This window comes from Bacillus sp. DB-2, from assembly GCF_003315125.1.
GTDB lineage: Bacteria > Bacillota > Bacilli > Bacillales > Bacillaceae_G > Bacillus_A > Bacillus_A mycoides.
In genome coordinates this window covers 115,343-200,840 of record NZ_QNRN01000013.1, presented here as the reverse complement: position 1 = coordinate 200,840, position 85,498 = coordinate 115,343, and the positions used below count along the sequence as shown (strand labels likewise).

Sequence of the window (85,498 nt, the reverse complement as noted above, 5' to 3'; positions counted from 1 at the left end):
TTTTCAGTTGGAGATTACGTATCATTTTGTTGAAGTACTGGTTAATAGATTTTAGTTTTTTTCCATCAATTAAAAATGTGTCACCTGTATTTGTTACGCAACTTAATAATCTATCTACACCTAAATCGCAACTCAAAGCGTTACTAGTAGTCGTGGATGGTTTCTTCATTTGAGAAACGTGCATTTCATATGTGTAATGCACCTCAAAGAACCGACCTTTTTGTTTCGGTACAATCTCAATGTAGGAGATTTTTTTATTTCTTACATTTTTAGGCATACGTATTTTAATGGAACCGAATTTTTTCCTGAATGCAACATTCATTGGAATCATCCAATACCCGTTATCATCCACTTTTGGAACTTGATAGATTTCAATAATTCGTTTGTCAGTTGAACCAGAATAATTCGGAAACTTAGGACGACCTGCGAAGGTTTCAGGTTTTTTCTTCCACTGTTCCAATCCTTTAAAAAAGCTTTTTACTTCTGTAAATAAGGATCTACGAATCGCTTGAACAGAGTTTGATTGAATGCCCCAGTAATTCATATCGGCTTGCATGGCAGTGTCCACTTCTTTTACAGTAGCCATCTTGTTATTATTCAAGTAACTTTGTTTAATTGTGTATAATCCAACATTTCGCAACGCTTTTGAACTATGTGACATGCTTTGCAGTAAGCGAAATTCTTTCGCAGTAAGGCAAGCTCGTCCGATATTCTGTTTCTGCGTGAATCGTTGTATGTTTTCTCTTTTCTTTTGTTTACGTAATACTTTCACTGCTTTCTTTCTAGCCATTGTTTTCACCACCTTTCTCAGAGGGTTTATTAAAATCATTAGTTACTTTTAACAAATCAATATTTGGAACAAAATGTGAACATGGTCTTCATCGTAATTCCTTTTAGCGCAAGTAACCGAATGATTATTATTATCCAATTTCGTTGTCTTACGATATATTCCCTCCTTATCTAAGGGCAGATTATATCGTAAGACAAAAAGAAACAAATATTCGCCCTCAAAAAATTGTTATGAACGAAACAAAAGAGTTCAGCCTACCTTCTGACGGCAATTCATCTACACCTGAATTGTTGGGTTTCACCCGTAACACAAATCAGATGGAGTCTTCTTGCCAAAAAGGATAAAAGCAGCAACTATACAGTTGCTGCTTCCAACATTTCTTTTTGTATTTCAACACGTTTGATTTGGTGAGGGTCTTTAGAAAGAATTTTAAATGCATATCCTTCGCTATTTACTGTTTGTCCTTCCTGGATATCATAATTCTGCATCAGAATCCAACCACCAATCGTGTCAACATCACTATCATTCATATGTAATCCTAGTAAATCATTTAATTCGCTAATTAATACTTTACCTTCTACGACAACATGACCTTCATTCATTTGCTGGATGGGCGGACGCTCATCTTCATCGTATTCATCACGTATTTCTCCTACAATCTCTTCCAGTATATCCTCAATGGTTACAATACCAGCCGTACCGCCGTATTCATCATATAAGACAGCCAACGGAATACGTTTCTTTTGCATTTGTAGTAAAAGATTATGTATTGGTATGGTCTCAATTACTTCAATTACTGGACGCGTATACGATTGAATAGAACTGAATTCTTTTGTTTCCTTATTCATATAACGGATAAAGAAATCTTTCACATTCACCATACCAATGATTTCATCTTTATCTTCCCCAAATACTGGGTAACGTGTGTACTTTTCATCACGGATTATTTTCATATGGTCTGCTAAAGAATTATCTACATGTAGCCCTATAATTTCTGTACGGGGGACCATGATTTCTTTCGCAATACGATTATCAAATTCAAAAATATTATTTACATATTTGTATTCAGCTTGATTAATTTCTCCACGTTCATAACTTTCAGAAAGAATCAATCGTAATTCTTCTTCTGTATGTGCTACATCATGCTCTGATGCAGGTTTTAAGCCGAACATTCCTGTTATCATCCTTGCAGAGCCATTTAACAAGCGAATAAACGGATACATGATTTTGTAGAACCAGATAAGCGGAGCCGAAAGTAATAAAGTAACCTTCTCAGCCTTTTGAATCGCGAATGTTTTTGGTGCTAATTCACCAACTACAACATGTAAGTACGTCATAATAGTAAAAGCAATTCCTAAAGATAATACACCTGCAATGGAAGGATTGATGTTCCACTTATCAAATAAAGGATGTAAAAGTCTCTCAATCGTTGGTTCACCTAGTGCCCCGAGTCCCATTGCTGTAACTGTAATCCCTAATTGACAAGCTGACAAATACTCATCCAAGTTTGATGTCACTTTCTTCGCTGCCAGCGCACCCTTCTTTCCTTCTAATACAAATTGATCAATCTTTGATCCTCTTACTTTTACAATAGCAAACTCAATTGCTACGAAAAATGCAGTACATGCGATTAAAACCACTACCATGATTAAATTAAATATGTCCAACTAATTCCCTTAGCTTCCTTGAAACTAAAGGATTCACCTCCTGATATATTTTCTCTTTCCAGACCTACTTCATACACATTGACATGAGATTGTATAAAATCTACATTCTCAAAATGATGAGGGGTACTCTGAGAAAATCGAGGTCATTTAGCCACCTATCCGAGTCAACATCTGAGTCCAATACATTTCCACCGCCTTGATTAAATTATCTATATGTTAGCATGAGAAATAAATCCCAGTCAACGTTTACATTTTGTATACCCTGAAATTCAAACAAAAAGCTTCTCTTTCCTGTTACATAAAACCTCTTAATGTGTGCATCAAACACTATAACATTTCCTTCACTTCCACTAACTATATTATTTTTTTGTTCATTATTTACATTCCTTCTCACATTAAAAATAAAGCGAAGAAACATTTATCTATCTTTTTTAAAAATATTTTGACAGACATATTAGTAATAACTAATACAATTGTTCAACTCAAATGATTTAGATGTGAAAGCGAAGTTCATACATGGCTTTGCCGATAAAATCATGTTACAAATGCTTCAATGTATCATAGGTGGGGAAAAACAGTTTCTTATTTAAATGTCATCCTCTTCTTGTTTTTCAAAATCACTCCATGTCCAATTGGTCCAATCATTATTTACTTTCCCTACAGTTATCAAATTCACATTATTTAATTCAATCGCTTTAGCTAAACTTTGAAAGAATATGCTCTCACTCGGTTTTTGATCATCACTTATATCAGGATGTTCCCATTCTTCTGTTTGATAAAATAGATTTGGTTTAAATTCTGCATTGGTTTCATCTAATATGTCCGAGGGATTTACCCAGAATTTCTCCTTATATTTAGAAGTTAAAAAACGAATAAGTTTGGTAGGATGAAATGAATCTGTTTCAATTCCTAAACACTTATACTCTTCTGCAGTTGGTGTTAAAGTGATACGTTCTCCTTTCAAAAGTAACTCCATATGAAAAGGATCTACAAGGAAATGCTCTTCATCATCGTACCAATATTCTTCATTTACAAGCGTTAAGATTTCATCGAAACATGAAAAGAATCCTTGCTGTCTCATGCTATTACTATACACATAGAAGTTATTCGATATCTCAAGGTTTGCATCAACGCCCACAACCTCAAATACAATGAGCCACTTGTCTTCCTCTCGAAAAACAGATATTCTGGATTGTGCTAAGTCAAAATTATAGTTATCAAGTACTGGAAAATCAAAATCTTCCGCGTACCTATCTAGTGTTTCAAGTATTTTTTCTGCTTTCATAACATTACTCTCCATAAAGTTAGTATAGTAAATTTTTATTACATTCGTTTTTCTTTATTTAACTCATAAACATTATCTAAATACCAGGACATTTTTTATGTCTCTCTAAACTGGCAACCATCCAGTTTTGTTTATTTGTATATTATATAAAACTCTAATGGCTCAGTAAACAACATTTGATTATGACCTTATCCTTCATTTTCTTTATAATTGTATTTTCACAGTCCCCACCATAGCACTCCACTGCAGCTCCTCTTATTCTTCCTTACAATTAAAACAAAAACACATAGTCTATTGTTAATATGAAATACAGTTTGATTATTTTTTCTAATAACTTACTATATAAGAAAAGACGCGTTTCTATATAAACGCGCCTGATTGTTATATTCTTAGGAACACTTCTTTATGTCACTTATCAACTAATAATCAGCATCCCTATCTTTTCTTTCGGCAAACTACCACCATAGAATAACAATCCTCCTGCAACTCATTCCCATCCCAATCATTATATATATGTAACAATTCAAACCCATTCGCTACTAGTAATCTTTCTAATTCTTGTGGATACGTATACCGAAGATCTATTGTTGTTTTCAGTTCCTCTACTAGCGCATTATCCTCATAAAACCTTCTTGTTGTTATGTAGTGCTGTATTTGTTGAATTGAATCATAATTCATCTCAGTATATAAATCACATCTTCTTCCCTGTTCATCTGTAATAGTTGTCCAATATTCTTCTGTAGGTGGTTGTATTAATTCTTCCTTTGACGGAAAACGTGTATCAAATATGAATATACCATTATCAGTTATTACATTATGAATCGATGCTAATAATTGATTTTGATGTGTATTAGTAAGAAAATGTTGGAATCCATGTCCTACCATAAATGCTAACGGAATTGTCTCTTCGACGCTCAATTGCAAGCAGTCTTGCTGTAACCACTTTATATTCTTTAAACTCGCAGATTTACTCTTCGCTTCAGCAAGCATTCCTTCATGTATATCTATACCAATCATTTGATACCCTTTTTCGATAAAAGGAATAGTGACTCTCCCTGTTCCACATGCAATATCTAAAATCCATTCATTTTGTATATTTAGTTTTTGCGCCCATGATAGTAAAAACGGAAAATCTGAAAAACTTTTATTTTCTATATCATATCGTTTTGGATTTTCATATTCAGATAAATTCCATTTTGTTTGCACTTACATTCCCCATTTCATTTTAATATGTAAATTATAATGAATTTACAGTTTTTTCTCTATAATTAGTCATAATAATTTGGACTAATCTCCCTCCCCCATTAGTAAGCTGAAAACAAGGGGATAGAATTGGAGTGTGATGATATGGAACGTTTATGGATTCCTATAATCGTTACGTTTTTTTCGTTCGGTGGATTACTATTAGGAGGTGCTGTTGGAGTAGCAACACGCCAACTAATTGAAGAAAAGATGCATCGCTTATACGCATTATGTGGTGGGATTTTGCTTGGGCTTTTATCACTTGAAATTATTCCTGAAACATTTTCAAGCTATGAAATAATTGGGCCTATGCTCGGTATAGCTATCGGTATTTTAGTTATGAGCTTATTAGATAACTATTGTCATCATCCGATTATACATAAGAAAGATCAACAAGCATGGCAAACCTTCCTTTTTCTTTCTTTCGCTATATTCATTCATAATATGCCGAGTGGATTTGCGTTAGGAACAGCGTTTATAAATCATAATGACTCTGCCATTCCTTTCTTACTTGCGATTGTCATTCACCATATTCCAGAAGGGTTAGCTTTAATTATTCCATTTCTTTTTACAAAACATAAATACATTTCATTTTTATTAACAACTTTATTACTTTCTCTTATCCTAGGGACCGGTACTGTTTTTGGCATTATGATGGACGGGAAAGCTCTCCATTTACAAGGACTTATTATGGGAAGCGCAATTGGTTCTCTTGGCTATGTCACAATTCACGAAATGCTTTGGAAAGCAAAAAAACAGCTACCTTTCCTTCCGTTTCTATCGTGGTCTATTAGTGGATTTTTACTAATAACAGTCTTCACTCTTTTCACTGGTCATCATTAAAACAAATAAGTTATATCATTTGTATATTTTTCCTTTTTCTCCAAAACATAATAGTATCTACCTATTATAAGGAGGAACGATTATGTTTGGAAAAACAGCCGGTGAAGCATTAGTGGATCTTTTAATTGACTGGGGTGTAGAACACATATATGGTATGCCTGGAGATTCCATTAATTCTATTATTGAAGCTTTAAGAAAAAAACAAGATAAAATTAAATTTATTCAAGTTCGCCATGAAGAAGCTGGTGCGTTAGCAGCGGCAGCCTATGCGAAATTAACAGGAAAACTTGGTGTTTGTATGGCTATTGCAGGACCTGGAGCTATTCATTTATTAAATGGTTTATATGATGCGAAACTCGATCAAGCTCCCGTATTAGCAATTTCAGGACAAGTCGAAAGTGATTTACTCGGAACGGATTTTTTCCAAGAAGTAAACTTAGAAAGAATGTTTGATGATGTCGCGGTTTATAACCAACGAATAATGTCAGCTGAACAGTTACCTGCTGTAGTTAATCAAGCGATTCGAATGGCATATACAAAAAAAGGTGTCTCTGTTCTTACAATTCCAGATGATGTTCCAAAATTTGAAGTGAAAAATGGTGCACGTATTACAAACTCTTCCTTTACATTACCAGAAATATTTCCGCAAGAAGAAGATTTAGCTGTAGCGAAACTCGCACTTAATGAAGCGAAAAAACCTGTTATTTTAGCCGGAAAAGGAGCTAAACATGCGAGAGATTCTTTACTTGCATTTGCAGAACATATCGGTGCACCAATCGTACTTACATTACCAGCTAAAGGGATTGTTCCTGATGAACACCCTCTTTGTATCGGTGGATTAGGTTTAATCGGGACGAAACCTTCTTATGAAGCAATGAAACATGCTGATACTTTAATTATGGTGGGCACTTCTTATCCGTTCACTGGTTTCTTACCCGAAAAAGCAAAAACACTTCATATTGATACAGACCCCGCACAAATTGGGAAACGTTATACGACAGATATCGGCTTAGCTGGTGACGCTGATAAAACATTAAAATGGTTAATTGAAAATGTAGAAAAACACGAGGATCTTTCCTTCTTAGAGCATCATCAAGAAATGATGAAAAAGTGGGAAGAAAAATTACACACTCAAGAAGAAGATTCTTCTACTCCAATTAAACCACAACGAGTTATGCATGCACTGCAGAAAGTAGCAGAAGATGACGCAATTCTTTCAGTCGATGTCGGAAATGTAACAGTATGGACTGCAAGGCACTTCCGTATGACAAACCAGAAATTTATCATTTCTAGTTGGCTCGCAACACTTGGCTGCGGTTTACCTGGTGCACTTGCTGGACAAATTGCTTTCCCAGATAAACAAGTATTTGCCGTTTGTGGTGACGGCGGTTTCGGAATGACAATGAACGATTTCGTAACAGCTGTTAAATATAAACTACCAATCGTTGTCGTCGTTTTAAATAATAATAAGATCGCCATGATTAAATTCGAACAAGAAGTTATGGGGAATATCGAATTTGGTACAGACTTAACAAACCCTGATTTCGCAAAATATGCCGAGGCTTGCGGTGGTATTGGATACCGTGTAGAACAGTTAGATGATTTACTTCCCGCCTTTGAAAATGCAGTAAAACAAAGTAAACCATGCATTATTGATGTAGTTGTAGATGTAAATGAAGCACCAATGCCAGCAAAAATCACATTTGGTCAAGCAGCTGGTTATACGAAACATATGATAAAAGAATTATTTGAAGAAGGTAAGATTGATTTACCACCACTTTAAACAAAAAAGATAGCTGAAAACAATTTGTCTTCAGCTATCTTTCTTTATTTTTGTACCTCTTTATAGAAAGAAAAATCATTCATAGTAGGTTGTACTTGCTTCTCTACTTTCACTTCTTTATCCTTCCTCTTCGACATTTTTACACTTCCTAGTCTAATTGCATCTTGCATACTATTGCTAATTAGATTCCCTGATAAGATTGTCATACTATAGAAAGCGATTGGTATAAGTACAATCCATGTATGAGTAGTTAAGTGACGGAAGTTTTGACCAATTAGGCCAGTCCATTCCTTTGTTACACTATCTGCATCTATAGCGCCAAAAATTATTGTTCCGCCAAAAAATAATTCCAACAAACCAAGATGCAAGAGGAGTAATAAAGTACTTACAAATTGCTGGGCTACTAATAAAAGAAATGATGGTAACATATGCGGCCATACATGGCGTTTCAACCTCTGCCACTTACTTCCGCCGAGCACAGTGGCCGCCAACATAAATTCTTCTTTCTTAATACGCTTGACTTCTTGCGCTACATACAACATAACTGTCGGTACTGCAAGACATGCAAGAACTATAATTTGAAACGCAACTCGCAAATGAAACGGAGCAGCTGCCTCTCCACTGTCGAACATTAAAACTCCCCTTAATATAAAATAGGAAATCATAACCATTGGTACAATGCTGAATGGGTCAAAAAAGGACGAAATAATTGGAAAAGAACGCCGACTATACATACCGAGAAGTAAGCCTATGCCCCCTCCAATAATTACTCGTAAAATCGCTATAATTAAACTCGCACCAACCGTCCATTTCGCTCCCTCTATTATTAGTTGAAAAAGATCGCGGCCTTTCGCATCACTTCCGAACCAAAATTTACTCGATGGTGAAAACGGAGCAACCTCTAATTCTCCTTTTGCGTTATACATCATCGTTAGTTCACGAATATTCCCATCGAAAAACAACGTATTCCCAATACTAACAATCATAAGGACACTTAAAAAGGTTACACCAAACCAAAACCTTACATCTTTTTTAACAACTTGCCACATATTACGCACGCTCCTTTATAACATTTTGCAAAAGCGTATGTAATAAACGAAACAAGATAAAAATCGGTACATATAATATAATTAAACTTACTGTGAAAATTTCTATGTTCGAATGTTCTTTTACAAATACAAACATTCCATATGTGTTAAAAATCCATTCAATAATATATAAATTGGATAGCATAAATAAAATATTTGTTTTCGCATAATAAACTGTCGTCAATAAAACATTTCTTGAAATATGATGTGTCAAAATATGCCGTAAGCTTAACCCTTTACTCTTGGCAAACATACTATAATCTTTCTCTAATTCTTCTCTGAACCTTAATAACAAAAGTTTAATAAACAATAACGTTGTTGGTATTGTAAGACATATAATCGGTAACAAACGTACTCTTTCTTCCCCTAATCCAGCCAGTTTGATTGGCATAAACCCTGTTTTTTGAAAAATAATTACGACAAGAAGTTGCGATAATAAAATAAGTAAAATATCTGGTATGCTCTCAAGGGTAAGAAAAATCCCATTCCATATTCTTTGTTTCATATGAGTTCGCTGCAGTACAAAAACAACAAGTACATACGCTATACATAAAGAAAGTAAAAATGCTGAAAGAAATACTATCATCGTTTCAATATAATGGATCCAAATTTGCGGAAATAATTTTCTCGGCGCTTGAAAACCATATGTAATTTCAGTTGGGTGAAGTACTTTCTCACCAACATATATAATTGCATTCCAAAAACCGATTAAATCAATTTGTAATCCCTTAAATAACCGAGGGAGCGCACCTAGACAGATTATACATAAGATTGCAGCAAATAATTGTAAACAAGTAACCCCACACCACTTACCAATTCGAATGAACATAACTATTACCCCTTCTATTTAAATGAATATTCAGAAACTAAAACTATGTATAGTACCTATATCTTTTAATAAAATAACTCCTCTCTCGACAAAACATATCGATTCTCGTCATTTCTCTGAAGTTGTATTATATCTTTCGACTATTATCCAACATTTTCCTTCTTGATCGATTATATACTATAAAAAAGCACTTATTTTTAAAATAAGTGCTTTTTTATTTAATTTCATTTTACGAATGTATCACACAACCACTCATAAAACTTTTCCTTCTCTTCAAATTGAGGGTAATGTGCTGAGTTTTCAAAAGCTATAAATTCTTTTTGATTCGCTTCAATCCTATCAAAATACTGTTTAGCTGCATGAAATGAAGTATTATAGTCATATTTACCCATAAGAAAATAAAGCGGTAACTTCAGTTTAGTTACTTTAGTAGGTAATGGATTCTTTAAGTCTTTTTCTAATAAGACAGTTTGAGAGTGTGATAATCCAACGTTATAACGAATTACATCTAACAAGTTATATTCATTACTGAATAACATCCCCATGTTATCACCATCTGGATTTTCAATGAGTCTTGATGTTCCACCATATTTCGCAACATAATTTCGCGGGGTATATGTATCACCATTTTTAATTTTTTCAGTTAACCCTTTTAAATGTGAAACCTCATCCGCATTCCCAGCATTTTGTGCCTGTTCAATAACGTAGTTTAAACTATCCATCTCACTTTCTACTGTATCGCTCATCTGTCCAATGCCAATATATGCTTCATATTTTTCAGGAGCTTTGTTGGCAGCCTGTATTCCAATATATGTACCATAAGAATGGCCTATTAAAATTACTTTTTCTTTGCCTAGACGTTTTGAAACGTAATCCGTCATAGCTAATAAATCCTCCACGAGTAGATCTGATGAAAGGTTAGAATAGTCTTCAAAGAAATGATACGATTTTCCACTTGCTCTTTGATCGTAATTGACAACCGTGAATTTCTCTTCCAATAAGTCTTGGTATTTTTGAGCATATGGTATTTCCGAAGAACCTGGTCCACCATGTACAAAGATAATAACTGGATTACTCTTATCTTTGCCGCGTATCATAATTTCATGACCAGTTCCATTTATCTCTACTTGTTCTAATGTACTTATACTGTTTTTGACCCTTATTTGTGAGGTCCATGTAGGAAATACCAACGCTATGATTAGTAATAGTATAGTAATGACTCCGATAAGTTTTATTAATTTTTTTATCTTCCTCATACAACGTTTCCTTTCCTTTAAATTTATAAAAATATCAATTCCATCTAAATTTGTTTGTACATTATTAGTCTCCCATACACTTCTTAACTTTCCGCTACATAAACCCTTAACATTTCCTTAATTTTCTATATATTCATTACAGAAAGACTTGAAAACATCTCGCATACACGTATTTATGTATCACAAACACAGAAAAAGCCCTTGTTTTCATAACAAGGACTCAATTGTTTTCCTATTTCGCTATCTTTTCTTTCGGCATTACCATACCTTTATAAAGTTGGACAGTAATCCAATAATAAATGAAATAAATTACTATGAAAATCCCTATTGGCACCCACACTTTCACAAACGGGTCAACTAATATAAAGCTGAATAAGTTAAGCCCTACTAACACGTGGGAAATTCCAATAATTGCTGGGAAGATAAATAAATATGAGATTTCTTTATATATACTTTTTGTTAACATACTACGTCTCACACCAATTTTCCGTAACATTTCATAACGGCGTACATCACGAGAAGCTCCTGTTAATATTTTGAACATAAGAGAACTCGCCATCATTGCTAAAAACGCAATTCCAAGGAAAAATCCCATAAACATTGTTCCGCTCATGAAACTGTTCATAAATTGATAAATTGTCATTTTCGTAAATAAGTCTACTTTTGTACCTGTTGTTTTTTCAATTTGTTCTTTTTGCCTATTGTCAATTTCTGTCAATAATAGTTTATATTTTTTCATATCATCTACTTTTGCTAATGTCACAGTGTGTTCTGTTCCTTGAATTCCTTTATAATGCTCTTCATCAGCAATTCTTACAGGTTTTCCGTTAAATTGATTATGTGTAATTTGTATTTCTCTTACAACCGCATCTTCCCAATCTTTTGGCATACGAGGAAGCTTATTCGCTACTTCGGGAGCTTCCAAAGCAGAATATACGGGTTCAGTTAAAGGTTCAGCTACACGTTTACGAGCAGGTTCTTTTAAAGTCTTTGTATCAAAATGATCTGAAATAAGTGGTGGTTTTTCAGTTAAGTCGTTACGTAAATAATAAACCGCTTCTCCATCTACTTTATACTTATACTTGCTTTCTTCAACAATTTCCATTTCTTTTAATGCTGCTTTATCTTGTTCATTTGGATCATGAATTACGACATCATATACACGTGAGAAGTCTGTCATAATGCCTACATTCTTTTGAAACGCCATACCTGCTGTCATCGCACCTGCACCTAATGCAATTAACATCGCTACAGTGCCTAGTACTCTCGATAAACTAGTTACTCGAAAGCGTAACTGTGCATAAGTAAAACTATTTAATCCCGTTTCATTTCGCTTTTTATTCCCCTTAATTTTCATTACAAAAAGTGGCAGTAATGAGTTGAAAATGAAATACGTTCCTAATGTCGTAACGATTGTCGCTATTATAAATCCTAGTTCAGCAAACATTTGTATATTTACCATAAAATAGTATCCTGTACTTACTAGCAATACACCTAGTACTGTCATAATAACAGTGCGAGTCTTACTTTTCTTCACCTCATCTTGCGTTTCATCTTCACGTATTAATTCTAATTCTGTTTTACGTAATAATCGGAAACTATTCATTAAACCAGTAATGAAAAATAATATTAAGAAGAAAATAGATGTAACTAATATAGCTGGTGTGTACACAGATGCGTAATTACCTTTTGCTGAAATTTCCATTCCATTCATTAAAAAATTTCCTGCTACACTAGCAAGTACTATTCCTACTAAAATACCGATAATAATACTGACAATACCCATACCAAAAGTCTCAATAAATAATAATTGCGCTACTTTTTTCTTTTTCGCTCCAAGCATCATGTACATACCGAGTTCTTTTCTTCTTAATGTAAGTAAAAAAGAATTGGCATATATGATGTAAAAAACTGTAATGAAAGAAAGCAATATTGCACCAACCCAGAAGACGAGCCTAATACTACTAATGAGACTATTATCTTTTGTAAATTCACTATTCATCGCCATCGTTTGGAACATGTAAAAAATACTAATACTAATAACGAGACCAATAAGTAACACCATATAATCCTTTAACATTTTTTTCATACTATGACGTGATAATTTGAATAACATAGTCTCGCCTCCTTACTTCGACTCAGTTGCTGAGCCCATTTGGGCAAGCACACCTAAAATATCTTGATAGAAATTTTCTCGTGTTCCTTGACGATTTAACTCTTTATAAAGAAGTCCATCCTGAATAAATAAAATACGTTCACAATAGCTCGCACTAAATGCATCGTGTGTTACCATCAAAATACTTACATTGTGATTTTCATGTAAATCTTGCATCGCTTCTAATAAACTTTTTGCATTTTTACTATCAAGTGCTCCTGTCGGTTCATCTGCTAATACGATGGCCGGATTATGTACTAAAGCTCGTGCTGCTGCTGTTCTTTGCTTTTGTCCACCAGAAACAGCAGTTGGATATTTCGTTAAAATTTCAGTAATCCCTAATTTCTTTGCAACTTCATTTACCTTCCCAGTAATCTCACTTGAAGGTACTCCTTGTAGAGACAGTGGCAAAGCAATATTTTCATAAATTGATAAATTTTCTAGTAAGTTAAAATCTTGAAAAATGAATCCTAATTTTTGAGAGCGAAAATCAGATAGTGCATTTCCCTTCATAGAAGTAATATTTGTGCCAGCTATTGTTACACTACCACCTGTCGCTTGATCAAGTGTACTAATCACATTTAGCAATGTCGTTTTACCAGATCCAGAAGGACCCATAATCCCTACAAATTCTCCTTCTTTAATACTTAATGAAACACCCCTTAATGCTTTTGACTGATTCTCATTTCTTTTCCCATACGTTTTTTCTACACTTTCTACAGTAACTACATTTGTTGACATCTCTTTCACTCCATCCCTTTTGTATAGTATTAATTTCTCACATATTTCTTATCTTTTTGTCATATAAATCCTTAAGAGTTTTTTAACTTTTCAATCTCAAAAGAAATATGAATCATATCACTTCTTAATATTCTCATTTTTCTAAAATCAGTTCATTCGATTTCCCTTACATTTACCTTACAATTTTGTAAGGTAAAAAAGAAAACACACCACTTTCTAATGGTGTGTTTTCTTTACAATCAATATTTTCTATTTTTAATTTCCTCTTCAATATTTGCCACAAATACATCTAGCGCAACAACTTCTGACTTCTCTTCTCCATATTTACGTACATTTATAGATTCGCTTTCCATTTCCTTATCACCAACAACAAGAACATACGGTACTTTTTGCATTTGCGCTTCTCTTATTTTATATCCTAACTTTTCATCTCGCATATCTCGTTCAACCCGAATTCCAGCTTGTGCTAATTTGTCTGCAACCTCATCTGCGTATTGTACATGCACTGCATTTGAAACTGGAATTACTTTCACTTGAACTGGTGCCACCCACGCTGGGAACGCGCCTCCAAAGTGCTCAATTAATATCGCTAAGAATCGGTCTAACGAGCCTAAAACTGCCCTGTGAATGACAACTGGTCTTCTCTTTTCATTCTTCTCATCTATATAATTTAAATCGAATTTCTCTGGCATTTGGAAATCGAGCTGGATTGTTCCGCACTGATGACTTCTATTTAAAGCATCTTTAATATGGAAATCAATTTTCGGTCCATAAAATGCGCCGTCACCTTCATTTAGTCTATATTTATAATTCAATGAATGTAATACATTTTCTAATGCCGCTTCTGCTTGCTCCCACAATTTATCATCACCCATTGAATCTTCTGGACGAGTAGAAAGCTCTACTTCATACTGGAATCCAAAAGTGTTATACACGTAATCAATTTGCGCCATTACTGATTTAATTTCATCTTCAATTTGTTCTGGAGTTACAAATAAATGAGCATCATCTTGGCAGAAAGTACGAACTCTTAATAATCCGTTTAAAGCGCCACTAAATTCATGTCGATGCACTTGACCGAACTCACACATACGAATCGGTAACTCACGATAAGAATGTAATTTATTTTTAAACATAAGCATATGGCCTGGACAATTCATCGGTTTTAACGCAAAACTTTTATGATCTACTTCTGAGAAATACATATTGTCTTTGTAATGTCCCCAGTGTCCTGACTTCTCCCATAATTCTTGATTCATCATAAATGGAGTACGCACTTCTTGATAATTGTACTCATTTTGAATTTCTCTTAAAAATGCTTCTAATTCATTGCGAATAATCTGTCCTTTTGGCAAGTAAAAGGGCATTCCCGGAGCCTCTTCCGAAAACATAAACAATTCAAGTTCACTACCTAATTTCCGATGATTTCTCTTTGCAGCCTCTTCAACAAAATGCAAATAATTTTCTAATTCTTTTTGTGAAGCAAATGCAACACCGTATATACGCTGAAGCACTTGATTGTTACTATCGCCTCGCCAATATGCACCAGAAACATGAGTTAATTGAAATGCTTTCAAATAACCAGTAGATGGCAAATGTGGTCCTCTACATAAATCTACAAATTCACCTTGTTTATAAAGTGTTACACTCTCATCATTAGGAATTGCTTCTAAAAGCTCTAATTTCAAACTATCATTCATTTCTTGAAACAGTTTTTTTGCTTCTTCTCGAGAGATTTCAACTCGTTCTATCTTTACATTTTCATTTATAATATTTTTCATTTCTTTTTCGATTTCCGGTAAATCTTCAACATTTACACTACTTGCAAGATCCATATCATAATAAAATCCATTTTCAATAACTGGCCCTACTCCAAGCTTCACATCACCATAAATTCTTTTCACAGCTTGCGCTAATATATGTGCCGCAGAGTGTCTTGCAATTTTTACCCCTTCATCTGAATCCATAGTAATGATTTCTACTTTCGCACTTTCTTCAATGTTTCGTCGTAAATCAAAAGACTGCTCATTAACTTTTCCTGCGACTGCTTTCTTTTTTAAACTACTGCTAATCGAACCAGCAATTTCTTCCAAAGTAATACCTTTCACAAATTCTTTAACGCTACCATCTGGAAATTTAATTTCAATCATCTGTTCTTTCATTTTTCATCTCTCCATTTCATAATAAAAAGCACACTCATCCCTAAAATAGGGACGAGTGTGCTTTTACCCGTGGTTCCACCCAGATTCCCATCGCAAACATGCAATGGCTTCTTTTACGGTAACGTCGTTTACACGGCACTAGATACTTCATTTCCCCAGTGCAGCTCTAAGGTGGTAAGTTATTTTTCTGCGTTAGGAAGTTCTCAGCTTTCCTTCCTTCTCTGTATAACCGTTTAAAATAACTCGTGTCCTTTTCTTCGCTTATTATGAAATTAAATATAAAAAAGCATATTCATCCCTAGTAAATAGGGACGAATATGCTTATATTCGTGGTTCCACCCAGATTCCCATCACAAAAAACATAATGGCTTCTTTTGCGGGTAACGTCGCTTACACGGCACTAGATACTTGATTTCCCCAGTGCAGCTCTAAGGTGGTAAGTTATTTTTCTGCGTTAGGAAGTTCTCAGCTTTTCTTCCTTCTCTGTATAACCGTTTAAAATAACTCGTGTCCTTTTCTTTGCTTTTGTAAAAAATCCATTTATTGTTATTTAATATATCCTATTCATTTTATTTTTACAAGTGTTAAAAATATATTTTTTATTCAAAAAAAAGAAACCAAAAACATTTTTGGTTTCCCCTTCTCTTTTTTACCAATCTTGTGGTTCGTAATTTAAGTCTGAAAATAGGCGTTTTTTCTCTTTTTTCGATAAATCTCTCCACTGTCCAACCGGTAAATTATTCAATTCAATATTCATAATTCTCGTACGTTTTAACGTATATACTTGATAACCTAGAGCTTCACACATACGACGAATTTGACGATTTAGCCCCTGTGTTAAAATAATTTCAAACTCATATTTTGATAACTGTGTAATCTCACAAGGAAGCGTTTTTGTATCTAAAATTTTAACACCTGCTGCCATTTTCTCTAAAAACTCCGGTGTAATCGGCTTATCTACTGAAACGATATATTCTTTCTCATGTTTGTTTTCAGCACGTAAAATCTCATTAACGATATCGCCATCATTCGTTAACAAAATTAAACCGTCTGAGTCTTTGTCGAGACGTCCGATGTGATTAATTCGTAAAGGATGATTCACTAAATCGATAATGTTACCTTTTACGGCTTTTTCACTTGTACATGTAATACCTACTGGTTTATTTAAAGCGATATACACATGGTCTCGAGCAATACGAAGTTGCTCTCCATTTACTCGTACGTCATCACCTGGATTTACTTGGTCACCAATTTTTGCAACCTTACCGTTAATAATTACTTTTCTCTCGTTAATTAACTTATCTGCTCCACGTCGAGACGCTTTTCCAGCTTCACTAATAAATTTATTGATACGCAAGTTAGGCACATCCTTTTCATAAAAAATTTCAAGCTCACACTGCTTCTACCGTACAATACAAAAGGGTAAGCCTCCTATTATAACTTAAATATATTAACATGAAAGGGTATATGACGTCTTCACTTAATTACATGTTTACAAGAAAATAAGTGGTCCTCTTTTCCTTTTCACCTCAAACTGTTTAGCAGTCAATAGATTAACCCTTGAATATAACATCATTTATTTACTTTTTTCATAGATAATATACCGATATAAGTTTGATTAATAATGCCTAAATAACTCACAATATGTGAAAAGCAAAAAGAATCCTTTTGAAAATATTCAAAATGGATCCTTCTTCAGCTAAAATAATACTAGTTTTTATACAAAAGTGTTCAATAATTATAATCTTTGATAGAAAACATCGTTCAACAAACAAAATAATCTCGAACTCCCTAATTTTTTACGCTTCAATATTTTCTTCACATACTCCAAAAAGAAGCCCTTGATTATCTATACAATAAGCAAAGTAGCCCATATTAGGAATAGCAGTTTTAGGTACAACTACTTGTCCACCATTTTCAATAACTTTATTTATGTACTCATCAACTGAAGATACTTCAATAGAATTAGTCGTCCTAGTAGCACCATCAGGGGATTTCATTAATCCACCATCGATACCGGGTCTATCACTCTCACCTGTAATTATGAACCAATATTCATGTGTCCCAGGCATTTTTTCAAACTTCCATCCAAAACTATTTGTATAAAATTGAATAGCTTCTTCAGGGTTTGGGACTTGCAATTCAAATCTTAAAACTCTACTCATTTAAATATCTCCCCTCTTATTCTTGTACAAAGTAATTATACAAGAACTAATGTTCTGTATCATTTTTTTCGAAACTAGCTACTTTAATAAGTTCTAACTTTATTTAGAAGCGGCAACAGACCATTCTTCCTTCCGAATAACTTTCTTTCCATTTATATTTTCGACATACTCATTTACATTTGCCAACTGATATAACTCTGGGAAAATTTCTTTCATATAACGTCCATGTACTATTTCATCTTGCCAATAAGCTAATACTATGTAACGATTTTCATTCTTTAAAGACTTCCCTACAACTCCACCTAATATCCCTTTTGCATTTTCCATTCCTTTATTCCAAATTGTTTCTTGCGTATGTAAAAAATTCTTTTCTTTTCCTTCTTTCACATCGCAAATTGCAACTCTTACAAATGACCCTTGTGCAATTACGTCTTTCAAAGGAGTTTCTGTTATATCATACAACGTTTGAAACATTTCAATATTACAGGAAATATATGTGCCTTCTTGATTACTATTTAAAAAAATTGTATCATGAGCATCATTCATGAATGATTGATATGCATTTCGATCTTCCCATAAAGTATATACACACGCTTCCCCTTCATTCCACCCACCAAATTGTCCATAGAATCCGTCTAAATACTGTAAATCACGCCATTTTTCTTGCGCATCAGAAAACAATTCCCTTTTCTCTTCTTCCACCTTGCAAAATATTGTTTTTAATAGCATTTCTACTCCCCCTTATGATAAGACCCATTTCCCTCTTGTAATAATTTGTTTACATAATAAAATTATGTAAACAAATTATATCTGCTGTTATACTCCATACACAAATAACCATTTTTAGTCACTCTAAATCTATCAAACCACCAAATTGATTTTATTTCAAATAATTCGGAATTTAAAGGGGGTATAATCCTATACAGATTACATCTCACTCTTAACTCATTTACTATTTCAAAATAAAAAATGATTGCATTTCACTAATTGTATCTCTATAATGTTTTTTATTGATTCTATACACAATCAATGCGTTTAAGTTTTTAATTTTATAATTCGGATGAACCATTCAGGAGAAGGTCTATTGATCTACCGACGGGGCAAAAAGTTGCTGAACCAACTTTGAAACTCTCAGGTCTTGTTTACAAGTAGAACTGCATGGGGACGAATCTCTGGAGAGACTCCCTCTCGCTTAATATAGCGCGGAGGAAAACGAGCACCGAAGGAGCAAATCCGCTAATCTAGCGGATAATCTCTCAGGTAAAAGGACAGAGACAAGCGAAAGAAAATGCCGATTTGTATCGGTTTATTTTTCTATCCCTTGTTTCTCCAGAGACCATTTCATTTCCTTGAAGTGGTTTTTATTTTTTCTAAAAAAGGAGAATACAGATGGAAACAGTAAGTAAAGTATTAGAACAAATTAATCAATATGTGTGGGGGTTACCAACTTTGTTGCTACTTGTTGGAACTGGTATCATTCTCACAGTGCGCTTAAAAGGTTTACAATTTAGTAAACTAATATACGCTCACAAACTAGCTTTTAAAAAATCAGAGGATACATCATCTTCTGGAGATATTAGTCACTTCCAAGCACTGATGACAGCTATGGCTGCAACGATTGGTATGGGAAATATAGCAGGTGTCGCAACTGCTGTGACAATCGGTGGACCCGGCGCAATCTTTTGGATGTGGATTACTGCTTTATTTGGAATGGCAACAAAGTATGCCGAAGCAATCCTTGCGGTGAAATACCGTGTTAGTAATGAAAATGGTGAATACTCCGGTGGACCAATGTATTATTTAGAACGTGGTTTAGGGAAAAAATGGCTGGCTGTTTTATTCGCTATATTCGGCACAGCTGCTTCTTTCGGTATCGGTAATATGGTTCAATCTAATTCAGTTGCAGAGGCAATGCGAATCAATTTTGCTTTCCCTCCCGCATTAACTGGTATACTCATGTCATTCTTAATCGCCATCGTTATTTTGGGCGGTGTAAAAAAGATTGGTAGAGTTACTGGATATATCGTTCCTATTAAAGCATTCTTTTATATAATCGCTGGCCTTATTATTATTTTCTATCACTTTGATCAAATTCCAGAAGCATTTTCACTTATTTTTTCTGGTGCATTTCAAGGTACTGCAGCTGCTGGTGGTTTTATCGGAGCAACAGTTGCATCTGCAATTCAAATCGGAATGGCACGTGGTGTATTTGCTAACGAGGCTGGTTTAGGAAGTGCTCCTATTGCTGCGGCTGCTGCCAAAACAGATTCACCTGCAAAACAAGCTTTAGTTTCTATGACTGGTACTTTTCTAGATACATTTATTGTATGTACAATTACGGGGCTAGTATTAATTACTACAGGCGCATGGAAATCAGGTAAAACTGGTGTTGAAGCTACAACATTAGCATTCCAATCCGTATTCGGTACTGCTGGTAGTATGATTCTCGGTATCGCCATTATATTATTCGCCTACTCTACTATTTTAGGTTGGTCGTATTACGGAGAGAAGTGTGTAGCTTATTTATTCGGACAAGGTGCTGTACGATATTATAAAGCAATCTTTATCGTTATGATTGCTATTGGCGCTAATTTAAAATTAGGTGTTGTATGGACATTTGCCGATATTGCGAATGGACTTATGGCGATTCCAAACTTAATTGGTCTTATTGGGTTAAGTAGTGTAGTTGTCGCTGAAACAAATCGGTTTTTACAAGCAGAGAAATTGAAAGAAAGTCATAAAAAACAGGCAAGTTAATTTGTGTTTACAATAACTTCAGTTTAAATTCCACTATAAATATTGATTTTATATAGAATAAACCCATACATTTAAAAAAAGAAATTGTTCAAAATGTATGGGTTTTAATTTTAGATTTCTTATGTTTGAAAAATTTTCTTTATTGTATGAAACGAATGTTTTGCTTCTTCATTTCCGATTCTCTATCAGCTTTTACAATCCCTTTTTCTTTAACTTCATGTTTATTTATAGTTTTATATTTTACATACGTATGAAATTCCGTTTTAAATGGAAACGATGTTATTTGAATTGTTTCTTCATCCACCCATTCAGCTTGAATAGGCTTCTCCCCCTTACTATTAAACATTTCTGTTCCTTCAAAACCCTCTTTAAATAAATCAATTTCATCTTTCTTTTTTACACCAGGTTTATTCATACATACATATAAAGAAAGTTCATCACAAAACTTTAATAATCTATAATGTTTATCAAACATCGCATATTGTTCTTTTGTTAACGTTTTCAAAATTCTTTTTTGTCGTTCCAATTCATGTTTATAAAAAGACATCATCTCTTCATCTTCCTCATTTAATGGAAATGATAAAAAGTGCTTACTACAAAGTAGCGCCCCGTATGGATTTGACTCTTCAATTGCATTCAAACCAATCGTATAAAAAACAAAGCGTAATGAACTTGGACAATCCATAAATGTATATGGAATATTTTTAGTATCATTCAAAATTGGTACTTTATCAAGCTCTATCCATCCTCTATCATGCTCATATATAGCATCAATTGTCTCTTTTAAGTATATTTTATCTTCAAAAAAATCTTCTATTATATGTCTTGCAATTTCACCAGCTAAAAAACCATGATCATGTTGACGAATTAATATACTTTCTTTCTCATTCTTTTCACGAAAAATCATCCGTATATTCCCCCTCATCCTCATATTACAGCTTGTTGTATGCATCAATTCTTAATTAATCCCTAATTATTAGCAGGGATTCAGTTTCTTTCAACGAAATTAACATAAATATACAGCATTCTTTCTAATCACAAAGTTAGCTTTATCTTTACTAACCATTATACTAAAACATTCATTCTAAAAAAATTTTTTATGAGGTGAAAACATGAACAAAACAGAATTAGTTAAAAATGTAGCACAATCAGCTGATATTTCTCAAAAGGATGCTTCTGCAGCTGTACAATCCGTATTTGACACAATTGCTAATGCATTACAATCTGGCGATAAAGTGCAACTAATCGGCTTTGGAACTTTTGAAGTGCGTGAAAGATCTGCTCGTACAGGGCGTAATCCGCAAACTGGAGAAGAAATTCAGATTGCTGCTGGTAAAGTTCCAGCATTTAAAGCAGGAAAAGAATTAAAAGAAGCTGTTAAATAAACAATAAACCAGCCATTTTATAGGCTGGTTTATTGTTTATTGTTTATTTCTTATTTAAGCAGTTCCTTTATATTCTCTGCATGATACACTTCACAAATATAAAATACACATTTGCAGTTACTTACAATTTGATATTTTCTAGTTGGATAAACATTCGCCGCAACAGAACATCCATCAAACAATTCGATAATATTTCCAGATGGCTGATATCCTTCATATAATACGTTTCTTCTTACTTCCATCTTTTCTATAAGGTTTTCAACAGGAATATTTCCACTCTCTAATTCACTCTTTATTGTATCCGGTAAAAACGAAGTGTCCGCAAAAATTAGATTTTCAGATAACACCTTACCTTTATAACTAACATTAGATACGCGATAAAGAAATGTTCCGTTTTTATCAAAGAAATTCTTTGCTTCTTTCGGAATGTATTGTCTATTAAGCGCTTCCTGTTCAAGTACATCAAACTGAACTGTATCTTTTACAAGTTTTTCTAAAGCTAGAATAGATGACGTATTTCTAGAAAACAACATATCTTTAATTGCCTGTACATTATAAGTTAATTCAGTTTTTCTATTTTCCGCTACTAACATGAGGAACACCTCTTCTATAAGAAATTTTATTAAAAATTAACGATGATTTAATAGCAATCCCGCGTCTAACTGCGTGATTTCAATCACTTCTTTACTGAATATTGCAATGGAAGCCATATAATCTAAACTAGGTCTTACATCTTCCATCATTGTATTTTCTGCTAACTCTTGTCTATCTTTAAAAATCAACAATTTTGGAGGGTCATTTGGAGCTGATACTGTAATTTTTACTGGTGGAATCAATAGTCCTTCACCTGTCGCTTTCAGCACTGCTTCTTTTCGAGTCCAATATGTTAAAAACCCTTCTAGTCGCTGCTCATCAGGTAATTTCATAACTTGTGCTATTTCAATGTCTGTTAATACGCCCTCTGCCATTTTCATAACATCTACATTTGGATTCATTTGCTCAACATCAACACCAACAGGTGCAGATTTAGTAAATGCAACAACAACCCACTCACCCGAATGTGAGACTGATATTTGCGGCATACCTTCTGGTAACTGTGGTCTGCCATGTTGTAATTTACATACTGGGCACATTCGATCAATTGGCACTTGAACTGGCGACATAGAAAGTACCTTTCCAAGTACTAATCTACTAATTACGCAACCTATTATAAAACGCGCACGGTCTGCCGAATGATGATATGAATTTGCTTTCTCTCGCTCTACATCATTTAGTAAATTGTAATGCGATGATTGTAAATCTGAAATTCTTGCCCACCATATTTGACAACTATTCTCATTAAGAGTGGGTACAGAATCTACAACTTTACTCTCTATCATGTAAACTCTCTCCTTTTAAATGCCAATATCACTTTATTTTAAAAGAGTATTAGCATGCTACAACTCATTCATTTACAACTTCTTTCTCTTTTTGTAATACAGATAACGGCTTTTTATTCTTCTTTGACATTACCTCTTTATCGGAAATACGTAAAGAAAATAGTAATGCTATGAGTAAAAATATTGCTGATCCAATTAATGCAGCTTGATATGGTAAGAAATCTGACTGTGCATTATTCTGTACGCTATTACTTCCAAAACCAGATAGTATACTAGCTAAAATAGCAACTCCTATTGCAGATCCTAATCGGTTTTGCACATTGAATATAGTAGTTGCTCTCCCCATAGAAGGTGGTGCAATATTGTTAAAAGCAGAAAATTGAACCGCACCGACAGATTGACCTAAGAAAATACCAATGCCAAACAATAGTGCCCGAATTTGCCATGGATTCGTATCATGATTTACAAAACTTAATAAAATAAAGATAACCGCCGTACTTACTAATCCAATAGAGATTACCTTTCGAGCTCCTAATTTCTTATATGACCATGGCACAATCTGTGAAGAAATCATTAATCCAATCGCCTCTGGGAATGTCGTAAGACCGGATTCCAGCGCGGAAACTCCTATTACATTTTGATACATAAGCGGAAAAATAAATAACATTCCTAGTAAACCAGCTGATGAAAACAACGAAATAAGACTCATTTTTCTAAAGACCGGTTCTTTTAATAAGCGTAAATCTAACATCGGTTGCTTCACTTTCAGTTCTACAATAATAAACAATGTAATGAGCACAATCCCAGCTATCCCAGTACTTATTATTTCTGGAGAAACCCAACCTTTTGACGGGCCTTGACTGAGTGCATAGATGAGCATCGCAAAACCTGGTGCTGAAAGAACAAAACCGAGAGAATCAAAACGACCAGCCGATTTTTCAATATGCTCTGCTAAAAATAGAAGTCCAAAGAGCAACGCAATGATACCAAACGGCAGATTAATATAAAATGCCCAGCGCCAAGACATTTGATCTACAAAGAAACCACCAATAATTGGTCCGATCGCTGGTGCTACAGCAATTGGAAGTACAATAAATCGAGAAATTTTTGGTCTTTCCTCTGGTGAAAATGTTCGGAATAACATCGCCATCCCGACTGGTGTTAAAAGCCCGCCACCAGCACCTTGAATGATACGAAAAATGTTTAATGAAGTAATATCATTCGCAATTCCACATAATGCAGATGCAATTGTAAAAACGAAAAGGGCAGTTAAAAATACTTTTTTCGTACCAAAACGATCGCCTAACCAACCAGAAATCGGAAGAAAAACAGCTAAGCTAACTAAATACCCAACATTTACTGTCCCCATTGCAGATGGGGGTACTTGTAGTTCTTTACTTATCGTTTGCAGTGCTACATTCACAATCGTTGCATCCATCGCAGCCATAAACATCGCTGTTATATAAACGATGCTTACAACTACTTTTGGATTTATTTTTACTTTCATTATTGTTTTCCTACTAATATTTTTTCGCTAATTTGATTTTTTTTTGGCTCTAAATCATTCCAGTTAACTTCAACGTAGTCTAAGCAAACTTGTCTGCTAGCTTCTTCATGTACGACATTCCATCCAATTGGTACATCGAGAAAGGCAGGCCAGAGAGAATACTGGCCCTCCTCATTCATTAATACTTTATATGTGTAATTATCATTTTCAAATGGATTCGTCATACTTTACTTACCCCTTTCTTATTCTGCAAATATTTCGCTAGCACTTGTCCAATTTCTGTAAGTGGACCTGGCTGACATAAATCTTTATGTCTACAATCAATGTCATGCTGCACGATTTCCCCGTCTAAATAATTTAGCCACGTATTTGGAGAAATAGGGTCAAACCAGTCTGGTATAACAGTAGATCTAAAGAATAAAATATCCCCGTTATAAACTTTTGGCACATATTTCCCTAACAACCCTACTGAATTCACATATGTCTCTTTCAAGTTTAAAATAGTCTCTTCCTCAAGACTTGCTAATGCACTTCCATCTTTGCGAAGTATTGCAACCGCACTTTCCATAGTAAGTGGTTTACCATCCATGTTATCTGGATCATATCCACCTAAAGCAAGTAATGCGATTAACGCTTCTTCTTCAGTAGGTGCTTCCGTATTCGGTAAGAAGTGACCAGGATACGAATCCAGCATAACGAGTAATTCTACTTCTTCCCCTTCATTTTGAAGTTGCGCCGCCATAGCATGAACAACATTTCCTCCAAGCGACCATCCGAGTAAACGATATGGTCCGTGAGGCTGTATTTCACGAACGTGTTTTAAATAATCCGCCGCCATCTCCTCTAAGCTTTTTGGAAGTTCTTCATTTTCAGCGATACCACGTGCTTGTACACCATAGATTGGATAATCTGTTCCTAAAGATTTCATAAGTCCTGCATAGCACCAACTTAATCCACCTGCTGGATGTACACAAAATAGTGGTAATTGATCTCCGCTTGCTCGTAATGGAAGCAACACATCAAGTGCACTTTGACCATTCCCCATTTCAAGTCTTTCAGCAAGACCTGCAACAGTAGGTGCTGCAAATAAAGTTCCGATATTCAGTTCAACCCCAAGTGCCTCTTTAATACGGCTCATCAGCTGCACTGCAAGAAGTGAATGACCACCAAGATCAAAGAATCCGTCATCAATTCCAATTTGAGACACACTTAAAACTTCTGTAAACAAGTCGCATAACATTTCTTCTTGCGGTGTTCTCGGTCCGCGGCTAGAAGATGATGCAATAAATTCTGGAGCTGGCAATGCCTTTCTATCTAATTTACCGTTTGGAGTTAAAGGTAACTCATTTACTACTACAAAAGCGTACGGAACCATGTAATCTGGTAAACTACCTCCTGCATGCTGACGCATTTCATTCGTATTAATCGTTTCATTATTTGATGCGACGATATAAGAAACTAATCGTTTATCCCCTGGTTGATCTTCCCGTACAATAACTGCTACTTGTTCAACTTTAGGATGTTTCATTATTACCGCTTCTATTTCCCCTAATTCAATTCGGAATCCACGAATTTTAATTTGATGATCTGCACGTCCTATATAATCTAACGTCCCATCTTGACGCCAGCGCGCTAGGTCCCCTGTACGATACATTCTTGTACCTGGCTTCCCAAATGGATCTGCGATAAAACGTTCAGCAGTTAATCCTGCTCTTCCTAAATATCCACGAGCCAGTCCTGCACCTGCAACATACATTTCTCCAACTACTCCAGGTGGCATCGGTTGTAAATAGTTATCTAGTACGTATACTTTAAGATCCGGTATACTGCACCCGATTAAACTATTTGCTCGTAAAGAGACGATGCTCTCATCTAATTCAATATAACTAACATGTACCGTCGTCTCCGTTATACCGTACATATTAATAAGCTTCGGTGAGTTATGAGGATGACGACTATACCAATCTTCTAATCGACTTAGTTCAAGTGCTTCTCCTCCAAACACAACATATCGTAAAGATAATTTCTGACCAATCTCTTCATTTTCACGATCGGCTTGCATCAATTGATAGAACGCTGATGGAGTTTGGTTTAAAACAGTCACCTTTTCCTTAACAAGCAGTTGTAAAAATTCTTTCGGCGAGCGACTTACAGTATGTGGTACTACGACTAGACGCCCTCCATATAATAAAGGTCCCCAAATTTCCCAAACTGAGAAATCAAAAGCGTATGAATGGAACATCGTCCACACATCGTCTGCGTCAAATTGGAACCAATGATCAGTTGCTCCTAAAAGTCTTACTACATTTTGATGAGGTATCATAACGCCTTTCGGTCTACCTGTTGAGCCTGACGTATAAATAACATAAGCAATATGTGAAGGAGATAACGGCTTAATGCGCTCCATTTCATCAATATTATCTTCACTATATTTCTCAATTTCTTCTATTACTTTCACATCATCAACTAAAATCTGTAGTGCCTCATCACATTCAACTTCCACATCTGAATTTGTTAAAACACATGATGGTTTCGCATCGCGTAGCATAAATGAAATACGATCTGACGGATAATCCGGATCTAACGGAAGGTATCCCGCACCAGCTTTAAGAACAGCTAGTAAGCTTACAACCATGTTTAAAGATCTCGGCATCGCTAAAGCAACGAGTTGATCAGGACCGATTCCTTTCGCTATTAACAAACGAGCTATTTTATTCGCTTTTCTATTTAACTCTTCATAAGTTAGCTTTTCATCTTCAAAGACGACAGCAATAGAATTTTGATTTACATGAGCCTGCTTTTCAAATAATTGTGGCAATGTCATTTCAGGTACAATTTGAAAACCACCATTCCACTTTTCTAAAACTGTATTTCGCTCTGCTAAAGTTAATATTTCTAATCTACCAATTGATTGATCCGGATGTTTCTCTGCATCATCTAATAATAGAATGAATCGTTCTATTAATTTTTGAACCGTTTCACGTTTATATAAATCGGTACTAAACTCTAACAATCCGTGTAAGCCATTTGGCGTACCATCAGCTCCATTACTTTCACTAATCTCAAATGTTAAATCAAATTTTGCAGAACCAACACTTTGAATTTCAAGGCTCGCTTCTAAATCCGGTACATCAAACGTTGCTTCTGGCGTATTTTGGAAAGCTAACATAACTTGAAACAGCGGATGACTATTTCGAGTTCGTACTGGGTTTAACACTTCAACAAGTCGTTCAAATGGAACATCTTGATTTTCATAAGCTGCAAGGTTTACCTGCTTCACTCTATCCAATAATTCTTTAAAGCTTGGATCTCCTGATGTATTTGTACGTAACACTAATGTATTTACAAATAAACCGACTATATCCGAGAGTACATCGTCGTTTCTTCCAGCAATCGGGCTACCTAATGGTATATCAGTTCCAGCACCTAATCTTGTAAATAGTGCACTAAGTCCCGCTTGCAACACCATAAACAAACTAACTCCATTTTTACGACCAAGCTCCACTAACCTACTATGCATACCTTCATCTAAATGAAAATGAATTGTTTCCCCGCGATAACTAGTTTCAATTGGGCGCTGGTAATCTGTAGGTAACTCCATTTGATCTGGTAAACCTTTTAACTCTTCTTTCCAAAAATCTAATTGTGTTGAAATAATACTGTCTGGTTTTGTTTCATCACCTAATAGCTGTTGTTGCCAGAGTGAATAATCTGCGTATTGAACTGGAAGGGTTTCTAGTTGAACACTATCACCTTGACATCGTGCTTTATAAGCCGCTGTAAAGTCTCTCGTTAACGGTTGTAATGACCAGCCATCTCCTACAATATGATGTAAAAGAATTAGTAATACATGCTCATTTTCACTCGCTTTAAAAAGTTGTAAACGAACTGCTGGCTCAACATCAAGGTTAAAGCTATATTTTACCGCCTCTGAAAGTACACTTTCTAATTCATCTTTACATGTATTTGTTATAATCATTTTTAAATTCAATTTATCCATTTCTAGAATTCTTTGATATGAACTGCCAAGTGAATTCGGGAAAATCGTTCTAAGTGTTTCGTGTTTCTCAACTACATCATAAAAGGCACCTTGCAGTGCTTCCTCATTCAATTTTCCAGACATACGAATGACTAACGGAATATTATAAGTAGGACTTGGACCTTCTAAACAATTTAAGAACCATAACCTGCGCTGTGCAAATGAAAGTGGAACTTCATTTGGTCTACTTACTTTCTTAATAGCTGGTCTTGCGCTTTTTGCACGATCTAATTGTTTCGCTAATTCAGCAACAGTTGGTGATTCAAATAGCTTTCCGATCCCTAATTCTACACTTAACGTTTCACGAATTCTTGCCATTAAACGAGATGCAAGAAGCGAATGGCCACCCATTTCAAAGAAATTATCATCTATACTAATTCGCGAAACACCAAGTACTTCTGCAAATAAATCACATAGTATTTCTTCTTTCGGATTTCTAGCAACTCTCTCATTGTTCATTCCATTAAAATCAGGAGCAGGTAATTTCTTTCTATCAACCTTACCATTTGGTGTTAATGGTAATTCTTCTAGCACAACAAATGCTGATGGTACCATATAATTCGCTAAACTTTCTGAAACATAAGAGCGAATTTCTGAAAGATGTATCGTTTCCTTCTCTTCGGCAACGATATACGCAATGATTCGTTTATCATTTGGACGATCTTCTCGTACCATTACTACTGCTTGTTGTATATTTTCATGTTGTTGTAAAACCGTTTCAATTTCAGCTAATTCAATCCGGAAACCACGAATTTTAATTTGATGATCTGCACGACTAATGTACTCTAGCACACCATCGTTACGCCATTTCACAAAATCACCGGTGCGATACATACGTGCTCCTGGTTCTCCATAAGGATTTGCAACAAACCGTTCAGCCGTTAACGCTGGTTTTCCTAAATATCCGTTCGCAAGTCCTTCTCCTGCAATATATAATTCACCGATAACTCCAGGTGGAACAGGCTGTAACCCTGCATCCAAAACGTACACCTCTGTATTCCAAATTGGTCTTCCAATAGGAGGTATACCATTTTCACTGTCATCAATGTTCATGAAAGTAGACCAAATAGTCGTTTCAGTTGGTCCATATAAGTTAGTTATAGAGCAACCTAATTCTTTTAATTTATTTGCTAAATGTGCCGGAAGAGCTTCACCGCCAACGAGTACGTTTAGCCTTTGTAACCTCTCTGGATATTCAGTTATTAACGCCTGCCAGAGCGTCGGTGTAGCTTGCATAATTGTCGCTCTTTCTTCTTGTAACAATGTCGTTAACGCAGAAGGCTCTTGGATTACCTCTTTTTGTGCAATTGTTATACTTGCACCACTAATAAGAGGTAAATAAATTTCTAGAGCAGAAATATCAAACGCAAACGTTGTAACTGCTAATAAATGATCGTTTTCATTTAATGAAAACGTATGTTGCATGGCTAATAAGAAGTTACTTAAACCTTTCATAGGAACAATTACACCTTTTGGATTTCCAGTGGATCCTGAAGTATAAATTGTATACGCTGGGTTTAAAAGTGATTCATCATTTTTAAATGGTATATTCATATGAGAATATGTTTTTAACACTATTTTCGTTTCTTCGCTATCTAATATGATTTTTTTAATATTATTTTCTATAACTAAAGAGGATGAAACAGATGAATGTGTTATGATATACACCGGTTTTGCATCATTTACTATATAACTAATACGTTCAACTGGGTATTCTGGATCTATCGGCAAATACGCTGCACCCGTCTTTAGAACTGCTAACATACTAACTACCATTTCTATTGATCTTGGAAATGCTAAGGCAACAAACTGATTTGGTCGTATTCCTTCTTCTAATAAATAGTGTGCTAGTTCATTCGCTCGTTCATTTAGCTCTTTATACGTAAGTTTTATCCCGTTACAAGTAACTGCTATTTTATTTGGATTTTTTTGTACTTGTTTTTCAAATAATATAGGTAGATTAATTAGCTCTTCAGCTTTCTTCGTTTCATTCCATTCCAATAAAACTTTATGATTTTCTTCGGGAAGAGTAATGTTTATTTTTCCAATCGGCTCGTCTTTGTGATAATTATTTATCACTAATTCTAATAGACTCATAAATCTTTCTTTATGCAATGCTAGTTCCGCGCCGTTATATACTTCCGGATTCGCATCAAAATGAATCATTAACTCATTTTCATCGAAACGTTTATATACATTTATCGATAAATCATCAACAGGTCCTGTTGATAAATTATGTGTAATACCACGATTTCCAGCAAAGTTAAGCCCATAATCAAAAGGCATAACATTCACTAACGGCCCAAACAACCTTTGATTTTCACCTAGTAGCTTTAAGTCTCTTCTTAATTCCTCATGACGGTATTTATGATGACGACGTACGTCTCGAATTTCTTTAGAAACTTGCTGTATTAATTCCGCAAGAGTTATATTTGGAGTTACAGTGAGACGAAGTGGAACTAAATTCATTACCATGCTTGGTGTATGAATAGATACAGAACCAAGACGCCCCATCATCGGTAAACCTAAAACAATATCATTTGCACCTGTTAATTTATGCATGTAAATACTTGTTACGGCTACAACAAATTCAGGCCAACTCGTTAACGAAATATTAATATCTTCTAGTAAAGTTTTCGTACTAGCATTTGATAGATAAGCAGTTTCTCGTAAAAATCCATTTGATGTTCTCGGCGCTCGTTCTGCTAAACTTATAACTTCCGGTTCATCTGCAAACTTTTCTAGCCAAAAAGTACGATCTTCCTGAAATTGTTTAGATTCACGATACTCATTATCTTCTTGTACAATTTTTGCAAGAAAACCAAATGGCTTTTCATTCTTGTTTGTTTCTTCTATAAGTGATGTATACTCATTCGCTACCTTTTGGCTAAGAAGTGAAAATCCATAGCCATCCATCACAATGTGATGGATGCGCTGATACCAAAAGAAACGATTATTTTCAACTTGAATAAGTACTTCAGTAAATAATTTATCCTCTGTTAAATCCACGGGCATAGATAAATCATTTTTCATCCATACTTTAGCAGCTTCTTCAGGATTTTCCTCTTTACGAACGTCAATAAAATGCATATGAAACTTTGACGATTCCTCAATAACTTGCCATGGGCCAATTTCATCCTCTTCGAAACGAACATGAAGTGCTTCTGCTTCTTTTACCACTTTACGTACAGCTAACTCGAAAATTTCTTGATTAATATTTCCGTTTATTTCTATATATTCCCCAGTATTATAAATCGGATTAAGCGGATCTAATTGCTGCGCAAACCACATACCAAACTGCGCAGATGATAACGAATGACGAATCTTTTGACTGTTAGGCATTCTTTACTACCCCTTTATTATGTAGTCTATTTGTTACAGCACTTGTGCTGCTTGTGAAGATAGTAAACGGTACCAATCATCAACAGTTGGACGTTCTGCTAAATCTGCAAAAGTGATTTCTTTCCCTTCGCGACGCCATTTCTCTACTAAACTCATAATTCTGACCGAATCAAGTCCTCTATTTAATAAGTCTTCATCAACTTCAATACTCTCTACTGGCTCACGGAGTAGTTGTGCAACTAGTTCATGTACTTCCTGTAAAGTGATTCCTTCACTGTCATCGCCTTTTACACTTTGTAAATCTTTTAATAGTAAGTTTGTTGATGTCGTTACTGCACATCTATTAGATGCATACTCCAATGCTTGTTTATGATGCTCTAGTGAAAAATCAGCAACTGCATCTGCTACAAAAAATGGCTGGATACCATCCATAAAAGCTTCACAAGCTGTTAAAAGGCAGCCAATATGCGCATAAATACCGCAAATAATAAGTTGATCTCTTCCCTGTGCATTTAAAATTTCTAATAGATTCGTCTTTTTAAATGCACTATATCTCCATTTTGTTAGGAATATATCATCCTCATCTGGAGTAAGTTCATCGACAATTTTCTTTTTATCTGGCCCAGCAGGAATACCGTCACCCCAAAAGTCTTGTAATAACCCTCGTTGTTCCAACGTTTGTCCACCAGGTTGTGCTGTATAAACAACTGGTATACCTAGTTCCTTACATCTTTCTCTTATCACCTTAATATTTGAAATTAGTTCTACTTTTGGCGATTCTGTATCGCTATATGCATCAAGAAAGTATTCTTGCATGTCATGGATTAGAAGAACCGCACGTTTCGGATTTGGCGTCCAATTCACTTTATTTTTTGGTAGTTCTGATTCAATTGGCATTTTATATACTGAAATAGATGGGATAGCCATCTAATCACTTCCTTCCAAATTTTAATAGTTTTTTATCGTTTTACTGTAATAAGTTTTTCAGCAATGGCTTTACGTAATTCTTTTTTGCTTACTTTTCCAACACCTGTTTGCGGGAATGATTCAATAAATTCAATTCGATCTGGAATCTTATAAGCCGCTATACCACGTGCTCTTAAAAACGTTTTTAATTCACTTACAGTTGGAGATTGTCCGCGAGCTATAACAAAAGCGCAAGTACGTTCTCCTAAATAATCGTCAGGCATAGATACAATTGCTACATCATGTACTGCATCATGCGCTAATAGATGATTTTCAACCTCTTCCGCAGCAACCTTCTCACCGCCACGATTAATTTGATCTTTATCTCTGCCTTCTACAATGATGTAACCTTGTTCATTTACTTTCACAAGATCTCCTGTACGATAAAATCCATCCTTTGTAAATGATCTTGCATTATGCTCTTCCGCTTTATAATAGCCACGAATTGTATATGGCCCTCTTGTTAATAAACTTCCTACTTCACCGAGCTTTACATCGTTATCATTTTCATCAACAACCCTTACTTCATCGAATGTAGACATCGGTCTACCTTGTGTATGAATAATGATTTCTTCAGGATCATTTAATCTTGTGTAATTTACTAACCCTTCTGCCATACCGAACACTTGCTGTAACGTACATCCAAATGTAGGGCGTATACGCTTCGCAACTTCGGCACTAAATTTCGCACCGCCTACTTGAATAACTTGCAAGCTCGATAAATCGTCGTTACGAGAAGATACCGCATCAAGCCAAATCATTGCTAATGGTGGAACGAGCGCTGTAATCGTAACTTTTTCTTTTTCTATAAGAGCAAATGACTCATCTGGACTACCTCCAGTTGCCAATACTACTTTTCCAGCCGCATAGAAAGTTCCAAATGTTCCTGGAGAACTCATCGGGTAATTGTGTGCTACTGGAAGAACTGCCATATAGACGCTTTCTGCATTTAAATTACAAATGTCAGCGCTAATACGTAAACTATAAATATAGTCATCATGTGTTCTAGGAATTAATTTAGAAAGTCCTGTCGTCCCTCCTGATAATTGGAGAAACGCAACATCACTTGGCTGAACTTCTGGTAACGGAACGGGATTCATGTAAAGTTCATTTATACTCACAAACTCTTCCTCTTCCCCTACTACGATTACATGTTGTAAAGTAGGCACTTTTTCTTTTACTTCTCTTGCTAGTTTTCGGTAATCAAAGCCGAGAGCCTTGTCTGAAATAACGTAAGCACTCGCCTCACCAAACTCACAAAAATAACTAATTTCACTGCTTCGATGTGAAGGTAGTGCAAAAACAGGAAGCGCTCCAATTCGAAATAGTGCAAAGCATATTTCGAAAAACTCTATAATATTAGGTAACTGGATTACAACTCGATTCTCTTTCTTTATTCCTAAATTCAGTAAACCTGAAGCTAAGCGATCTACCTGTTTATCAAGTTCACTATAGGTTATTTGTGAATTACCACTTACAATCGCAATTTGATCTCCATGTTTTTCAGCGCGTTCTTTTAACATCGAACCAAATGTTTCTCCAAGCCAACACCCTTCTTCTCGATAGCGATTGGCAAATTCTTTTGGCCATTCCGTATAACCTATTAACATTCTTTCTTCCCCCTATTTTTCATTCAGCGAATTATCTCTTAACCCTAAAGCCTTCAACATTGTTTGGAACTTAGCTGATGTTTCTGCTAACTCATCTTCTGGCTTTGATTCAGCAACAACTCCAGCACCTGCATATAAGCGAAGTGTATTCTCTTGCACTTCAGCACAACGAATTGTAACAATCCATTCGCCATCTCCATTTAGATCGCTCCACCCTAACATTCCTGTAAAGAATTCACGGTCAAATGGCTCAATTTTTTGAATAGCCTCTCTTGCTTCTTCCATTGGAGTTCCGCAAACTGCTGGCGTAGGATGAAGAGCAATTGCTAATTGTAAAGAAGAAGTATTTGGATCCTTAAGTTCACCTTTCACTTCTGTAGACAAATGCCACATTGCTTCACTATGAATAACTGATGGTTTTTCTGGCACATACAATGTATGACAGTACGGACGAAGCGCAGCAGCAACCGCTTCAACTACTACCGCATGTTCATGTAAATCTTTTGGAGAAGAAAGTAATTCTTCTGCTCTTCTTTTATCTTCTACTGGATCCTCACTTCGTGGTCTTGAGCCAGCCAACGGATTTGAAATTACTTGCATACCACTACGTGAAACAAGCAATTCAGGGCTTGCTCCAATTAACGTCTTATTGTTCTCGTTTTCATCTTTCGGTAAATTCACAGCAAATGTATAACCGTGCTTATTATGCTCTGCTAATTCGCGAAGTAGTTTTTGTTGATCAATTTTCTCGGAAAACTTAACATCCAACGATCTAGATAGAACGATTTTCCTTAAATCTCCATCCTGAATTTTTGCTATTCCTTGCTTCACACCATCCATATAAACTTCAGGAGCTGGAACCGGTGTCATTTCAAATGTTAGTTTCTCATTTCGTTTTATCTCATTTGTTGTCTCTAACTGTAAACGCTCAGTAATTCTACTATGTTCTGATACGATAAGTTGAACTTCTTTTCTACGATCAAAAGGCAAAGCACCAACAACGATAGGATTCGGATTTCCAGCTTGTTTTGCATTACTTAATACCGCTTGTACAAGTTCTGGAAAGCTTTCAATTTCACGATGTTTTACTGTAGTAAACTCTCCTTCTGCTAATATTGTTCGAGTTGGTGAAGCGAAAAAGAATGAAGATTCTGTCTTATAATCTTCTAAAAGTTCTTCTGACAGTTCCTTTACGGCTGTAAGTTCATTCATAGTATAATAACCTCCTGAATTTTTTATTAAGCTCCTAATGTAGCTCCGCCATCGACACATAAATTGTGCATTGTAATATGACTTGCTTTATCAGAAGCTAAAAACAATACTGCTTCAGCAATTTCTGAAGGTTGTGCAATTTTTTGTAACGGAATACCGAGTCTATATGTATTTTGAGAACCAGCAATTATATTTTCAGCTCCATTCTCATCAGCCCATAGTAATCTTTGCATTTCAGTTTCAGTAGAACCAGGAGAAACTAAGTTGCAGCGAATATTGTATGCTGCAAGCTCTAATCCTAAACACTTCATAAACATTGTCGTTGCGGCTTTTGATGCAGCGTACGCAGCCATTTCCATTCTCGGAGTATTTGCCGCATTTGAACCAACTGTAACAATTGCCCCTGACTTTCTTTGCATCATATGTTTACTTACTGCTCGAGACATATAGAAAACTCCTGTAGAATTTACAGAGAAGGTTTTATTCCAATCTTCATCACTTAAAGAGTGAATTGGTCCCATACGTAATACCCCTGCAACATTTATTAATATATCTATTGGTGCTATATCATTTTCAATACCGTTTACCATATCTTCAACAGCGGTACTATCACTCACATCTAAATGAAATGTTTTCATACGTGTTTCATTAAATTCATTTTCATTTAAGAGTACGTTTAACCCCTCTTCATTTTGATCAACCGCAATAACTGTAGCTCCTCTTTCTAAAAACATTTTGGCAACAACACTGCCTATACCTTGAGCTGCACCTGTTACTAAAACCGTTTTTCCATCAAATTCCCCTAAGTTCATTTCCTCTATCCTTTCATTTGAAAATTAATCTAATTAAACAAATAGCTATATTGATAACGATTATCACTATCAATGTAAAAAATAATACACTTACTAAACTAATTGGTCAAGTGTACTTTTCATCAAAATATTATTCATTGATAATGTTTTTCATTTAATATTCTTACATCGAAATGATAATCTTTCTCAATAAACTTGTCAACCTATTTTTATTTTTCAGATAAATTTTTTTAGTACTTCTCAATACAATTACATCTAAAAGCATTAATAAGTACTTACATTAAAAAATTTAATTCGTACTCCTCTTTTTAAAATTGAAGAAGATAAACTGTAGATACCTTCATTTACAAAGCCTTACCAAAAACTCAAGTATATATTTTCTCAACATTTTTCTGAAAATATCGAGAAAGTATATCTTGCAATTACCGATGCATGTCGTGTTTATAATTTAAGATTTAATAAGTATTTCGAATATAATATATCAATTTATGATATTCCAATATAATCCAAACGGATACTTTACTCATTTTTTTGCCTCTAGAAAATTCCACATGTTGTAATTCATAAAAAAGCACCCTATTAAATAGGGTGCTTTTTAGTAAACATAGTGTTAAAGAAGATTTATATACTTACGCTACACTGCGATACTCTTCTTCTTTTTCTTTTTTCTGCTTAGGCACTTGGATTAAAAGTGCGATAATAAATGATACGACACATAATACGCCGATCACCATAAAAGTTGGTTTGAATCCACCTAGAACTGCACCGATAAAGGAACCAGCGAGCGCTCCAAATCCAAATCCTTGATACACAATTCCGTAGTTTTTACTATGGTTTTTCATACCGTAGAAATCACCAACGATAGCTGGGAAAATAGTGATATTTCCACCAAAGCAAAACGCTACACTTGCTACACATACGAAGTAGATACCATAATTTAAATCTACGAAACTTAAAACCAAGACTGAAGCTGCCATAGCAACAAATGTACCAGTAACGATTTTTAAACGACCGATTTTATCTGATAACGGTCCTAAAATAATACGACCTAATGTATTGAAGATTGCAACCATAGCCACCGCATTAGCTGCTGTCGCTGCGCTAAGCCCTACAAGTTGAACACCAATGTCTTTTACCATACCAATTAAGTATAAGCCACTCATACATGATGTAAATAACATAATAAATAATAAGTATACTTGTTTTGTGCCTAACATTTCTTTCGTTGTATATTCCTGAGTTTTTGTTTCATGAACTGCTCCTTGATCTGCAGCTTGATGGATTAAACAAGCGCCAAGGACAATCATAGCTGTAACAATTAAACCCCAGTATATAAACGCTTGTGATACACCAACTGATTCAATTAACTGTGCGTTAATATATTTAAAAATTAAGCTACCCGAACCATATGCAGAGACAGAAATACCAGCAATTAAACCTTTACGCTTTGGAAACCACTTTATTAAATTGGATAATGAAGTGATATATGCTGTACCATCTGCATAACCTACAACAACTCCTGCTAGTACATAAAGCAATATTAATGAGGAAGCTTGTGAACTAAGTATTAATCCTAGTCCTAATGCTAGTCCAGCTATCATAATAAGTTTTCGAAGTCCCCACTTTTCTTGCAATTTACTCGCAAATAAAGTTGAAAACGCTAAGGAAAGACTAGTAATTGAGAAAGTTATAGCAACAGCGTTTAGACTCCAACCATATTTACTAACTAAAGGCTGATTGAATAAACTCCATGTATATATCGTCCCAAGTCCCATTTGTACTATGACTGTGCCAAGGACAACAAGCCATGGATTAACATTTGATTTTTTCATATCATTCCGCCTCCTCTTTCTATTTCAATGCTATTCGCTAAATATGCTTTTTTTATTTTTATTTTCGCCACCTCATTCGACTTAACAACTTCATTGTATAGGATGTTTTCGCTCATGTAAGCACTTACAAGACGGAGCGTCAAAAATATGGAATCAGTTACAGAAAACGAAGGGTGAAATACAAAAAACTACTTGTTAAATACGTAGTAGTTTTTATAATGTTTTACATCAATACGACTTATGTGTGTTTTCATATCCTCTTTTATACAAAGTTATGCGCCCTGTTACACCATGGCTGGACTTCAAAATTTTGATTATCCTATACAAACAAAAAAACACCATATTCTTTTTAACTCTCCAGCTTTATAACATGTTGCGTCTATATTTCTTAATACAAATCATTTAATAGTCTTGTAATCTGGCTTCTCGTTACAATGCTTGTAATCAAAAATCCCACCACTTCCACTTCCGTATATCTTGTTTTTCTAACGGAACATACAAAATTACAACGTTTTTTTACAATTTTCTACATAAAAACAGAAAATATATAATTCATTTACATAATGTTGCACTTTAATTTTTATTAAACAACAAATATTTTATTGATAAATAAAACTAAACATTCACTAATATATCTATACGTGGTTTAATATATATAATAAACAAACATTTCTGACTTTTATAAGGAGGTACTATGAAAGCAAACGTAGGCGATACTATACTATTTCAACGAAATAACTTAAAGATCACAGCATCTGTACTAAAACTATACACTGAATCGGTCTTAGTTGAAGTTACAGATGTAAGCGGTGGTACTTTTGAATTTGACCGAACAATTGTAAATCATAAAAACTATAAAATTTTAAATGCAAATAAATAAAACAATACAAAATAGCCCCTGCTTAACAGCGGAGGCTATTTTGTATAATAACAATTCATTAATTTATATATCCTAAAACACTAACAATCTTGCTTGCTTTTAAATTATTAATATAATAATAAATTTCTAACCCTCTTCTCTCAGCTCTTAGCACTTTACCTTTCATTTTTGATAAATGCTGCGAAACAGTCGATTGAGGAATATTTAATATTTCTGTTAATTGTGTTACATTACAAGTTTTGCGTGCACTTAATTCATTTACAATTTGTAATCGTATTGGATGTGCCATTATTTTTAAAATATCCACATCTTCTTCAGTTACTAAACTTTTTTTTATCTCGCTCGTATATGTTGTCATAAGACATTCCCCTTTTATTTGAATTCCTTTTTATTAAAATCTGCTTCTAAATAAAATATTATCTCTAATATACAATTAAGACCCTTATATAGAAATAATAGGATTTTGATTATTTAAAAACAGCAATACTATACAATTTCATCTATTTGGTACATATACATAATACAATTTCAATTTGTGCTCTATGTGAAGTTAGCATAAATTTATAATGAAGATTTTTCAAACAATTCACATCTAACTATATACTTCCTCATAATACTATCCAGTGATTTTAACATATTTTAGGCATTTGTATATACTATCTACAAAAGAAATGTTGTTTAGGGGGAATTCAAATGCCAACAATGTTACAAGAAGAAGTTGAAGAAGCGCGCGAAACATATGTCAGTCGTATCATATTGGTCGGCGGATCAGCTTTATTTCTAGTAGGTGGTGTTATATCAGCAATTTCGGCTTTTAAAACTTATAATCGCTTGGAAAATACGCCACCTTCTACAGATAACTCGTAGGTGAATTATGTAGTTTTGAATAAAAAACAAATGCCATCTCTATAATGAGGCGGCATTTGTTTTTTCGTAAGTTCTATACTAGAAAATTGCAAACAATACTTTGAGCATGAATTATAATTGAACTTACTTCACCACAAATCTCGTCTGACTACACCCATCCTTCTGCTTCGTTACTTCTAATACAGCTGGCATTGCGTTTTTCAGTTCTTGAACGTGTGAAATTACACCGATAAATCGGCCTGATTTTTGTAAGTCAATTAAGGCGTCGACTGCTTTCGTTAATGACTCTTCATCTAATGAGCCGAATCCTTCATCGATAAACATCGTTTCGATGGAAATACCACCCTCATACGCTTGAATTACATCTGCCATTCCAAGCGCTAAGCAAAGCGATGCATTAAATTTCTCACCGCCAGATAATGTTTTTACATCGCGTGTTTGGCCAGTGTATGCGTCGTATACATCTAATCCTAATCCACTTTGTCGATTTCTCTTTTCAACTCGTTCGCTTCGTTTTAAATAAAATTGTCCATTTGATAATTTACGTAGTCGTTCGTTCGCAATTTGAACAATTTGTTCTAAATACTCAATTAAGATGTAACGTTCAAAGGATATACGACTATCGTTATCCCCTTTCATTACTTCATATAAATCAACAAGTTCTTGGAATGCTTTTTCTTCCTCATGAATTTGTTCATCAATTCGTTTAATATTTTCATGTAAATCCGTAATATATGATACGGCGTTTTGAGCACGTTGTCGTTTTTCTTTAATAATATCAAGGCTAATTTCCAATTCTTTCACTTGCTCATCTAATGAAGAAATGTCCATATACTCTTTATCTTTTAAGTCTGCTTTTAATTCTTCAATTTGTTTTGTAAGTACTTCTAGAGATGAGTAATAACTTTGGATTTCTTGTTGTAACTTATCCATCTCAGCATCATTTAATTTGGATTCTTTATATGTTAATTGATCTGTAAATCCGCTTTGTTCTAGCTCTTTCATAAAGCGTGTGAACGTCTCTTCTTTCTTCTCTTTTGCACTATTAAATTGATTAGAAGCATTATCATGTTCTGCTTGAATACGTATATTTTCATTTTGCCAATGTTGATACGCCTCTTGTACTTTCTCCCATTCATCTTCCATTAACCTAAGTTCTTGCAGAGCTTGGTCAAACTGTACTTTCCAAGCTTGTACCGTTTGCAAGCTTTCCGGAATATTTTGCTTATCATGTTCATATGACGTACGAAGCTGCATACACTCCATTTCAGTACGGTGCTGCACAGTTTCTACTTCACGCTTTTGTTTCTGGAGTTCTTCTACTTTTTCTTCTACGCTTTTTATATTCACAGCAATTTGCTTACGCGTTTCTTCACTTGCTTTTAACGCATTAACTTCTGCTGCTAATTGCTTTCCTTTTTGAACGAGCGCACTATATGTTTCTACTAATTCTTCTGAGCGATAGCCTCGCTTTAGCACTTCTTCTATCACTTGTTCATATTGAACTCGATAGAAATTCCACTTTTCTTCTAATTGAACATGTAATTTTTCCGCAATATTTTTCTTTTCTCTTAGCTCATTTAACTCTTTTTCATCAATTGCATTACTTTGCTCTGTAGCTTTTTTCGGGTGGTCCATACTACCACATACTGGACAAGATTCACCATCATGTAAATGAAGAGCTAATATACCAGCTTGTTCACTTAACCAGCGGCGTTCCATATTTTCATATGTACTAACTGCCTGTTGCATCTTATGAAACGCACTTTCTTTTTCTAGCTCGTATTTTTGTTTTTCTTGCCATACATCATATGCCTGCTTTAATACTTTTGCATCTTCTCGCATATTCGTTAGTTCTTCTACTTTAGCTACATATTGTTCAAGCGCTGCTTCTAATTGCTGTAATTCGCCAGACATTCTTTGTTTTTCATTTTTATGCGCTTCTAGTTGTTCATCTAACTTTTGCATACCTTCTTTTAATTTTCCTATTTGAATTTCAGCATTTTGCAAATTTAACTTTTTCTCAGCTAATGATGCAATAATTGGCTGTAACTCTTCTAGTCTTTGAACTTGTTTTTTAGCATTTTCTCGCTCGGATGCCTTATTCTTTAATGCTTCATATTTCTCCTGAGCAAGTGCAAAACTGTTCATTATATGCTCTTTTTTTGCGATTATCTGTTTTAACAAACTTTCAGACTGCTGTTCATATTGCATCGCTTCCTCATACCATTGCTCAAATGGTAATAATCGCTTCGCCTGTTCCGCATGTTTAAAAGATTTTTCTTTCATTTCGATTACGGCACGGTTTTCTTGTAAAATACTGTACTTCTCATTCTTTTGTTCTAAATCTTTGAATTTCTCATTTACAGCTTTTGCTGCATGAAAACGTTCCTCTGCTTCTTTTAATTGTTTCGTTTCGTCATTTTGTTCTAAGTGTAATTGCTCAACCTCTGCATTGTACCAAATTGTTTCTTGTTCTAATGCCTCTACTACTTGATGTGTATTTACATGCTCTTGCTCCACTAATGCCTCTAATAATGCTCCATCACGTATTGGTAATTTAAATACATTACGGAAATATAGCTCACGTTCTTTTTGTTTTTCTTGTAAGACGTCTTTCCATTGTTTACGCTTTTGATCTAATATCTCACGCATTAATTTATAACGATCTGTTTTAAAAATACGGCGTAGTATTTCTTCTTTATTTTCCGTTTCAGATGTTAATAATTTTCGGAACTCTCCTTGCGGTAACATGACAATTTGGCTAAATTGATGTTTACTTAACCCAATTAAATCTTCAACTTTTTTATTTACATCCGTTACATGAAAACGATCGACACATGGAACTTTTTCCTCATCAATTACTTCATATAATTCGACTGCATGTCCTGTAATTGTTTTATTTCCTTGTTTTTTATGGCCTAGTTGTCGTTTAATTTCATAACTTTTTCCTTTTAATTGAAAAGTTAATTCCACACTTGTATAAACATCATCATCAGCAAATTGGCTACGAAGCATGTTAGTATCACTGCGCTCTTCTCCACTAGCTTCTCCATATAATACATAACAAATTGCATCAAAAATCGTTGTCTTTCCAGCTCCTGTATTTCCAGAAATAGCGAAAATACGATGCTCACCAAGATCTTTAAAATCGATTATTTCTTTCTGTTTATATGGACCAAACGCGGTCATTATAAGCTGAATCGGTCTCACCCTCGCTCACCTTCCCGTTCTTGCACTGTTTGCAAAACATCTAAAAATAGACGTTCTTTCTCTTCTGATAAATCTAGCCCTTTCATTTCTTTATAAAATGCTTTTAAAAGAGATAAATCATCCGTTTTATGTCTTGAAACAGTTACTTCATTTTCATCTGTGAACTCTCGTCTTTGAATAGATCTTTCAACATGCATTGCATTTGGGTATACAGAACGTATTTTTTCCATTGGCTGCAAGACAGGATTTTCATCTAATAATTTCACAAACACATAATCTTCACTCACTGGATGAAGCAATAAATCGTCTATTTTCGCTTCTACTGTACGCATTTTACGACGTGGTGTAAGTAAACGTTTTTCAATTGTTGTTTCACCTTTTTCATCCAGTTCCACAATATAATATCCTTTTTTATGCTTTTCTTCAGAAATAGAATATGCAAGTGGTGAACCTGAATAACGAATTGTCTCATTACGTACAAAATGCGCTTGATGTAAATGGCCAAGCGCCGTGTAATGAAACTTATCAAAATAATGGCTATTTACATATTCAGCACCACCAATTGAAAGTGGTCGTTCCGCATCACTCGTATTTTCCTCTGCCTCTCCTGAAGAAGTTACAAATGCATGTCCTACAAATATGTGTCTCGCTTCTTTATCCATCGTTTCAGAGAGTTCGTTCATAAAAATACGCATCGCATCATCATGAGAACGAACATCTTCATTTTTCAATATATGTCTAACAATACTTGGATCTGCATACGGAACGAGATGGAAATGAACCTCTCCGTATTCATCATTTAAAACAACAGGATTGTATGGAAACTGGAATTGTCCAACAATATGTAATCCTTGTTTTTTCATTAAATTACTACCAAAATGTATGCGGTCCGGACTATCGTGGTTTCCTGCAACTGCAATTATTGGTGTTTGTAAATCAATAACTATCTTTTGTAATACATCATTTAATAAGTCTACTGCTTCTGTAGGTGGAATTGCTCGGTCATATAAATCTCCTGCAATAATTACAGCATCCGGTTTTTCCTCTTCAACAGCTTGTACAAACTGATCTAACACAATTTTTTGATCTTCAGTCATATATACACCATGAACAAGCTTACCTAAATGCCAATCCGCTGTATGAAAAAACTTCATATTACCCTTCTCCTTTTAGTTTACTGATTGTAGTGAAACAAGCTGATAGTTTAGTGTAGTTTTTCCGTTCTCCCATTCTAACTTTTGGACAATTGCACTACCGATTCTTTCTTCGTTTGATTTATATAAAGGCAATATTTCTTGAATAGTAAATAGATGATAACCATCTAAAATTAATTGAAATAAATTATCTTCTATATGTAATCTTACTTCTTTTTCATTTGAAATAATTTTTGTATGCATCTCAAATTTCATGCTAGATACAACCCCTTTTTTCTAATCTCTACATTTTAATAGTATAGTGGTCATGCAAGATTGACAAGTAAATACACCGCGATGTACATACTTTTTTAATTATAAATATTTTATGTTTTTTTGTATAAAATACGGTATGTGAAATTATCATTTTACAAAAAATAAAAATACCCTTTCAGGCATCCTTATTTTTGTAAGTACTCTTTCATAACGTAGTACAATACAGTTATTAAGACAATCGCTACAAAAAACGCGAATACGGCCACAACATACCCATCTTTATTTAATAAAAAACATATGGAAATAGATATTATAAAAATCGGAAACACGAGACGTACCTTATCTTTCACTTCTTCTGTCGTATCTGTATGATGAAAATACTGTGTAATTCCTACCATAAGAGATGACAAAATAATTACCGACAATAGTAAAGGTCCTGGCATTCCGATCTCTCCTTTCTCTATTTCTAATTATATACAAACCCCTCGCTCTTTAAAAGTTAGATAATTCAGCCTTTTGATCTTTTCTACATCCACTCTTTAATGCATTGTTACGCCACGTATACTAACTCAATTTAAGTTATACATATAATAGCGCCTTCAACACTATGATTTCAAATAATTGCGCTTACAGTAATGTTGTAATATTCCTCTTCATTCTCTGAAATCCTGCAAATATAACTCGTCAAAATATGCGATAAATACTAACATTAAGCACCTAATTTAGACAAAAATTATAGAGGACATTTCAGCATGTATCAAGAAATAAGAATAGAAAGATAAGTAAGGGAGGATTTATAATGACTGAACACGTTTTATTTTCTGTTAGCGAAAACGGCGTTGCATCAATTACTTTAAACCGTCCAAAAGCTCTCAATTCTTTATCCTATGACATGTTACAGCCAATTGGGCAAAAACTTAAAGAATGGGAGCAAGATGAGCGTATTGAACTCATCGTTTTAAAAGGAGCTGGGACGAAAGGTTTTTGTGCAGGCGGTGATATTAAAACGCTATACGAAGCACGTTCTAACGAAGTTGCATTACAACATGCAGAGCAGTTTTTTGAAGAAGAATATGAAATTGATACATTTATTTATCAATACAAAAAACCAATTATCGCTTGTTTAGATGGAATTGTAATGGGCGGTGGTGTCGGTCTGACAAATGGAGCGACGTATCGAATTGTAACAGAGCGTACGAAGTGGGCAATGCCTGAAATGAACATCGGTTTCTTCCCTGATGTCGGTGCTGCTTATTTCTTAAATAAAGCGCCTGGATATACTGGTCGATATGTTGCTTTAACGGCATCTATTTTAAAAGCTCCTGATGTATTATATATTAACGCTGCTGATTACTTTATGACATCAGATTCATTACCAAATTTCCTTACCGCACTTGAAAATGTAAATTGGAAAAAAGAAGATGTACATACTCATTTAAAAGAAGTTATTCGTACATTTGCAACTGCTCCAAACTTAGATGGCAATCTTTCTTCTTCAGTAGAAGAAATTAATTCGCATTTTGCATTCGATACAATTGAGGGAATCATTCAATCGTTAGAGAAAGATCAAAGTCCATTTGCCCAAACAACGAAAGAAAAGCTATTATCCAAATCGCCTGTTTCATTAAAGGTAACATTAAAACAGTTTATTGATGGCCAAGAAAAGTCAGTTGAAGAATGTTTCGCGACAGATCTTATACTCGCTAAAAACTTCATGCGACATGAAGATTTCTTTGAAGGAGTACGCTCCGTTGTAGTTGATAAAGACCAAAATCCAAATTATAAATATAAACAATTAAGTGATGTTTCAGAAGAAGATGTAAATCGATTCTTTAACTTACTTAACGCTTAAACAAAGAGGCCATATATTGTAGCACACTCTCAGCTACTCTATATGGCCTCTTCTTTTTAGTTAAATAATTTTAAATATAATTTAATTTTATTTAACTAAAATGTATGTTAAACTAACGTTAATCGAATTTTCTAAAAACAACAAAGGAAGGCGGATAACATTATGGAAAATTTTTTTCTGTTTATTATTATGTCTATATGTCTTATTATTCTACCCGGTCCTGATACAGCAATGGCTACGAAAAACACATTGATTGCCGGCAAAATCGGCGGCGTAAAAACTGTTTTTGGTACTTGTGTTGCGCTTTTAATTCACACTTTAGCTGCTGTAATTGGTCTTTCAGCACTTATTGTAAAGTCTGCTCTTTTATTTTCTATTTTTAAATATGTTGGTGCTGTATATTTAGTCTATATTGGTATTAAAGCCCTTTTAGCAGTAAGAAACACAGAAGACTTAAATACAGATGACATTCCAATAAATAATGATAAACATACTTCTTGCTTTCGCCAAGGGTTTCTTACAAATTTACTAAACCCTAAGGTTGCAGTCTTCTTTTTAACTTTTTTACCACAGTTTTTAAATCCAAATCATAATACATTTATACAACTTCTCGTTATGGGACTTACTTATCTCATTTTAACAGTCATTTGGTTTGCTTTTTATATATTTTTAATTGATAAAATTAGTGCTTTTATGAAAAAACCGAAGACACAGCGTTATATTCAAGGGATTACAGGAATCGTCTTAATTGGGTTTGGTATTAAATTAGCCTTTGAAAGAAATAGTTAACACAATACAAACGAAAATACACTACTCATAATGAAGTAGTGTATTTTCGTTTGTATTATTTTGATAATGAGTGGGAATGCACCCCACTCATTATCATTTCACTTTATTAAAACCAGCGCTCAGTTACAACTTTTTTACGTGTATAAAATTGAACGCCATCTGTACCATTTGTACCAAGATCTCCAAAGAATGAAGCTTTGTTTCCTGCAAATGCGAAGAATGCCATTGGTGCTGGAACATTAACGTTTACACCAATCATACCAGCATCAATATTGTCTCGGAATGTTTGTGCATGTTTTCCATTTGATGTATAAATAACAGCACCATTCGCAAATTTCGATTGATTTGTCAGCTTAATACCTTCTTCTAAATCTTTTACTCTTACAATACTTAATACCGGAGCGAAAATTTCATCTTGCCAAATTTTCATTTCTTGATTTACACCATCAAAGATTGTTGCACCAACAAAGTAACCTTCTCCAACTTCTTCATTGATTTTACGGCCATCTACTAGTAAAGTTGCTCCATCTGCTACACCACTATTAATATAGCCTAAAACACGTTCTTTATGAGATTCACGGATTAATGGTCCAACATAATTATCTTCGTTGAAACCGTCACCTACTTTTAACTTCTTCGTTTCCGCTACTAATACATCAATGAATTCATCAGCAATTTCATCAACTACTGCTACTACTGAACATGCCATGCAGCGCTCTCCACTACTTGCAAACGCAGACCCAATTACACCTTGTACTGTTTTCTCAAGGTTGCAATCTGGCATTACAATCGCATGGTTTTTCGCACCTGCTAACGCTTGTACACGTTTACCATTTTTTGTACCAGTTTCATATACGTAGCGTGCCACTGGCTCAGAGCCAACAAACGAAACTGCTTGAATATCTTTATTTTCTAAAATACTATTTACAACATCTTTTCCGCCTTGTACTAAATTTAATACCCCTTTTGGAAAACCAGCTTCATAGAATAACTCTACAAGTCGCTCAGCTAAAAGTGGCGTTCTTTCAGATGTTTTTAATACGAATGTATTACCGCAAGCAATTGCAAGTGGAAACATCCATAATGGAATCATCATCGGGAAGTTAAACGGTGTAATACCAGCAACAACTCCGATTGGGTAGCGCCAAATCGATCCATCAATTCCACTAGCAATATTCGGAAGAGCTTGTCCCATCATTAAATTTGGTGCTGATGTTGCAAGTTCTACCGCTTCAATACCACGCTGTACTTCACCAGTTGCATCCGTTAGCGTTTTACCGTTTTCTAGCGTAATGATTTTTGCAAGCTCTTCTTTATTTTCTTGTAACAGTTGTAGATATTTGTATAGTTGTCTTGAACGATTTGGAACTGGCACTTTAGACCATGTTTTGTATGCCGCTTTTGCCGCTTCAACAGCTTTTTCAACATCTTCTTTTGGAGAAAGTGGAACGTAAGCGATGATTTTTCCGGTTGCCGGATTCGGAACCGCTTCTACTTCCGTACCAGTAGATTCTACCCATTCGCCATTAATATGATTTTTCACTCGTTTAATTTCAGTTGTAATCATTATATTCTCTCCTTTTTTATCATGGTTTTTATAAGTGCACTATTTTTGATTAGAAATTAATTGTTCGCTAACTTTCTTATATAAAGCAGCCATATCGTTTTCACCATATCCTGCCTCACTCGCTTCTTCATATACGTTTAATAGCATCTCACTTACTGGTAAGTGAAGTTCACTTTCTTTAGCTAAATCTACTGCAAATCCTAAATCTTTCTTTAATAAATTTACAGTAAAGCCTGGCTCATAATTTTCTGATGCAATGAAACTTTTATAATTACGCTCATAAATTCTACTTTGACCGTAACTTACATTTAAAATATCAAACATTTTATCTAAATCCATATTGTTCTTTTTCGCTAATGTTAAAGCTTCACTCACACCAGCTGTATAAAAACCAATTAATAGATTGTTAATTAATTTAACAGTTGTACCACTATCAATCTGCTCACTAACATGGAAAACATTCGCTCCAAGCACTTCCATGACAGATTCAGTTTTCTCATATACTTCTTTCGATCCACCAACCATAAACGTTAATGTACGGTTTTCTGCACCAATTACCCCACCGCTAACAGGTGCTGCTAAAAAGTCTACTTTCTTTTCCTTCGCCGATTCCTCTAATTGTTTGTTTAATTGTGGAGATACTGTACTTGTATCAATTAAAGCTACATTCGAGTGGCTATTTTCAAATAATCCTTCTTCCCCAAAATATACCGCTTCCACAGCACGCGGTGAAGGCAAACTTGTAAAAATCACATCGCATGTCTCTGCTAGTTTTGAGATTGATAGGCCGATAATTCCTCCTTCTTTTTCAAAGGAAGCTTCCGCCTCTTTATTCAAGTCCACTCCATATACTGTGTAGCTAGATTTAACTAAATTTTTAGACATTGGAAGACCCATGTTACCTAAACCGATAAAACCAATCTTTTTCATATCGCTTTCCTCCTATTTACACAATATATTTCCCGCGATTTATAATAACTTTCGCAATATCTCTCTTTTTCGTAAATAAGTTTGAGTATAAAGGCACTAATAATTGACGGATTTCAGCTAATATTTCTTGTCTATTTTGTTCTTCTGTGACAGCTGCTGAAAGAATGGAAATCGCCGATTCTTCTACTTTACGATATCCTTCTTCACAAATAACATCTGTTATCATTTGCTTCGTACGCTCTTTTTCCTCACCATTTTTACTAACTGCTTTCCTCGTACGTAAAAATGCTGATTCCATGACGTACACGTCCGTCAACATATTTGATAATACGCGTGAATATTCTTGCTCTTGCTCAATTTTTAAACCTGGAGTTTTAGAGAGCGTTTTCAAAGATTGTTTCAACAATTTTTTCGATAATAAAATGTAACGATGGTTTCTTTCTACATTTGCTACATCAATTTCTACTTCAGCATCTTCTATTTGTTCGATTTGCTTCATTAACATTTTTGCAACTGTTAATCTATTAATTTCATTCGTTCCTTCAAAAATACGACTAATCCTAGCATCACGATATAATCGTTCTACTTCGTATTCTTGCATATAACCGTAACCACCATGAATTTGTACAGCTTCATCTACGATATAGGCAAGCGTTTCAGAAGCGTTTACTTTATTCAGTGCACATTCAATTGCAAATTGGGACATTTTTTTCATAAGATCTTCATCACTCTCATGAATTGCTTCATCAATTACACCCGCTGTACGGTAAGCTGCACTTTCTGCTCCATATGTAGAAATAATCATATTGGCAATTTTCTCTTGAATCATCGTAAAATCTACTAATTCCGTTTGGAACTGTTTTCTCTCTTTTCCATATTGAACTGATAAACCGATTGCTTGTTTTGCTGTTCCAATATTTCCAAAAGCAAGTTTTAGTCTAGCGAAGTTAAGAATATTAAGAGCTACGTGATGCCCTTTCCCAACTTCCCCTAAAATATTTTCAGCGGGGATGACAACATCTTCTAAAATAAGCGTCGCTGTTGAAGAACCTTTAATCCCCATCTTCTTTTCTTCTAATCCTATTGATACACCTTCACATGTTCTTTCGACAATAAACGCTGTCATTCCTTTATTTGTCTTCGCAAAAACAACGTATACATCTGCCATATGAGCATTTGTAATCCACTGCTTCTCACCATTCAACTTCCAAGCAGTACCCTCTTCATTCAATACTGCACTCGTTTTTGCACTTAATGCATCAGAACCAGCATTTGGCTCAGTTAAAGCATAAGCCCCAATCCATTCTCCCGATGCGATTTTCGGTAAATATTTTTCTTTCTGTTCTTTCGTTCCATAATATATGTAAGGCAATGTACCTACACCGGCATGTATATTAAAAGAAACGCTAAATGCACCAGCGTAACCCATTTTCTCTGCTACAAGACCTGAGACAGCCTTTCCTAACTCGAATCCGCCATAATCTTCTGGTACCTCAATGCCTAATAATCCAAGTTCCCCAGCTTTCTCAAATAATTGACGAGAAACTTTATAGTTATGTTGTTCAATATTCTCAATTTGCGGGACAATTTCTTGTTTAACGAATTGTTCTGTCGTTTTTGCAATTAAATCTTCATCCCCTGAAAAATCTTCTGGTGTAAAGAAAGTATTATTCACATCTTTATTGAGTGAAAAAAATTCATCCCATGGTAACTTCGTTTTCTCCATCTGAATCCCCCTATCATTTCGGCCTTCGTTGCTCTTTGCATATGCTCGTCTACGATGAGTGGAATATCTTATTATTGAAAACAGAAGGCGATGATTTTTCACTTCAAGCAGTTCGTTTTGCCAAAGATGTATTTTCATCGCCTAAATCCTTCTACCTATTGATCTTCAGATAATACTGTTTTTGCAATTCCAGTATCTAACTCTTCAAAGTCATGATATGAAATTGTTTCATATAATTCACTTCTCGTTTGCATATTAGAAAGTGCATCTTTTTGAGAACCTGTTTCCTTAATTAGCGTAAACACATTCTCATATGCTTTTGCAGCAACACGAAGTGAAGTTACAGGATAAATTACTATTTGGAAGCCCATATCCACAAATTCCTCTGCACTATAATATGGTGTTTTTCCGAACTCAGTCATATTTGCTAGTAAAGGTGCATTCACTTTGCTAGTAAATAAACGGAATTCTTCTTCCGATTGAAGCGCTTCTGGGAATATTGCATCTGCCCCTGCTTTTACATATACATTCGCTCTTTCAATCGCTGCATCTAATCCTTCCACGCCGCGAGCATCTGTGCGTGCTACAATATATAAACTTGGCGCAACTTCTTTAATCGCTTTAATTTTTTGAACTAATTCTTCTGTAGTAACAAGTTTCTTACCGTTTAAATGTCCACATTTTTTTGGTAATTGTTGATCTTCAATTTGAACAGCCGCTACTTTCGCTTCTACCATTTCTACAGCTGTTCTCGCTACGTTTAGTACTCCACCAAATCCTGTATCAATATCAACAAGAACTGGTAAATCTGTAGCTCTAATTAGATCTCTTGCTCTTTCAGCTACTTCAGTAGATGTCACGATACCTAAATCTGGTAGACCTTTACTTGCAGTGTAAGCAGCTCCCGATAAATATAGAGCTGAAAAACCTGTATTTTTCGCAACAAGAGCCGCCATTGCATCATGAGCACCTGGAATTTGCAAAATTTCATTTGCTTCTACTAAAGCTCGGAAGCGATTCGCAAGCTCCTCTTGTGTTGACTGTTTATTCACAACCCAAGCCATTATAAATTCCTCCTATTATTAAATTAAGAATAGATCTACAAATTCGTTTACATTCATATTTTCTAGTTTTTCTTCATTTAGACAAGCTTCATGGATTTTTTCTTGTTGCTTACTAGAATAATGACCTGCCATATTTGCAGTGAATTTTCGAACAACTTTTGGAATTGCTTCGTCTCTACGGAAACGGTGGCCAAGTGGGTATTCACATTCCACATTTTCTGTTACAGTACCATCTTTAAAATGAACTTGAACAGCGTTGGCGATTGAGCGCTTGTTCGGGTCAAGGTAATCTAAACTGTACTGTTTGTTTTCAACAACAACCATCTTATTACGTAATTCATCTACACGTGGATCATTCGCTACTACATCCTCATAATCATCCGCAACGATATCTCCTTTTAATAAACCTATTGCAGTAATGTATTGTAAGCAATGATCGCGATCAGCTGGGTTATTTAATGGACCTTCTTTATCGATAATACGAATTGCTGACTCATGAGTTGTAATTGTAATACGATCAATTTCATCTAATCTTTCTTTAAGTTCCGGATGTAATTTCACAGCACATTCTGCAGCTGTTTGTGCATGGAATTCTGCTGGGAATGACACTTTGAATAATACATTTTCCATTACATAAGATTCTAGCGGTCTTGCTAATTTTAATTCCTGTTTATTAAATAATACATCTTGGAATCCCCATCCTGGCGCAGATAATGCTGTTGGGTAACCCATTTCACCTTTTAGAGCAGTCATTGCAAGATGAACACCGCGGCTCGTCGCATCTCCTGCTGCCCATGATTTACGTGAACCAGTATTTGGAGCATGACGATATGTACGAAGACTAGAATTATCAATCCAAGCATGTGATAATGCATTAAAGATTTCTTCACGCGTTCCGCCAAGCATTTTCGCAACTACTGCAGTTGTTGCTACTTTTACGTATAATACATGGTCAAGACCAACACGGTTTAAGCTGTTTTCTAAAGCAAGTACACCTTGAATTTCATGTGCTTTAATCATCATTTCTAGTACTTCACGTACTTTTAATGGTTCTTTTCCTTCTGAAATACGAACGCGGCTAATATAATCTGCAACTGCTAAAATTCCGCCTAAGTTATCAGATGGATGTCCCCACTCTGCTGCAAGCCAAGTATCGTTATAGTCTAACCAACGGATCATACATCCGATATTAAATGCGCCTTTTACTGGATCTAGCACATAAGATGTTCCTGGTACACGTGTACCATTTGGCACGATTGTTCCTGGTACAACTGGTCCTAATAATTTCGTACACTCTGGGTATTGTAGTGCTAAAATTCCACATCCAAGTGTATCAAGTAATACGTAGCGAGCCGTACTGAATGCCTCTGCACTTGTAACCTCTTTATTTAATACATAGTCCGTAATTTCTTCTAATAATGCATCTTTTTGTTTAATTTCATTTGTTTTAATCATGCTATTCTTCCCTTTCTGTCGAAAATTCGTTATTATTAATGATGGGTGTCGGTCAAACACCCATCTGGCGGGCGGCGCTAACAACTCCCCAGTTGTTTTTATTTACTAAATGCATGTCGCTCGCCAATATAATTTACACGTGGACGGAACAAACGATTGTTCGCATGTTGCTCAATTACGTGTGCACATAGCCCTACTGTTCTAGAACTAAAGAAGATTGGTGTGTACAGTTGAATTGGAATACCAAGCATCCAATATACTGGAGCAGCATAATAATCAAGATTCGGATAAATTCCTTTTTCCTTCTCCATAATTTTTTCTCCAGCTTCACACATTTCATATAGTGTATAATCGCCTTTCACATCACATAACTGCTTTAATGCTTCCTTCATCATAAGTGCTCTTGGATCCATCTTTTTCATATAAACACGGTGTCCAAAGCCCATAATTTTTTCTTTGTTATATAGTTTCTTCTGTAATAACTCTTCAAATTTCTCAACATTACCAGCTTCTAAAAGCATGTACATAACCGCTTCATTCGCACCGCCATGAAGACTTCCTTTTAAGGATGCAACTGCTCCTGTTAAAGCGCCGTATAAGTCGGATTGCGTTGATGCAATAACGCGTGCTGTAAATGTAGAGTTTGGCATTTCATGTTCACTATATAAAACAAGGGAACGATCAAAGATTTTCTCTTCAAGTTCAGTTGGTTTCTTTCCAGTTAACATATAGAAGAAATTCGCACTATATGACAATTCTTGAAGAGGCTCAATTGGTTCCTCATTATTTAAAATATGGTAGCTATTCGCTACAATATTTGGCACTTTACTTAAAAGCTTGTATCCTCGACTTTTATTCACTTCTAACGAGCGGTTTTCGATATCACTATCGTAACCAGCTAATGCAGACACGCCTGTACGTAGCCCATCCATAGGATGCGTTTCCTTAGGCAATGCCTTTAGAACATTGAATACACCTTCTGGCACTGCATATTCTTCTTTTAATTTCTTTTCAATTGTTGCTTTCTCATCCTCATTCGGTAAACGTTCTTCTAATAAAAGGTGCACAATGTCTAAATACTCTTTTGTTTTTGAGAGTTCGATTAAATCATACCCTTGAATTACAATTTCACCTTTTACTGTGTCAAGAAACGAAATTTTCGTTTCCGCTGCTACTACACCATCTAATCCCGGGGAAAATTTTTCTTCAGCTTTCATCATTATTTCCTCCAATCCTAATAGATCTTCGTGCACATAACTGTAAGCCTTTACAATAATATGAAACTACATTTCTATTTCAATGTATCAGAGTTTTTAGAAGATTTCAATTTATTTTACAATGATAAGTTTCCTATACTTTTACCGATGTAATAATACAATTTTTCAAAAATAACTTTCATCTTTTATAAAGAAAGGACAGACATCCTTTTACAATTTTTTAAAACGAAATATAACAATTATCCATATAATCCCACTAAATATACCTTTAATCCCTTTTTCTTCAACAAACATAAAAAACCGAGCTGCACTCATGCACAGCTCGGTTTTTTATAATATTTATTTCATATTCCCATAAATATAATTCTTATATAAAATTTATTTATTTTTAATAAAATTATTATTTTACATAATTAAATTAAATTTCTTCCGTTTCTTTACGATAGCTTACAACTAATTCATAGTTTTGAAAGTACGAAAGATCATCAAAATCTATAAAAATAAACTACCGTCTTTCTCAACTGGCACTATTTCCCGAACTGGTTTCTCAGAAACAATCCCTAAAGAATATCCGGGCTGAATTGAGCTATTTCCTCCGTACCTTACAATACATCAAATAGATTCATCATGCTTTATACGCAAAATCTTTTTTGCCTAATCGTTTTTTTACAAAAATAACAAATATAATTAAAGCTATTAATCCTGAAATTGCACTACCTGCGAATAAAATACGGTAACCAAACATTTGTGAAACAACTCCAAGTAAAATCGCACCTAATCCAATCCCTAAATCAAAAGCGGTAAAGAATGAAGCGTTAGCAACTCCTCTTTTACTAGGATCAACAATTGTCAGCATCGCTGCTTGTAAAGCGGGCTGTGCTGAACCGAATCCAACACCATATAATGCCGCTGCAATCATTACACCTATCAAACCATTTGAAATCGTTAGTACAACTATCGCTAAAATAGTAATACATAGTGCCGGAAGTATGATAAAAACTTCTCCATACTTATCTAATAGTTTTCCTGAAATAGGTCGTACAATTGTTAAAGCAATTGCATATACAAGAAAGAATGTCCCAGGATTCACATCAATTGATGACGCGAATAACGGTAAAAATGTTGTTATTCCTCCATATGCAAATGATAAAAAGAAAACAACAACCGTTATTGATAAAACGGATTTTTCAAACAGCTGAATTTTCCCTTTTTCTTTTTGTGGCGTGAATGGCATTTTCGTTATTAACGATAATACGACTGCCATAAAGGATAAAAGAGTTGCTAACAAGAATAGACCATGAAATGAATAATTTTGTACAACCCATAATCCAATCATCGGGCCAATTGCCATCGCGATTGTCATCGCCATGCCATACCAGCCCATCCCTTCACCACGACGTGAATCTGGAATAATATCAGTTATCGCTGTTCCAACTGCTGTTGTAGAAACAGCCCACGTCACTCCGTGAATAACGCGTAAAACAGCTAAAAGGACAATAGTCGATGCTAAATTATACGAATACATCGTTATCCCAAAAAATATGAGTCCGAAAATAATAAAAGATCTTCTACCATATTGATCTAACATACCTCCAATAATCGGTCGTATTACAACTGCCGCTATTGTAAACATTCCCATCATCAGTCCAACTTGTGATTCATTTCCACCAATCTCTTTAATAAAGAGCGGGAGCGTTGGAACAAGTAAATAAAACCCCGTAAATAAAAATAACATCGCGATAGTCATTTGTATAAATGATTTCGTCCATAATCGTTCCATTAAAATCCCTCCATAAACACGTAAAATATTACGATTAACACATCCATTGTATATGTTTCATATTCCTTTTCCCTCCGCTAATAGGCGTATCTTTTCGTAATAAATGGTCCACCATCAATTTAAGTTGGTCTTACGACTTTATGCCTATGTTTTAAGCAAAAAACCTATATATGTACCTTTATATGTTCTAGAAGAATATACTATTTTATTATTAAACTTAGGAGTGATCGTTTTCATGTGGGTATCACCAAGAATAACCGCCGTTGTCCCAGCAGCTCCCTCAATACATGTTCCTGCCGTTCATACAGCTAGTTCTGATGTTGGTATCGAACTTCCTGCCGCTTGGCAACAATATCAATCGACTGACCAAGTCACCCCTTCATTTTGGCATCATGGTACACACCCGAGTAGTACTACTTTTTATGGCCCTAGTTATCCAATACCGCCAACTCAAATTTTTTATCATTTCCCATCAATTTACTTTCAAAATTTCTATGGTACTTTTAACATTTAAAAATAATATTAACCTTTATAATATAAAAAGCACCAAAGGAACCGTTTTATCGGTACCTTTGGTGCTTTTATATACATTACTTATTGTCCATTATTGGCAGGGACTTCTCCTGTGTTCCCGCCAGTAGTTGGTGGCGTTGTTGCTGGTGGCGTTGGAGTTGTATTCCCTTGGCCTCCTCCACCGTTAGTCGGTGGGGTAGTATTTCCTTGATCCCCACCGTTGTTCGGTGGCGTTGTATTCCCTTGGCCTCCACCATTGTTCGGTGGTGTTGTATTTCCTTGGCCTCCACCATTGTTCGGTGGTGTTGTATTTCCTTGGCCTCCACCATTGTTCGGTGGTGTTGTATTTCCTTGGCCATTTCCATTATTTTGTTCATTTTGCTTATTTAATTCATCTTGTTTCTTTTGCTCTTCTTGCTTCTTAAGCTCTTCTTGTTTCTTAAGTTCATCTTGTTTCTTTTGCTCTTCTTGTTTCTTAAGTTCTTCCTGTTTCTTTAATTCCTCTTGATTTTTCTCTTCTTCAGTTTTTTGCTGTTGATCTTGTTTTGGTTGTTCCGTTGTATCCGGTACGCTAGTATTTGGGGATGAATCACGTTTTTCACCTTTTATACGCAATTCACTACCTTCTTGAATAACACTACTTGGCATTTTAAAGCGTGATTTATCTGTAGCCATCTCGCTCATCATTTCTTTAAAGATCAACTGTGCAATTTTCGTATTTTTACTACTAATATACTCGTCTTTACCATCTTTCGTATATCCAGTCCATACTGCCATCGTATATTGCGGTGTATATCCTGCAAACCAACTATCACGAGTTGCACTTTCTGGAATTCCATATTGTGCTAGTTGTTTTGAAGAATAGTTAGTTGTACCTGTTTTACCAGCTACATCTAAAGAGGCCACATTTGCCGATGTACCAGTACCTGATGTAACTACAGAACGAAGCATATCAGTAATCATATATGCTGTAGAATCCGCCATAACTGATTTTGGTTTTTGTCCAAAACTTTGTGACTTGCCGTCTGGATAAACTACTTTCTTAACAAAATGCGGCTTCGTATACTTACCGTCATTCCCAAATGCCGCATAAGCACCTGCAATTTCAGTTGGTGACGCTTCATTTGTACCGATTGCTGTTGATTCTGTCGGTGCTACATTAAATGTAATACCTAATTTCTCAGAGAACTCTTTCGATTTACTAATACCTACCTCTTTAGCTGTTTTAATAGCTGGGATATTACGTGACTTTGTTAGTGCTTCACGCATTGAGATTGGCCCTAAATGACTTCTATCTGCATTTCTAACTTCTTGGCCAGTTGAATACTTAAATGGAGAGTCATCAATTTGATGATAAGTAGCCCATTTTAAATATTCAATTGCAGGAGCGTAATCAAAAATTGGTTTCATCGTTGAACCAGCTGCACGATCCAATTCAATCGCCATATTATGCCCTTTAAATACTGCTTTATTTTCACCGCGCCCACTACCTATAGCGCGAACTTCTCCAGTTTTCGTATCCATAAATGTGAAAGCACCTTGGAATTTATCATTTGGATAATTAATAATATTTGTATTCAAAATATTATCAGCTAATTTCTGTGCTTTTGGATCCAATGTTGTATAAATTTCTAAACCATCAGATCCAATATTAACATCTGGTATTTCCTTTTCTACTTCTTTCACTACTGCATCCATAAATGCAGTATATGGCATCGCTTGTAGTTCAGCTGCACTCTTAATATTTTTATCCACTGGTACTTTCGATGCTTCTTCCATTTCTGCCTTTGTAATATAACCATGTCTATTCATTAAGTTTAGTACAGTATTTCTTCTTTCTGTTGCCCTTTGAACATTTTCTTTTTTCGTTGGGTCATAGTTATTCGGTGCTTTTGGTAAGCCAGCTAGCATCGCAACTTCTGGTAATGTTAAATCTTTCAATTCTTTACCGTAGTAGTTTTGTGCTGCTGTTGCGATTCCATATGAACGGTTTCCTAAATTAATTTTATTTAAATACATCTCTAATATTTCATGTTTTGAATATTGTTGTTCTAGCTTATACGCTAAATATATTTCCTGAACCTTACGTTTTGACGTTTTTTCCATCGATAAGAAGTAGTTTTTAATAACTTGCTGCGTTATCGTGCTACCACCTTGAGAGCCATAATCTCCTTTAAGACTAACTAAAACTGCACGAGCAGTACCTTTAAAATCTACTCCGCTATGCTCATAAAAACGCGAATCTTCTGTTGCTAAAAATGCATTTTCTACTAATTTTGGGATTTGATCATACGTAACATTCGTCCGCTTTTCTTTCCCATATTCATATACCAAATTCCCGTCTTTATCATAAATTTTTGAGGATAACGGATTAACAAGTTTTGCTTTCTCAAGTTTTGGTGCATCCTTAATCATTACGAAAAAGGTAGCAACCCCTGCCACTAAACCTACAATACCCAGTAGTAAACAACTGATTAAAAATTTACGAAAAAACGATGTTTTACCTTTTGGTTTTGTTTTTTTAGAAGCTGGCTGTTTTTTCTTTTGAACTTGTCGTCGCTCCTCTCGAGAACGATAATTTTCTGACATGTTACTTTCTCCTGCCTTTCAATTCTCCCGTTGATTTACTTGAAAATATTGAGGTCACTTTCCCAAATACATTTAATCAAGAAAGTATATTGACCTGGAGCATTCAATATTTTCCCAATTCACAGATTATACATTTTAGAATACTTCTTATACAAACTATTTTCACTTCTATTTTTTCTAATAATACTGCCCCTTAAAGCATAGAATGTAAGAAGTGGATTTTTAATACCTCGTATAAATAATATACCTTTTTTTCAAATGGTCAATATTTTCTTATTTATAAATCAAAGGTGAAATAAAAATAGCACAACGATATGTACTTCGTGTGAACTTCCTTGTAATTACGTATAACAAACATTTGATATATTGCATATAAGTATAATACTCCTTTAATTATTAGGATTTCAACACGACAATCCCCTTCTCTACAAGAAACCAGCTAAAATGAAAAATAAGGAGTTGCGTAATGATGGAGCTATCTCCCGTTATTTCAAAAAAATTAGTTGCTGTTGGCTATAATCCTTTTTCTATGATTTTACGTATTCAACTAAAGAATGGTATGTATGATTTCTTCAATGTGCCAGAAAGCATTTACACCGGTTTATTAAACGCACACTCTAAAAGTTATTATCATAATACTTATATTAAAAATTCTTACCGCTATACTAAAATTTAAACTTGATTGGCATACAAAAAAGAAAGGCGAATCAAATCCCCTTTCTTTTTTGTATGCCAATCGCAATTTATCTTCTATTTCTTTTATTAATTTCATCATACGCCTGAACTTGTTTTTTAAGTCGCCTGTCGGCTTTTTTATCATGTACGACAAGAACTGCGTGTATCGCTCCTGGAACCCAAAAAATTAAGGTTAAAATGAAATTAATAATCGCTTGAAACGGCTTTCCGCAAAATAAAACAGCTACCGGCGGAAGTAGAATTGCTAATAAGTACATCATGTCTGAAAAACTCCTTAATGTTTATTTTTCGCTTCTTCCCCATCCATCTCCTACACTATCAAACCTATGAAATCATGTTATTTCTAAAAGCGTATATAAGAACTCATCATTACAAAAATCACATATAATAGTATAACTAAATAAGAAGCCTCTCACTAACGTTAACAAGTTATTTTCACCTGTTCGTTTATATGTATATTCTACGCCTATATGAAAAAGCCTACAAAAACAATTAACACATCCATCTTGTCCTACTTCTAAAATTGAAATACTCCAAACTTCATTGAAATGAGTATTTCATCACCTTTTCTTAGATTCCAATCGTTGTTCCTCTACTATTTCGGTTAATCCAATTGCTGAAATTACAGTACCTATTGCCTGTATCCAAATACCTATTAGCCCTATTATACGTTGATCTTCTTTATCTATATTACTGTCTTCTTTTTCCTTTTCTTCTTTTGGTATATTTTTAATACCTTCATACGCTTGTAATCCCGCACCTAAACTTTGCATTGAATTCCCTAATACGATAATCCACTGTATTCCATTTATCTCATTCAATGCTACTTCTACTCCTAAAAAAGCGCCAATTGATTGCAAACTATTTCCAGTAATTATAAGGAAATCATTTTCTTTCATTTGTTCATTGAGATTAAAATACGTTCCTATTACATTTGAAATATTACCTAAAGCTAATAACTCAATCCCCGTTTTCGCTAGCGCTTTATTTTTATTATCTATAGTTACCTCTTGCTTCTCACATTTATCTTCATCCTTCGCATCATTAGTTGCTATAATTTGTAATATATATCCGAGAGCTTGTAATGAACTCCCTACAATAACGAGATCCGACTCAATCTTTTCTTCCCCTGCAAACCCTCTAGTTGTTCCAATTGCTGCTATAAGATTTCCTCCAACTTGAAACCATGCCCCTGTCAATTCTAAATCGCGTAGGTTCATTTCCCATCACCTATATTTAAATTTTCTAGTACATTCAAAACAAACAAATATCACCTTTAATTCATTATTCTATTTTTCATATGTAATTTTGTGCATCACATAATGTACTAATAATACAAAAGAGCACCTTTCAGGCGCTCTTTTTGACAAGGAGTTTCTCAATGAATGTATGCCGGACATGTCAATGACTCACCGTTTTTATCTATTGATATATTTAATATATAATGAATTGCTTTATGTGACCACATTTCAGGTGTAGGAGATTCTTTTACATATTGAGGTGCACATAAGTCAAGCATTGGAGTGCTAATACTGCCACCTGGATCTAAAGCAACTACTGCCATACCATTTGGTAGTTCCATTGCCATTGACTGCGTGATACCTTCAACAGCAAACTTCGAGGCACAATATGGCGCAAGTTCAGCCTCGCCTTCTCTTCCCCAACTAGAGCTCATGTTAATAATAATTCCTTCTTTCCTAGCTATCATCGCCGGGACGAACGCCCTAATGACATTTACTACCCCGTTCACATTTACACTCATTACACTTTCAAATTCTTGTGCAGTAACTTTCCATAGAGGTGCATTTTGATTAACAATCGATGCATTATTTATTAACATATCGGGAGCCCTATACTTATTAAGAATACGACTTGCCCATTTACTAACTTGGTGATGATTTGAAACATCAATTATTTGAAAATCATGTGAAGCACCGTAATATTTATTAAGCTCTTCAATTTTATTTTTTGAGCGTCCACACCCTACTATGTTCCACCCCAATTCATGAAACCTATCAACCATTGCACGTCCTAACCCTTGCGTTACTCCAGTAATAATTACAAGTTTCCCAATGTCGTTTCGCTCCAACTTCATCTCCTCCTTTCCATTAATATTACTCTTTTTATTCTTATTCAACTTCTCACTTAAGTATCAATTCATTTCATACTTTAGAAGTATTTTTAATATTACATATTACAAACAAAAAGAGTAACCATCATAGTTACTCTTTTTGTTTGTATCGCTATTATTTTTAAATTGTATCTTCTATTCCCTACATTTCTCACATCGATAAATATAGGTTACACCTTAATGAAAGTATATTTATGTTTACGGTTCGATTTATCCAAATACTTTTCAATCCACTTTTTCAACTTAACAGAGCCCACCTCTATCAATAAATTTCCACCTAGTCTTATAACATACTTTTATTTAAATTCTCAATCTCATTTTGCAACTTTTTAAATTGCTCAAAATGCATTGTTATAGATTGAATACTATTCCTTTCAACATTTTGCTTTACTAATAAAACGCCTGTATCGTGAAAAATTGCTTCAAGTTCTTTCCTTATAGATACTTTCGTAATATATGCGGTTTTAATTGCCGATAAAATTGCTATTTCATTAAAATGTAATTTTATTTCATTAGGACAAAATGCTTTTTCGATCAATGTGACATCATTACTATAAATAAAAGCAACAAGTTTACTTGATTCTGCATCTGTTAAATCCACTGTTTTTATAACATTATCCATTACATTTTGCCTCCTTTAATTCCATATATATTAATTATTCAAATTTGTTCTTTTTAAAATTCAGCTCTTCATTAATTTTAACATACTTTTTGCTCGATTGATTAAACAAAGCTTCAAACATTTTTCTATTCCGGAATATTTGTCAAATGAACCAATTAGACTGTACCTTCATATAGTAATGCAAACAATTACTTATAAAGTAGGTGAAAATTATGCCCTCAGTTGTTGGGAATTTAGTTGTACAAAATAGTAACGGATCTTTCAACTTAGGTGATTTCTACAATGTTTCCCCAAAAGAGAATACGAAAGCTTATAACGGCTCTGGCGCATCTAACGTTGGTTTCGTAGTGAACACTTTTAGTGGGGTTAGCGCGACTAATACATTTGATTCTGATCTAGCAGATCAAAACCAAGTTGGTACGGCCTAAACAGCTCTGTAATCATTTTTGTATAACATTTTAAAATTTGTCTATACTATACTCAGGCTGATACACAGCTATCGTCGATTTTTTGAGTGCCAATCTTTTTCTCCCTTTCCCTGGGACTAAGCAGCTAGCTTGCATCTAGCTGCTTTTTCATTTAGTTCTTCACCTCTTCAAAAAATTAGGTTTTTACAGATAGCCTGACTCACAGCCGAATTTTGAGGTGTAAATCTAATTGTCCGCAAATAGCTGGATAAATTAAAGAAGCTAAACTTCAAAATTCAGCTTCTTTTAGGTTACATCAATTATGTCCATTGCAGAAAATATATATGTTTTATAAAATGCATCTGTACATTTTACAATTTGTTGAATTGGATTTATATGAACCACTGTCATATAACTCGTAAGTATGTATCCTTCTTCAAAATATGTCACTAACATCTCTTCTTCAGACAATAATGAAGTTAATAATTTGTCTGAAATGCTGTCTTTCGCTTCATTTGTTATTAGCGGTCTTTGGACTTTTAATTTCTCTCCAATAATTTTTTTCATACTTAATAATTGCTCCGACATTACTGTAAACGGAACCCACTCTCTTCCTTTTTCCTGTACCTTTACATAATTCATTTTCTTTACTCCTCAATTTTCTACATCTATCCATTCATAAGAATAGAAATTTCACTTCTAGATACACTTTATCCATCTCTTATTTATATGTAGCGTAGCTTTCCAATTCAAAACTATTTATGAATTTGTAGAAATCTCCACTCCGAAAGAACATTCGTTCTAATTATACACGAACGAACGTTCTTTCGGAAGTGCAACATGTAAATTTTTCAAACAAAATGCAACTTTAATATATGAAGTTTATTCATACTCATTTATTACTCCCTTTTATTAATCAAATTTCTTTGCACTTCCTATCGCATCATAGAATACGTGTAGCAACAATAAAAGCGACTCCACCTAATGTGAAGTCGCTTTTATTGAACTAATTATATTTCTAATTTTACTTTTCTATCCTAACTAACGTTCTTTCTGGAATACAAATTTCAGCTATATCTCATTAACCATCCTTCAACAAAAGCATACACTTTTATTATGAACGAACTCACAAAGCTTTAGAAACTTATGATGTAAAACAATTCATCCCTCATAAGTTTCATACATATCGACAATTACTACCATTTATCCTGCTATTTGCAGGCAGTAAGATTCACACTCATTAATTTTTCACTTTCTTTATTGAATATGCTTGGGTTGCATTATAATATGTAATTCTCTCTCTGTTTCTGTTTTTTTCGGATTCCGATAATATTCCAGTTTATATTCTAATACTTCATACTCAACCATCCCAATCTTTATCCCTTTTGTTTCTTTTAATACAGCTAATAGAACGCTTACATTTTCATTAGATGATTCAAAAATTTCCCCCCCGCCTTCTCTCTTAAAAATAACTTTCATATATTCTCCCCCAAATTAATTTAATAATCTAGTAAATATAAAAATATTCATCCTATTTTAATAAATTGAAACTTTAATCAGTGGGGGTTTTGTCCATCACCCACTGATTATTAGCCTTCACCAATCGGGCTTTTACGAGCGTTGATGTCCCAACTAATTCCCTCGCATTCGCCGAATTTTGAGGTGGGAGTCTTACTGCCCACAAATAGCGGGATAAATAATTCTTATCATCATTAAGAACATCCTTTTGTACTAAATGTTCAACATGTCACTTCCTATAAAGTTAATTTATACTCCAATAAATATGATATGTACCATTCTTTAAATTATGTCCTCAATTCACTCTCCAAGAAAATATATTTATTTATATTTAACAAAATTAATTAACTAAAACATTATCATTTCAACATTTTGCGAATTTAATTGCTTATTCCTTTTATCTACATCCAAATTTTCCTATTGTAATTCTTAATATTTAAATGTAATATTGTATTGTCTTACTATCTATTTATAACTCACACACTAACGCGAAAAGGGAACTCTATATGAGTTCCCTTTTCTATTGAAAATAAAAAAACAGAAATATAGCATTATGCTAAATCTCTGTTTTTCTTCTAAACCTTATTTCTCATCTAAGAATTTAAATGTATCTTTAAACTCTTTATCTGTTACTTTAATATCTGCTTCTTTCAATAGATCATTGATTACTTGTTGTTTCCATTTACCTGTCGCATCTTGCAGTCTTTGTTGTTCTAAATCTTTTCGAATCGTATCTTTTACTTCATCAAATGGTTTCAATTCTTTTTTATCCGTCACTTTTATTATATGATAACCATAAGATGTTTTTATTGGCTCACTTACTTGTCCTGCATCTAATTTATACGCAGCTTCCTCAAACTCTTTCACAGTTTGACCAGGAGCAAAACCAGCTATTTCTCCGCCCTGTTCCTTTGAACCAGTATCTTCCGAATACTGTTTCGCTAAAGCAGTAAAATCTTCACCATTATTTATTTTCTCTTTTACTTCTTTCGCAGTTTTTTCATCTTTCACTAAAATGTGACTTACCTTCATTTCAGGTTTATGGTTATCTTTCACATCTTTATCTGTGACAGTCGCTCTAATCGCTTTTTCAAGTGCAATTTCTGGCTTCATTCTTTCTTTTAATTCATCTTCATTCTTTAATCCTACTTGCTCTAAAGCCACTTTAAACTTGTCACCCATTTGTTCCTTCGCTGCTTCTACTTGTTTTTTAGCTTCTTCATCTGAAACTTTATATTTATCTAGCAATGCCTTATTTAACATCATTTGAGATAAAGTACTTTTTCCATATGTTTGCCTTAATTCTTTACTTAACTCTTTCTCTGTCACGTTTCCTACTTTTGATGTTGCAACATTTTCTGAGGAACCACACGCAGACAATGTTAGCGCCACACATGCAATAATAGTTCCCATAAATAGCTTTTTCTTTTTCAATTCAAATACCTCACTTTGATAAATGTATATTAGGAACTATACAGCGCTATTGTGAAATCAATGTGTTTTCTGCAAGTATTTCTCTTCATGCCAGAGACAAGCTTTATTAAATAAAAAAGCCGGCATAAAGCCGACTTTTTAACATCATTTAATCTGCACATGTTCTTCTTTGATCCATTTGTTCCCACCTATATCTATATATCCATCTTGACGATTCCAAATACGATAAGGGACCTTCCCATCGACCGCACCTGTATCATTCCCGTTTGGCCCATCGTACGTTCTAATTTCATATCCAGGTGTGTACTTTGAATATGCATAAAACCATTGTACATTAAAATGTTCTAACTTAGCCCACTGTTGTTCACCACCTAAACAAATCATATCTTTTTCGCCACCTCCCCAATAACCTTTATAGATTAAATATGGGATTTTTTTCGTAAGTCTTCCTATAAACTGCGGATTCGCAGGATTTTCATATAAATTAATGCCGTATCCATCATCATATTTTGAAACTGCAATACCAATTCCATTTGGTTGCTTACTGTCTCCAATACTAGATTGATTTGTTTGATTTGAACCTATAAACCAAGAAAGATTTTTATTCCCAATTAATTGATTCAAATCACATTTTCCAATACCAGGAACATTTCCTGAATCAGTATATTGCCAAATATCACAAGGATATGCTGGCTTATTCCCTCCATAACGAGGGATCCAAATAAAATCAGCATCAATATTGCGAGCTCCAAATGATACATACGTGTGATGTCCTACATATAAACCAATTTTTTTTGCTCCTAATCGGCGTAATTCATCAATAAATGCTTGAGTCCCGCCTTGCATATCTACCATTGTTTGAACTTCTACATCTGCCACCCAAAATTTAGCGTTTTTATCGCCACGATTCCAAAAATCTTGCGCTTCTTTTTTTGCATCTGAAATAGATATAAAACGGCAAAATGCATAATTCCCAAATGGGATACTACGTTTCTTCATTTCTTTCACATAACCTTGATACATAAAATCGACCGTATTCGAACCATCTTGAACTCTAGCAATAACTAAATCTAGCTGAGACGCTGCAATATCCCAATTAATATTTCCATTCCATTTCGAAATATCTACAATATAACCCATTACTAATCAACTCCTTTTTATTATCTTATTCAAAGCTTGTATTATTGTTAGACTCATATGCCTAATACAAACTCTCCATAAAATAAATAAATATAATCTCATCATTTTTTCAAAATATATAACCTATCTAGAATATTTTTCTTTAAATTAAATAGACAAATTTAACTTTCTTACTATAAATATCGGGATAAAACTATAAATAGTGTGCATACTATATGTAAGCTATTTTAGCTTATACTCATAACTGACCTCCAATATTTTTCAATCTCCCTGTAACTAGGCAGCTAAATAATAAAAGCTGTCTAGTTATTTTTTTCTTTATGTACAAGAAAAAGACATTTTCGATTCAGGAAAATGTCTTTTCACATTTTAATAATACAGTTTTGGTGTTATATCCTTATTTTGTATATTCCCTTCAATAACAAATCGTACATCACCAGTGCTTGTAACGCAGCTTGTAGAGAATAAAATAGGGATATCGCACACAACGTCGTTCATTACATCATGAAATACATTGGCAGCAACACCTGTAAACGTTTGACAAAGGTTTGAAATATCATCGTTAAAAAATTGAATAACTTTCGCAGCAAAAACTGGAAAAATAACATTCGCTCCACCTGGTAGCTGTGGTTGTACAACAACTTGTTGAAAATAAGGATTATTTTCTAACGCTACTTGAAATAAATGTGCAATTTCAAATGCATCTAGTGGACATGGAAGCGGATTTACAATCACACTTTCTTCGTTACTAACAACAACCGTTACACTTACATTTCCAAATTCCACGAACGGTTTAAGAAGCGTAGCTAATGCTATCGCTTTTTCATTACTCATAGCTTGTACTAAAATAATAAAATTCCCACCAACTGGAATAAGTGGACCAACTGTTACAGTTGGATCAGCACCTATAGAATTTTTAAGCTCATTAAAATACGTAATCCACGGTGGTAAAAGCTCAACTTGTACATTTTCTTGCATTCTACCTCCTTATACAATTCTTATCACCATAATATGTAACAACTTTAAAATTGCATAAGGCATATATACTATTTTCTTACATTCATTATTTATAGTAATGAAGCAATTTAAGGAAAGTATTCTATGTTTCTTTCCTTTCCTAGCTTCAAGTAATATGCTTATTATAGATGCCATGTACTAATATGGCATCTATAATAAGCAACTACACTAAATTTACATATTATATTTAAATGTCTTCACATTCAAAAGAAGATTAACACATAAACCTTTTATAAATAAGGAGTTTATTTAATGAAAAAAATCCCTATCGTATTCAAAGTTCCCCCGAATTCAAAGCTAAAAGTTACATTCTACGGTCCTTGTAACGAAGTAATTACAAATGTATCTTTAATTAATCAACTACTCACCCCTACCTGCCAAACTGTATCTCAATATCCAGACTTTAAGAAATATATAACTGAAGTCCGATCATTATCAAATTATTAATCGTATAATTTTATGATTTATCGTTTCGAACAGTACGATAACGAAGTAATAAAAAGAGCCGCATCTTTCAAAAGAAACGGCTCTTTTTTCATTTCACAAAAACATGACTTCACTAAAAAACTAAAATAACTCATTAATTGATATTCTATTGATATTTTGTTGATATTTTACACATATTAATGAAATGAGCATATATTATCGTATGGAGATTCTCCACTCATAAAGCCTATCTTTTTTTGAGCATACTTTATTTGTATGCTCCTTTTTTATTCTTTACTTAACGGGCTATCCTGTTAGCATTTCCAAATATCCATCTATGAAAAACATTGAATATTCCAAAAAACTCTTTTCTTATTATGCACTATGAATATAAGTTTAATAATTTATCTGTAGCTACATTTTCAGTATCACTTAAATCGACAAAATAATGAAGTTGCCACAGTTGACTCTTCTTAGCTTGATTACTAACAGGCTTATCCCAAATAGGGTAAACCCTCATAGCCATTTTCCCTTTTTGGTTTTGAGTTTTTAATATTTTTTCTTTTAGAAGAATCTCTTTTGGAAAAATAAATTGTCCTAGTTTATTATCCGCTATACAAGTGATAACTAAAAGGTTAGGAGCTGAATCATAAGAAAATGCCTGATTGCTCATGGAGGCATTCTTCTCCCAAAAAGAAACAAATTGTCCCATCTTATTAGGCGTAATTTTTGATACCCTAAATCGGATGCTTCTATTATTTAGATGGAATACCCCACCTGCATATTCTGAATTTTGCTTTTCTTCTTTTCTTTTAGTAATTAATAGATTATTAGGTTTGTAAATCATTTCATCTAGTTTTTTAATTATATTACTAAAATTTGTCATGTAAACGCACCTTTTTTATTTTCCAGTATACCAAGAACATTCGTTCTTGTATATTAAACTTAAACAAATGTTGGCTTTGAATAGTCTTTCAAAGATTATTTTATCTACTCCATCCATAACTTCAAATTTTCTTTTATAGTATTTATTACATTACTCTTCCAATTCCTTGTATTTTTCATTATTATATTAATATAATAATATAAAACGAGGTAAATATTACATGAATCCATCCAAAATTGACTTCGGCTCCATAGAGCAACCTTTATTCCTATTAATTTTATATCTTATCGCAATTCTTTTAACACTCGGCATTACATTTAATATATGTCATTCCCTTTTACTAAATTTAAATGCACCGAGATGGGTAGCACAACTGTTAGCTATCGTATTAACTCTAGGTGTTGCTTATCAAGTATTTATGAACTTATTTTAATATATTACCAATAACACCTTTAACTAAAAGGCCCTACCATAAGGTAGAGCCTTTTTTAAAAAAATAGTCCATAAATCACAAACATTATTATTGTAAATTATTGACCTGTACAAACATAAGAGTTTTGTGTATTCTATGGACAAGGAATAAGGTAAGAGTTACTCTTTGCCATTTTAGGAAAGCATCCAAAATTTATAAACACTTGGCAATAATTTTTGCCAAATTCCTCTCTCATCATTCTAATCGTCACCTTTCATTTTGGAAAAATAATATCCCCCACTTAAGAATCCTTGCGTTGCATATAACTCATGAGGTTGTAACATTCTCATTCCAATATCTAAAATTTTATAATTGTTCCCTAGATACGAATCATTTCTTATAAGGGCGCTCTGTACTTGCGCTCTTATATAAATACTTAAATTTATTCCCCCGCATATTTTTATAAATTGTATACAGTTCCATATGGAATTGTTGAAACAGAAATTCCGTATGGTGTAATATGATGCATTGGGTAATAATACTCCATAGATGGATAGTACGGTTGTATGCCTTGCTGTATTTGTTGCATTTGCTGCTGTGCTTGTAACGCTTGTTGAACAGCTTGAATTGTAGTTTGTGCTCCGCTATACGTAATACCCGCCGTACCATACGGACGCATTCTATCTCGGGTATCAAAATATGAATAAAACATTATTATTCAACTCACTTCCATATAAGTTATTACAAAGTATGTTATGATTCTTAATTTCAGTGAGTGTTAAAAACTAGTCCACTAGCTTTTATTCAAATAGCGTTTTTGTTCACCTTCCTTCTTTTGACCCTCACTCTTTCCCGAAATATTCCGGCGATTTTTCGCATTCAAGGCCAATCTTTTCACCGACAATCAATCGGTCTACATTTGCAAGCATCCACGGGTATTCAGGATGCTGCAGGATTGCATTTCTGCGTTGTACCTTTAAATCCCGTACGCTTGGAATCGACTTATGGCATCATCTTGTAACTTTTCGGCATCGATAGACATTGTCATGATACCTTCTTGCTCCTGTGGATCAGCTTTACCATAGCCATTGTGCATGGACATCTGGTTTTCTAGCATCTAGCTCACCTCCTTAAAAAATGCAGGATTTCCCTTTCCATTATCGAATTAGTAATGTTTGGAAAGGGGGTGTAACATGGCAGAAATTAAAGTAGGACTTACACAATTTTTAGACTTCACACTGAAAAGTAGTGCAGCTAAAACAAACTTTGTAAAAAATCTAAAATCTCAACCTGAATACCAACCAGCTTTTGATTACTGGAAACAATTACGAGACACTGTTATTAAATTTCATCAAAATGAACTACCTTTTGAATGTTTCAAAACATTAGTGCAAACGGTTGATCAAAAGAAAAAGCAAAACTATATCGATGTCATAAAGCAGTACAAAAAATTTATTAAAAACAACGACGTCTCTTGGTTCGATCCAGGAAAATCACATTGGATATCAGATAATTTAATCGTCTGCTCATTAATGATGAGCCGCATCTTATCAAACTATATTTCAAAGGAAAAAAAGAGCGAATTGATAAATACAACATCAACTCAACACTGACATTATTAAATGAATCAACATTTTTAGATGAACATAACGATGTGAATTATACGGTTCTTAACATCCAAAAGAACAGAATGTATACGAATAACTCTATTAATAATGATCATTTAATAGCGCTTGAATCAGAAGCTAACCAGCTTTTTTATATATGGAATAAGGTGTAAAGGGTACTATCCATCTCTTTCAATACCTTTTCCATGCATAATTTGGGCACAATTTTCACAAATCCTATCAGTTCTATTTAATTGAAGCTCACCTTCTTGTTCCTCACAAACAATGCAGGGTGGGCGTTTTTGCGAAAATAGTTTCTTTAACCATTTCCGCATCCTAACTCACCTCCTCCGAAAGAGTGATATAATGAGCTCTCTCCACTAAATCAGCGTTACCCCCCTGGTTTTTTAACCGATGAAGAAGATCTTCGTTTTTTAGAACATGCAAAAGAAAACCGTTATTATATCGCTTATCTTCTTGCTATTACATGTGGAATACGTAAAGGTGAAATCTTAGGTCTACAATGGAAAGAGATTGCTGATTTTACCTGCCATTACTTTAATGGCACTAAATGACCATCTGCAAAAAATCTCTGAGGAAAAAGAGCGATATGATGAAAGCTATAATGACTACGATTTGGTCTGCCGTTTCAGAAGTTTGACACAGCTCTGGAAAAAGCTTATAAAGAAAAGTGAGGTTCCCGATATTCGGTTCCATGATCTGAGGATTATGTTAAAGCAAGGTATACATCCGAAGATTGTGAGTGAACGATTAGGACACAAAAAAGTAGGTATCACCTTGGACACCTACTCACATATTGTACCAGGACTTCAGGAAACTGCGGTGGATCAATTTGCAAACGAATTATTCGGAAAGAAAAACTTTTGTTAGAAGTTTTCGTTTCTAGGCAAAAACACCGCCTAAATAACCCCAAATATTATAAGTGAAAAAGGAGAAACAAACATGAAAGAAATCAAAGCTGAACAAGAATTCAAAGACATCATCGCAAGCGAGGAGCCAGTAGTTGTTAAGTTCTTTACTACATGGTGCCCAGATTGCGTGCGTATGGACAACTTTATCGGAGATGTAATGGAAGAGTTCAATAAATTTGAATGGTATTCTATTAATAAAGATGAGTTCCCAAGTATTGCTGAAGAGTATCAAGTAATGGGTATTCCAAGCCTACTTGTATATCAAAATGGCGAAAAGTTAGGTCACTTACATAGTGCAAATGCAAAAACGGAAGAGCAAGTTACTGAGTTTTTAGAAGCATACTAAGAAACGAAAAACCTCTGAAAAATCATCAGAGGTTTTTTCGTTTTCAAATTGTTCTTTACCTTTGTTCTCTTTCTGGAAAGTAAATATTATAATGCTTTCTCCTCTTCTTATTGAAGAATTTTGTTATCATTTCTTATATATTACTCACACGAGGAATTACAAAGAGTCATTTTGCGAAAAATATATATGAAAAAATTTTTGAGAATCGTTATTCTCGCCCTCTTTCCATTTGCCATAATCATCATTACTTGTTTAATAAAGTGAAACTTTAATCAGTGGGGGTTTTGTTCATCCCCCACTGATTATTAGCCTTCACCAATCGGGCGTTTACGGGCAGCCCCACTCCCACCTAACTTCTTTGCTCCAACTGAATTTTGAGGTGGGGGTCTTACTGCCCTCAAATAGCGGGATAAATTTCTACTTTGTACTTTTCAACATATTTTTCCTTAACGAAACTTTGTTATCCCCTTCTTAAAAAGCTATAAAACGTCAACAATGTTTGTATAGACCCACACGAGTTTCGTTTGATACTCTATGTATAGAAAGAAATTCCTTGTAGAAAGGCGAGTGATTAAAATGGATTCTCTTTCTCATAAAGAAGCTGATAAAGGTGCTATTGTCAGCATTATAGCCTACATATTTTTATCCTCTATGAAAATCATCATCAGTTATATTACCCTCTCTAGCGCATTACGTGCTGACGGTTTGAATAACTTAACGGATATTGGTGCTTCTTTAGCAATATTAATTGGCCTGAAAATTTCTCGTAAGCCTCGTGACCCAGATCATCCATATGGGCATTCGCGTGCAGAACAAATCGCATCACTTGTTGCTTCCTTTATTATGGCAACGGTCGGATTAGAAGTTGTTATTAGTGCAATTCAATCGTTTTTCAATCCGAAACAAGCAGCACCTAATGTACTTGCTGCATGGGTGGCTTTATTTTCTGCTGTCGTTATGTACGGTGTATACAAGTATACGAAAAAGATTGCAATGCGAACAAAAAGTAAATCATTAGAGGCTGCTGCAAAAGATAATTTATCAGATGCTCTTGTAAGTATTGGTACAGTAGTAGGTATAGTCGGAGCACAGTTCCAAATGCCTATTTTGGACCCTATTGCTGCTTTACTTGTCGGTCTTATTATTTGTAAGACTGCGTGGGAAATTTTCGTAGAAGCTTCTCATATGCTAACGGATGGAATTGATCCTGAAAAAATGGATGAATACGCTGATGCTATCGGGCATATTTCAGGTGTAGAACATATTGTAGATATTCGTGCTCGTATGTATGGGAACCAAACGTATGTGGATATTACAATTGAAGTAGATGCTCGAATGGATGTTAGCGAAAGCCATTGTATTACTGACAATATTGAAGATATGCTTCGAAAAAAATTCGGAATTTACCATGCTCATATTCATGTGGAGCCCATGCAAAAAGAACCTATTATGACATAGGTTCTTTTTTAATGAACGCCTTATGAAATATAATACATAAAACGAGCCAGCTACCGCCCGCTGCCCATCCGGCTAATATGTCAGATGGATAGTGCACGCCAAGATAAATTCGGCTAACTGAAATAGATAATACAACGAAGCTTGCTATAAAAATAATCAGCAACTTTTTATGCAATGAAATACGATCTTCTGTAATTGTGACGTATGCAATAAATCCTAAAAAAGCAGTAGCATTCATCGTATGACCGCTCGGAAAGCTATATCCAGTTGCTGTAACAAGCTGCGTCACATCAGGTCGTGCTCGTTCATACCATAGTTTGAGCATACTGTTCAAATAACGTGATCCGTAATAATTAATTGTTAGAAGTAATGCACTTAATATTTTTTTTCTAAGAAGAAAATACATTACAAGTATAATGAGTAACGGGAAATATATTCTTTTTGAACCGATAAAGGACACCCAAGTAAAATAGGTTGTCAAATACTCGTTTCGGAAACTTTGAATAAAGTGTGCGACTACATTATCAAATTTTTCAATACAAGCGGTATGATACGAAAGTGATAGTGCGACAAAACAAATGAGTAGTGTACAACTTAACAAGTATAAATGTCGGTATCGTTTCACATACATAACCTCACTATGCAAAAAAATGGAGCGGTTGTTTTAGTTTTCCTCTCCATTTCTTTTTTATGCATAGTTTATTAAAAAATATTATTGTTAATTTTTTGCTGCATCGTTGGAATATCTTCGTTTGTTACTGTAAAGCGAATAACCTTCTCATCAAGATCAAGCGCTTCTGCGAATAAACCAGCCAATCCACGTGATTTTCTATCTACTTCCATAATAATTTCTAATCGGTCGTGGGCACTTGGCAAAATTAATAATTCTAATTCATCTAATTTCCCATAATACTCTCCGGAAACTGGAATAAACTCAAATTCTTGCGCGAATGGAACTTGCTTACGTAATCGATACGGTAATTCTTCGCATTCTACATGACGCGCTTTAAAACCTAATTGATTTACACTATTTAATACACTGTTCAATAGCGCATTCGGCAACACTTGAATATAATCACGGTCACTTGGATCAATACTACGTTTAATATCAAGGCCTGTATGAACCCAAACCGTTTTCATTCCAAGTGTTAGTGGTACTTCAATTGGCATTAAAAACGAAAATGGAATTTCCACTTTTTCATTTGGCTCTACAGAAAATGGATCTGTTAAACGAACTCGCTCCAAATCATACGTTGCCGTTACTTTTTTATCATCCACTTCTCTTACATATGACGTCGACAACGTTAAGTAAATGCTTTCAATTTCTTGGCTAATTGAACCTCCAGTTATATGAACCTTCCCTACTATCTCTTCTCCAACTATATACTCATCTTTTTCAAGAACAGTATCTACTTTTGCACTACCAATACCAACGCTTGCTAAAAACTTTTGAAACATGAAGTCTCCATCCTTTCTAAAGCGTAAGCTACATCTTTTTTCAAATCTTGTACATTTTCATAGTAAGGCGCTTTCATTTGTAACATTCGCATTAGCATGTCGCGATTATATTCTTCCAGCGTTAACTCTTCATACCACGGTTTTTCCTTTTTTTCAGTCGATTCATAACTAGCATACAATAAAAATAATACGAAATGACCGAGCGCATAAAAATCGCTACGAAAGTGAACTTCTCGCATCAAAGCTTGTTCACCTTCATAAGTTATAGCACGCTCATCACCCTCACCTTTCAATTTAGCCAATCCAAAATCAATAATACTAATCTGATTTTCTTTCATTAATATGTTTGGAATACGTAAATCTCGGTGAATGATACCTTTACTATGAAAATACGAAACAATTCCTAGTACTTCATATAAAATTCCAAAAACTTCACGTTCATCATATACTTGGCCATCTAAGAAAATACAATCTTCGAAATTTTCCCCCGGCATATACTCCATCACCAAAAAGTTCTTTTTCTCCCATATGAAATAATCATGTAGGTTAGGAATTGACGCATGATTTAATGTTTGTAAAATCACTTTCTCTTGCTCAAATGATTTTCTACCAGACTCATATCTTTGTTTACTTTGCCTTAATTGTTTTAAGACTTTATATTTATTTATTTGCAAATCATTAACGATATATGTAACCCCATAACTGCCCATTCCAATTACTGATTCAATCTTATAACGCTCTGCAACGATTGTATTTTTTCGCAGTGGTCTATCAAATAAAGCTAGTATACGACGCCATTTCATCAGCTACTTGAAAAGAAACTACGGCTTTTACGTTTTCTTTTATAATGCTGATGCCCATAACCAGATGAACGTCGTTTATTATCGCTACTTGAATATGAGCGCCCTCTATGACGATAATCACTACTTGAATACGAACGATGTTTTTTCTTTCCTAATAAAGAATCAATAATTTTTTTGAACATCCCTTCACCTCTTGTATAAAATTTTCTTTTAATTATACCAACAATTCTTGTCTATATTTGTGACAAGTTTGTAAAGAGTAAAAAACGACGAGTTAAGCCCGCCGTTACTTTCAATCTTCCTCTTCATCAAAAACTTCATCAATCATGCATTTCTCTAATAAATACTCAAATGTAATATCTGCCAGGTCCTCAATTTCTTCTCTTTTTGGAACGTACCCTCTTTCAATTAGTCGCTCATAAAAAAACTCCGCAATCTCTTCCGTGTCAATTACGACTTCAATTTCCTTCATGAGCATCACTCCTTTATTTCTGTTTTATGAAAAAATCTCAAAATTATGTATATGAGATTAGAAAAATAGTTTTTCTTTTTTTATAAGTCATATCATGTAGGTAAAGGGCATACGATGTTAGTACAAGCTATCCAAAGGGGGAAATAATAATGGAATACCAATATGAAGTAGATCAAGAAGTAGGGCAAACAAAAGAAGAGTTCATGCATGAAGATCAATGGGCAGACTCTCTTATTAAATGGCTTTTTATTTTTTTAATAATTGTAGGCATACCTTATACTGCATATGTTGTTGTTCAATTTATTCTCTCTTTCTAGTTAACTATTTTTTCTCTGTCAATTTAACTAAATAATTTTGAACAACATCCATAACAATTTTATATTCTTCATCTTTAAATGTATCGAATAATAAATGATAATCATTATAAATATCTAATAACCCATCAATAATTTCTTGGCGATTCGTCTTTACACTTACTTTTTTCGAATTGTTAATCGACTTCAATTTTCCTAAATCCAATTTATTCATACCAGCTTTATCTTGTTTCATTTTCTTCAAAATTGCATTTGCCGTTTGTGCATTGGCAAGTAATGTTAAATCTGATTCATCAGCTTCTAACCATTCACCATCAGTAATTCGTGACAATTCATATATAGTATCTTCCCATGCATCATTTTTATATCTCCATACTTCTGTACGAAAACCAACAATACGAAAAACATCTTTATCATATCCAGTTACTTGCACGAGATCACCAAAAGTAAAGTTATAATTTAATTCAATCCACTCTGTGTCGCCCTTTTTCATTTCCTGCTCTGTTACATGCTGCAAAGTTTGTTCAACGTAAAACCCATCGTGATTATTTACTTCGTATACGTAAACTCCATCTAAAACTTTCATATTTGTAACTTTCCCAACGGTTCCATATAGCGTAATCACGACTATGTCCCCTACGTTATATTTAGGTTGTTTTTTCCTTGCCATCAATATCTCTCCTTTTTTAAACGTCGTGATTTTGATAACAGTATATGCAATCTACATAAAAACGCTTATCACAGAAGCTTATATTCATAAATTTTTTCAATAAAAAAGTAGAATTTGTATATAACTTAAAAAAGCTAGTATTTAAACTAGCTTTCACTTTTCATTTATGTTCTAACAGCAAGACGTATTGTAAATAAAAAAGCATAATGAATACTTCACTTCTTTCAAAGTAATGTATTCATTATGCTTTCATTTTCCTAAAACTTCATATCGTTATCTCTCTTGTATATATAAATCCCATGCATCATCAAATATAGACATACTTTCTAGCATTCCACTTAACTCTAAGTATGAACTAATTACATCATAGTCTTCAGATTGCTTCGGAAAACTTAAATCATCATACATCGCCTCTGCTAAATCTGATATTTCATTTTTAAATAAAGCTGCACGGTGCTTCATCATATAATGGTAAAATGTCTTTTTCAAAAATATTCCCTACCTTTCTAACTTGGGTACATTATACAAGGCAAAAAAGAAAAAAACCAGCATAAAAGCTGGTTAGAAGTCGAAATAATTCCTTTTTAATAAACGTGGTCTTCCCATTAACTCTTCGTATGTTAGTTGTTTTGGCAAATCTTTCGTATAAATTAAAAACAACTGATCTTCAATTTCTTTTACAGTATGGTCCGCTTGATAGTCCATTCCACATGAGGAACAAGTAATACATGGTGTCTCTTGGATTTCAATGGCTTTCGTACCATCTGGTAATTCCCAATATACAGTATTCAAGCTTTCTTTCGCTTCTGTACTGTCACACCACATACAATTCATACTACGTCACCCTCATTTTTTTTGTCATCATCTAACTTTGCTATTTGTGCTTGATATTTTTTATCTTTTAATTGATCACGCTTATCACGTTTATCTTTTAAAGAAGCATGCGTTTCATTGACTTCATAATCTTTGCGGCGATTCATACGTTGTAAATCATCTGGAACAAGATTAAATTTCTTATCACTCATCAATCCTGCAACGCCGATATCAGAACGTTTCTCTTCATAAGTCGGATAAATTTCTTTAAAGTAGCCTTCTGCTCTTCCTGGGATATAGTTTTCTGGTTCTGGATACGTTGTAATAACCCCTTCAAAGTTACGAAGAACAACTTTATCCGCACTTTGTGAAATTAAATAGTTTGGCTGAAGCGCAATTTTTCCGCCTCCACCCGGTGCATCGACAACGAAAGTTGGTACTGCATAACCAGACGTATGTCCACGTAAGCCTTCAATAATTTCAAGACCTTTCGAAACTGGTGCACGGAAATGACCGATACCTTCTGATAAATCACATTGATAAATGTAATATGGACGAACACGAATTTTCACTAAATCATGCATAAGTTTTTTCATAATTGGAACGCTGTCATTAATTCCAGCTAAAATTACAGCTTGGTTTCCAATTGGAACACCTGCATTTGCAAGCATTTCACATGCTAGTTTCGATTCTTCTGTAATCTCAATAGAAGTGTTAAAATGCGTATTTAACCATACTGGATGGTATTTTTTAATTATGTTACACAGGTTTTCTGTAATACGCTGTGGGAATACAACTGGTGCTCTCGTTCCGATACGAATAATCTCGACATGCGGGATTGCTCGTAAATTCTTTAATACATATTCTAAAATTTTATCATTAATTAGAAGTCCATCACCGCCAGAAATTAAAACGTCACGTACTTGTGGTGTTTCACTAATATAAGCAATCGCATCATCTAATTGCTTTTTCGGTACGCCCATTCCAATTTGTCCACTAAAACGACGACGTGTACAGTAACGACAATACATAGAACATTGATTCGTTACTAAAAATAGTACACGGTCTGGATAACGATGAGTTAATCCTGGAACTGGTGAATCTTCATCTTCATGGAGAGGATCTTCTAAATCATATTTTGTTTTATATAACTCTTCCGAAATCGGTACTGATTGCATCCGAATCGGACAGCGTGGGTCATCAGGATTCATTAGCCAAGCATAGTACGGTGTAATGTTTAACGGGATCGTTTTCGTTGAAATTTTAACGCCTTCTTCTTCGTCAGGTGTTAAGTTAATTACTTTCTTTAAATCATCTAAAGTTTTGATCGTATTCGTTAATTGCCAAACCCAATCATTCCATTGTTCTTCTGTAACATCTTTCCATAATTCAATATCCTTCCAGTGACGATTTGGTTTGTATACATCATGTAACATTGCTATTCCCCCTTTTTATACGCTCATCCTTTATATAAGCAATAATTATGCCAACTTCATATTCTTGATAAGTAAATGCTAGAAATACCCTATTATATAAGAGAATAAATATTTTTAAGTGCTGTACTAAAACGATATTTACTATCATATTCATTACTTGTTATATATGTAAACGCTCTTTTATTGGTGCAAACACACAAAAACCGCCGATTATTCGGCGGTTTTGTCGTACTTGCTCAGTTTATATTGAAGCGTTTGACGCGGAATACCTAACATTTTTGCTGCTTGCAAAATATTACCTTCCGTTTCAATTAACGCTTGATCTATTAATTCTTTTTCCGTTTGATGTAGAGCTTCCCTAAGTGGTAATATACTTTTCTTCTCCTGAATTTTCTCTTTCCTAAATGTTCGTGGCAAGCAATTTGCTGTTAACGAATTCCCTTCTGTAATAATGACAGCATGTTCAATCGTATGCTTTAACTCACGAACATTTCCAGGCCATTGATAAGCTTGTAATCTTTCTTTCGCTTCCTTATCAATTTGAAGTACACCTTTTTTATAACTTTTATTATATTCTTTCAAAAAGTAAGACGCTAATAAGAGTACATCCTCAGTTCTTTCGCGAAGCGGCGGGATATATAATGAAAACACATTTAATCGATAGTATAAATCAGTGCGAATTTTATTTTCTCTTAAACATACTTCTGGAGGCTGATTCATTGCAGTAATAACGCGGACATCTACTTTTCTCGTCTTATTATCACCAATGCGACGAATAACTCCATCTTCTAATACACGTAGCATTTTTGCTTGTAAATCAAGCGGCATTGAATTCAGTTCATCTAAAAATAATGTCCCTCCATCTACAAGTTCAAATAATCCTGCTCGTTCGATTGCCCCTGTATAACTACCTTTTGTCGTGCCAAACAGCAAACTTTCTAATAGCGACTCTGGCAAAGCTGCACAGTTTTGTGCAATAAACGGCTTATTTTTTCGTTTAGAAGCTTCATGAATCGCTTGCACAAATAGCTCTTTCCCCGTTCCAGTTTCACCATATATTAAAACATTCGCATCGGTTGGCGCTACTTTTTGTGCTAACTCTTTCGTCTGTTTAAAGCGGGAATCATCAGTTACAATTGTCTCGAATGCAACATGCTTTTTCACCGTTTTTTTGCTAGTCGATCGTTTTATTTTCGATTGTAGATCTACAATCGTATCAGTAAGCTTTTGAATAGTAGAATAATCTTTCGCAATTTCTACAGCACCAGCAATATTTCCATCTATTAAAATAGGTAACGTTGTATTGACCGTACAAACGTCTTCCCCATTTAAATTTTGGTAATGTTGAACTTGGTGTACGATTGGTTTTTTTGTATCTAATACTTTCATCAACGTACTTGTTTCTCTGGATAATGACGGGAATGCTTCTAATAAATGCTTTCCTAGCACATTTTCAATTTTAGATCCATCATGTTTTGCAGCAACTGTATTATAAAAGATTGTCATCCCATTTTCATCTACTGCATGTATGGCCTCATCTATACTGCCCAAAATCGCTTCAATGACTTCCTGTGTCGAAACTGCTAGCAATGTCATCCCCCCTTTTGCCGAAAATCCAGCAAATTCATCGCCGAATTTCCGGCACCCTCTGTGCGATTATAAGCATGACGATTCCGTTCTACTATTTTGATGAAATGTGTATATATTTTTATTGCTTATTTATGGTTAAGTGACACTTTAATCAGTGGGGCTTTATTCACCCGACTCCCACCTAACTTCTTTGCTTTACAGCCGAATTTTGAGGCGGGAGTCTTACTGCTTTCGAATAGCTGGATAAATCTTTCACCCATATATTCATATCTTCCAACTTATCAAAAATGTAGCAATTATTCGCAAGCCTTCCCGTATATGTATAGCCTAATTGATGAAAGGCTGCATTCATACCGAAAGATAGCGAGCGAGCAATTGTATAAGAACAAAAAATAGATTTTTCTTGGAGCTCTTCCTCCAATTTAATTAACAGACTTTTCATGAAACCATGTTTTCGATATTCAGGTAATGTAGCACAATTCGTTAATTCTGCATTACCTTCTTTCACGTTCATTTCAGCAGATGCTGTACTAATAATTTTCCCCTCGAATTCATAAACATAGTAAATTGTATCGTCTTCCTTCATCGTCTGCTTTACATAATTCCCATCATTTAAAGGTGTCGGATAAACTTCAAATACTTTTCCAAAGACAATTGCTAATTCTTCCGCATCCTCTTCTGTCGCTTTTCTTAACACAAATTCCTCTGGGACTATTTTTTCTTTCACTTCTTTTTCTTTTACACCACTTAAAATAGTATCTTCCTCAGTCCAATGAATACTATTTCGTCTTTCATCATTATGATATTTCACGAAGAAGTGCGCATCGTGCCCTTGAAAATAATGAGGTATCGTTGCTTCCAGTAAGAAACCGAAAGAGAGCCATGTTGAAACATGCTCTCCCTTTCCTTTAATAATACATTTAGTGAAAGAATGTTTCTTTGCTAATTCATCGATTGTTTGTATGATGCTTTCAACATTTCCTGTATAGTGATCAACTCTAATACGTTTATTAAAATAATCTAAAACCCCTTCTACTGTATAATGCTTTGTCTGTTCACTAAAAGATTCATAGTATTTCATTTTTTCACCTCACACCAATCTAGTAATGTACATGCAATTATTTTTGCGGCAGCAATCATTTTATCAACTTCTATATATTCGTTTGGATAGTGTGCTACTTTCGTCTCTCCTGGACCAAATACTATCGTGGGTACGTTAGCGATTTGTGTGAACAAACCTCCATCTGTTCCCCATGGCGAAGCTTCTATAATCGGCTCGTTCCCTTCGATTTCAACAAAGTTATGTTGAAGCGTTGTAATAAGTGGATGATTTTCTTCTAGTTCACCAGGAACCCATCTAGCCCCAAACCATTCTACTTCTACAGGATTTTTTACAAACCAACTATCCACATCTTTTAATTCACCAATCCAGCCCTCAAACTCTTCTTTTGCTGCCTCTATAGTCTCATTCGGCGCAATACCACATCTTCCTTCTAAAATTAATGAATCGGGAACAGAACTTGGCCAGCTTCCCCCTTCAATTTTCCCAACGTTAATTGGAATTGGAATCGGAATCCCCTTAAATAACGGATCTGTAATTCTACCATTTCTCTTCTCTTCTAATTTTCTCAAATGCTCTACAACAAACATACTTTTTTCAATTGCACTTACTCCCTCATAACGTGTACCACCGTGTGCTGCTTTTCCTTTTATATGTAGACGAAACCACATTGATCCTTGTTGTTTCGGAAAAAACTTCATATTCGTCGGCTCAGGAATAATAACGCCATCTGCCTTATATCCTCGTAAAATAGCAGCTAATGTTCCTGCCCCACCGCTCTCTTCTTCTATTACACTTTGAAAATGTATATCACCTTTTAGTTCAATACCAGATTCAATAATCGCTTCCATCGCAAGCATAAGTGAGACATTGCCGCCTTTCATATCTGTTGTTCCACGTCCATATATGCGGTTTCCTATTTTCTCTCCACTATATGGATGATGGTCCCACTGATTTACATCCCCTTCTGGCACGACATCAATATGCCCGTTTAAAATCATAGATTTCCCTTCGCCACTTCCTTTTAAAGTCGCTACAATGTTCGGGCTATCTGTAAAACTTATACGAGGTGATACGAAATAAGGGTGATCTTTCATTTCATTAAAAGCAGGCTCCCAAATATCAAGATCTAGACCTAACTCACGCAACTTT

79 protein-coding genes, 4 pseudogenes, 1 riboswitch and 2 other annotated features (1 of these 86 only partly in view) are annotated in these 85,498 nt (G+C 34.5%); of the genes and pseudogenes, 19 read left to right on the top strand and 64 right to left on the bottom strand.

Annotated features, from left to right (window positions below):
* Nucleotides 1-790: RNA-guided endonuclease TnpB family protein (locus DET63_RS21960; protein ID WP_142675690.1), on the bottom strand; the 790-nt coding region annotated here is incomplete at its 3' end.
* 353 nt (nucleotides 791-1,143) lie between these two features.
* Complete coding sequence (locus DET63_RS21950) at nucleotides 1,144-2,457, bottom strand: hemolysin family protein (protein ID WP_113734483.1); 1,314 nt, start codon at nucleotides 2,455-2,457, stop codon at nucleotides 1,144-1,146.
* A gap of 473 nt (nucleotides 2,458-2,930) precedes the next feature.
* Between DET63_RS21950 and DET63_RS30790 the strand changes: the two are divergent.
* Nucleotides 2,931-3,032: pseudogene (locus DET63_RS30790) on the top strand (ArsR/SmtB family transcription factor); the annotation flags it as partial.
* Between the two features lie 11 nt (nucleotides 3,033-3,043).
* On the opposite strand, the gene DET63_RS30785 reads toward DET63_RS30790, so the two are convergent.
* Together DET63_RS30785 and DET63_RS21930 are read right to left on the bottom strand one after the other, a co-directional pair.
* Nucleotides 3,044-3,742: a DUF7003 family protein gene (locus tag DET63_RS30785; RefSeq protein ID WP_235661791.1), complete on the bottom strand. Its 699-nt coding sequence runs from the start codon at nucleotides 3,740-3,742 to the stop codon at nucleotides 3,044-3,046.
* Nucleotides 3,743-4,177: 435 nt separating this feature from the next.
* Entirely contained in the window at nucleotides 4,178-4,948 is a 771-nt protein-coding gene (locus DET63_RS21930; RefSeq protein WP_113937843.1) for a class I SAM-dependent methyltransferase, read from the bottom strand.
* 141 nt (nucleotides 4,949-5,089) lie between these two features.
* Between DET63_RS21930 and DET63_RS21925 the strand changes: the two genes are divergently transcribed.
* Together DET63_RS21925 and DET63_RS21920 are read left to right on the top strand one after the other, a co-directional pair.
* Nucleotides 5,090-5,827 (top strand): ZIP family metal transporter, encoded by a 738-nt coding sequence (locus tag DET63_RS21925; RefSeq protein ID WP_002031888.1) that lies wholly within the window; start codon nucleotides 5,090-5,092, stop codon nucleotides 5,825-5,827.
* 82 nt (nucleotides 5,828-5,909) lie between these two features.
* Entirely contained in the window at nucleotides 5,910-7,610 is a 1,701-nt protein-coding gene (locus DET63_RS21920) for a pyruvate oxidase (protein WP_113937842.1), read from the top strand.
* Between the two features lie 44 nt (nucleotides 7,611-7,654).
* On the opposite strand, the gene DET63_RS21915 is transcribed toward DET63_RS21920, so the two are convergent.
* The 9 genes from DET63_RS21915 to DET63_RS21870 all read right to left on the bottom strand — a co-directional run bounded on the left by DET63_RS21915 (nucleotide 7,655) and on the right by DET63_RS21870 (nucleotide 18,735).
* The gene (locus DET63_RS21915; protein ID WP_113937841.1) at nucleotides 7,655-8,659 is read right to left on the bottom strand and encodes an ABC transporter permease subunit; all 1,005 of its coding nucleotides are present in this window, start codon (nucleotides 8,657-8,659) and stop codon (nucleotides 7,655-7,657) included.
* A 1-nt stretch (nucleotide 8,660) separates the two neighbouring features.
* Nucleotides 8,661-9,527 (bottom strand): ABC transporter permease subunit, encoded by an 867-nt coding sequence (locus DET63_RS21910; protein ID WP_002141702.1) that lies wholly within the window; start codon nucleotides 9,525-9,527, stop codon nucleotides 8,661-8,663.
* 224 nt (nucleotides 9,528-9,751) lie between these two features.
* Nucleotides 9,752-10,783, bottom strand: a complete 1,032-nt coding sequence (locus tag DET63_RS21905) for an alpha/beta fold hydrolase (protein ID WP_113937840.1) — start codon at nucleotides 10,781-10,783, stop codon at nucleotides 9,752-9,754.
* Nucleotides 10,784-11,015: 232 nt separating this feature from the next.
* Entirely contained in the window at nucleotides 11,016-12,899 is a 1,884-nt protein-coding gene (locus tag DET63_RS21900; protein WP_113937839.1) for an ABC transporter permease, read from the bottom strand.
* A 12-nt stretch (nucleotides 12,900-12,911) separates the two neighbouring features.
* Nucleotides 12,912-13,688, bottom strand: a complete 777-nt coding sequence (locus tag DET63_RS21895) for an ABC transporter ATP-binding protein (RefSeq protein ID WP_080025008.1) — start codon at nucleotides 13,686-13,688, stop codon at nucleotides 12,912-12,914.
* Between the two features lie 230 nt (nucleotides 13,689-13,918).
* Nucleotides 13,919-15,841 carry a threonine--tRNA ligase gene (gene thrS, locus DET63_RS21890; protein ID WP_113937838.1) on the bottom strand — a complete coding sequence of 641 codons (1,923 nt, stop codon included), beginning with the start codon at nucleotides 15,839-15,841 and terminating at the stop codon, nucleotides 13,919-13,921.
* Nucleotides 15,842-15,885: 44 nt separating this feature from the next.
* Nucleotides 15,886-16,108 (bottom strand) — a binding site (T-box leader).
* A 37-nt stretch (nucleotides 16,109-16,145) separates the two neighbouring features.
* Nucleotides 16,146-16,370, bottom strand: a binding site (T-box leader).
* A gap of 120 nt (nucleotides 16,371-16,490) precedes the next feature.
* On the bottom strand, nucleotides 16,491-17,198 hold the full coding sequence (locus DET63_RS21885; RefSeq protein ID WP_002136219.1) for a pseudouridine synthase: 708 nt from the start codon (nucleotides 17,196-17,198) through the stop codon (nucleotides 16,491-16,493).
* Between the two features lie 442 nt (nucleotides 17,199-17,640).
* Nucleotides 17,641-18,006 carry a VOC family protein gene (locus DET63_RS21875; protein ID WP_113937837.1) on the bottom strand — a complete coding sequence of 122 codons (366 nt, stop codon included), beginning with the start codon at nucleotides 18,004-18,006 and terminating at the stop codon, nucleotides 17,641-17,643.
* Nucleotides 18,007-18,105: 99 nt separating this feature from the next.
* A complete protein-coding gene (locus tag DET63_RS21870) occupies nucleotides 18,106-18,735 on the bottom strand; it encodes a YdbC family protein (RefSeq protein WP_113937836.1) in 630 nt (209 codons plus the stop codon).
* A 433-nt stretch (nucleotides 18,736-19,168) separates the two neighbouring features.
* A riboswitch (glycine riboswitch) is annotated at nucleotides 19,169-19,288 on the top strand.
* Between the two features lie 107 nt (nucleotides 19,289-19,395).
* Here DET63_RS21870 and DET63_RS21865 point away from each other — a divergent pair.
* Complete coding sequence (locus DET63_RS21865) at nucleotides 19,396-20,763, top strand: alanine/glycine:cation symporter family protein (RefSeq protein WP_113937835.1); 1,368 nt, start codon at nucleotides 19,396-19,398, stop codon at nucleotides 20,761-20,763.
* A gap of 139 nt (nucleotides 20,764-20,902) precedes the next feature.
* Here the strand turns inward: DET63_RS21865 and DET63_RS21860 are convergent, their stop codons facing one another.
* Entirely contained in the window at nucleotides 20,903-21,670 is a 768-nt protein-coding gene (locus DET63_RS21860) for a DUF3891 family protein (RefSeq protein WP_113937834.1), read from the bottom strand.
* Between the two features lie 205 nt (nucleotides 21,671-21,875).
* On the opposite strand from DET63_RS21860, the gene DET63_RS21855 reads away from it, so the two are divergent.
* A complete protein-coding gene (locus DET63_RS21855) occupies nucleotides 21,876-22,148 on the top strand; it encodes an HU family DNA-binding protein (RefSeq protein WP_002012780.1) in 273 nt (90 codons plus the stop codon).
* 50 nt (nucleotides 22,149-22,198) lie between these two features.
* Here DET63_RS21855 and DET63_RS21850 read toward each other — a convergent pair whose 3' ends face one another.
* From DET63_RS21850 to DET63_RS21805, 10 genes are all read right to left on the bottom strand, one after another.
* Nucleotides 22,199-22,741, bottom strand: a complete 543-nt coding sequence (locus DET63_RS21850; protein WP_113937833.1) for a cold-shock protein — start codon at nucleotides 22,739-22,741, stop codon at nucleotides 22,199-22,201.
* A gap of 36 nt (nucleotides 22,742-22,777) precedes the next feature.
* Nucleotides 22,778-23,527 (bottom strand): 4'-phosphopantetheinyl transferase Sfp, encoded by a 750-nt coding sequence (sfp, locus tag DET63_RS21845; protein ID WP_113937832.1) that lies wholly within the window; start codon nucleotides 23,525-23,527, stop codon nucleotides 22,778-22,780.
* A gap of 64 nt (nucleotides 23,528-23,591) precedes the next feature.
* On the bottom strand, nucleotides 23,592-25,034 hold the full coding sequence (locus DET63_RS21840; RefSeq protein WP_113937831.1) for an MDR family MFS transporter: 1,443 nt from the start codon (nucleotides 25,032-25,034) through the stop codon (nucleotides 23,592-23,594).
* Nucleotides 25,034-25,258, bottom strand: coding sequence for an MbtH family protein (locus tag DET63_RS21835; RefSeq protein WP_002136206.1), 225 nt, complete (start codon nucleotides 25,256-25,258; stop codon nucleotides 25,034-25,036). Before DET63_RS21835 ends, DET63_RS21840 begins: the two co-directional genes overlap by 1 nt.
* Complete coding sequence (locus DET63_RS21830) at nucleotides 25,255-32,415, bottom strand: amino acid adenylation domain-containing protein (RefSeq protein ID WP_113937830.1); 7,161 nt, start codon at nucleotides 32,413-32,415, stop codon at nucleotides 25,255-25,257. The genes DET63_RS21835 and DET63_RS21830 overlap by 4 nt, the downstream gene beginning before the upstream one ends.
* Nucleotides 32,416-32,448: 33 nt before the next feature.
* Nucleotides 32,449-33,342 (bottom strand): isochorismatase family protein, encoded by an 894-nt coding sequence (locus DET63_RS21825; RefSeq protein WP_113937829.1) that lies wholly within the window; start codon nucleotides 33,340-33,342, stop codon nucleotides 32,449-32,451.
* Nucleotides 33,343-33,374: 32 nt separating this feature from the next.
* Entirely contained in the window at nucleotides 33,375-34,991 is a 1,617-nt protein-coding gene (locus tag DET63_RS21820) for a (2,3-dihydroxybenzoyl)adenylate synthase (protein ID WP_113937828.1), read from the bottom strand.
* Nucleotides 34,992-35,003: 12 nt separating this feature from the next.
* Nucleotides 35,004-36,203: an isochorismate synthase DhbC gene (dhbC, locus tag DET63_RS21815; protein ID WP_113937827.1), complete on the bottom strand. Its 1,200-nt coding sequence runs from the start codon at nucleotides 36,201-36,203 to the stop codon at nucleotides 35,004-35,006.
* A gap of 26 nt (nucleotides 36,204-36,229) precedes the next feature.
* On the bottom strand, nucleotides 36,230-37,015 hold the full coding sequence (gene dhbA, locus DET63_RS21810; RefSeq protein WP_113937826.1) for a 2,3-dihydro-2,3-dihydroxybenzoate dehydrogenase: 786 nt from the start codon (nucleotides 37,013-37,015) through the stop codon (nucleotides 36,230-36,232).
* Between the two features lie 629 nt (nucleotides 37,016-37,644).
* Nucleotides 37,645-38,847 carry an L-lactate MFS transporter gene (locus tag DET63_RS21805; protein ID WP_113937825.1) on the bottom strand — a complete coding sequence of 401 codons (1,203 nt, stop codon included), beginning with the start codon at nucleotides 38,845-38,847 and terminating at the stop codon, nucleotides 37,645-37,647.
* Between the two features lie 694 nt (nucleotides 38,848-39,541).
* Between DET63_RS21805 and DET63_RS21800 the strand changes: the two genes are divergently transcribed.
* Entirely contained in the window at nucleotides 39,542-39,727 is a 186-nt protein-coding gene (locus DET63_RS21800) for a YkvS family protein (RefSeq protein WP_002012762.1), read from the top strand.
* 58 nt (nucleotides 39,728-39,785) lie between these two features.
* Here the strand turns inward: DET63_RS21800 and DET63_RS21795 are convergent, their stop codons facing one another.
* Complete coding sequence (locus DET63_RS21795; RefSeq protein ID WP_097832019.1) at nucleotides 39,786-40,085, bottom strand: ArsR/SmtB family transcription factor; 300 nt, start codon at nucleotides 40,083-40,085, stop codon at nucleotides 39,786-39,788.
* Nucleotides 40,086-40,420: 335 nt separating this feature from the next.
* Between DET63_RS21795 and DET63_RS30370 the strand changes: the two genes are divergently transcribed.
* Nucleotides 40,421-40,594 carry a hypothetical protein gene (locus DET63_RS30370; RefSeq protein WP_001142748.1) on the top strand — a complete coding sequence of 58 codons (174 nt, stop codon included), beginning with the start codon at nucleotides 40,421-40,423 and terminating at the stop codon, nucleotides 40,592-40,594.
* 123 nt (nucleotides 40,595-40,717) lie between these two features.
* On the opposite strand, the gene DET63_RS21790 is transcribed toward DET63_RS30370, so the two are convergent.
* The 4 genes from DET63_RS21790 to DET63_RS21775 all read right to left on the bottom strand — a co-directional run bounded on the left by DET63_RS21790 (nucleotide 40,718) and on the right by DET63_RS21775 (nucleotide 45,659).
* Nucleotides 40,718-43,807, bottom strand: coding sequence for an AAA family ATPase (locus DET63_RS21790; RefSeq protein ID WP_113937824.1), 3,090 nt, complete (start codon nucleotides 43,805-43,807; stop codon nucleotides 40,718-40,720).
* Nucleotides 43,804-44,961, bottom strand: a complete 1,158-nt coding sequence (locus tag DET63_RS21785) for an exonuclease SbcCD subunit D (RefSeq protein ID WP_002012752.1) — start codon at nucleotides 44,959-44,961, stop codon at nucleotides 43,804-43,806. The genes DET63_RS21790 and DET63_RS21785 overlap by 4 nt, the downstream gene beginning before the upstream one ends.
* A gap of 15 nt (nucleotides 44,962-44,976) precedes the next feature.
* Nucleotides 44,977-45,216, bottom strand: a complete 240-nt coding sequence (locus DET63_RS21780; RefSeq protein ID WP_002085739.1) for a DUF2584 family protein — start codon at nucleotides 45,214-45,216, stop codon at nucleotides 44,977-44,979.
* 185 nt (nucleotides 45,217-45,401) lie between these two features.
* Nucleotides 45,402-45,659 (bottom strand): hypothetical protein, encoded by a 258-nt coding sequence (locus DET63_RS21775; protein ID WP_001119412.1) that lies wholly within the window; start codon nucleotides 45,657-45,659, stop codon nucleotides 45,402-45,404.
* Between the two features lie 356 nt (nucleotides 45,660-46,015).
* Here DET63_RS21775 and DET63_RS21770 point away from each other — a divergent pair, with 356 nt between their 5' ends.
* Nucleotides 46,016-47,068 (top strand): enoyl-CoA hydratase/isomerase family protein, encoded by a 1,053-nt coding sequence (locus tag DET63_RS21770; protein WP_002065275.1) that lies wholly within the window; start codon nucleotides 46,016-46,018, stop codon nucleotides 47,066-47,068.
* A gap of 159 nt (nucleotides 47,069-47,227) precedes the next feature.
* Nucleotides 47,228-47,857 carry a LysE family translocator gene (locus tag DET63_RS21765; protein WP_181777947.1) on the top strand — a complete coding sequence of 210 codons (630 nt, stop codon included), beginning with the start codon at nucleotides 47,228-47,230 and terminating at the stop codon, nucleotides 47,855-47,857.
* A gap of 106 nt (nucleotides 47,858-47,963) precedes the next feature.
* On the opposite strand, the gene DET63_RS21760 is transcribed toward DET63_RS21765, so the two are convergent.
* From DET63_RS21760 to DET63_RS21725, 8 genes and pseudogenes are all read right to left on the bottom strand, one after another.
* Entirely contained in the window at nucleotides 47,964-49,424 is a 1,461-nt protein-coding gene (locus DET63_RS21760) for a CoA-acylating methylmalonate-semialdehyde dehydrogenase (protein ID WP_113937822.1), read from the bottom strand.
* Nucleotides 49,425-49,463: 39 nt separating this feature from the next.
* Nucleotides 49,464-50,354 carry an NAD(P)-dependent oxidoreductase gene (locus DET63_RS21755; RefSeq protein WP_002031851.1) on the bottom strand — a complete coding sequence of 297 codons (891 nt, stop codon included), beginning with the start codon at nucleotides 50,352-50,354 and terminating at the stop codon, nucleotides 49,464-49,466.
* Nucleotides 50,355-50,370: 16 nt separating this feature from the next.
* Nucleotides 50,371-52,080, bottom strand: a complete 1,710-nt coding sequence (locus DET63_RS21750) for an acyl-CoA dehydrogenase family protein (RefSeq protein ID WP_113937821.1) — start codon at nucleotides 52,078-52,080, stop codon at nucleotides 50,371-50,373.
* Nucleotides 52,081-52,235: 155 nt separating this feature from the next.
* Entirely contained in the window at nucleotides 52,236-53,144 is a 909-nt protein-coding gene (gene prpB, locus DET63_RS21745; protein ID WP_113937820.1) for a methylisocitrate lyase, read from the bottom strand.
* A gap of 18 nt (nucleotides 53,145-53,162) precedes the next feature.
* Nucleotides 53,163-54,599: a 2-methylcitrate dehydratase gene (prpD, locus tag DET63_RS21740; RefSeq protein ID WP_002085755.1), complete on the bottom strand. Its 1,437-nt coding sequence runs from the start codon at nucleotides 54,597-54,599 to the stop codon at nucleotides 53,163-53,165.
* 98 nt (nucleotides 54,600-54,697) lie between these two features.
* Nucleotides 54,698-55,819 carry a citrate synthase gene (mmgD, locus tag DET63_RS21735; protein WP_002127276.1) on the bottom strand — a complete coding sequence of 374 codons (1,122 nt, stop codon included), beginning with the start codon at nucleotides 55,817-55,819 and terminating at the stop codon, nucleotides 54,698-54,700.
* A 415-nt stretch (nucleotides 55,820-56,234) separates the two neighbouring features.
* Nucleotides 56,235-56,461: pseudogene (locus tag DET63_RS21730) on the bottom strand (HesB/YadR/YfhF family protein).
* Nucleotides 56,442-57,596 carry an MFS transporter gene (locus DET63_RS21725; protein ID WP_113937819.1) on the bottom strand — a complete coding sequence of 385 codons (1,155 nt, stop codon included), beginning with the start codon at nucleotides 57,594-57,596 and terminating at the stop codon, nucleotides 56,442-56,444. The pseudogene DET63_RS21730 and the gene DET63_RS21725 overlap by 20 nt, the downstream one beginning before the upstream one ends.
* Nucleotides 57,597-57,831: 235 nt before the next feature.
* Between DET63_RS21725 and DET63_RS21720 the strand changes: the two genes are divergently transcribed.
* Nucleotides 57,832-58,110, top strand: a complete 279-nt coding sequence (locus DET63_RS21720; RefSeq protein ID WP_002136183.1) for a hypothetical protein — start codon at nucleotides 57,832-57,834, stop codon at nucleotides 58,108-58,110.
* A gap of 80 nt (nucleotides 58,111-58,190) precedes the next feature.
* Here the strand turns inward: DET63_RS21720 and DET63_RS21715 are convergent, their stop codons facing one another.
* On the bottom strand, nucleotides 58,191-60,698 hold the full coding sequence (locus DET63_RS21715; protein WP_113937818.1) for a transglycosylase domain-containing protein: 2,508 nt from the start codon (nucleotides 60,696-60,698) through the stop codon (nucleotides 58,191-58,193).
* A gap of 466 nt (nucleotides 60,699-61,164) precedes the next feature.
* Here DET63_RS21715 and DET63_RS21710 point away from each other — a divergent pair, with 466 nt between their 5' ends.
* Entirely contained in the window at nucleotides 61,165-61,374 is a 210-nt protein-coding gene (locus DET63_RS21710; protein ID WP_002035375.1) for a KTSC domain-containing protein, read from the top strand.
* 67 nt (nucleotides 61,375-61,441) lie between these two features.
* Here the strand turns inward: DET63_RS21710 and DET63_RS21705 are convergent, their stop codons facing one another.
* The 4 genes from DET63_RS21705 to DET63_RS21690 all read right to left on the bottom strand — a co-directional run bounded on the left by DET63_RS21705 (nucleotide 61,442) and on the right by DET63_RS21690 (nucleotide 64,147).
* Complete coding sequence (locus DET63_RS21705) at nucleotides 61,442-61,654, bottom strand: YqaE/Pmp3 family membrane protein (protein ID WP_002085763.1); 213 nt, start codon at nucleotides 61,652-61,654, stop codon at nucleotides 61,442-61,444.
* 300 nt (nucleotides 61,655-61,954) lie between these two features.
* Nucleotides 61,955-62,614, bottom strand: a complete 660-nt coding sequence (locus DET63_RS21700) for a DUF6944 family repetitive protein (protein WP_113937817.1) — start codon at nucleotides 62,612-62,614, stop codon at nucleotides 61,955-61,957.
* 158 nt (nucleotides 62,615-62,772) lie between these two features.
* Nucleotides 62,773-63,483: an SDR family oxidoreductase gene (locus DET63_RS21695; RefSeq protein ID WP_113937816.1), complete on the bottom strand. Its 711-nt coding sequence runs from the start codon at nucleotides 63,481-63,483 to the stop codon at nucleotides 62,773-62,775.
* 325 nt (nucleotides 63,484-63,808) lie between these two features.
* Complete coding sequence (locus DET63_RS21690; protein WP_113937815.1) at nucleotides 63,809-64,147, bottom strand: hypothetical protein; 339 nt, start codon at nucleotides 64,145-64,147, stop codon at nucleotides 63,809-63,811.
* Nucleotides 64,148-64,359: 212 nt separating this feature from the next.
* Here DET63_RS21690 and gerPF point away from each other — a divergent pair, with 212 nt between their 5' ends.
* Nucleotides 64,360-64,575, top strand: coding sequence for a spore germination protein GerPF (gene gerPF, locus DET63_RS21685; protein WP_001141569.1), 216 nt, complete (start codon nucleotides 64,360-64,362; stop codon nucleotides 64,573-64,575).
* Nucleotides 64,576-64,860: 285 nt separating this feature from the next.
* Here gerPF and DET63_RS21680 read toward each other — a convergent pair whose 3' ends face one another.
* The 5 genes from DET63_RS21680 to DET63_RS21660 form a co-directional block, all read right to left on the bottom strand.
* Nucleotides 64,861-65,196, bottom strand: coding sequence for a YolD-like family protein (locus DET63_RS21680; RefSeq protein ID WP_113937814.1), 336 nt, complete (start codon nucleotides 65,194-65,196; stop codon nucleotides 64,861-64,863).
* Nucleotides 65,197-65,811: 615 nt separating this feature from the next.
* The gene (locus tag DET63_RS21675) at nucleotides 65,812-66,033 is read right to left on the bottom strand and encodes a hypothetical protein (protein WP_113937813.1); all 222 of its coding nucleotides are present in this window, start codon (nucleotides 66,031-66,033) and stop codon (nucleotides 65,812-65,814) included.
* A gap of 621 nt (nucleotides 66,034-66,654) precedes the next feature.
* Entirely contained in the window at nucleotides 66,655-67,506 is an 852-nt protein-coding gene (locus DET63_RS21670) for a peptidylprolyl isomerase PrsA (protein WP_002031835.1), read from the bottom strand.
* A gap of 144 nt (nucleotides 67,507-67,650) precedes the next feature.
* Complete coding sequence (locus tag DET63_RS21665; RefSeq protein WP_002136170.1) at nucleotides 67,651-68,646, bottom strand: glycoside hydrolase family 25 protein; 996 nt, start codon at nucleotides 68,644-68,646, stop codon at nucleotides 67,651-67,653.
* 369 nt (nucleotides 68,647-69,015) lie between these two features.
* A complete protein-coding gene (locus tag DET63_RS21660; RefSeq protein ID WP_113937812.1) occupies nucleotides 69,016-69,624 on the bottom strand; it encodes a hypothetical protein in 609 nt (202 codons plus the stop codon).
* A 291-nt stretch (nucleotides 69,625-69,915) separates the two neighbouring features.
* Here DET63_RS21660 and DET63_RS21655 point away from each other — a divergent pair, with 291 nt between their 5' ends.
* Entirely contained in the window at nucleotides 69,916-70,110 is a 195-nt protein-coding gene (locus tag DET63_RS21655; RefSeq protein WP_113937811.1) for a hypothetical protein, read from the top strand.
* 361 nt (nucleotides 70,111-70,471) lie between these two features.
* On the opposite strand, the gene DET63_RS21650 is transcribed toward DET63_RS21655, so the two are convergent.
* Nucleotides 70,472-70,975, bottom strand: a complete 504-nt coding sequence (locus DET63_RS21650) for a MepB family protein (protein ID WP_113937810.1) — start codon at nucleotides 70,973-70,975, stop codon at nucleotides 70,472-70,474.
* Between the two features lie 220 nt (nucleotides 70,976-71,195).
* On the opposite strand from DET63_RS21650, the gene DET63_RS21645 reads away from it, so the two are divergent.
* Nucleotides 71,196-71,408 (top strand): hypothetical protein, encoded by a 213-nt coding sequence (locus DET63_RS21645; protein WP_113937809.1) that lies wholly within the window; start codon nucleotides 71,196-71,198, stop codon nucleotides 71,406-71,408.
* Nucleotides 71,409-71,847: 439 nt separating this feature from the next.
* Here DET63_RS21645 and DET63_RS21640 read toward each other — a convergent pair whose 3' ends face one another.
* The 3 genes and pseudogenes from DET63_RS21640 to DET63_RS30365 form a co-directional block, all read right to left on the bottom strand.
* Complete coding sequence (locus DET63_RS21640) at nucleotides 71,848-72,099, bottom strand: DUF3947 family protein (protein WP_002127261.1); 252 nt, start codon at nucleotides 72,097-72,099, stop codon at nucleotides 71,848-71,850.
* A 133-nt stretch (nucleotides 72,100-72,232) separates the two neighbouring features.
* Nucleotides 72,233-72,367, bottom strand: a pseudogene (locus DET63_RS31070) (YqaJ viral recombinase family protein); the annotation flags it as partial.
* Entirely contained in the window at nucleotides 72,364-72,504 is a 141-nt protein-coding gene (locus tag DET63_RS30365) for a hypothetical protein (RefSeq protein ID WP_181777946.1), read from the bottom strand. The gene DET63_RS30365 and the pseudogene DET63_RS31070, both read right to left, overlap by 4 nt.
* A gap of 76 nt (nucleotides 72,505-72,580) precedes the next feature.
* On the opposite strand from DET63_RS30365, the pseudogene DET63_RS21635 reads away from it, so the two are divergent.
* Nucleotides 72,581-73,167 (top strand): annotated as a pseudogene (locus DET63_RS21635) (hypothetical protein).
* Between the two features lie 6 nt (nucleotides 73,168-73,173).
* Here the strand turns inward: DET63_RS21635 and DET63_RS30360 are convergent.
* Nucleotides 73,174-73,329 (bottom strand): hypothetical protein, encoded by a 156-nt coding sequence (locus DET63_RS30360; RefSeq protein ID WP_181777945.1) that lies wholly within the window; start codon nucleotides 73,327-73,329, stop codon nucleotides 73,174-73,176.
* Nucleotides 73,330-73,528: 199 nt separating this feature from the next.
* On the opposite strand from DET63_RS30360, the gene DET63_RS21630 reads away from it, so the two are divergent.
* The 3 genes from DET63_RS21630 (at nucleotide 73,529) to DET63_RS21620 (ending at nucleotide 75,730) form a co-directional block, all read left to right on the top strand.
* On the top strand, nucleotides 73,529-73,885 hold the full coding sequence (locus tag DET63_RS21630) for a site-specific integrase (protein ID WP_113937808.1): 357 nt from the start codon (nucleotides 73,529-73,531) through the stop codon (nucleotides 73,883-73,885).
* A 72-nt stretch (nucleotides 73,886-73,957) separates the two neighbouring features.
* Entirely contained in the window at nucleotides 73,958-74,272 is a 315-nt protein-coding gene (locus tag DET63_RS21625) for a thioredoxin family protein (protein ID WP_002012639.1), read from the top strand.
* A gap of 576 nt (nucleotides 74,273-74,848) precedes the next feature.
* A complete protein-coding gene (locus tag DET63_RS21620) occupies nucleotides 74,849-75,730 on the top strand; it encodes a cation diffusion facilitator family transporter (protein WP_002085782.1) in 882 nt (293 codons plus the stop codon).
* Here the strand turns inward: DET63_RS21620 and DET63_RS21615 are convergent.
* The 5 genes from DET63_RS21615 to DET63_RS21595 all read right to left on the bottom strand — a co-directional run bounded on the left by DET63_RS21615 (nucleotide 75,720) and on the right by DET63_RS21595 (nucleotide 78,463).
* Nucleotides 75,720-76,355: a phosphatase PAP2 family protein gene (locus tag DET63_RS21615; RefSeq protein ID WP_002127255.1), complete on the bottom strand. Its 636-nt coding sequence runs from the start codon at nucleotides 76,353-76,355 to the stop codon at nucleotides 75,720-75,722. The two genes, DET63_RS21620 and DET63_RS21615, sit on opposite strands and share 11 nt — an antisense overlap.
* Before the next feature lie 77 nt (nucleotides 76,356-76,432).
* Nucleotides 76,433-77,188 carry a sporulation protein gene (locus DET63_RS21610; RefSeq protein ID WP_113937807.1) on the bottom strand — a complete coding sequence of 252 codons (756 nt, stop codon included), beginning with the start codon at nucleotides 77,186-77,188 and terminating at the stop codon, nucleotides 76,433-76,435.
* A complete protein-coding gene (locus DET63_RS21605; RefSeq protein ID WP_113937806.1) occupies nucleotides 77,170-77,991 on the bottom strand; it encodes a serine/threonine protein kinase in 822 nt (273 codons plus the stop codon). Before DET63_RS21605 ends, DET63_RS21610 begins: the two co-directional genes overlap by 19 nt.
* The gene (locus tag DET63_RS21600; RefSeq protein ID WP_002141661.1) at nucleotides 77,991-78,173 is read right to left on the bottom strand and encodes a hypothetical protein; all 183 of its coding nucleotides are present in this window, start codon (nucleotides 78,171-78,173) and stop codon (nucleotides 77,991-77,993) included. The genes DET63_RS21605 and DET63_RS21600 overlap by 1 nt, the downstream gene beginning before the upstream one ends.
* Nucleotides 78,174-78,283: 110 nt before the next feature.
* Entirely contained in the window at nucleotides 78,284-78,463 is a 180-nt protein-coding gene (locus DET63_RS21595) for a YozD family protein (protein WP_002012644.1), read from the bottom strand.
* 149 nt (nucleotides 78,464-78,612) lie between these two features.
* Here DET63_RS21595 and DET63_RS21590 point away from each other — a divergent pair, with 149 nt between their 5' ends.
* On the top strand, nucleotides 78,613-78,780 hold the full coding sequence (locus tag DET63_RS21590) for a DUF3930 family protein (RefSeq protein WP_000456534.1): 168 nt from the start codon (nucleotides 78,613-78,615) through the stop codon (nucleotides 78,778-78,780).
* Nucleotides 78,781-78,784: 4 nt separating this feature from the next.
* Here the strand turns inward: DET63_RS21590 and DET63_RS21585 are convergent, their stop codons facing one another.
* The 7 genes from DET63_RS21585 to DET63_RS21555 all read right to left on the bottom strand — a co-directional run.
* The gene (locus DET63_RS21585) at nucleotides 78,785-79,447 is read right to left on the bottom strand and encodes a hypothetical protein (protein ID WP_002012647.1); all 663 of its coding nucleotides are present in this window, start codon (nucleotides 79,445-79,447) and stop codon (nucleotides 78,785-78,787) included.
* Between the two features lie 273 nt (nucleotides 79,448-79,720).
* On the bottom strand, nucleotides 79,721-79,936 hold the full coding sequence (locus DET63_RS21580; RefSeq protein ID WP_002085796.1) for a YozE family protein: 216 nt from the start codon (nucleotides 79,934-79,936) through the stop codon (nucleotides 79,721-79,723).
* A 72-nt stretch (nucleotides 79,937-80,008) separates the two neighbouring features.
* Nucleotides 80,009-80,281, bottom strand: coding sequence for a YokU family protein (locus DET63_RS21575; RefSeq protein WP_002085797.1), 273 nt, complete (start codon nucleotides 80,279-80,281; stop codon nucleotides 80,009-80,011).
* Nucleotides 80,278-81,696 carry a lysine 2,3-aminomutase gene (gene kamA, locus DET63_RS21570; protein WP_002012651.1) on the bottom strand — a complete coding sequence of 473 codons (1,419 nt, stop codon included), beginning with the start codon at nucleotides 81,694-81,696 and terminating at the stop codon, nucleotides 80,278-80,280. The genes DET63_RS21575 and kamA overlap by 4 nt, the downstream gene beginning before the upstream one ends.
* 210 nt (nucleotides 81,697-81,906) lie before the next feature.
* The gene (gene rocR, locus DET63_RS21565; protein WP_142675689.1) at nucleotides 81,907-83,292 is read right to left on the bottom strand and encodes an arginine utilization transcriptional regulator RocR; all 1,386 of its coding nucleotides are present in this window, start codon (nucleotides 83,290-83,292) and stop codon (nucleotides 81,907-81,909) included.
* Nucleotides 83,293-83,467: 175 nt separating this feature from the next.
* Complete coding sequence (ablB, locus tag DET63_RS21560) at nucleotides 83,468-84,367, bottom strand: putative beta-lysine N-acetyltransferase (RefSeq protein ID WP_002085802.1); 900 nt, start codon at nucleotides 84,365-84,367, stop codon at nucleotides 83,468-83,470.
* Nucleotides 84,364-85,498 carry the 3' portion of a peptidase gene (locus DET63_RS21555; protein ID WP_085310907.1) on the bottom strand. It continues 134 nt past the right edge of the window, so the window shows 1,135 of its 1,269 coding nt (coding positions 135-1,269); the start codon falls outside the window, past its right edge; its stop codon occupies nucleotides 84,364-84,366. The genes ablB and DET63_RS21555 overlap by 4 nt, the downstream gene beginning before the upstream one ends.

What these genes read in the sequence shown, in the direction of transcription:
- DET63_RS30360 (WP_181777945.1), bottom strand. Translation starts at nt 73,329, where the DNA reads ATGCGGAAATGGTTAAAGAAACTATTTTCGCAAAAACGCCCACCCTGC.
- DET63_RS21785 (WP_002012752.1), bottom strand. Translation starts at nt 44,961, where the DNA reads ATGAAGTTTTTTCATACAGCGGATTGGCATTTAGGTAAGCTTGTTCAT.
- DET63_RS21870 (WP_113937836.1), bottom strand. Translation starts at nt 18,735, where the DNA reads ATGCTATTAAAAACAATATTTTGCAAGGTGGAAGAAGAGAAAAGGGAA.
- DET63_RS21800 (WP_002012762.1), top strand. Translation starts at nt 39,542, where the DNA reads ATGAAAGCAAACGTAGGCGATACTATACTATTTCAACGAAATAACTTA.
- DET63_RS21600 (WP_002141661.1), bottom strand. Translation starts at nt 78,173, where the DNA reads ATGTTCAAAAAAATTATTGATTCTTTATTAGGAAAGAAAAAACATCGT.
- DET63_RS21750 (WP_113937821.1), bottom strand. Translation starts at nt 52,080, where the DNA reads ATGGAGAAAACGAAGTTACCATGGGATGAATTTTTTTCACTCAATAAA.
- DET63_RS21590 (WP_000456534.1), top strand. Translation starts at nt 78,613, where the DNA reads ATGGAATACCAATATGAAGTAGATCAAGAAGTAGGGCAAACAAAAGAA.
- prpB (WP_113937820.1), bottom strand. Translation starts at nt 53,144, where the DNA reads ATGGCTTGGGTTGTGAATAAACAGTCAACACAAGAGGAGCTTGCGAAT.
- thrS (WP_113937838.1), bottom strand. Translation starts at nt 15,841, where the DNA reads ATGAAAGAACAGATGATTGAAATTAAATTTCCAGATGGTAGCGTTAAA.
- DET63_RS21835 (WP_002136206.1), bottom strand. Translation starts at nt 25,258, where the DNA reads ATGACGAATCCATTTGAAAATGATAATTACACATATAAAGTATTAATG.
- DET63_RS21775 (WP_001119412.1), bottom strand. Translation starts at nt 45,659, where the DNA reads ATGCCAGGACCTTTACTATTGTCGGTAATTATTTTGTCATCTCTTATG.
- DET63_RS21655 (WP_113937811.1), top strand. Translation starts at nt 69,916, where the DNA reads ATGAAAAAAATCCCTATCGTATTCAAAGTTCCCCCGAATTCAAAGCTA.
- DET63_RS21640 (WP_002127261.1), bottom strand. Translation starts at nt 72,099, where the DNA reads ATGTTTTATTCATATTTTGATACCCGAGATAGAATGCGTCCGTATGGT.
- DET63_RS21910 (WP_002141702.1), bottom strand. Translation starts at nt 9,527, where the DNA reads ATGTTCATTCGAATTGGTAAGTGGTGTGGGGTTACTTGTTTACAATTA.
- ablB (WP_002085802.1), bottom strand. Translation starts at nt 84,367, where the DNA reads ATGAAATACTATGAATCTTTTAGTGAACAGACAAAGCATTATACAGTA.
- DET63_RS21660 (WP_113937812.1), bottom strand. Translation starts at nt 69,624, where the DNA reads ATGCAAGAAAATGTACAAGTTGAGCTTTTACCACCGTGGATTACGTAT.
- DET63_RS21625 (WP_002012639.1), top strand. Translation starts at nt 73,958, where the DNA reads ATGAAAGAAATCAAAGCTGAACAAGAATTCAAAGACATCATCGCAAGC.
- DET63_RS30785 (WP_235661791.1), bottom strand. Translation starts at nt 3,742, where the DNA reads ATGAAAGCAGAAAAAATACTTGAAACACTAGATAGGTACGCGGAAGAT.
- DET63_RS21925 (WP_002031888.1), top strand. Translation starts at nt 5,090, where the DNA reads ATGGAACGTTTATGGATTCCTATAATCGTTACGTTTTTTTCGTTCGGT.
- DET63_RS21865 (WP_113937835.1), top strand. Translation starts at nt 19,396, where the DNA reads ATGGAAACAGTAAGTAAAGTATTAGAACAAATTAATCAATATGTGTGG.
- DET63_RS21855 (WP_002012780.1), top strand. Translation starts at nt 21,876, where the DNA reads ATGAACAAAACAGAATTAGTTAAAAATGTAGCACAATCAGCTGATATT.
- DET63_RS21770 (WP_002065275.1), top strand. Translation starts at nt 46,016, where the DNA reads ATGACTGAACACGTTTTATTTTCTGTTAGCGAAAACGGCGTTGCATCA.
- DET63_RS21795 (WP_097832019.1), bottom strand. Translation starts at nt 40,085, where the DNA reads ATGACAACATATACGAGCGAGATAAAAAAAAGTTTAGTAACTGAAGAA.
- DET63_RS21585 (WP_002012647.1), bottom strand. Translation starts at nt 79,447, where the DNA reads ATGGCAAGGAAAAAACAACCTAAATATAACGTAGGGGACATAGTCGTG.
- DET63_RS21595 (WP_002012644.1), bottom strand. Translation starts at nt 78,463, where the DNA reads ATGAAGGAAATTGAAGTCGTAATTGACACGGAAGAGATTGCGGAGTTT.
- DET63_RS21905 (WP_113937840.1), bottom strand. Translation starts at nt 10,783, where the DNA reads ATGAGGAAGATAAAAAAATTAATAAAACTTATCGGAGTCATTACTATA.
- DET63_RS21675 (WP_113937813.1), bottom strand. Translation starts at nt 66,033, where the DNA reads ATGAAAGTTATTTTTAAGAGAGAAGGCGGGGGGGAAATTTTTGAATCA.
- DET63_RS21690 (WP_113937815.1), bottom strand. Translation starts at nt 64,147, where the DNA reads ATGGATAATGTTATAAAAACAGTGGATTTAACAGATGCAGAATCAAGT.
- prpD (WP_002085755.1), bottom strand. Translation starts at nt 54,599, where the DNA reads ATGATTAAAACAAATGAAATTAAACAAAAAGATGCATTATTAGAAGAA.
- DET63_RS21705 (WP_002085763.1), bottom strand. Translation starts at nt 61,654, where the DNA reads ATGATGTACTTATTAGCAATTCTACTTCCGCCGGTAGCTGTTTTATTT.
- DET63_RS21915 (WP_113937841.1), bottom strand. Translation starts at nt 8,659, where the DNA reads ATGTGGCAAGTTGTTAAAAAAGATGTAAGGTTTTGGTTTGGTGTAACC.
- DET63_RS30365 (WP_181777946.1), bottom strand. Translation starts at nt 72,504, where the DNA reads ATGCTAGAAAACCAGATGTCCATGCACAATGGCTATGGTAAAGCTGAT.
- kamA (WP_002012651.1), bottom strand. Translation starts at nt 81,696, where the DNA reads ATGTTACATGATGTATACAAACCAAATCGTCACTGGAAGGATATTGAA.
- dhbC (WP_113937827.1), bottom strand. Translation starts at nt 36,203, where the DNA reads ATGAATGAACTTACAGCCGTAAAGGAACTGTCAGAAGAACTTTTAGAA.
- DET63_RS21755 (WP_002031851.1), bottom strand. Translation starts at nt 50,354, where the DNA reads ATGAAAAAGATTGGTTTTATCGGTTTAGGTAACATGGGTCTTCCAATG.
- DET63_RS21725 (WP_113937819.1), bottom strand. Translation starts at nt 57,596, where the DNA reads ATGGAACGATTATGGACGAAATCATTTATACAAATGACTATCGCGATG.
- DET63_RS21620 (WP_002085782.1), top strand. Translation starts at nt 74,849, where the DNA reads ATGGATTCTCTTTCTCATAAAGAAGCTGATAAAGGTGCTATTGTCAGC.
- DET63_RS21650 (WP_113937810.1), bottom strand. Translation starts at nt 70,975, where the DNA reads ATGACAAATTTTAGTAATATAATTAAAAAACTAGATGAAATGATTTAC.
- rocR (WP_142675689.1), bottom strand. Translation starts at nt 83,292, where the DNA reads ATGACATTGCTAGCAGTTTCGACACAGGAAGTCATTGAAGCGATTTTG.
- DET63_RS21715 (WP_113937818.1), bottom strand. Translation starts at nt 60,698, where the DNA reads ATGTCAGAAAATTATCGTTCTCGAGAGGAGCGACGACAAGTTCAAAAG.
- DET63_RS21850 (WP_113937833.1), bottom strand. Translation starts at nt 22,741, where the DNA reads ATGTTAGTAGCGGAAAATAGAAAAACTGAATTAACTTATAATGTACAG.
- DET63_RS21830 (WP_113937830.1), bottom strand. Translation starts at nt 32,415, where the DNA reads ATGCCTAACAGTCAAAAGATTCGTCATTCGTTATCATCTGCGCAGTTT.
- gerPF (WP_001141569.1), top strand. Translation starts at nt 64,360, where the DNA reads ATGCCCTCAGTTGTTGGGAATTTAGTTGTACAAAATAGTAACGGATCT.
- DET63_RS21760 (WP_113937822.1), bottom strand. Translation starts at nt 49,424, where the DNA reads ATGATTACAACTGAAATTAAACGAGTGAAAAATCATATTAATGGCGAA.
- DET63_RS21605 (WP_113937806.1), bottom strand. Translation starts at nt 77,991, where the DNA reads ATGAAATGGCGTCGTATACTAGCTTTATTTGATAGACCACTGCGAAAA.
- DET63_RS21825 (WP_113937829.1), bottom strand. Translation starts at nt 33,342, where the DNA reads ATGGCTATCCCATCTATTTCAGTATATAAAATGCCAATTGAATCAGAA.
- DET63_RS21920 (WP_113937842.1), top strand. Translation starts at nt 5,910, where the DNA reads ATGTTTGGAAAAACAGCCGGTGAAGCATTAGTGGATCTTTTAATTGAC.
- mmgD (WP_002127276.1), bottom strand. Translation starts at nt 55,819, where the DNA reads ATGATGAAAGCTGAAGAAAAATTTTCCCCGGGATTAGATGGTGTAGTA.
- DET63_RS21820 (WP_113937828.1), bottom strand. Translation starts at nt 34,991, where the DNA reads ATGTTAATAGGTTATACGGAATGGCCAAAAGAATTTGCCAATCGCTAT.
- DET63_RS21645 (WP_113937809.1), top strand. Translation starts at nt 71,196, where the DNA reads ATGAATCCATCCAAAATTGACTTCGGCTCCATAGAGCAACCTTTATTC.
- DET63_RS21840 (WP_113937831.1), bottom strand. Translation starts at nt 25,034, where the DNA reads ATGAAAGTAAAAATAAATCCAAAAGTAGTTGTAAGCATCGTTTATATA.
- DET63_RS21610 (WP_113937807.1), bottom strand. Translation starts at nt 77,188, where the DNA reads ATGTTTCAAAAGTTTTTAGCAAGCGTTGGTATTGGTAGTGCAAAAGTA.
- DET63_RS21900 (WP_113937839.1), bottom strand. Translation starts at nt 12,899, where the DNA reads ATGTTATTCAAATTATCACGTCATAGTATGAAAAAAATGTTAAAGGAT.
- DET63_RS21680 (WP_113937814.1), bottom strand. Translation starts at nt 65,196, where the DNA reads ATGAATTATGTAAAGGTACAGGAAAAAGGAAGAGAGTGGGTTCCGTTT.
- DET63_RS21665 (WP_002136170.1), bottom strand. Translation starts at nt 68,646, where the DNA reads ATGGGTTATATTGTAGATATTTCGAAATGGAATGGAAATATTAATTGG.
- DET63_RS21875 (WP_113937837.1), bottom strand. Translation starts at nt 18,006, where the DNA reads ATGAGTAGAGTTTTAAGATTTGAATTGCAAGTCCCAAACCCTGAAGAA.
- DET63_RS21710 (WP_002035375.1), top strand. Translation starts at nt 61,165, where the DNA reads ATGATGGAGCTATCTCCCGTTATTTCAAAAAAATTAGTTGCTGTTGGC.
- DET63_RS21575 (WP_002085797.1), bottom strand. Translation starts at nt 80,281, where the DNA reads ATGAATTGTATGTGGTGTGACAGTACAGAAGCGAAAGAAAGCTTGAAT.
- DET63_RS30370 (WP_001142748.1), top strand. Translation starts at nt 40,421, where the DNA reads ATGCCAACAATGTTACAAGAAGAAGTTGAAGAAGCGCGCGAAACATAT.
- DET63_RS21860 (WP_113937834.1), bottom strand. Translation starts at nt 21,670, where the DNA reads ATGATTTTTCGTGAAAAGAATGAGAAAGAAAGTATATTAATTCGTCAA.
- DET63_RS21780 (WP_002085739.1), bottom strand. Translation starts at nt 45,216, where the DNA reads ATGAAATTTGAGATGCATACAAAAATTATTTCAAATGAAAAAGAAGTA.
- DET63_RS21805 (WP_113937825.1), bottom strand. Translation starts at nt 38,847, where the DNA reads ATGAAAAAATCAAATGTTAATCCATGGCTTGTTGTCCTTGGCACAGTC.
- dhbA (WP_113937826.1), bottom strand. Translation starts at nt 37,015, where the DNA reads ATGAACTTAGGGGAATTTGATGGAAAAACGGTTTTAGTAACAGGTGCA.
- sfp (WP_113937832.1), bottom strand. Translation starts at nt 23,527, where the DNA reads ATGATAGAGAGTAAAGTTGTAGATTCTGTACCCACTCTTAATGAGAAT.
- DET63_RS21700 (WP_113937817.1), bottom strand. Translation starts at nt 62,614, where the DNA reads ATGAACCTACGCGATTTAGAATTGACAGGGGCATGGTTTCAAGTTGGA.
- DET63_RS21720 (WP_002136183.1), top strand. Translation starts at nt 57,832, where the DNA reads ATGTGGGTATCACCAAGAATAACCGCCGTTGTCCCAGCAGCTCCCTCA.